Raw genomic sequence first — 115,343 nt, 5'->3', positions numbered from 1 at the left:
GATCACCATCCACTACATCTTCGCCTTCAAAGAGCTCTTGATCCTTGCGGTAGCGATTCGTTTGGATCGTACCTCCAAATTGAAAAGTCAGGCGATCGGATGGTGCGATGCCCACTTCTACATTACTCCCCGCTACGTAAAGACCTTCTCCATTGACCATTTGCTCTAGGCGCAAGTTGTCGCCGATCACGCCTTGTGATACATAAGTGAATGGATTCCGAATATCGGTGTAGAAACCTTCCACTAAAATATTGGTTTGGGTGGTTCCAATCGCTTTTGTGAAATTAATAGACGCCGTGTAGGAGTTAGAAAATTCGGTTTTCAGATCTTCGCCCAATAAGATAAACTGCTGATCGCCACCCACTGAAGATACGTGCATATCTTCATCAAAAGCCTGCGGCGCACGGAAACCACGGGCATATCCGCCGCGCAGTTGAAATACTTCATTGATATCATACAATAAAGTTACGCGCGGACTAAATGCGGATACCGAAGCATCTGATGCTCGGGAAATATCTCCCAAATAGTACGTGCCAGAGACATTGACATGGTCAAATCGGCCGCCAAGCAAAGCTTTGAATCGATCTGTTGGTTTCCATTCGTATTGCGCATAGATTCCTGTGCTGTTTACATTTTGCTCAATGGCTCTGCTGTATCCTGGGATTTCATCATCTACATTACTGTGATTGTATTCAATACCGGTGGTAAATACATCTTCATTTTTGAGTGTATGCGCCAATTGTCCACCGCCGACAAAAGCAAAATCCTTCGTTGTTCCATACGCATTGGCTGCTAATAAACTGTCGGCTCTGGTACGCTCGCCACCCAATCCGCCGTAGTAGCTATCGCGAATGGTGCGCTGAGCAGAACCATAAACACTGAATTTGGTGCGATGATCTGATGTGTATTGATCGAATGTCAACCCGCCCATGATTGTATTATGATTCAACTGTTCGGTAATATCCGTGAAATGCGGCGCTATATTTAATCGATCGCCACCACGACGAAATTCTTTGATCGCACTAAAATCCATCGTTAGCTTATTCAGTTCTGAAAACTTATAGAATGCTTTCGTGCCGAAGGCCGTGCTTTCCAACTTCGTGATTTCAGAGAATCCGTCGCCATCTGCGTCATACGCTTCTCGACTTCTTTTTGCACCGTAGAATGTAGCGCCATACGTCAGGTCTTCACTCACTACCGAGGAGTTGAAGCTAAAGTTGTTGTCCAAACTCTTGCCGCCGATGAGGCTGGTGTTGTTGTTTATCTCCCACGAATTGACAATAGGATCTTTGGTAATCACATTGATCGTTCCAGCAATGGCATTAGAACCGTATAGCGCCGATCCACCGCCGCGAACGACTTCGATGCGCTCCACCATACTGGTCGGAATCTGATCCAAGCCATATACGCCATTTAGCGCACTGAAAATTGGGCGGCTATTCATCAAGATTTGAGAATAACTGCCGTCCAGACCATTCATTCGCACTTGCGTGAAGCCACAGTTCTGGCAATTCACCTCCAAGCGTACACCAGGTTGATAGTTCAGCGTTTCGGACATGGCCACACTTTGCGTGGCGTTCATCAGTTTCGAGCCAATCACATTCACAATTACGGGCGATTGTTTCCGGTTTACGTCGTATCGCGTGGCACTGACCACCACTTCGTTGAGATTAAGTCGATCGGCTTCGAGTGCGATCTGAAGCGGCGGCGTATTGCCGGCAAGCACCGACACCGATTGGCGAAATGGAACATAGCCAATCGCATCAACTAAGATGCGACGATTCCCGGCAGGTACATTGGTTAAAGTAAAATGTCCATTTTCGTCGGTGGTGGCTGCCAATGTCGTTCCCTCAATACGAACGGTAGCGGTGGTTGCGCCTCCTTTTGTGCTCACTGTACCTGTTATGGTACTTGTTGTTTGCGCATATATGGTAAGAGATAGTAAAGTCAATAGTATGGTGTAGAAAAATTTTTCCATATAGAATGTGTTGCTTTTAAGCATGAAATAAAAGAGTCATCTATGCGATAGTGCATAGTCGTTGCTGCGTACGGAATGGAAACACAGGTAGATGGTACACGCGACAAGCGTGAACCAAGCGTTCAATTCCGAGATTTGTTAAAAAGATAGATTAGGAAAAAATGGGCGGCCCACGAAGACTAGGCGCATCATGATAGCGGTAGTGCGCGATATCCTCATTGCGTATGGGAGCCTGATAAGAGCTATAAGCAATGGCTAATACTTCGATGGCGCCAGAGAATGGCTCCATTTGCACGATTCCTTGGTGAGCCAAGAAATCATAAAACACCATCTCATCGTCATCGTGCTCGTGTGTAGCTACATCACCGCGTTCGTCGAGAGCGAAAGGGTGCACGTGCATCACTAGATGGCCATGTGATACGTGGCTGTGCATAAATAGCGCATTGCTCGTCAAAATGGCACTTAAAAGTGCCAATTGGAAATAGGCGAGTAATGAACGATTTATTTTCATGAGTAGCGTGTAGCACAAAAGTGCTTTTTCGGCGCTAAGATAGTAAATTATACAGTAAGACAGATTTTAATAAGGTCGCAAATCAAAAAGAACCCACATCCGGTCTGCTTGAAATCTAGTTGTTTCGTGGAAAAACGCCTATCTTTGCAATAGAATAATAGCATATGTTAAGTTTTACAGCGATCGATTTCGAATTAGCGACTGCAGATTACAATAGTATTTGTGCGGTGGGTGTAGTGCGTGTCGATGAAGGCGTGATTACCGAAGAATTCTTTAGTTTGGTGAAGCCGCCCAACAATAAATATATGTGGCAAACTACGCGTGTGCACGGCATCAAGCCGCGTGAAACCGCAGAATCGCCTACTTTCGACGAGTTGTACAAAGATTTAGCTCCGCTACTGAAAGGTCGTGAAATGGTGGCACATAATGAGAAATTTGATCGATCGGTATTGAAGCAAACGATGAAACATTATGGTCTGCGCTACGAAGAACTGGATATTAGTGATCAATGGTTGTGTACCAGCGTGCTTTACCAGCAATTAGGATTCGCCCGTACCAAATTAAATGTATGCTGCAAGATCATGGATATTCCATTACAGCATCACGATCCATTATCTGATGCGCGTGCAACCGCGATGCTGTACCTACAGCGTGATGATGCGCCCGAAAAATGGCAACGCAGTCTCATTGATTCTTTATAAAAGCTTAACTCTTTGAGAATGATGGCTTAATAGTGCGGTTGTTACTTTGTAAAAACACCACATGAGAAGAGCCGTAGATATTGCCGTCATATCCGACATTCACCTTGGTACACATGGTTGTAGAGCAGACGAATTGCTCCAATACCTGCACTCCATAAAACCCAATTATCTGGTCCTTAATGGAGATATCATAGATATCTGGCAATTTAAGAAGAGCTATTTCCCTGAATCGCATTTCCGAGTATTGAAATGTTTGCTAGATATGGCCTATTCAGGCTGTCAAGTGGTGTATATCACCGGCAACCACGATGAGATGTTGCGTAAATTCGGGCCGATGCACTTTGGTAAGATACAATTTGCCAACAAGTTGTTGCTGGATGTCAACGGTCAAAAAACGTGGATCTTTCATGGCGATGTGTTCGACGCTTCTATTCAGCATTCTAAGTGGATCGCCAAGCTAGGCGGTTGGGGTTATGACCGTTTGATTCAGCTCAATACCTTGATCAATACCGTGCTGGTGCGCATGGGGCGTGAGAAATATTCGCTTTCCAAGCGCATCAAAAACTCTGTGAAGAAAGCCGTCAAGTTTATCTCTGACTTTGAAAAAACGGCTTCAGAGCTGGCTATCGAAAATCAATATGACTACGTGATCTGCGGTCATATCCATCATCCAACGATCCAAACGGTAGAGACTAAAAAAGGATCTTGTGTGTACATGAATTCGGGCGATTGGATCGAAAATCTATCGGCACTCGAGTACAAAAACAACGCTTGGAGCATCTTCTTGTACGAAGAAAATAGTCACCTCCTCAATCAGCAAGTATTCGATGAATACAAATTCAAGCACTCAATAGAAGACTTACTAAGCAGTATCATCAAAGGAGATTTATAGCCGTTCGATGTCGGCCAGCTGTTCCTGAATATATTTTTCCGTCAGCGGATTAGAAAAATTACCCTGCTCATTCAGCTCATTTTGTATGTGAGCAATATGGATTTTTAGCGGCATCACATACATACGCATGTAATGACATACGCCGGTAAAATGATCCACGCCACGTACATTGCCGTATTTCCCGGTCGAGATGCCGACTAGAGCAGCTTTTTTGTGGTGAAATGATGCTGGGTAAGCACAAGCATCCATAAATACTTTTAGGATTCCGGGATAGCTGCCATTATATTCCGGTATCACAAATATAAAACGCCTTGCCTCGGATATGCGCTCTTGGATAGATGCAAAAGCATCACTACGACGGCCATATAGATCAGATACGATCAGGTTATTGGGTAAGCTGTCGAGAGAAAGAATCTCCCAATCTTGCCCTTTTCTGCTCAATTCATGCTGATAATAGTGTGCTACACGAGTCGAATTATTTTTGGGGCGATTCGTTCCCACGATGATTAAATCCATAATTATATCTGTTCATTCTGCCCGTAAATTGCGCTAATCAAATATCGGACTACAGCTAATTTTTTGCTAACTTAGCGTCCTGAGATTTGAAGCCATTCTGGGCTCATAAAAGTAGCAAATTTAACATGTTTTAAGTAGGATCAAAATCATTAGAATGTTATCTTGCTGGCATGTAGCTGTAGGATTAATAGGTTCATACTCAGTTATAGGTTATCATCAATATGGGAAAAATCATTGCCATTGCAAATCAAAAAGGTGGTGTTGGGAAAACAACAACCGCTATTAATCTTGCTGCTAGTCTGGCAGTATTGGAGTATAAAACCTTACTGATCGATGCAGATCCGCAGGCAAACTCGACATCCGGTATCGGTTTTGATCCGCGCGAGATAAAAACGAGTATTTACGAGTGTTTGGTCAATGATTTAGCGCCTCACGATGCGATCAGAGAAACAGAGACACCGCACTTGGACCTACTTCCGGCACATATTGACTTAGTAGGTGCAGAAATTGAGATGATTAATCTCAACGAGCGCGAGTATCGTATGAAAACTGTACTTGATCAGATCAAGGGCGATTATGATTTTATCATTATCGATTGTTCTCCTTCTTTGGGCTTGATTACTATCAATGCGCTTACCGCTTCGGATTCTGTGATTATTCCTGTGCAATGTGAATACTTTGCCTTGGAAGGATTGGGTAAATTGCTTAATACCATAAAAATCGTTCAAAATAGATTAAATACCGAGCTAGAGATCGAAGGTATCTTGCTTACGATGTATGATGTACGACTTCGCCTGTCTAACCAAGTTGTTGAAGAGGTGCGTACACACTTTACTGATTTGGTATTTGATACCATCATTCAGCGAAATACCCGTTTGAGTGAAGCACCAAGTTACGGTATATCGGTTATCATGCATGATGCATCATGCAAAGGCGCGATCAATTACTTGAATCTGGCGCGTGAAATTTTACAAAAGAACGGTCTTTTGTCTGTAGAAAACAAAGAGTCAGCGACAGTATAGAGAGATATGGCAGCACAACAGCGAAAAATAGGATTGGGTAAGGGTTTAGGTGCTTTGCTTCAGGATGAAGATATTAACAGAGGGCAATCCTCGGTTAAGGTTGGCACGGAGATCGGCAGCGATAGGCAGTCGGAAGCGAAGCCTGTTGGTGGGATTAATTTTATTGAAGTAGCTCACGTTTCGATCAACCCCTTTCAGCCGCGTACAGAATTTGATGAGGTCGCTTTGCAAGAGCTATCGGACTCCATTAAGCTCCAAGGGCTTATTCAGCCGATCACCGTTCGGCAGATGAGCAAAGATTCCTATCAATTGATTAGTGGTGAGCGTCGCTTGCGTGCTTCTAAATTAGCAGGAATCACGGCAATACCAGCATATGTCCGCACGGCCAACGATCAGCAGATGCTAGAAATGGCGTTGATCGAAAATATTCAACGCGAAAACCTAAATGCTATGGAAGTGGCGTTGAGTTTTCAACGCATGATCGAAGAATGTAATTTGAAGCAAGATGAGCTTGGAGAGCGTGTTTCTAAAAATAGAAGTACAGTTACCAACTATTTGCGTCTGCTAAAACTACCGCCAGTGATACAAGCAGCCATTCGTGATGGTCAGTTATCTATGGGGCATGCACGGGCGTTGATCAATATCTCTGATGAGGAGAAACAACTTTTCATATTCCAACAGATTGTCGATCAAGGATTATCTGTTCGGAAAGCCGAAGAGCTGGTTCGTGAGATACAACAAGGGAAAGCGGAAAAGGAAGAAACAGCCGAAGGCGCAAAAAAAACATTGAATTTTCAATACAAGAAAATACAAGATGATTTGGCCTCGCGGTTTGCTGCTAGCGTCAGGCTTAATATGAAAAATAATAAAGGAAAGGGAGCTATTGAAATCCCATTTGATTCCGAAGATGACCTTGGCCGTATTCTGGAGTTACTTGACTGGTAGTTATATGCGGTATCTCGGCGTTTTATTGTTTACTTTTTTATGCTGGGGAACCTTGCAGGCACAAGATCGCGACAGTATCATTCGTACAGCGGATAGTATGGCTAATAGTATATTGGCCGATTCTGTAAGAGCAAATGTCGAGAAGAAAGAAACGCGTGCCGAACGCCGTGCCCGCACAAAAGAAGAAAAGGAACGTGATAAATACTATTTTAAAGGTATTTTGAAAGATTCGGCTCGACTAGAGATTGAGCGTGTTTCTCGTGTCGCATGGCGGCGATCTGCGATCTTGCCGGGCTGGGGGCAATATACCAATGGCGGTTTGTGGTGGGTGAAAGTGCCTGTGATCTACGGCGGATTAGTGGCCGGATATCTTACCTTTGATTACTGGAATTACTTTTATCGTGAATACCAGACGGAGTTACAGTTTCGTTTTAATAACAATGGTGAACCTTCGGATGGACCTTTAGGGAATAGGCCAGCAGGTTCTGAGCCATCGCTGATACGTCAGCGAGATAATATGCGGCGCAATCGAGATATTGTGATTTTGGCTACATTAGGCTGGTACGGATTGAATGTGGTAGAAGCCTACGTAAATTCTATGTTGAGTAATCGTTGGAATATCAGCGACGATTTGTCTTTTAGAGTAACGCCAACGGTGATACCTACCTATCCCAGCGGGATGGCAACGAATTCACGCTTTGGAGCAGCTTCTTTGTTTACTCCTGGATTGAAATTGACGCTAAACTTGAATTAAAATATTAACCAATTACAGGATTAGAATGAAAATCGGATTATTAGGATACGGCAAGATGGGCCAGCTTATTGAGCGGTATGCCGTCAAAAGAGGCCATGAAATTGTATGGACTATTGATGCCGATAGCCGGGAAAATATTGCCGCAATGGATCTGAATGCGGCAGATATTGCGATAGATTTTAGTACGCCTGATGCCGCTTTAGACAATATCAGTCTTTGTTTTGAAAATGATCTTCCGATCGTGGTAGGTACCACAGGTTGGTACGATCATCTGGAAGAGGTGAAAGAAACCTGTCTCCAAGCTAACCAATCCATGCTTTATGGATCTAACTTTAGCATTGGTGTTAATGTGTTTTTTCATGTTAATAAGATGCTAGCAAAAGCGATAAATCCATATAAACAATACGATGCACAAGTAGAAGAAATACATCATATCCATAAGCTAGATGCGCCAAGTGGTACAGCAATTACCATTGCAGAAGGTATCTTAGATGCATACACTGATAAAGATAATTGGGTGAATCGCTTAGAAGGCTCGGGTGAAGAGGTGATTCCAGCAAAGAATGAATTGTTGATTGAAAGCTTGCGCTTGGAAGAAGTGCCGGGCACACACACCGTACTGTACAGTTCGGAAGTGGATCAGATTGAGTTTAAGCATACAGCACATAGTCGGGATGGTTTTGCTTTGGGCGCAGTGGTCGCTGCAGAATGGTTGGTTGGTAGAAAAGGATTTTACCAAGTGACAGAAATGTTTGATTTTAATAAGTAGTATACATGATCTATTATATTTTATTTGCCCTATTTCTCGTCGTATCTTGGTACGGCCTCTTTCTATTATTCAGAAAAGCAGGAAAGCAGGGTTGGGAAGCCTTTATTCCTTTTTATCGTGAAGTAGTATTTGCTGATTTAGTAGGACGACCACGTTTGTGGGTGCTTTGGTTATTAGTACCTATAGTCAATGTCTTTGTATTCTTCGGATTGTATTTCGATCTGTTGAAAAGCTTTGGTAAATGCCGATTCTGGGAGACAGCTGCTGCGGTAATAGTGCCTTTTATTGTACTGCCGATGTGGGGAAGGGACGCTACCGTGAGATACCTTGGCCCATCCAATACCGAAGAATTTAAGAAAAAATATCCATATAAGAAATCTGCTGTCAGAGAGTGGACAGATGCGATTATTTTTGCAACCGTTGCCGCGTCATTAATCAGAAGCTTTCTGATCGAGCCGTATGTGATCCCAACAGGTTCGATGGAGCGCAGTTTGCTTATTGGTGATTTTTTATTTGTTAGTAAATTGAATTATGGAGCTAGAATCCCAATGACGCCATTGGCGTTTCCATTTGCCCACCATACTATGCCGGTTACCGGCGGGAAGGCTTATTCTGAGTGGATCAAATTGCCATACAAACGCCTTCCAGGATTTCAAGAAATTAAAAGAAATGATGTGGTCGTGTTTAACTATCCGATGGATGCCGATGCGCCATTTGAAAGACCAGTCGACAAACGCGAGAATTATATTAAGCGTTGCGTGGGTATGCCGGGCGACGTGCTTACTATGAAAGGTGCACAGCTCTTTGTAAATGGTGAAGCTGCCTACGAAAGCGATAATCTGCAGCCAAGCTATATTGTTATTACCGAGCAGCCATATGGCTTAGATTTGAACCGTTTGGTGGAGAAACGCTACGAACTGAGTACTTATCTTAACGATCCGTCGAGAGGTGTATATGTACTGCACATTACACGCGAAGAGGCAGAAGAAGTGCGTAAGTGGAATAACGTAAAGGAAGTTATTGAACAAGTATATGGGCCAGACGATAATTCGGAAATGGTACAAGCATTTCCATTTTATAAAGACGGGACTGTCTGGAACTATGATAACTTTGGGCCATTTACGATCCCTAAAAAGGGATGGACTGTCAAGTTGGATAATAAAACCTTGCCATTATACATCCGTGCAATCACGATTTATGAAGGCAATACGTTAGAAGAGCGTGCCGACGGGGTTTATCTCAACGGCAAGTTAGCAGATAGCTATACGTTTAATATGGATTATTATTGGATGATGGGAGATAATAGACATAACTCCTTGGATTCACGCGGCTGGGGTTTTGTCCCCGAAGACCATATCGTAGGTAAAGCGGTATTGACTTTTATGAGCTACGATGAAGATGGAAGTTTCTTGTCCAAAATTCGTTGGAATAGAATTTTTAGAGGGATCAATTAGTCTTTTCTAAACGAAGGTAATTTGAGGTGGTAGTAAGTAATAGCTTACTACCACCTTTTTTGTATAAGTCGACCGTCATTGCGCGGAGGCATGACAAAGCTATCTATTTCTTTTTCGATTGAGGAAGTTAAGAAAGTTGCTACTTTAGATTGCCACAGCCTCGTGCCTCGGCTCCGCAAAGACGTTTTTTGTAAAAAAACAAAAAACTTTTATGCTTTGAGCGCAGCTAAGTATCTTTTGATCGTTTCTTCCAACCCAAGAAACAACGCATCTGCTACCAGAGCGTGCCCAATACTTACTTCCAATAGTCCCGGAATTCGCTCATTGAAGAAAGCTAAATTATGCAAGTCAAGGTCGTGCCCTGCATTCAAGCCCAATCCTACTTCACGAGCTTTTACAGCGGCTTTAAAATAGGGCTCAATAGCTTTTTCCTTATCGTAGCCAAACTCAGCTGCGTACGCTTCAGTGTACAATTCTACACGATCTGCGCCAGTTTCCGCTGCTGCTTCTACCATTTCCTCTATAGGATCCACAAATAGTGAAACGCGGATTCCTTCCTGTTGAAAGCGGCTTACTATGTCGCGTAAAAATACCTTGTTTTTAATCGTGTCCCAGCCGTGATTGGATGTGATTTGCTCATTGGCATCGGGTACTAAAGTTACTTGCGTCGGTTTGTTGGCCAATACCAGCTCCACAAATTTCTCTTCCTGACAGTTACCTTCGATGTTAAATTCGGTCTGGATTTCTTTTTTTAAATCATACACATCCTGATAGCGGATATGGCGTTCATCCGGTCTAGGATGTACCGTGATTCCTTGCGCGCCAAAGCGCTCACAAGCAATCGCAGTCGTTAGTACATTTGGGATGTTGCCGCCACGTGCGTTGCGCAAGGTGGCAATCTTATTGATATTTACAGATAATCTAGTCATGTACGGTAGCTTGTTATATCACAAATATAATCAATATAAAATGGCCGCAATTGGCTTAAATTATACAACAGTCATAGTACAGGTTGCAGAATATTCATTAAATTGCAGAGTATATGCAAGGACTGGATTTTAATCTTCTGAGTGGTTTCCGATGGTTCGATTTTATCGACATCTTGCTGGTGGCCATTATCATTTACTATGTGTATAGTTTGATAAAGGGTACCATTGCCGTAAACATCCTGATTGGTGTCGGTTTGTTTTATGGTATTTATCTGGTTGTGAAGCAACTAGAGATGCGCCTGTTGACCGAGATCTTTGGCGGCTTTATTTCGGTAGGATCCATTGCATTGATCGTAGTATTCCAACAGGAAATTCGACGTTTCCTGTTGCATATTGGTAAAAACATATCCATGCGCCGCAAGAAATTTATCTGGTCATTTTTCGGTGCGCGCAAAGCCGTGGAAGGGGATCGGTCAGAGCTAATCAAACCAATTGTAGACGCTTGTCGTAGCTTGGCTAAGTCGCAGACGGGCGCTTTGTTAGTGTTCTCTCGGCATTTTGATGAAGAGTATTATCAGTCGAGTGGCGAATACATCGATGCACCCATTTCAAAAAGACTGCTGGAGTCCATATTTTTTAAGAATTCGCCACTGCATGATGGAGCCGTCATAATTGTTGATTTTCGCATTATGACCGCTAGTTCGGTATTGCCTTTGTCTGATAGTGAAGATTTGCCACCGCAGTTTGGTTTACGGCATCGTGCCGCTATTGGTGTTACGGAAGTTTCTGAAGCCGTTTCGGTCATAGTATCCGAAGAGACTGGAGAGATTTCTTTCGCCAAGGATGGCAACGTGAATATGAACCTATCTGCCGAAGAGTTAGAAGCTATCCTTAAGGAAGAATTATAACGTTGTTTGATATCGCATAAAAAAGCCGTGTGTTTGGCTGCACTATAGGCGCAGCCAAACACACGGCTTAAAAATTCTATTGCTTACTTCGCAGCTTTAAGCGCCTGTGTATTCAATTTGATGTATTCCGAATTGTTTGCTTGAGTAGCCATATCAATTCCTTCTTGAGCAGCTTTTGCGGCACCTGCTTTGTCACCTGCTTTCGTCAAAATTTGAGCTTTCCAGTATTTAATATGTGGCGCTTTCGTGTTTCCTTTGTCTGCTTCCTCGATCCACTCTACAGCCTTCGTAAGGTCAAGGTTATTTTGGAAATAATATTGTGCTGCTTGGAAATAAGGTTTTTTCTCGCCCTTCATTGCAGTTTCCAATGATGCCATGATTTCTTTAGTCTGATCAACAGATACCGTGAATGGTACTGCTACGTTTTCCCAACTCAAAACCACATCTAGACTTTTTGAAGTAACGTTCTCAAAGTTAATGCTGAAGGTCTCTGCCTTTTTATTCAACTTAGTCGGTTTTGCTGTGAAACGAACTAGGTCATCCTCCTGTTTATATGTATAAGCGCCCCACTGTTCAGCAGTTTTATTTAGAATAATCGTCCAATCACCTTTAGTGGGAATGGTAAACAAACCATACGTTCCGGCAGGTACGGTTTTACCCTGGATAGTTACTTCGCTATCGAAAGTAATCGCTGTAGCGTTGTTCGCTCCCGTGCGCCATACTTCACCATAAGGAACTAATCCGCCAAAAACAGTCCGTCCATTGCTATTTGGGCGCTGATAATTGAGTGAGATCTTGCTAATCCCAAGTCCTTGCGATACTTGTTGTGTGCTACTTGCAGGTGGCAACTTTGCCTGTGCCTGAGCCATCGAGGCTCCAGATAAGATCGCTAATGCAACGATACATGCTGATAGTGCTTTTTTCATAATTGCTTTTTTGTGCTAAATTATCAAACATTAGACCGATATGCAATAGGTCAATGCAGATGACATCTTGTCACGCATTCTAAGATTTAATTCTTAACTTTGTCTCTTTGAGAAATGGACATGTTAGACTTATTACACACAACCAAAACACACGATGAAACTCGTCAAGGCGAGGCACTTGATATGGTGCCTACAGGAGCCAGCAACGGGCGAAAACTTTATATCGAAAGTTACGGTTGTCAGATGAATTTTTCGGACAGTGAGATTGTTGCATCCATCTTGATCGATCATGGTTTTGAGACTACCAAAGATTTTAAAGATGCGGATGTGGTGTTTATTAATACCTGCTCTATACGCGAAAATGCCGAACAACGCGTTCGGAATAGATTGAAAGAATTTGAATCTGCCAAAGCTCGTAATCCCGGGATGATTGTTGGGGTATTGGGTTGTATGGCAGAGCGTCTTAAAGCCAAGTTTTTAGAAGAAGAAAAGTTGGTGGATGTGGTCGTTGGACCAGATGCCTACCGTGACCTTCCTAATCTGATTGAGCAGGTCGGAGATGGCGCGAAGGCTGTCAACGTGCTATTGTCTCGCGAAGAAACTTATGCAGACATTAGTCCCGTCCGATTGAACTCCAACGGCGTAGCCGCATTTATATCCATCATGCGTGGTTGTGATAATATGTGCTCTTTCTGCGTCGTCCCTTTTACACGTGGTAGAGAGCGCAGTCGTGATCCGCAGTCTATCTTACAAGAAGCAAAAAATCTTTTTGAAGCAGGATACCGCGAAGTAACCTTATTGGGGCAGAACGTGGATTCATACAAGCATGCTCAAAAAAATGAGGACGGTACTGAAATTGAGAAAACAGTAAACTTCGCCACGCTATTGGCGATGGTGGCAGATGTCAATCCGCTATTGCGCGTTCGCTTCTCCACCTCACACCCCAAAGATATTACCGACGAGGTATTGCATACCATTGCTCGGTACGAGAATATTTGTAACTACATCCATTTGCCTGTGCAGTCAGGCAATTCACGCATTTTGGATATTATGAATCGGACATATGATCGCGCATGGTACATCGATCGTGTCGATGCCATCCGTCGTATTATTCCAGGCTGCGCCATATCTACCGACGTGATTACTGGATTCTGTACCGAAACGGAAGTAGAGCATCAAGATACTATATCGATGATGGAGTATGTAAAATACGATTTTGCTTACATGTTTGCTTATTCAGAAAGACCGGGAACGTTGGCAGCCAAACGATTCGAGGATGATATCCCAGAAGAAGTAAAAAAACGTCGATTGACAGAGATCGTGGCTTTGCAACGTACACACGGGCATGAGCGTATTCAAGATTATGTGGGCAAAGTGCACCGCGTGCTTATCGAAGGATTATCCAAGCGCTCGGATCAGCACTATTGTGGGCGGAATGACCAGAATGCGATGGTGGTTTTCCCTCTAGATACACGTTACAAAGCTGGAGATTATGTAGATGTACTGGGAGAAAGTTGTACTTCAGCAACTTTAATTGGAAAAATAATCAATTAAAAAAGGCGCTAAAAGCAAAATTGTACCCATGGTGGATCATCAGGATTTAAAAAGTAGATTTGGAATTATTGGCAATTCGCCTTTATTAAATCGTGCGCTCGATATTGCCCGTCAGGTCGCACCAACGGATATCTCTGTATTGATCCAAGGCGAAAGCGGTTCTGGTAAGGAAGTCTTTTCCCATATTATTCACCAGCTAAGCGCGCGCAAGCATGGTCCATTTATTGCTGTAAACTGTGGTGCTATCCCCGAGGGAACGATTGACTCGGAGTTGTTTGGCCACGAGAAGGGCTCTTTTACAGGCGCGACCGAAGCACGAAAAGGTTATTTTGAAGTAGTAGATGGCGGTACCATCTTTTTAGATGAAGTCGGCGAATTGCCGCTAGGTACACAAGCACGTTTATTGCGTGTGTTGGAATCTGGCGAATACATTCGTGTAGGATCATCCAAAGTCCAGAAAACCGATGTTCGTGTCGTGGCAGCGACCAACGTTGATATGTATACGGCTGTACAAAAGGGCAAATTTAGAGAAGATCTTTATTACCGATTGAATACCGTACCACTAAAAATCCCTGCGTTGCGCGAGCGTCCCGAAGATATCTATTTATTATTTCGTAAGTTCGTCGTTGACTTTGTCGATAAATACCGTACACCGAGCATTCAACTACTGCCAGATGCGCAAGACCTATTGGTCAGTTATAATTGGCCCGGCAATGTTAGGCAGCTAAAAAACATTGCAGAGCAAGTAGCCGTTTTGGAAAAAGAGCGGAGTATCAATGCGGCAATTCTGAGCGATTATATTCCGGCTGATGCCAAGCAGTCTAATCTTCCCGTTTTTGTAAACGAACAGAATAAAGACGATTTCTCCGAAAGAGATTTGCTGTATAAAGTCCTGTTTGATATGAAGCGGGATATGGTTGATCTGAAGAAATTAGTGGTGGAGCTTATTCAAAATGGAATAAACGCCGGAACCTATGAGCAAAACTCTCCAGTAATCAATCAGCTTTACAAAGACATTGATAATAATAGTGGTAATATGGCGGCGCGGATGAGTGATGAATATGGCTTGCCTTCGCCAGCGACATTAACGATTCATAATCCTAATCGACCAAAACCAGCGAACGGAGAATACCGCTATAATGCCCAAGATGTAGAAGAAGTAGAAGAATCTTTGTCATTGGTAGACAAAGAATCAGACTTAATCAAGCGTGCTTTGAAAAAACATAAAGGTAAGCGCAAAGCAGCTGCACAAGAGTTGGGTATTTCCGAGCGCACCCTGTACCGTAAGATTAAAGATTTGAACCTAGATTAAGACTTCGTTTATGAATAACCATAAATCCATACTTACTGTCATCATTACCTCTGTATTGTTGATTTTTACCACGCAGAGTTGCGGGGTAAAGTATAGCTTGAGTGGCGGGAGTATTCCAGAAAATATGAATACCTACACGGTCGAGTTCTTCGAGAATATTGCGCCAATGGTCATTACTTCTTTAAGCCAAGACTTTACGGAGGGCCTAAAAGAACGTATAAGAACACAATCTCGACTCAATCAGGTCGATCAGAATGGCGATGCTATCTTTGAAGGAGTGATCACCAATTATACCATTTCTTCTGCTGGTGTGGAAGCTAATACTAATCTTGCCGCGCTGAATAGGTTATCCATTACTGTCAAGGTGAAGTATACGAACCGCAAAGATGAATCTGGAGAAAGCGATTTTGAAGAAAACTTTACGCAGTTTAGAGAATTTCGAGGGGTTGTCAATACCAACACGGAGTTAGAATTAACTAGAGAAATTATCCTGATGTTGACCGAGGATATTTACAACCGGACATTCAATAACTGGTAAGTCAAGACTCGTCATGAACCAAGCATCTACACCAAATATCAAAAAATTGTTTGCAGAAGCATTGCGAGATCCGAATGCCGTATCGGATGTAGATTTTCAATTGCTTCTGTCCGAATATCCTTTCGCACAGGCACTTGTATTTGCCTATCAATGTCGCCGATCATCTGCGTCTGACCCTACTACAGATGCTACTATACAAAAGGCATTACTTCATACAGATAATCGGTATTGGTTGTACGATTTGGTAGAGCAACGTGCTGAAGATATTGCTGATGAAAACATGGTAGAGGAAAATACAAGCTCTTCATTGCCATTAGAAGAGAAAGAAGATGCTGATTTAGTTCTACAGGAGGCAGAAAGTGCTAAGACGCCGGATGATGAACTAGCAGATCTGATCTTCGAGCAAGCGCAATCGGTCGACTATTTTGCGTTGCAGAAAACGGCAGAAATAGCCGAGCAAGGTGCGAACACAACCGCAGTCGCTCCTGTTGAGGCAAGTTCAAACGATGAAGAAGCTGAAGAAGACTTGAGCGTGTACGACGATGCATTGATGCCATATAGTTTTCGCTGGTGGTTGTACAAGACGCGTCTCAAACATGCGGATACCTATCAACCTTTCGTCAATTTTCAGTCGCTTACTACACGTGATGACGGTCAGTTTGTGCCGTCAAAATTTGACGAGACTATTTTGGATCATCAGATCAGAGAAAATATCTTCCATCTGCAAGATCCAGAAGATAAGCTGAGTGCCGCTATCCGCCAGAAAACTGTGGAAGTATCTATGCCAAAGAAAACAGATGCGGTAATCGAGCGTTTTATACGAGAAGAACCTCAAATACATCCACCAACGCCAGACGTGGTAAATAACGAAAATAAAGCTCGAAAGAGTGCCGAAGATCATTTTTCTCTGGTTACCGAAACATTGGCCAATATTTATATAGAGCAGGGATTGTATCCAAAAGCAGTCGATGTTTTTAGGAAATTAATTTCGATTAATCCAGAAAAAAAAATGTACTTTGCGAGCCGAATTGAAGAATTAGAACAAAAATTTTAATATTTATATAGTATGGTTACCCTAATTATTATTTTAATTGTATTAGCCAGTGTGTTACTTGGTTTGATCGTGTTAATACAAAACCCTAAAGGTGGAGGTTTGTCCTCTGGTTTCGCAGGCGGTTCTAACCTAATGGGTGTGCAACGTACTGGAGATTTCTTAGAAAAAGGAACTTGGGCATTGGCGATCGCTTTGATGGTTTTCTGTTTAGGTCTTAATATGGTTGGTCCGAGCGGATCTACGGGTTCATCCGATAGATTAAACGATCAATTGGAAGCACCAATGCAAAATAATCCTGGATTGAATATTCCAACAAACGAAGCACCTGCACCTACTGCTGCACCAGCTGCAGGAGATACGAGTGCTAACTAAGTAGCGAATAATAATTCTCATTATACAAAGAGAGCGGGCTTCATCTAGATGAAGCCCGCTCTCTTTGTATATCGCTTTTTTTAAATGTAGCGGTTAATCAGATTTTCTAAGAATTCCTGTTGGCCACTTCTTGTCTGCGGTTCGCCATTTGCTGCCGCAAAGTCACGCAAAGTTTCTAAAGTGTGGCCACCTTTCTCGAAAGAGGCGCCTTCGCCATCATCGAATGAGCTGTAGCGATTTTTACGGATTTTCTGATAATCTGAGTTTGATAAGATACGATCGGCCGTTACGAGTGCTCGCGCAAACAAATCCATACCGCCGACATGCGCATGTACTAAATCTGCCAAATCCGTAGAGTTACGACGAATTTTAGCGTCAAAGTTAACACCGCCGCCTTGGAATCCACCAGCTTCTAAAATAATCAACATGCATTCAGTCAATTCATTGATGTCGTTTGGAAACTGATCCGTATCCCAACCATTTTGGTAATCGCCACGGTTAGCATCCATCGAACCTAATAATCCGGCATCTACAGCCACTTGAAGTTCATGCTGGAAAGTATGTCCTGCTAGTGTCGCGTGATTCACTTCTAAGTTGAGTTTGAAGTCGTCCAGTAAATCATATTGACGCAAGAAGCCTGATACCGTCGCCGCATCGTAATCATATTGATGTTTGGATGGTTCGCATGGCTTTGGCTCAATGAAAAATGTACCTTTAAATCCGTTTTTACGGGCGTAATCTCTTGACAAATGCAGGAATTTGGCCAAATGCTCTTGCTCACGCTTCATGTTAGTATTCAGCAATGACATATAGCCTTCTCTACCGCCCCAGAAAACGTAGTTTTCTCCACCTAATGCAATCGTTGCGTCTAGTGCCGCTTTTACTTGTGCCGCGCCGTGCGCCAACACGTGAAAATCTGGATTGGTCGCAGCGCCGTTCATATAGCGAGGATTGCTGAATAAATTAGCCGTACCCCACAATAGTTTTACGCCACTATCTTGCTGTTTCTGCTTGGCATAGCCAACGATTTGCTGTAAGCGATTCTCATTCTCCACCACATCGTTGGTGAAGTCGACTAAATCTACGTCGTGAAAACAATAGTAGGGGATTTGTAATTTGGTGATGAATTCAAATGCAGCATCCATCTTGTCTTTAGCGCGCGCTAATGGATCACTCTGCCGATCCCAAGGGAAATTATGTGTTGCTCCGCCGAATGGATCTCCGCCATCACCGTTGAAAGAATGCCAGTAAGCACAGGCAAACTTAAAATGTTCGGCCATTGTTTTTCCTGCCACGATTTGATCTGGATTGTACCAGCGGAAAGCAAGCGGGTTGTCGCTTTCCAAACCCTCGAACTGGATTTGTTTAATGTCTTTAAAAAATTCTTTTTCGCCTGTTAACACGTTCATATTGTCTTTGTATTTAATTTTTGAGTTAATTGTCCTTTCCAATCTTGATATAGCTCCTCGTACCGTTCTGTAAAAGCTTTTTCAGGAATGAAATCAGCAATTACCTGTAAGCCACTCAGCGCTTCTTTGGCGTCGCGATAGGCGCGACCACCAATGCCTGCTCCCAAAGCAGCACCTACACTGCCATCGTTCTTGTATAGTTCTAATGGCGTATCCGTTGCTGCTACGAAAGACGATCTGAACACAGCGCTTTGGAATAAATTGGCATGTCCCGCGCGGATTACTTTCGGCTTCATGCCGTTCTCCCGCATAATATCTAGTCCATACCGAAAAGCAAATGCAATACCTTCCTGCGCTGCGCGAAAAAGAGAAGCTCTATCGTGCCGATTGAAATCGATATCTGTGATAGATGCTTGGATCATTTGATCGTTTAGCATGCGTTCTGCGCCGTTACCGAAGGGAAATATGCTTAATCCTTGTGCGCCGATCGGAGCTGTAGCAGCGATCTGATTAATTTCGTCGTAGGAGAGCCCGTGACCGGCTATTTTTCGAATCCAATTGTACAATATGCCTGTACCATTGATACAGAGCAGTACGCCCGTGCGCGTTATTTCTTCTTGATGATTAACATGAGCAAACGTATTTACACGAGATTGTTGGTCGTAGACCAATTGGTCGCTCACACCGTAGATCACCCCCGATGTGCCCGCTGTGGCAGCTACTTCACCTGCTTGCAATACATTGAGCGAAAGCGCATTGTTCGGTTGATCTCCTGCCTTGTAGGTGACGTGTACATCGTGCGCTAATCCGAGTTCATCGGCTATCGCAGGAAGAATCCGTCCGTGATCTTCAAACACTTGATGCACTGTAGGAATCACTGAGCGATCAATTCCATAGTGCTCGAGTATAGTCTGAGATAAACTGTTTTTAGAGAAATCCCAGAGCACACCTTCAGACAAAGCACTATTCGTGGTGCAATATTCTCCCGTAAGTCGAAACGATACAAAGTCGCCAGGTAGTAAGAGATGTCGGGTTTTTTGATAGATTTCGGGTTCATTATCTTTCACCCATCTGAATTTAGATGCGGTGAAATTCCCTGGCGAATTTAAATGCGTACGCAGGATCTCTTGTCCGCCCAAATCACGAAAAGCTTGTTGACCGATCGGCACCGCGCGACTATCGCACCAAATGATGGAGTTGCGTAAGGCATTGCCATCGGCATCTAACAATACTAAGCCGTGCATTTGATAGGCAATACCAATAAATTTGATGTCCGCAGGGTTGTATGAGCCTGTAGTATGTGCTTTACGGATTCCGATTTTAATATGTTCCCACCACATATTTGGATCTTGTTCTGCCCAGCCCGCTTCTGGAGAATGAATGGGACTTTCTTCTTCCGGATAGCTCACCGTGGTCAATGTTTTTTGACTTTCGTGATCTACAACGGAGATTTTGATGGAGGATGTACCAAGGTCTATACCAAGTAAAAGCATATTGTCATCGATTAGGTTTAAGTGCAAGCGCTTGCATAAATCTAGTTAGATTATTTTATATTTACAATTATTTGTAAAAAACCTAACGTGAAGAAAAGAACCACGATTTATGATATTGCCAAAGCGCTAAATACAACCATATCTACCGTTTCTCGCGCATTGAATAACTCTGACCTTATCAGCGATGCTACGAAAGATGCGGTCCGCAAAATGGCTGAAGAAATGAATTACCGACCAAATAAGGTTGCTTCTTCATTAAGTTCGGGCAAAACCTATATCATAGGCGTGATCGTGCCTAGTGCGCAAATTCATTTTTTCTCTGCTTTTATTTCCACTTTGGAGCTGCATTTCAAGCGTGCCGGATATTCTATCATTTTGTATCAAAGCAATGAGTCGTTGCAATCCGAGCAGAACGGTATTGCTACTTTGTTGGAGGCGCAGGTGGATGGTATTATTATTTCGCCGTCTTTGGAAACCACGGATTTCAGTCATCTTCAAAAAGTGCATGAGGAACACAAGGCCTTGTTGATTTTTGACCGAATAGATGATCGCATTCATGCGCCAATGGTGGCTATTGATGATGAGCGTGCTGGTTATTTGGCTACTTCGCACCTGATCGAGGCAGGATACCAACGTATTGCCTTTGCATCGACTGCCAGCACGATCAAGATTTTTGAAGATCGTTTCTCCGGCTATACCCGCGCGCTTAGCGAGCACGGATTGCCAATTGATCCCCGTCTTATCGTTCGCGAAGAAATTTCTATAGAAGCAGGAATTCGCGCTGCGCGCCAATTGTTAGATTTATCTACTCGGCCTGATGCCATTATTGGAGGGGATGACTTTACAGCGCTTGGTATATTAAATGTATTGCACGAGCGACAGATTCAAGCTGGTGAAATTGGCGTGGTGGGCTTTGCCAACCAAACATTCTCCGCTTACATCAATCCTTCACTTACGACGATAGATCAGCAGGCAGAAAAGATGGGCGAGGAGTCTGCACGATTATTTCTCACGATGTTGCAATCTGCCGATCCACTTGTATTGTCTGACACGCGAATCATACTAGATCCGATTTTGATCGTACGAGATTCTACCCGTAAAAACTAGTAAGGTTGATCTAGATGGAGCTGAATGAGGTCGACCATCTGCTCAAACTCTTCCGGTTCATAGCCTATTGATTGGTAAATGATCTTGCCATTGCGATTAATAATCACATTTCTCGGGATCGTATCGGGCGCAAACAAACTATAAACTTTTCTATTCAAGTCCGGATAAAAAGGAAAGGTGTAGCCGAATTGCTCTAAAAAAGGAGTGAGCTTATTCCAACCTTCTTCTCTGGCCAGTACGACAATTTCAAAATCTTCCCGATCCTTGTGCTTATCCCAAATCTTGCTTTGCACTTCTGGGAGCTCCTGTCTACACGGGGGACACCAGGTCGCGAAAAAATTAATCAATACCACTTTCCCTTGTAGCGTTTCTGTCGATTTCTTGCTGCCATCCTTGGTGTCGATCTCGAAGTACGGCACTTGCTGCCCGACCTCTGTGTGCCAGTTTTGTGCCATGGCATGCCATCCGTTTGTAAATAAAATGCTGATAAGGAGGATGTATTTCATGTTGGTTCTTGTTTAGTGGTGTGTACTTAGATCTTAAAAAATTGATAAAAAAAGATCTGTCGACTGTGATAAATCTACTATAGGTTGGATACCACGATTAGATTAAGATCTTTAGAAGGCATGTTAAATTTACTTCCAATGTCCTTGTTCGTCAGATTTCCGTGATAGAGATATATCGCGCTGCGAATGCCGGGATTGCCCCAGATCATATTATTCATTCCACCGCTTTCCCCAATTTCTAATAGAATTGGCGTAAAAATATTGGTCAATGCATACGTAGCCGTTCTCGCTACACGCGATGCAATATTGGGCACGCAATAATGAATCACGTCGTACTTACGAAAGGTGGGCTGATCATGCGTAGTAACCTCCGATGTCTCAAAACAACCGCCTTGATCGATACTTACATCAATGACCACCGAATTGGGTTTCATCTTCGAAACAGTTTCTTCCGAGATCAGGCAGGGAGCACGACCATTCTTGGCGCGCATCGCACCGATCACCACATCACAGGATTGCACCGCTTTGTTTAGTACGACAGGTTGAATAACAGAGGTGAATACGCGACTACCGACATTATTTTGTAATCGACGCAGTCGAAAAACGGAACTGTCAAATACTTTCACTTGTGCACCAAGCGCGATAGCAGTGCGCGCCGCAAATTCTCCAACCGTACCGGCACCGATGATGACCATTTCGGTAGGAGGTACGCCGGTAACTCCGCCTAACATCAAACCTTTGCCATCAAAAACATTGCTCAGGTATTCCGCGGCAATCAATACCGAAGTTGCGCCTACGATTTCACTCATGGCTCGTACGACGGACAGGTGACAGCCTTCATCTTGTAAATACTCGAAAGATAAGGCCGTAATCTGCTTGCGCATCAGGCTTTTTAACACGTCAAGATCCATCAGAGAAGGCTGTTGTGAAGAGAATAACACTTGGCGCGGTTTCATCATTTCTACCTCAGCAAGCGTCGGGGGCGAAATCTTGATTAAAATGTCAGACTCATACACCGTACGGGGATCGTGGGTAATCTGTGCGCCCTGTTCACTATAATGATGATCCAAGAAGTTGGATGCATTACCTGCGCCAGATTCTAGGATTATTTCGTGGCCGTGTTCCACCAATAACCCGACCGACAGCGGCGTGAGTGCTATCCTATTTTCCTGAAAGGTGATCTCCTTCAGAATCCCAATTTTTAAAGAATTTTTCTGTTTCCCCGCCATAGCGGTAGATTCTTTCGTCTGAAAAATAGCTTCATGGGCTATCTTCGCCATACTGCTCATTCTTTTTCCCTCATAAATACCATTAAAAATAGGAATAAATAAGTAACTTGGCAATCATTCGTAGACAAGATTAGTAGGGTATATGCCAAGTTTCAATCCGTTTAAGCATTTTAGGATCGTTCCTAGGTGGATCATATTTCTTTTTGATATGACCGTGGCGGTCATTGCCTTTCTGCTTAGTTATCTGGTGTATAGTGCTTTCCAAGTAGATAAGATGATTCATATCATTGTGTTCTGGGAAGCATTTCTTATGATGGGAGCTACTGCGGTTTCTTTCTACTATTTCAAATTGTATTCGGGCATTGTTCGTTACACGAGCGCGACTGATTCCATACGCATACTTTCCTCCGTACTATTTAGTGTGATCGTCATTTTAGTAGCCAAGTTTCTTTGGGCCATAGCATTTGAACGATTTGCCGTGTTGCCTATTACCTTAGTGATTCTCTACGGCTTATTTTTGTTTACCGGACTAACCATCTATCGCGCTTGTATTAAGATATTTTTCCAGTACACTAAGTTAGCCAAACGGAAAGTAAACAATATAGTGATTTATGGCGCTGGTGATTTGGGACTAGCTGTTAAACGCACCTTTGATCATGATGCCCGAGGAGACAAATTGATCGTGGCCTATATAGATGATGATGAGAAAAAAGTGGGCAAATCTATTGATGGCATCAAGATCTACCGTTCGAGAGAATTAAGTAAGATGATCGACAAGTATCAAATAGATGAACTGATATTTGCTTCTCATAAAATTGGTGTCGACACGAAGCAGGCGACGGTAGATGTTTGTCTGGAGCACAGTGTCAATGTGTTGACACTGCCGCCAATCGATCGCATTATGAATGGTGATCTGTTAGCAAAACAGATTCAGAAAGTGAAAATCGAAGATTTGCTAGAGCGTAAGCCTATCCATATCTCTAATGAGAATATTTTGCACCAGCTTAAAGGTAAGCGCGTATTGGTAACGGGCGCAGCAGGATCTATTGGTAGTGAGATCGCTAAACAATTGGGTAAGTTCGAGCCACAGATGATCGTGCTATGCGACCAAGCCGAGTCCCCGTTGCATAATTTGCAATTAGATTTGCAAGATGTGTATAAAGATCAGATCTACCATACTTATATTGGAGATGTACGCGATCAAGGTCGTATGAGTGCGCTTTTTGAGCTTTTCAGACCGCATGTAGTATACCACGCGGCAGCCTATAAACATGTTCCTCTGGTAGAAAGCCATCCGATTGAGGGAGTGCGTACCAATGTAATTGGCACCTACAATATCGCCAACCTATCTGTCGAATATGACGTGCAAAAATTTGTGTTAGTATCTACAGACAAAGCGGTAAACCCGACCAACGTGATGGGTACCACAAAACGCATTGCAGAGATTTATGTGCAGACGCTGGATAAAAAACTAACTCAATCTAGAGGCGATCATCGGACGCGTTTTATTACCACGCGATTTGGGAACGTGTTGGGATCCAATGGCTCTGTGATTCCTCGCTTTAGAGATCAGATCGAGCGAGGCGGACCGGTTACGGTAACTCATCCTGATATTACACGGTATTTCATGACAATTCCTGAAGCTTGTCAACTCGTAATTGAGGCGGGAAATATGGGTGCAGGGGGCGAAATTTTCGTCTTTGATATGGGTAAATCCGTCAAGATTGTTAATCTTGCCGAAAAAATGATTAAGCTTTCAGGTCGTGTACCTTACAAGGAAATAGATATTAAATTTACTGGACTGCGACCTGGTGAAAAATTATACGAAGAATTATTAAATGACCTAGAAAATACGATGCCAACGCATCATAGCAAGATCATGATTGCCCAAGTTCGCGAGAATGATATTGAAATGGTAGAAAAGTCCTTCCAAATCCTGTTCGAAAAGTTGCATACGCAAAACGAAACCGAAGTCGTGCGTCAGATGAAACGCATGGTTCCGGAGTTCATCAGTAAAAACTCTGTATATGAGCAACTCGATAAGGAACAACAAGATAACGTGCTGGGTTAAATAAGTTTGTAAATTATGGGTGATTTTGTTGCATGTAATTTTGAAAAGTGTATTTTTGCGTTCCAAAATAGTATGAACTGATGTCAACGAATGAAATTAAGAATACAGAAAAGAGCCCATTGAACAAGGGTTCTTTTATACAAAACAATTCCAAAAGTCTCGTATTTATCGTTGCTGGTATTGCAGCGTTAATCGTACTTTATGTGGGTTACCAATATTTGTATCTAAAGCCAAGAGCGGAAAAAGCAGCAAGCTTAATGTTTAAAGCAGAGCAATATGCGACCATTGATTCTTTGCAACAAAGGGCAATTACGGGTGATGGTTCTCTGATCGGCTTAAAAGAGATCGCAGATGAGTATTCCAATACGGCTTCTGCTAATATGGCCAATGCTTACTTAGGTGGATTGTATTTGAAACAAAGAAACTTCAAAGAAGCGATTACGCATCTTGAAAGATACACAGAGACAGGTAGTGAGGTGCTAGATCCATTGATTATCGGTTTGTTAGGAGATGCTTACTCCGAAGAGAAAATATATGATAAAGCAGCTAAGTTCTATAAGAAAGCGGCTGAAAAATCAAGCAACTCCTATACGACACCTTTGTTCTTGAAAAAATTGGCTTTAGTGTACGAAGTGCAAAACGATTTCAACAATGCAGAATCTGCATATGTTCGTATCCAAGATGATTTTCCAGAAAGCAATGAAGCGTCTGGCATTGAAGGACACATCGCACGCGTACAAACGAAGAAATAACGTTTAGTGACTATAAATAAGATACGAGGGCTACTGAGAAGTAGCCCTTTTTTGTATATTTGTATCTATGTCAAGTAGTCTTAAAAATTTATCGGATTTCTCTCATTTAAGTGTGCAAAATGCAGCTGGTTATCGTTTCGCCATTGTTGTTGCACAATGGAATGCGAGTATTACCGGTGCTTTGTTGTCTGGAGCGGTCGATAAATTATTGGCACATGGCGTAGTGGAACAGGATATCGAAGTGATCCAAGTGCCAGGTAGTTTCGAGCTTATCTCTGGAGCAGATATCGCGCTGCGCAATCAGGGTTTTGATGCAGTCATCTGTCTTGGTTGTGTGATCCAAGGGGAAACAAGGCATTTTGATTTCATCTGCAGCGCAGTAGCTGATGGTATTGCCAACGTTGGACTTAAATATAATAAACCTGCTATTCTCGGTGTTCTGACCACCGATAACGAACAGCAAGCAATAGATAGAGCTGGCGGCAAGCATGGCAATAAAGGTGATGAAGCTGCGGTGACGGCTATTCAGATGGCACATATAAGCCGCCGTTTCTAACTCCAAGGTTCAGTCCATATTTTCTACGCAATACCATATCTAGAATACACTTTTTTTTTAGCGTGTTTTTGAGAAATATGGCGCATTCATAATCGTTTGCTGATATTCCGATTTCATCTTTGATCTCCCTTTTTTGCGTTGTATTGTCCATTAAGGCAATGATTTAAGACTGTTTTCTGTAAAATCCCTATTACATCATTATCAATCTTTCTACAACAAGTCGTAGGATTAGCTATTATTCCTTATAATTGCTAAAACGTGTTAGCTAATTGAAGTTAATAGCCTAAAACTACTATGATGAAATGTAATTCTTTGTTAAGAAATAGCATGATGTGCTTGTTAGCTCTTCTGTACGTATGCACAGGATTTGCGCAAAGCAAGAAATCAAAATTGTACGAACCCGTTGACTTTGCCGATCCCATCATTGGCACGATGTCTAAATACGAATTATCCAATGGAAATACATATCCTGCCATCGCCAGGCCGTGGGGGATGAATTTTTGGACGCCGCAAACGGGCGAAATGGGCAATGGTTGGACCTATACATACACCGCGGATAAAATCAAAGGATTCAAACAGACGCATCAACCCAGCCCGTGGAACAACGATTATGGCCAGTTTTCATTGATGCCAATTACTGGTCAACCGGTGTTTAACCAAGATGAGCGCGCGAGTTGGTTCTCACACAAAACCGAAGTAGCCAAGCCCTATTATTACAGCGTATATCTGGCCGATCACGATGTTACGACCGAATTGACACCAACGGAACGCGCTGCAATTTTTCGTATCACCTACCCCAAAACAGATAGTGCCTATGTGGTGATCGACGCTTTTGATAAAGGATCTCACGTGGAGATCTTGCCCGAAAAACGCATGATAAAAGGATATACTACCCGTAATAGCGGTGGTGTAGCCGAGAACTTTAAAAATTATTTCGTGATCATCTTCGACAAGCCCTTCACCAGTTTGCAGATTGTGGAGAACGGGCAATTGGTTGCGAACAAAAAAGCGACCACTACCGATCATGCCGGTGCGATCATCGGGTTTAAAACCAAACGTGGCGAAGAAGTCATTGCCAAGGTTGCTTCTTCCTTCATTAGTTTTGATCAGGCAGAAATCAATCTGAAGGAAGTAAAAGATCAGGATTTCGAATCGGTCTCACAAGATGGTCGCGATCGCTGGAACGAGATTTTAGGGAAAGTAGAGATAGAAGATGATCGCACGGATCTTTTGCGTACTTTTTATTCCTGCCTTTACCGCTCCACGCTTTTCCCCCGTGATTTTTCGGAATGGGATGCCGACGGTAAACAGTGGCATTATAGCCCGTACAACGGACAGATTTTACCTGGTCCATTATTCACGGATACGGGTTTTTGGGATACGTTTCGCAGTTTATTTCCATTGTTGAATCTGCTTTATCCGTCGATGAATACACAGATGCAGGAAGGCTTGGTGAATGCGTATAAAGAAAGTGGGTTTCTGCCCGAATGGGCGAGTCCTGGACATAGAGCTTCTATGATTGGCAATAACTCTGCCTCCGTCGTCGCAGATGCGTATAGGACTGGATTGAGAGATTATGACTACAATACGTTGTGGGAGGCCGTGAAACATGGCGCCAATAATGTCCATCCCACAAATTCATCTACAGGAAGAGCGGGATATACATTTTATAATGAACTGGGATACATTCCAACGGACAGCAAAATCACGCAAAATGTCGCAAGAACATTAGAATATGCATTTAATGATTGGTCTATTTACCAGTTTGGCAAAGCATTGGGTAAGTCTGATGATGAACTACAAGTGTACAAAGACCGCGCGATGAATTACAAGAAGCTGTACGATCCCTCCACCAAATTGATGCGAGCGCGCAGCACAGACGGGACATTCAGATCTCCGTTTGATCCCAGCGCCTGGTCTAGAGATTATACCGAAGGTAATGCTTGGCATTGGAGTTTCTGTGTATTTCATGATCCACAAGGTTTAATTGATTTGATGGGTGGCAACAAGGAATTCACTGCTATGCTAGATACGGTATTTGTCATCCCGAGCTATGAGGGAATGAAAAGTCGCAGCATGATCCACGAAATGCGCGAAATGCAGATTATGAATATGGGGCAGTATGCACACGGTAATCAACCGATTCAACATATGCCTTATTTGTACAACTACAGTGCAGCGCCTTGGAAAACGCAGTATTGGGTTCGTGAAATCATGGATCGCCTATATTTGCCAACGCCAGATGGCTATTGTGGCGACGAAGATAATGGGCAGACATCGGCTTGGTATGTGTATTCTTCGCTAGGCTTTTATCCGGTAGCGCCGGGCACCAATCAATACGCGTTGGGATCGCCGCAGTTTAAAAAAGTAACCTTACATCTGGAAAACGGTAAAAAAGTAGTCATTACCGCTGCAAATCAGCAAAAGGATAATGTGTATGTTAATAGCCTGAAAGTAAATGGTAAGAAATACACCAAGAACTATCTGGATATCCCTACCTTGCAAAAAGGTGCTAAACTGAACTTTGATATGGCGCCGACACCTAATAAACAACGAGGTACAGCATCTGAAGATGCTCCTTATTCTTTCACTAATGAACTTAAAAAATAAAAAGAACAGGATGAAAAGTAAACAATGGTATTTGAGTTTTAAAGTATTAGGTATCTGGATCTGCCTAATGATAGCGGGATTGACTACGCACGCGCAAGATTCTATCGCCTTGAAAGTAGCTAGTTATAACATTCGCTACGATAATAAAGGTGATCGTGATAACGGTAATGCTTGGGAAAACCGATTACCGGTTATTAGCTCTTTGATTCAATACAACGATTTTGATATCTTGGGTTGTCAAGAAGTTTTAGCGCATCAGTTTGAAGATTTAAAGCAGCAGTTGCCTGCCTATACCTTTATTGGTGTGGGGCGCGATGACGGCAAGTTGGCAGGCGAGTTCGCGCCGATTGTATTTAAATCAGATCGTTTTTCGTTGTTAGATTCCGGCGTCATGTGGCTTTCTGAAACACCTCATACACCATCTAAAGGTTGGGATGCTGCTCTACCACGAATCTGCACTTGGGCACGCTTAGAGGATAAAGCCAGTGGAAAGCGCCTATGGTTTTTTAATCTGCACCTAGATCATGTTGGTTTAAAAGCGCGTGAGGAGAGTTGCAAGCTCGTTTTGCAACGCATGCGCAACGTAGTAGGAGATGATGATGTGTTGTGGACAGGCGACTTCAATGTAGATCAACGCAATTCCATTTATCAAATTATACAAGGATCTGGCTATATCTCAGATGCGTATGAACAGGCAGCGTCTCGTTATGCACACAACGGTACCTTTAATGCTTTTGATCCAAACTTGTGGACTGATAGTCGCATCGATCACATCTTTGTAAGTAAGGGAATATCTGTGCAGAAATATGCGGTGCTCCTCGATACCTACCGTAGTGCTACAGATCAGAAAGATGTTAAAAAAGGTGATTTTCCGAGTGAGTTATCGTTCAAAAATTATCAAGCGAGGTTGCCGTCAGATCATTTCCCGGTTGTAGCTGAGCTAACCATTCCGGTTCAATAAGGGCGCTCTATAAAATGTAGATCCCCGTTGCAAAGACTTCCCAAAAGTCGTCGCAACGGGGATGTTTTTTTTAAAAAAACGGGTAATTTTATTTCCGTTTTTAGTTAATAGTGTGCTCCAATACAAATAGTAGTAAGATAATTAAAGCAAGCATAGATATATTACCCAATATATCGCGAATCGCCTTTGGTTGTCTACTGATAGAATTCCTGATGTTCATAAATCTCTTATTTGTTGTATGTATCCACGAGAGGTTATTCTACTGCTTCAGCTAAATGAATTGAAATGTTGCGTAACCTTCGGTGGCTACAGCTATACAAAAAGTAAGCCAAAGTGCAGTTCGTCTTTTACTTGCGGATTTTTTCAAGGACAATTTGCCCATAAACTAGTATATTGTCGATAATAATTTTTGAAGGTTAATAATTACAGCATAAGATGTTGAATGAATATATAAAAGAGCATACGAAAGAAGCTCATCAAACATTGGAAGTAATCGTTATCAAACAATTGAAAGCGATTCGTAGTGAAGAGGATTATGCGAATATTCTGAAAAAATTTTATATCTACTTCTCATCGGTAGAGTATGCTATACAATCATACATCGAAGGTGATGTGTTGCCAGATTATGCGCAGCGTCGTAACTCAACGCATATTCGAGCAGATATTGAAACATTGGGTGGCGAAGTAGAAGTAAACAGGACAGCTATTGTACCACTGATCAGAAATGCGCGTGAGGCGCTGAGCGCACTATATGTATTGGAAGGCTCGATCATGGGAGGTCCCTATATCGTTCAAATGCTGAAAAAATATGGGATAACGCAGGGCTTCAGCTTTTTCTCTGGATATGGTGATGAGTCAGCCAAAATGTGGGAAAAGTTTGTGAACGTACTGAATACCGTAGGAAGTGACCCGATTACATTTCCCGACAGTGCTAATACAGCAAATCAAACCTTTTCACGTTTTCAAGATATGCTGATTGAACCTAATGAGCAGCAAAGCGACATTACCTAAAAACAATCCGGTTGTGAAGGCTGTTTATCAAGCACGATTTAATAGTAACTATTATGTGGCAAGAAACGGATCATCAGTTGTATCGTAAATTTACGTTTGCTAATTTCTCTGAAGCGTTTGCGTTCATGACGCGAGTAGCGCTGATTGCGGAGTCTGAAAATCATCATCCAACGTGGAAAAATACGTACAATAAAGTCGAAATTTGGCTAACGACCCATGATAGTGGTAATACCATTACAGATAAAGATCGTCAAGTAGCAAAAGCAATAGATCAATTGAGTGTATGAAAACCAATCCTACAAAAATGACCGTTTTAGGAAGCTTTAATCAAGTTTTAGCTTTCATCGTATTGTTTTTCCTCATTATGTATTTTGCTAAAGCTTTTCTAGTTCCGATTGCGATTAGCGGGCTTATGGCTATGTTGCTTTTGCCCGTGTGTCGAAAGCTGGAAGGCTGGAATATGGGGCGTGGTATTGCTGCTGTTACAGCGGTGTTGGTTACCTTATTAATCATTGTAGGAGTAATGTATGTACTCGTGAATGAATTGGTTGGATTGGGAGCTGAAATGGAATCTATAGGCGACAAATTCAATACCATGTTCGCGCATGGTCATAGTCTGGTGTCTGAACATTTTGATGTGTCAATTTCGAAACAGAAAGAATACTTGCAGGAGCAAGTGGCGACTTGGTCCAGCTCGGCTGGAAAGTTACTTGGGGGTGTGTTATTTTCGGTCGTCACTATTCTTGGAAATCTCCTTATCATCACGGTATACACGATCTTGATGCTGATTTATCGTCGAAGAATCAAAAGCTTTGTTCTACAGATCGTGGATCGGTATGTTGGTCACAATGAAGTTGGTCATACGAAGGAAATCGTCGATAAGATCACACGCGTATCCAGCCGATATGTAGCCGGTATATTTTTGGTGGTTTTGATACTTTCTATAATTTATTTTATTGGCTTAAGCATTATCGGGATCGAAAATGCCTTGTTCTTCTCTATAGTAGCCGCGTTGATCAATGTCATTCCGTATATTGGGTCGGTCGCCGGAGGTGGTATTGTGGTGCTGTATACCTTGATTACGCGTGATACGCTAAGTATACCCATTATCGTAACCATATTTTTCACCGTTACGCAGCAATTAGATAGTTACCTCTTAACACCGAAGATTACGGGTGGCCAAGTACAGTTAGGTCCACTATTTACCATCATGGTGTTATTATTAGGAGGTATGGTGTGGGGCACGGCAGGCATGGTTTTATTCATTCCATTACTCGGTATATTTAAAGTAATATTTGACCAAGTAGAATCTCTTCAGCCTTACGGCTATCTGATCGGAGATTGACGGATTGGCCATCCCCAGATCATCTAAGAATTAGAACGCTTCCCCATTGAAGATGTATATATTCGCACCTTCTCTGGTAAATGCTAGGTCAAATCGTAAGTAAATATCTTTCTTGGGGAAAAGAAGAAAGCGGAGACCTACACCGCCCGCTAATCGCGTATTGCGCATTTGAAAAGAGCCCAAATCTGGAGCGACGTTACCTACGGAACCAAATATGGCCGCGCCAAAGCGCTTGCTGAAAGAGAACGGCAGGATACGATATTCTGCTTGTGCGGCGAGCATGGCTCGATCGCGATAGCGACCAAGATAATAACCTCGCATCAAACGTTCTCCGCCTAATAGTGCCAATTGATTAAAAGGGACTTCTCCATGTACATATTGTCCAGATGCCTGCCAAGCGAATACAGTATTCTCTTTAACCTTATGGAATGAACGAACATCCAAATTGAAGGTGCCAAAATCGTGCTCGCTTACAAAACCTTTAATTGTTTTAAGGTAAGCAATTTCACCAAATAGACCTTGGCGTACATTCAACACATTATGTCGATTGTCGTATACAAATCCAAAGCCCAGTCCCATATTTCTAACGCCCTCACCTCCACGGGGAATATCGAATGGCTGACCCTCTTCCGGCTGCTCAAAATTCACACCAGTAAGTAGTTGGAAATCAACCTCAGGGCCGGCGAAAAAATTATCTGCTAACTTTCTTAACACACGTTGCTTGGCAGATATTTGGAAAGCATCTACCGTAGCTGGGTTCTCTTTAGACGTACCTGGCCCAATACCGTAATAAGAAAGTGGAAACCGCTGAATCTTGGTTTCACCCAAGAAAAACCATTTATCTTGATCTCCATATAGCGCATTTTCTAATTGTAATCCATATTGACCCCTAAAAGTAAAAAAAGTAAATGCCTGCATTTCGCTCAAACGATTTAATGTATCGCCATTGGCATAGTATAGTTTTAAGGTCGAAAAACCTAACTCGACGCCTGTTTCGGGAGCACTTGCAAATGTTGGATATATGGTTAAACTGGCTTTGTCAGCTGCAGTAGTATCATTGATGATTGAATTTACGTAGCGTCCCACCCAGCCATTGCGGATTTTTTGTGCAAATTGGCCGTGTACATAACTACTAAAGAAGAACAATGATAATAAAAGTGTAATCCTAAGCATCTTGCATTTATATCCTTAAATCTCGAAATACCTGCTGCTGTATGGAGCTATGCGGCAGTCTCAATGTGACATCAACTCTTCCTGCAATTTAATTGCCGAAATGATTATTTCTGTAGAAATAATCAAATTATTTGATTATTATTCAAAAATGGTCAATTTAATTGGGATGCAATGTGTTCTTTATAAAGTTGACTTTGTAATTACAAAAATAGATGTTGGTACATCTATTCTCGTAAACAGAAAGGTGGCTAGTCGTTTTCGACTAGCCACCTTTCAAAATTTATTTATTAGAATGAACAGTGTAGCCTAATGACTGTGCTCAGCGTGAATCTCCAATTTCAATTCTAAAACATTCTCACCGGAAAACATGCCGGCATAATCAGATCTATTCCAGTCCAAACGGGTAATGTTTTCCTTGACACCAGCTTGTAGTTTGCGGAGAACGAAGGTTACGTCGCGCGAATTGGCGACGTTGCTGTGGCCGATTCCAAAATAAGAAAGTATGCCCGTAGTACCTCTGCCTCCTAATCCTGTTACTGCTGTACCATCTCCATAAACGGTTTCTCGTGGTTGGAAGATAGCACCACTCTCGTCTGTTGTATTGGAGTTTAAGATGTAATCACCACCAATTAGGAATGCTTTGTAATTGGCAGCAGCAGCTTCTGTAGCGATAAAATCTGCCGTTACTTCATGACCCGTATGATCCCATGCTTTTAAGTCAAGACGATATACCGCTTCAGCGTCCAAATGTAGATGACCATTGGCTGTTGCTTCTCCTTGTGCGTTGAAAGTGACGACCTGCGCAGCTCCATCCGTCGCTCCAGCTAAGCCGTGGAAGTGATCGCCATGTGGGTAAACGCCATCTCCTGTAACCTCGGTAAAGGTTAATTCAGCCTGTTGAATACCTTCTTGCACGACATCTACTGGATCGTCGCTACTGCAAGATGTGAACGAAGCGATAAGTCCGAAAGCAAGAATAGCATTGAAAAACTTGTTTTGTTTGTTTGTAGTCATAAGTATGATGTTTAGAATTAAATGCCAAAAGTTTAATTTGTTTATTGCAACATTGTGGCAAATATAAAACATCATTCTTTTAAATGCAATATTGTTGCTAAATAAAAAAGCTCCGGCAGATTTCTCTGTCGGAGCTTTTTCAAATTCGCCCCTAGGGCGAAAGATCTACTTATTTTACTTCTTCAAAATCTACATCTTGAACATCATCACCACCGCCATTGCTGTCGGCTTGACCTGCATCACCCTGAGGTTGTTGTGCAGAGCCATCTTGAGATGCTTTGTACATGTCTTCCGAAGCAGCATTCCAAGCAGTTTGCAATTCTTCAGAAGCGGTGTCGATCGCAGCAAAATCACGCGCAGCATGCGCTGCTTTCAATTTTTCTAGACCAGCTTCGATTACTGATTTTTTCTCTGCTGGGATTTTATCGCCATATTCAGTCAACTGTTTTTCGGTTGAGAAAACTAATGCATCCGCTGCATTGATTTTATCCACTTCTTCTTTCAGTTTTTGATCCGATTCCGCATTAGCTTCCGCCTCTTGCTTCATTTTTTGGATTTCTTCATCGCTCAATCCAGAAGAAGCTTCGATACGGATATTTTGTTCCTTACCAGTTGCTTTGTCTTTCGCAGAAACTTTGATGATACCATTGGCATCGATGTCAAATACAACTTCGATCTGAGGAACTCCACGTGGCGCAGGAGGAATATCCGTCAATTGGAAACGACCCAAAGTACGGTTCTGAGCAGCCATTGGGCGCTCACCTTGCAATACATGAATTTCTACAGATGGCTGATTGTCTGCTGCGGTAGAGAATACTTCTGATTTCTTGGTAGGAATCGTGGTATTCGCTTCAATTAATTTCGTCAATACACCGCCCATTGTTTCGATACCCAAAGAAAGTGGAGTTACATCTAACAATAATACGTCTTTTACCTCACCAGTCAATACACCACCTTGGATAGCTGCACCTAATGCTACAACCTCATCTGGGTTAACACCTTTAGAAGGCTCTTTTCCGAAGAAGCTTTTTACGGCATCCTGAATAGCAGGAATACGCGTAGAACCACCTACTAAGATAATTTCGTCGATATCCGAAGTGCTGTACCCTGCATTTTTCAACGCAGTTTTACAAGGCTCGATCGTACGTTTGATCAAATCGTCTGCAAGACTTTCAAATTTTGCACGAGATAACGTACGTACCAAGTGCTTAGGTCCAGTAGCATCAGCTGTGATATATGGCAAGTTGATCTCTGTAGAAGATGTAGAAGACAATTCTACTTTTGCTTTTTCAGCCGCTTCTTTCAAGCGTTGTAAAGCCATTGCATCTTTCTTCAGTTCGAATCCGTTGTTCTCGTTAGCAAATTCAGAAGCCAACCAGTTGATGATTACGTTATCAAAGTCATCACCACCTAAGTGTGTGTCACCGTCTGTTGATTTTACTTCAAATACACCATCACCCAACTCTAAAACAGAAACGTCATGTGTACCACCACCACAGTCAAAAACGACAATTTTCATGTCTTTATTGGCTTTGTCCAAACCATAAGCTAATGCTGCAGCTGTAGGCTCGTTGATGATACGCTCTACTTTAAGACCAGCTACTTCGCCTGCTTCTTTAGTCGCTTGGCGTTGTGCATCGTTGAAGTAAGCAGGCACGGTAATTACCGCACGAGACACCTCTTGGCCTAAATAATCTTCAGCCGTTTTTTTCATTTTCTGCAAGATCATCGCAGAAATTTCTTGCGGCGTGTATTTGCGATCGTCGATCTCTACACGTGGCGTATTATTGTCGCCTTTTACCACATTATATGGTACTTGAGATACTTCTTTTTCGGCTTCGCCGTAAGAAGAACCCATAAAGCGTTTAATGGAATAAATAGTTTTGTGCGGGTTGGTAATTGCCTGACGTTTTGCAGGATCGCCTACCTTGCGCTCTCCACCCTCTACAAATGCAACAACAGACGGCGTTGTACGCTTTCCTTCGTTGTTCGCAATAACCACCGGCTCGTTACCTTCCATTACGGCAACACATGAGTTCGTGGTTCCTAAATCTATACCTATTATTTTTGACATATCTTATTTTGATTTCTCTTGTGCTTAATTTCTTATCTCCTATATCAACCGTTGTGCCAATGTTTAGAATGCATTTAAGACGGCATAATTGGGTACAATGTGTCTTGTTGATGTCAAATTTGCGTGACATCCTGTCATTTTCGGCGCTACGACCAGTAATAGCGTGGCAAAATTATGACAGTGCGAGCTCGGTATCTGCTCAATAAAATTGCGTAATTTAGCGGCAAAATTAATTGATTTATGACTTTCGACGAGTATCTGGTACATTTTGGTGACATACTTGCACAACCTGAAAAACACGCCCCCTGCGATAACGAGGAATATTTGCAATACGCAAAGATGAACTGGACGCGCATGAGCCGGTGGACAAAACGTTTCGAACCGAGCGATGCGATGAAGCGCTATGTAGATAGCATCACCGAAGAGCAGCATTGGATCGTGATTACTGAACCCTGGTGTGGAGATGCAGCGCATTCTGTTCCGCAGATTTACCAAATGGTGAAGAGCAATCCAAACATCGACTTAGACATACAACTTCGCGATAGCGAACCACACTTGATCGATGATTATCTGACCAATGGCGGTAAATCTATTCCCAAAGTAATTATCCGTAATGATGTTGGTCATGATAAAGCCGTTTGGGGTCCACGTCCAGAGCCTTTGCAAACTATTTTTGATGCGATGAAGGCAGACAACAAGTCTTTCGAGGAAATCAAAGAAACGCTGCAAAAATGGTATAATGAAGATAAGGGAGTGGCCATTCAAAACGAACTGTTGGCTTTGCTAGCTTAATACCATTTAGAGTCTTCACCCAGTTAAATCCGAGATCGCGCCATACTATGGATATCGAACGCTTACGCCTTTATTGCTTGCAAAAGCAAGGAGTATCCGAAGAGTTACCTTTTGGGCCAGATATCTTAGTGTTCAAAGTTGGGCTGAAGATTTTCCTGCTGATCGGTTTGGATCAAGTGGATGCCTTAAGTTTTAATGTGAAGTGTGACCCTGAGCTAGCGCTGGAATTACGAGAATCGTATCCACAGACGGTGTTTCCGGGTTATCATATGAATAAGAAACATTGGAATACCATATTTGCCAATCGCGATGCAGATGATCACTTATTGCAAGAATGGATCGATCATTCTTACGAATTGGTCTTTCGCGGACTGCCAAAGAAGCAGCAAGAAGAAATAAAAGAAGCGGAGTAGGCAACACCTATCCCGCTTCTTCATTATATAGCGATATGCTTTATAAATAAACTTACATTTTCAAGCCAATTTCGCGAAGGCGCTCATCCAAATATTGTCCAGCAGTATAGTCTTCATACAATTTCGGGTATTCGTCGGAGATTGTAGAATCCAAACTTGCTAAACTCATACTTGATTTTGGATGTAAGAAGAAAGGCACGGAATATCGAGAAGTTTTCATCAACTCTCGCGGCGGGTTTACCACACGGTGTGTAGTCGACTTCAGCTTATTGTTTGTCAAGCGTTGCAACATATCGCCCACGTTGACTACGATATCTTCGCCTTTTGCTTTGATAGGAAACCACTCATTGTCTTTAGTGAGTACTTCCAAGCCATCGGCGCTCGCACCTATTAATAACGTGATCAGGTTGATGTCTTCATGCGCTCCGGCACGAACCGCATCTGGCGAGATCGCATCCGGATTTTCAATCGGGAAGTAATGGATTGCGCGCAGAATAGAATTGCCATTAATCACGAAAGATTCGAAATAATCTTCTTCTAGATTTAAATATACTGCGATAGCTTGTAGGATATTTCTGCCCGCATCTTCCAGTCGTTTGTACACTTCCGTCGTGATCTCATTAAAGCGAGGTAATTCCGATACGACAATATTATCTGGAAAGTCTGCCTTCGAGTAGTCTTCACCAACAATAGTTTGTCCACGTTGCCAGAATTCCTTTAGGTCCGGCGTGTTCGCGTCTTTGGCTTTTTCTTTGCCTTTAGAAGTGTAACCACGCTGTCCGGCTAATTCTGGAAATTGGTATGCATTTTTGAGATCTTCTGGTAAGTCAAAAAACTCTTTGACGACTTTATAAAGCTCATCAATCAAGGATTGGCTCAATCCGTGGTTGGCTATCGTGACAAATCCAGTTTCATTAAACGCCTTACCAATGTCTTGCGAAAATTGTTTGCGCTGCGCGTCATTCCCTTCGGTGTACTGCAACAAATCTAGTCTAGGTATGTTTATATCTGCCATGCGACATGTTTTTATGATAAACAAAGTTAAATCTTATTACCGAAATTGCGTAATGCGATTTTTTACAAATTAAGGAGATAAAAATTTTGGAATGTCCTAAACATCTGTTAAATTTGTTATGCTGGCATAGCAATTGTAAACAACTAATTATGAGTCAAGATAACACGATAGATTATTTTTTAAAAGCTTGTTGGCAAAATTTGGCAAATAAATACAACCAAATTGCTGCTCAAGATGGCTTTACTCAGGCTGCTGGTTACATTTTGATCAATATCCATCGGGATGGTACTCCTGTATCGCATATTGCCAACTCGACTGGCGTAAAAACTACAAGTTTGTCACGTGTGCTAAACAATTTGGAGAATCTTGGCTTCATATATAGGGAAGCTAGTACAACAGATAAGCGATCCGTAAAGGTGTATCTTACCGAGTTGGGTATAGAGAAAAGAAACATTGCTAAGCATGTGGTTCGGGATTTTAATAACTTTCTGGATGAAGAGCTAAGCGCCAAAGAACGGGCTCAGCTCATCAAAACATTGTTAAAGATCAATGAACTGGTCTCAAAGTATGACCCTAAAAGAGAAAATTCAACAGTGAAACTCTAACGCACGCCAGCACCTGCTGGTAGCACTTACATAATAAATCTAAAATAAGATGATATGAAAAAAAATATCAAAAAGGTAACCGTGTTAGGTTCGGGCGTAATGGGCTCGCGAATCGCATGTCACTTTGCAAATATTGGCGTTGAAGTTCTTCTGCTGGATATTGTTCCAAAAGAGCTTCTTCCTCAAGAAGAAGCAAAAGGACTAAGTCTGGAAAGCAAAGCAGTGCGAAACCGAATAGTCAATACGTCTCTCGATACGGCGCTCAAAACAAATCCCTCCCCCATATACAGTAAGCGCTTCGCTAACCGCATCACCACTGGAAACTTCGAAGATAATATGAAAGATATCGCTCACTATGATTGGGTGATCGAAGTGGTTGTAGAACGTTTAGAAATTAAAAAATCGGTATTTGATCAAGTAGAGAAATACCGCAAAGAGGGAACATTGGTGACTTCCAATACGTCGGGTATTCCTATCCACTTGATGGCAGAAGGACGTAGCGAAGATTTTAAAAAGAATTTCTGCGGTACACACTTCTTTAATCCGCCGCGTTACCTAGAGCTTTTCGAAGTCATCCCGACGGAGCATACCGATCGGGCTGTAATCGATTTTCTAACATATTTTGGTGATAAGCTGTTGGGCAAAACTGTGGTTTTGTGTAAAGATACGCCTGCTTTCATTGGCAATCGTATCGGTGTTTATTCTATGTTAGCACTCACGCATCTGATAGAGCCGCTTGGGCTTACCGTAGAAGAAGTAGATAAGTACACTGGCCCGGCGATGGGTCACCCCAAATCAGCAACTTTCCGTACCGCAGATGTAGTCGGTTTGGATACGTTAGTCAACGTAGCCAATGGATTAACGGAGAACGCGCCTAATGATGAAGCCAAAGGCGTATTTCAACTGCCTTCGTACATCAGCCAGATGGCCGAGAAAAAATGGCTGGGCGAGAAGACAAAACAAGGTTTCTACAAGAAGGTAAAAGACGACAAAGGGAATTCCAATATCTTATCATTAGATCTCAAAACTCTGGAGTATGCCGATCAGCAAAAGGTGAAATCCACCACGCTGGAAGCAACAAAGCCCGTAGAAGACATTCGTAAACGTATGAAAGTATACGAGCAAGGTACAGATAAGGCTGCCGAATTGTTCCGCGCGATGCATTATCCTTTGTTTGAGTATGTGTCCAATCGGGTGCCAGAGATTACAGATGATTTCTATCGTATCGACGATGCCATGCGAGCAGGCTTTGGATGGGAATTAGGTCCATTCGAGGTTTGGGATGCGCTCGGCGTACGCGAAACCATCGAAAAAATCAAGAGCGAAGAGAAACGTCTGCCGGGACAGTCTGGTCAGGTCGCTGCGTGGGTGCACGATATGCTCGAAGCAGGCAATGAGCATTTTTATAAAATAGTGGACGGAGTCAAAAACTATTATGACATCCAGTCGAAATCCTACCAACCTATACCGGGAGCCGAAGATCTGATTGTACTGGATAATATCCGCGACAAGCAGACTATCTGGAAAAACTCTGGAGTGACAATTACAGATCTTGGTGATGGCATTATCAACTGTGAGTTTCATACCAAGATGAATACCATCGGTGGCGATGTCATTCAAGGTGTCAACAAAGCTATTGATCTTGCAGAACAAGATTACCGTGGTTTGGTGATTACCAACGACGGCAAAAACTTCTCCGCTGGTGCCAATATTGGTATGATCTTCATGATGGCGGTCGAGCAAGACTACGATGAGTTGAATATGGCCATTCGTATGTTCCAAAATACGGCCATGCGTTTACGTTACTCTTCTATCCCAGTGGTTGTTGCGCCGTTTCAGCTGGCGCTAGGCGGCGGTTGTGAGTTTTCGATGCATGCCGACTTTGTACAATTGCATGCTGAAACGTACATGGGACTTGTCGAATTTGGTGTCGGCGTCATCCCAGGTGGTGGTGGTTCTAAAGAGTTCGCACTGCGCGCTTCAGACGAATTCAAAGATGATCAGATCACGCAAAATATATTGAAAGAGCGTTTCTTGACGGTCGGACAAGCGAAAGTATCGACGTCTGCGGTCGAAGCATACGAACTCGGTTACTTGCAAAAAGGAAAGTTCGCGATTACCATGAACAGAAAGCGCCTTTTAGCGGACGCCAAAGCAAAAGCAGTAGAATTAGCTAATGAGGGCTATTTGCAGCCAGCGCAACGAAAAGATATCAAGGTGCTAGGAAAGCAAGGTTTAGGAATAGTTTACGCTGGATCAGCGTCTATGCGAGCTGGGAATTACATTTCCGAACACGATAAGAAGATCTCTGAAAAACTAGGTTGGGTGATGTGCGGCGGTGATCTTTCGGCGCCAACAGAAGTTTCTGAGCAGTATTTATTAGATATCGAACGAAAAGCCTTTTTGGAATTGTGTGCCGAGCGTAAAACTTTAGAACGGATTCAGCATATGTTGACGAAAGGTAAGCCGCTGAGGAATTAGGTTGAGGTAGTGTGATTAGGGGATAGAGATACGAGAGCGCGATATTCGACAATCTTGTTTACAGATGATAAAAAAGAAATGCATAAAATACAAGACTTGAAAATATGGCATAAGGCTTTGGATCTATGTGTTTCGATTTACGAAATATCCTCGCACTTTCCAGCGGACGAGCGATTTGGTTTGACTTCGCAAGTATGTAGATCATACGTCTCTATATCACCCAATATTGCCGAGGGAGCTGGGCGAAATACAACAGGAGAATTCATCCATTTTTTGGGCATTGCCAATGGTTCAGCCTATGAGTTGCAAACGCAACTTATCATCGCGAAAAGCCTTAATCTATATCCGTCAGAGTTAGAAGGAATATTAGAAAAAATTGATGAAATCCAAAAAATGTGTTATAAACTTCAACAGACACTTAAGTTAAAAACGGATAAATAAAAAATGGATGTGCCAATTGATTCAGCGAACTATAAATCTCACTACTCAAAACGCACTACTTATAATGCAAATCTAAAAAATGGGTGTGCCAATTGATTCAGTGAACTATACATCTCACTACTCAATACGCACATCGCAAATCTAAAAAAACATGGAAGCATATATTATAGCAGGTTATCGTACAGCAGTAGGGAAAGCGCCTAGAGGCGTATTTCGTTTCATGCGCGCAGACGAGTTAGCTAGTGAAGTGATCCAACACATGGTGTCTACCATTCCGAATTTGAATGTAGAACAGATAGACGATGTGATCGTAGGTAATGCAACACCCGAAGCAGAGCAAGGGCTCAACATTGCCCGAATGATTTCCTTGATGGGATTGAATACAGACAAAGTGCCGGGCGTAACGGTAAATAGATACTGTGCTTCGGGTCTGGATACAATAGCGACGGCAGTCGCTAAAATAAAATCAGGAATGGCTGATTGTATCATTGCTGGTGGTGTCGAAGTCATGTCAGGAATGCCTATGGGCGGTTGGAAGTTGGCGCCAAATCCTAAAGTGGCCAAAGAAAATCCAGATTGGTACTGGGGTATGGGACTGACAGCAGAAGCCGTGGCCAAAGAATATAAAGTGTCACGCGAAGACCAAGATATGTTTGCTCTAGCCTCGCATAAAAAGGCCGTCGAAGCCATCAAGAACGGGAGTTTGAAAGATGGCATTGTGCCGATCAAAATAACCGAGAATTATATCAAAGATGATAAAATCGCTTCGCGAGATTACGTAGTAGATACCGATGAAGGCCCTCGTGCCGATACTTCATTAGAAGTGTTGAACAAACTAAGGCCTGTATTTGCAGCAGATGGCGTAGTTACTGCTGGAAATTCTTCACAAACCTCGGATGGCGCTGCATTCGTGTTAGTGGTTTCCGAAGCGAAATTAAAGGAATTGAATGTAGAGCCGATTGCGCGATTAGTGAGCTATGGTGTGGCTGGTGTACCTCCACGCATTATGGGTATTGGTCCGATCGAAGCCATTCCAAAGGCGTTGAAAGTGGCCGGGCTGAAAAAAGAAGATATTGATTTGATCGAGCTCAACGAAGCTTTTGCTTCGCAATCATTAGCAGTCATTCGCGAACTAGATCTCGATGCAAGCAAGATCAATGTCAATGGTGGTGCTATCGCTTTGGGGCATCCACTTGGGTGTACAGGAGCAAAATTGACCGTGCAGGTATTACATGAATTAAAACGTCGACAAGGCAAATACGGTATGGTTACGATGTGCGTAGGTTCAGGTCAAGGAGCTGCCGGAATTTTCGAGCTGCTGTAAGATTAAGTTTCAAAAGTAAATATTAGAGATATGAGCAATAATAAAGCAATCAAAGGCGGAGAATTCGTGATCCGCGAAACATCTTATCAAGATGTCTTCATCCCAGAAGAGTTTGATGAAGAAGCGAAGATGATCCGTCAGACCTGTCTTGACTTTCTGGATTCGGAGGTTTTGAATAACCTAGACCGTATCGATAAACAGGAGGAAGGGATCATGCAGGGTTTGTTAGACAAAGCCGGAGAATTAGGTTTGCTTGGCGTATCCATTCCGGAACAATATGGAGGTTTTGGAAAAAACTTTAACACTTCCATGTTGGTGACGGATGCAGTGGGTGGTGGCCATAGCTTTGCCGTTGCGCTTTCAGCGCATACTGGTATTGGTACATTGCCAATTCTGTACTATGGAAATGATACACAAAAAGATAAATACATTCCTAAGCTTACGACTGGCGAATGGAAAGCCGCTTATTGTCTTACCGAGCCCAACTCTGGTTCGGATGCCAACTCGGGCCGTACCGCTGCCAAACTAAATCCAGAAGGTACACACTACATCCTCAACGGACAGAAAATGTGGATTACCAATGGTGGTTTTGCAGATGTTTTTATTGTCTTTGCCAAGATTGACGATGATAAGAACCTAAGCGCTTTTATCGTAGAGCGTGAGTTTGGCGGTATCACCATGAATCCTGAAGAGCACAAATTAGGAATCAAAGGGTCCTCTACACGACAGGTATTTTTCAATGATTGTGCCGTTCCCGTAGAGAATTTGCTTTCGGAACGCGAAAATGGATTCAAGATCGCCGTAAATATTCTGAATATTGGCCGTATCAAGTTGGGTGCAGCCACGATCGGATCTTCGCGCTCTATTATCAATGCTTCTGTTCGATATGCGAATGAGCGTGTACAGTTCAATTTGCCAATCTCTAAATTTGGTGCGATCCGGTACAAGTTGGCAGAAATGGCAACGCGCCTATATGCCAATGAAAGTGCAGCTTATCGCGCCGGACAAAATATTGATGATGCATATGATGCATTAATTGCAGAAGGCGTAGACGAAGCTAAGGCAAAGTTGAAATCGGTAGAGCAATTTGCGATAGAGTGTGCCATCATCAAAGTTTGGTGTTCAGAGATGCTCGACTACGTCGTAGACGAAGGTGTGCAGATCTATGGTGGTATGGGCTACTCGGCAGATGCGCCAATGGAGCGAGCGTACCGTGATGCACGGATAAACCGGATTTTTGAAGGAACCAACGAAGTAAATCGCCTATTGGTCGTAGATATGTTATTGAAACGTGCGATGAAAGGCGAGATTGATTTGATGGGGCCAGCTACGGCTGTCGCCAATGAATTGATGGCGATCCCTGATTTCGGAGAAGAAGACGATGCACCATTTGCAGCAGAAAAGAAAATCATTGCTAACCTCAAGAAAGCAGGTTTACTCGTTGCAGGAGCTGCGGTACAAAAGCTGATGATGTCCTTATCAAAAGAACAAGAGATTCTGATGAACATCGCGGATATTATCGGGTACGTGTATGTTGCCGAATCAGTACTGCTCCGTGTAGAGAAAATCTACCACAGTAAAGGTGAAGAAGCGGCCGCATTGCCAACGGATATGGCGCGTGTCTATCTTCACTCGGTGCTAGACAAAATACAGGTTGCAGGCAAAGAAGCCTTAAACTCATTCGGAGAAGGCGATGAGTTGCGAATGATGTTAGTCGGATTGAAGCGTTTTACCAAAGCCGAACCGTTTAACATCAAAGAAGCGCGTCAGCGTATCGCTCGCAAGCTAATCGATGATAATAAATACAGCTTTTAGATTAAAAAAATTATATAGCACACACTAATAATTAGAATACCCAATGGTGAGCTCCCTGTTTCAGGGAGCTTTTTTGCTTTTTAAGCTTCGCTGATGCGGTCTAAATACCGCACTAAGTAAGTACTCATGTAAGCACGGAAAAACGAACAAAAATTTTAGAATGTCAAATCTTTTATTTTACTTTGAATATCAAAGTACTTTTATGCAAGACAATCATTTGATAGAAGAACTCGGAAGTATCCGAAAGCTGATGGAGAAATCATCCAAATTTGTCTCCATTAGTGGACTTTCTGGAGTGTTGGTCGGGATCTATGCGCTAATTGGAGTCGCGTATGGCTATATCACCGTGTATGGTTTTAAGAGCCAGTTCGGATATCGTGATTTTTACGTCACAGATGATGCGATTATCGTCAAATTGGTGATTGTTGCCATGATCGTGCTGTTTGCAGCTTTGCTGACGGGCTATCTGATGGCTCAACGCAAAGCGAAAATAAGCAAACAGTCGATTTGGAATATTACAAGTAAGAATCTGTTGTTTGCTGTAGCAGTGCCCTTATTGGCAGGCGGTATTGTTTCTATTGTATTGATCAACAGAGGTGCTTACAGCATGATCGCATCCATATTACTGATTTTTTATGGCCTTGCACTCACATCTGGTAGTGTGTATACATTTAAAGAAGTGCGTTATCTCGGTATATTAGAGGTCATTTTGGGGATATTTGCGTTAGCGATTCCTGGTTATGGAGTTTGGTTCTGGGCGATGGGATTTGGGGTATTGCACATCATTTATGGCTTGATCGTTCACTATAAATACGAGAGGTGAGTTTAGATTTATCATTATATGACAAGATTTTTGAGAACCGTGTTCGTCTGCAAATCATGAGTGTGCTCATGGCGAATGAGGAATACGATTTCAGTTCGCTCAAAGATTTGCTGGACGTTACTGATGGCAATCTTGCGTCTAATCTAAAAGCCTTGGAAAAGGAGCAATACATTGAAGTCTATAAATCCTTTGTGGATCGGAAGCCCAATACCCGCTATAAAAAAACAGCGAAGGGTAAATCTGCTTTTGAAAAGCATTTATCGGCCTTAGAAAAATTGATCAATCACGTAAAATAATTTTTTTTATACATCAACTTTGAAAAGCAAAGTACTTTTAAATAATTTGAAATGGAAACAAATCATCAACAACCTGTACAGGCGAGTACGCCTTCCTTTTTTAAACAATTCATTAATTCGATGATCTTCAAGATGTTCACGATCTTGGTGTTGGTTTTATTTTTATTAATACCGCTGAATTGGATAGACGATTTGATTCGCGAGCGCAAATATCGCGAGAACGTAGTCACAGACGATATCGTCGCTAAATGGGGGAGTGAACAGGTGGTTTCTGGTCCAATCATTGCCATACCGCTAGATTATAGAGCAGAGAACACCGTTTTTGATAAGGATAATAAACCCTTACAGCGATTTTCGACAGAAAGAGAATGGATATTTCTGCTCCCAAATCAGGTTCATATCGAAGGTGCTGTACAGCCCGAAGAGTTAAAACGAGGCATCTACAAATCCGTCGTGTATAATACAACATTGAAGATTAAAGGCGCATTCGATCAGCTCAATATGGAAGAAGTCGATACGAAAGGAGGTGTCATCCAATGGAATGAGGCCAAATTAGTCGTCGGTATTACTGATTTTAAAGGATTGCTATCGTACCCAGCATTGTCATGGAATGGGGCAAAATCTCACATGACGAATTCCGATGATTCCTTTAATCTGTTTGGCGGAAATCTGGTTGCTGATCTTGGATTAAGTTCAGGAGAAGGTACGAAGCAGAACTTTGATATGGAATTGCAGTTGCGAGGAGCGAAGTCACTGAATTTTTTTCCATTGGCTAACCAGACGAATATCGAAGTGTCTGGTGACTGGGCAGATCCCAGTTTTAATGGCGGCTTTTTGCCCGAAGATCGCGAGGTGACGGATCAAGGATTTAAAGCCAGTTGGCGTATTCCTAACTTCAGTCGGAAGTTTCCACAGCAATGGCAAGGTTCAAATGGAAATCGAATGTATATCTATTCTGGGATGAGCGCAAGCGGCGATGAATATTATGAAGCAGCGACTACTGTAGAGTATGCTGCTTCAGAGAGCACTGCTGCAGCATCCAACAAAGGCACAAACATAGAGCCAGCGGCCAACAATGATCTGGTTCAGATTCAGTTTTTACGCAAGGTCAACGAGTATCAGAAAATTACACGCGTGGCAAAGTATGGCGCATTGGTGATTTTCCTGACTTTTGCTGCCTTAGTGCTTACCGAGATTATCAAAAAGCAGCGCATACATATCATTCAATATGTCTTGATCGGTGTTGCCGTAATATTATTCTACTCCCTGTTATTGGCAATTAGCGAACATCTAGGATTCAACTTAGCTTATTTAATAGCTGCTTTGGCTACGGTGTTGTTGATAGCTTCGTTCGTGCATTTACTGACAAAGCGATTGAGATTAGCGCTTGGATTTGGCGCAATATTATCCAGCTTCTATGCATTTATCTATTTCTTGATGCAGTTACAAGATCATTCTTTGATCGTCGGTACCATCGGTGTATTTCTCATTTTGGCGGTATTGATGCGGTTTTCGGCACGAATCAATTGGTATAGTTTGGACAACACGAATGGCGAAAACAGTTTGAATTCGGGCAAATAGTTACTACAATTTACCATCAGTCTCCTTCAAAGGGGCTGATGGTATTTCTCTTAGGCAGAAGGCTGTTTTTCTTATGAAATAGAAGCCATTAGAAATATTTTTGCTAATCTTGTACTTTATCCACAAAAAGAGACACGATGTAATTCATAATTTCTGCAAGACACTGATTTATTACTATGCGCGATGTATCGTCGTATTGGCTTATCCAGTAAACAAGAAATTATGCTCGAATTACAGAATATCACTTATATCCTGCCGAATGGCAGTATGCTGCTATCAGCAGCGAATCTTACCTTACATTCTCGACAGAAAATAGGCCTCGTTGGCAAAAACGGCACAGGCAAATCTACACTATTTCGACTAATTACTGGAGAACTCACGCCACAGGAAGGCCAGATTATCCGTACGGCCAATAGCGTGTACGTCGTTCCTCAACATTTCGGACAATTCGACCAACAGACGGTGGCTCAGGCATTGGGCGTAGATGCCAAGATCATTGCTTTGCGCGCTATACTCGCTGGTGATGCGGATGAGAAACATTATGAAGTTTTGCAAGATGATTGGACTATTGAAGAGCAATGCGCACAAGCATTGACTCGGTGGAAGCTCTCACCAGATATTTTGGATGCCGAAATGCATCGTCTTAGCGGTGGCGAGAAAACCAAAATATTTCTAGCAGGAATAGCCATTTATGCGCCCGACTTGGTATTGCTTGATGAACCCACCAATCACTTGGATTTCTGGGCGCGCGAACAGCTTTATACTGAAGTGCAACGCTCCAATAGCTGCTGGGCGATTATTAGTCACGATCGTGTATTGCTGGACAAAATGGAGCGCATCATTGAGTTGGAAGCGGGTATATTAACCAGTTACACCGGCAACTATTCGCATTATCGGGCACAGCGGGATGCGCAAGCGGAAATATTGCAACAGAATATCGAACAGCAGCAAAAGGAGTTGCGTAAAGCAAAGCTGGTGCAACGAAAAACACTCGAACGGCAACAACGCAACGATGCCCGCGGACAACAAAAGCAGGAGCGCGCAGGCGTTTCGCGTATCATGATGAATACGCTGAGAAACAAAGCAGAACAAAGTACTTCCAAAACCAAGGAAGTGCATGCCGATAAAATCGATCGTTTGCACGGTTCGCTCCGAGAGTTACGTGCCGATCGCGTGGACAATTTTGCTATCAAAGTAGCATTTGATCCAGCACACGTGCATACGGGCAAAGTGCTATTCGAGGGAAAGCAATTGCAAGTGCATTACCATAATATACCGCTGTGGGCTGAGCAGGGCATTAACCTTCGCATCGTAAGTGGCGATCGCCTGCATATTCATGGTATGAATGGATCAGGAAAATCGACTTTGTTGAAACTATTTTTAGGCAAATTGGAGGCCGATAGCGGACAGATTTATCGAGTAGATAGTCGCGTTCTGTACTTGGATCAAGATTATAGTGCGATTAATCCAACGGATAGCGTATTGGGACAGGCGCAATCTTGCAATATCCATGGCTTGGAAGAGCATGAAGTCAAAACGCTGTTGGCTCGGCATTTATTTTATGCGGATGATTGGGCGAAGCCCGGTCGTGTTCTAAGTGGTGGTGAATGCATGCGTTTGTTGCTTTGCCAGATGGCCATTCGTCAAGAAGCGCCCGATATCCTCGTGCTGGATGAGCCAACGAACAACCTTGATCTCTATAGTTTGGAGATTTTGACCAACGCCATCCGCGATTATCAAGGTACACTAGTCGTGGTTTCACACGATGTATCCTTCGTCAACGAATTAGGAATCACACAGACGATAGCGCTTTCAAAGCAGTAGAATTGTAATGAGCAGCAAGAATAAAACGGCGTGGTCGTAGGCTTAATTATTTCGAATAATGGTAAAAAATGCCCTTATCAAATGGTGTCCACAAACTGGCTCTTTGAGCACAAGCCTTCAAAGCGTTGTTAGTCCAGGTATTGCAGGTGTAAAATATATGGTAACGACCAACTGCTTCATAGAAAGCATCATTGCTTCCATAATTCGCATCCGTGTCAATTAGCAAGAAATTTCCTTTCCCATCTTTCTGAAAACTCGTTTGGATATAGTCGACCAGCTTTTTGTATTCAGTCTTGCCAATCTGTATTCTTTTGCAATTCTCGCTTTCAATAAGTGGATGAAGAAAGGTCACATGCATCGCGGAAGAGCCACGCGCGAATGCCGCATTGAAGGCTACGCTAAATTTTAGATCTGACCAAGTGGGTGTTTCCAAATAAAAACCCTTGTCGCCCCAACCAAAACCCACATATTGTGCTGTGGAATCTTTGCCTTTGGTATCGTCGAACTTCACATAGCTGCTCCAATCCATTTCGTCGGACTTCACCGGAACGACAATGTCGGTATGCACCCCGTTTGATAGAATATAAATGGTCACTTCTTCTTTTGACACCGCATTTTTGTTGACCGCTATTCTTGACAAACAATAAGCTGCCGCGAGATATAGAAGTACGAGCCCCGTTATTGCGGCTAATACCATGCCTGTTATTTTGATGATGCGCGTCATTGCTGATTTTTCAGATATTTAAACCATTCTAGTTAGGACAAGATAAGCCAAAGCGATGAATACCTTGTCGTTGACATAAAATAAATGCCCGAGTGATTAGCTCGGGCATTACCCATAAAAGATTAGAGGTAATTATTACCCGCCAAACTCCATTAAGTAAGCTTTGAGGAATGCATCCAGATCACCATCTAATACCGCTTGTGTATTGGATGTTTCTACGCTAGTGCGTAGGTCTTTGATCAATTTGTAAGGATGCAATACATAATTGCGGATCTGCGAACCCCACTCGATTTTCTTCTTCGAACCTTCGATTGCTGCACTTGCTTCGGCGCGTTTGCGCATCTCGATTTCGTACAATTGCGATTTCAGTAAGCGAAGTGCATTCTCTTTATTCTGTAATTGCGAGCGCGTTTCCTGGTTTTTGATAATAATGCCCGTAGGTTTGTGGTGCAAACGCACCGCTGTCTCCACTTTGTTGACATTCTGCCCACCAGCACCGCCAGCACGGAACGTATCCCATTCGATTTCGGAATCCTTCACGTCGATCTCAATATTGTCGTCCACTAAGGGATACACATAGACAGAAGCAAAAGATGTATGGCGTTTGGCGTTGGAGTCAAATGGCGATATCCGTACTAAGCGATGAACGCCATTTTCACCTTTTAAATAGCCGTACGAGAAATTGCCAGTAAACTGTAGCGTGACCGATTTAATACCAGCCACATCACCGGCTTGATAATCTTGCTCCGTGACTTTGCAGCCATGTTTTTCGCCCCACATAATGTACATGCGCATCAGCATCGCTGCCCAATCGCAGCTTTCGGTACCACCGGCACCCGCCGTAATCTGCAAGATCGCATCCAGCTGATCTTCTTCAGCGCTCAACATGTTTTTAAATTCCAGTTCTTCGACACTTTCCAACGCAACCTGATACTGCTCATCCAGCTCTTGGTCACTCGCGTCACCACTCTGGAAAAAGTCATACATTACTGCCGTATCATCTACGGCGGCAGACATTTCATCAAATTGATCTGTCCATACTTTGGTGTTCTTTATGGACAAAAGCACCTTTTCGGCCGCTTTGCTATCGTCCCAGAAGTCGGGGCGCAAAGTAATTTCAGTTTCTTCTTTTACAGATTTTTTTCGGACATCAATGTCAAAGATGCCTCCTCAGGGACGTAACACGATCCCTCAAGTCTTGAATTTGTTCTTTTGTCATAATTACAAAAATAACAATTGCTGAGATGATTTCCCTTTTAATCGTCCGAATAAAATATGTCATTTTACATCAAAACAGCAATTCTGGTATGATTAATAGAGGATGGATATAGGAAGTATTAATTATCTTTAACTGAACGTTAAAAGTCGCTAAATATGGAAACTCCATTTAAAAATCAAACTTTAAAAATCAAACGTACCGTCAAATTGACTCAAATATTGGCTAAATATGGGTTTGAAGATTTGCGGGGGAAGTACAATTCTTCTTCAGCATCGGACAAAGCCACTAAAGAAAGCGAAATGAATTCCGCTTATAAGCGTATGAGGCTAGCGATTGAAGAATTGGGGCCAACATTCGTAAAGTTTGGTCAGACGCTTTCATCAAGGGAGGATTTACTGCCTGAAGAATTGATCATTGAGCTTAAAAAACTGCAAGACCGAGTTCCTACACAAGAATTAGATATCCACACTTATATCGAAAATGAATTAGGAATTAATGTGGACGAGCATTTTACGGAAGTCCAGTCTATACCTATAGCGTCAGCTTCCATTGCACAGGTGTATGAAGCTTCTCTTAAGAATGGAGATCAAGTCATTTTAAAAGTGAAACGTCCTCATATCAAGGAAACAATAGACTCAGATTTGTTAATTCTAAAAGATATTGTCCACTTTTTATCCAATTATTTCGACAGTATTCGCAAGATCAATCTAGAATATATCTTACAAGCATTCAAAAAAACACTGATGGAAGAAGTGTCTTTTGTTCATGAAGCCAAAAATATTCAACAGTTTGCTCAAAATTTTCGAAGTAGTGAAAACATCAAGTGCATGAAGGTCTACGAAGACTACAGTAATGACAATCTGCTTTGTATATCTCGTATTTCAGGCGTTAAGATCAACGATAGGGAAAAAATACAATCTCTCGGATTGAGCGTGGAAACCATTGTGGATCGAGGATTAGATGCTTTTTTAACACAAATTCTTCATCACGGATTTTTTCATGCCGATCCGCATCCAGGCAATATCCTTGTCAATTCGCAAGGTCAGATTACATTTTTGGACTTGGGCGCTGTGGGTACGATGCTTCCATCAGATCAACTGCTCTTGGAAGATTTTGTCAGTTCTTTCATCGCTAATGATATAGATAACATCATCTACATCATTAAAAAGATGGCCGTACATATCGAAATTGAAAATGAAAAAAACTTGAAAAGAGAAATTTCAGTACTCTTGGATATGGCAAATGCTAACGCTCTAGCTAGTATCGATACCAAAGTATTTTTCTCCAAATTTTCGAATATTTTGAATAAAAACAATATCATAATGCCTGACCATATCTATCTTTTGGTGAGAGGCATTGTTTTAATGGAAGGAATAGGGCGAGAGCTACTCCCAGATATGAATATTGTGGAGAAGATCAAGCCGTACGTTAATGACATGGTCAAAAAAAGATTGTCTTTGGAGTATATCCAATCCGAATTGAAGAAAAAACTACAAGAAAGCTATCATCTGCTCGATCAAGCACCTCATAACCTACGTAGTATTACACAGAAACTAGAACAAGGTGATCTATCCCTTGTGATTCAAAGTCAAGATTTAAAAAACATCGAAAAGCACTATAAGAAAAACCAGTCGACCAATCGATTATTAACCATCGGATGCGTATTCTTTATCGGCGGCTGCCTATTGTCAAACAGTCATCATTTTTTGATCTTTGGACTGCCAATAGTCTCTTGGTTAAACATCTTTATAGGACTTGTTTTTATGGCATTTGCTAAGCTGAGAAATCTAAAAATAGACTAGCTGACGATCACGCTAGCCTTGCTCTCATTTTACGAACCTCAAAAACACCTTGTCTTTCCACGATAAGGGTGGTATATTAGTTGATAATTTCTCTACGCAGAGGATCTCAACTATCTTTAACGAAACGCATTTAATAATAATAGCATCCAAAATATGTTGCCAAAAATAAACTTCACAGAAACTGCCTCCTACAAATATCTTGTAGACCACTATATAGATATTAATAAACATACCATTAAAGACCTTTTCTCTCAAGACGCCGATCGCTTCGAGAAATTCTCGGTTCAATTCGGAGATATCTTGGTGGATTATTCCAAAAACCGGATTAATGATGAGACGAAAGCTTTGCTGATCCAACTCGCGCGAGAATGCAAATTGGATGAGGCTATCAAAGCCATGTTTTCTGGCGAAGCCATCAACGAGACCGAAGGCCGGCCGGTATTGCACACCGCATTGCGTAATCGTAGCAACAGCCCGGTATTGGTAGATGGGCAAGATGTAATGCCGCAAATAAATGAAGTTTTGGCGCAGATGAAAGCATTCTGCGAGCAGATCCATTCCGGCAGTTGGAAAGGAATTACAGGCAAGGCCATCACCGACGTCGTAAACATTGGTATTGGTGGTTCAGATCTTGGGCCTGTCATGGTCACCGAAGCGCTAAAGCCATACAAGACACAGTTGAATTCGCATTTTGTGTCTAATGTGGATGGTACGCACATCGCGGAAGTCCTGAAAAAAGTAGATCCGGAAACGACCTTGTTTCTGATCGCTTCAAAGACCTTCACCACGCAAGAAACGATGGCCAATGCCAATTCTGCGAAAGACTGGTTCTTAGCTGCTGGCGCATCGCAGGATGATGTGGCCAAGCATTTTGCCGCATTAAGCACCAACGCGAGCTCCGTTGCAGAGTTTGGGATCGATACCGACAATATGTTCGCATTTTGGGACTGGGTTGGCGGTCGTTATTCTTTATGGTCAGCAATCGGCTTATCCATTGCATTAAGCATCGGCTTTGATCATTTCGAAGAATTGTTGGCCGGCGCACATGAAACCGATGAGCATTTCCAAGAAGCAGATTTTGAAGAAAATATCCCGGTTATCCTAGCGTTGCTAGGCGTGTGGTACAATAATTTCTTCCAGTCAGAAAGCCACGCTATTCTGCCATACGATCAGTATCTGCATCGCTTTGCCGCTTATTTTCAGCAAGGAGATATGGAAAGCAATGGCAAGTATGTAGATCGCAACGGTAATCGTGTGGATTACGAAACGGGGCCAATGATCTGGGGCGAGCCGGGCACGAATGGGCAACATGCGTTTTATCAACTCATTCATCAGGGCACTAAATTAATCCCTTGTGATTTTATTGCGCCAGCGGTATCGCATAATCCGCTGGGGAATCATCATACGCTTCTTTTATCAAACTTTTTTGCGCAAACAGAAGCGCTAATGAATGGTAAGGAAGAGGAGATCGTTGTCGCGGAATTGCAGAAAGCTGGAAAATCAGAAGCAGAAATCGAGAAATTGAAAGCTTTCAAAGTCTTTGAAGGAAATCGTCCGAGTAACTCATTTTTGATTAAGAAAATTACGCCACATACCTTAGGTGCTTTAATCGCGTTGTATGAACATAAGATTTTTGTGCAAGGTGTGATCTGGAACATATTCTCCTTCGATCAATGGGGTGTAGAATTGGGTAAACAATTAGCAAATCAAATATTGCCAGAGCTAAATAGTGAAGATAATGTCACTTCGCACGATAGTTCGACCAATGGACTGATCAATCAGTATAAAAACTGGCGTTAAGTTCAGAATTATTGTAAAAATTAGGACACAATGACCTAATTGTGGTCACTATTTCCGAATTTTAGAACGAACTCATGAATAAAAACATGAGTTCGTTTCTTTTTAACCTTTAACATCACTATTATGAAGATCCTTCTGAGGTCAAAATTTAGAAAAAACACTACCTACGCACTATTCGGAGCGCTATGTATTGCAAGTATTTCTACAAGTCATGCGCAACGGGGTCGCGTACAGACAGAATCAACGATTACGGATCCGATTATTCAGCAGATTGTTAATGAGGCTAATCAAAATTCACAAATAGAAGATTTAGCATTCGAGCTGTTGGATGTGGTAGGGCCACGTCTCGTCGGTACGCCTCAGATGACGAAGGCGAACGACTGGACGGTTGAAAAATTTAAAAGCTGGGGAATAAAGGCTGAAAAACAACAATTTGGCGAATGGCATGGTTGGGAACGTGGCATATCGCATATCGATATGGTGCATCCACGCGTCAAAACTTTGGCAGGAACACAATTAGCGTGGAGCCCAAGTACGAATGGAAAAGCCGTCGAAGCAGAGGTTATTACGATGCCTCAGTGGAAAGATTCGCTGGATTTTAGGAAATGGTTGCCTGCGGTGAAAGGCAAATATGTCATGATATCGCAGCCGCAGCCAACTGGCCGTCCAGATTATAACTGGGCAGAGTATGGCACGCCAGAGTCCATCGCCAAGATGAAATCACAACGCGATTCCCTAACCATGGTTTGGAATGCTAATGTAGCTAAGACTGGTTTCTCTGCTAATTCTTTGCCCTCGATCTTAGAAGAAGCCGGCGCAGCAGGTATCTTGACTAGTTTCTGGTCGTTGGAATTTGGTGCGAATAAGATTTTTGGTTCTCGTTCCAAGATAGTGCCTTCCTTGGATATTTCATTAGAAGATTATGGCATCCTACACCGACTCGCAGAGCGTGGGCACAAACCACGAATAAAGGTCGAAACGGCTTCTAAATCTTTAGGAGTTGTACCTTCTTTCAACACCATTGCAGAAATCAAGGGCACAGAGTTTCCAGATGAATATGTGATTCTTTCGGCGCATTTGGATTCGTGGGAAGGTGGTTCTGGCGCGACAGATAATGGTACAGGTACCGTTACGATGATGGAAGTAGCTCGCGTATTAAAGAAAATTTTGCCGAATCCTAAGCGTACAATCTTGATTGGATTGTGGGGTAGCGAAGAGCAAGGCCTGAATGGTTCTCGCGCATTCGTGATCGATAATCCAGAAATCGTCGAAAAAACCCAAGCGGTATTTAATTTGGATAATGGTACCGGTCGCGTGGTGAATATCGACGGATCTGGCTTTGTCCACTCGTACGATTACCTTGGTCGTTGGTTATCTGCTGTGCCAAATACGATTACGAAAGAGATCAAAACTACATTTCCGGGTAATCCTGGTGGTGGCGGTTCAGATCATGCATCCTTTGTGGCTGCGGGTGTTCCGGCTTTCATGTTGAGCTCGCTTTCTTGGGGTTATTTTAGTATTACGTGGCATACGAATTTGGATACCTATGATAAGTTGGTGTTTGATGATTTGCGAAGCAATGTCATTCTAACGGCGACAATGGCTTACAAAGCGTCTGAAGAACCAGAATTGGTGAATCGCGAGCAGCGTGTTATGCCAGCAGGACGTAATGGACAGCCAAATCCTTGGCCGGCCATTCGCCAGCCAAGACGTACGGGAGTAGGTTATTAATGCTGCAAGAGGTTCGCAAACATTTTGCTAAGGAGGCTGTTCAGCATAAGGAACAGCCTTTTTTAGTGCAAGATCATATTGGCTGCACTTGATAGTGTAGCGTTAAGCTGGTTTCCATTCGTTAATAAATCTTAAAAAGGAATTACTTGGTCGATAATTCTTTAAATTTACAGGCTAATCTATCTACACATCGCAAAATGTTTACTATCTTGGTGAAGCGGAAAGCATGCAATAGATCCGGATTTTAATTCTTAGAATGATACATTTAAATCAGACAATATATATGTTTAAACAGTTGTTAGTTTCGTTGGTGTTAGTGTCGGTGTTGGCCTGTGGATCGAAACCTAGAGTTAGTCTGAATCAAGAAGAAACCTTAAAGCCGTCGGCGCAACATGAGGTTATTGCCAAAGAGGTTGCCAACATTTTGGAAAACATCAGCTATAAGAAAGTGGCGATGGGCGATTCGCTGTCCAATATCGTGTACGACAATTTGTTGAACAGTGTGGATATGGGCAAGGTGTACTTGCTACAATCCGATATAGATGATTTTGAGCAGTTTCGCACCTCCATCAGTCAGGATTTTAAAGATGGAGATCTATCTGCTCCCTTCTACATGTTTAACCAGTATGCAAAACGCTACATCGAGAGCATGGAATATGCTTTGTCTCAAGTAGATGCAGAGCATGACTTTGCGGTAGAAGAGGATTATATCAACAACCGAGAGAAATTGGGTTGGTTCAAAACACAGGATGAAGTAAATGACCAGTGGCGCAAACGCGTAAAGTACGATTTATTGAACTTGAAGCTGATCGGTAGTGATACCACCAGCATGGAAAAGCATAAAGAAGTATTGCGTTCTCGCTACAAAAACTTGATCTCGCAAGCTAAAAAAATTGATTCTAACGAAGTGTTTCAAGTGGTGATGGGCTCGCTTACCGATGCGGTAGATCCACATACTACGTACTACAATCCTTTCTTTGCTCAAGCATTCAACGAAAGCATGTCCAACACGTTGGAAGGTATTGGCGCGCAGCTGATGATGGAAAATGAAACGGTTAAGATTACGGACATTATCGCTGGTGGACCTGCTTTTAAAGACAAACGTCTGAAAATAAACGACCGCATTATCGGCGTAGCACAAGGCGATGGCGACTTTGAAGATATTATAGGATGGCGATTGGATGCTGCGGTATCCAAGATCAAAGGTCCGAAAGGAACGGTGGTTCGCCTTCGTGTAATTCCAGCTGGGCAAGATTTGACGGCGCAGCCAAAGATCGTGGAGCTAACACGTGATAAAATCGTATTGGCCGAGGGTTCTGCCAAATATGAGATCAAAGATGTGAAAGGCGATGATGGTGTGAATTACAAAGTAGGCGTAATCAGCTTGCCGAAATTCTACATTGACTTTGATGCCTTACGTCGTCGTGATCCAAACTATAAGAGCGCAACGCGTGATATTCGCTACATCTTAGATACACTGAAACAAAAAGATGTACAGGCCGTTGTGTTGGATTTGAGAAACAATGGTGGTGGATCTTTACAGGAAGCTATTGAGTTGACTGGTTTATTTATCGATCAAGGACCTGTGGTACAAGTAAAAGATGTGCGGAATCGCGTCGAGATTAATAGCGATCGCGAACCGGGCGTTTCTTGGGATGGTCCACTGGGTGTGATGGTGAATCGGTTTTCGGCTTCGGCCTCGGAGATCTTTGCTGGAGCGATTCAGGATTACGGTCGCGGTGTAATCTTGGGTTCAACTACCTTTGGTAAAGGTACGGTACAGTCGGCATTGGATATGTCACGCTTTATCAGCACGACAAGTCGTCTATTGCTCAAAGCATCAGATGCGAGCGAGAGCAATAAAAATGAAAACATTCCGGCAGGTGCACCAGAGTTTGGTCAAATCAATGTGACTATGGGTATGTACTACCGCGTGAGTGGAAGCAGCACGCAGCATCGTGGTGTAGAAGCGGATGTATCATTCCCTTCTCAGTTTTCTGCCGATAAATTTGGCGAAAGCTCGGAACCGGCAGCATTACCTTGGGATTCTATCAAAGCAGCGCCGTTCAAGCCGGTAGCAGATTTGAATACCATCAATAAATCATTGAATGAAAAACACCAAAAGCGGATAGAGAAATCGCCTGCTTATGGTTTCTTATTGGAAGATATCAAAAAGTTCAACGAGGAGGATTCTATCCCGAAAGTGAGCTTGAATGAAACCAAATTAAAGGCTGAGCGAGACAAATTCAAAAAAGATAATCGTACACGCATCAACCAACAGCTAAAATACCTTGGTCTGCCATTGTGGGAAGAAGGAAAACCGCAGCCGCAGCATGAGTTCGACTTTATCTTAGATGAGAGTTTGACCGTGATGACGGATTATATCCGATTGAATAAGAAATAGTAATTTATTCCGAAAAGGATTTGGATTGATAGAAATGGTAGTGAGCAATAGCTTGCTGCCATTTTTTTGTTTGATAAGGATGGGAAATGTCGTTTTTGCGAGGAGGCACGACAATCGCCAAGGAAAGCTCCGTAGTACAGTAATCTTTCGAAAGGCAACGTTATTGCGAGGAAGCATAAGGCCGCCGAAGGTAGATCCGAAGGAAACCAATCTTAAAAACACACCTAATATGTATCTAGGCCGCTTTATAGTAGTTGCCATGCATAGTTTAAAGATTGCCACAGCCTCGTTCCTCGGCTTCGCAAAGGCGGAAGGAAATTTCGTCCTCGCGAGGAGGTACGACGCGGAGATCTAAAAACCTAAAAAAGTTGTTCGCGCAATTTCCAGTACTGCTTCAACTCCTCTTTAGCTTCTTTGAACTGAGATAAGGCAATATGCGCTTCCCCTTTTTTATCGTGGATAGCCAACTGAAGCAAAGGATCTTCTTCCTCCACGGCCAATTGCTCGGCTCTGGCAAATTCGACTAAAGCAACTTTATAATTTTTTTGCTCAAGCTTAGATGACGCGAGCATGTACTCGATCATTCCCAGCTCGCGGCGGAAGTTGCTAGCTGCGGCCAGATCACGCGCCTGAATTAAGAACCATTGCGCTTCCGTATGTTTGTCGTGCATTTGGTAAATAGTCGCTAGTAGCTGCCAAGCCAGTACTTTACTTTGCCGATCCTTGGCGCGATTGTATAATGGGATGGCTTTGCGAATGATCGAGTTTTCGGCCAGCTTATAATCTTTTAGATACGCTTGTACTAATGCGATTCTCGTCCAAGCGTGTGCTTGTTCTACCAAAGAACTGTTTCTACCCAACTTCGCCAGCAAGCGTTCTTGCAAAGCCGCTGCTTCGCTGTAATTGCGATTGTACAGATACACATCAGCCAGATTACGTTGCAAAGCCGAAAAATCGTCTTCTAGGATGCCGCCATTCTCCAAGTCTACTGCGCCGATAAGCAAACCGACGGTCTGCGGTAAATAATGTTTATTAAGCGATAGCCAAGCATATTCGTTCATCAAAGCTGCTGCAAGTGCCGTGTTGCCCAACGAAGTTTCCTGATTGATGGCCTTGTTCCATTCTTCGCTAGTAGTTGGAAGCTGCTGATAGTATTGCTGTACTAAATACCTTTTGCTGGTAAACCGAAATTCGGCCAACATATCCTGAAATTGCATAGCGCGCTCGATAGAGTCTTGAAAAAACTTTTTCTCGGCGTAATCATCGATTAAAATTTCATTTTCGGTGCGTGGAGGAGGCACGAAATAGACCTTTGGCCCAATTCCATCAAATGCGGGATTGTACTTTGGATTTGATTCTACTGCCGGCTTCGCCGATTGAGCCTGTGCTCCGAATAGGATGCAAAGCGAACCTATCGTGACAAATATCTTCTGTATGTGCTTCATCGTTCTAAGCTAAGATACAAAAGTATTGAGTAAGTTAATGTTCTTTTCACGAGAAACAGAAAACGGAATCTGGATGAAATCTATTAACTTAGGCAGGCGTAAGTAAGACTAAAAACACAGGAAGAGAAGATGGCAACGAAGATACCTTTAGCAGAGCGAATGCGACCCAAGAAACTTTCCGACTACATTGGGCAAAGTCATATTGTCGGCGAAGGAGCGGTGCTTTACAACGCAATTCATCAAAAAAATATCCCTTCCATGATTTTGTGGGGGCCTCCGGGTGTGGGCAAAACTACTTTAGCGCTGTTGTTTGCGAAAGAAATTGACCGACCATTTTTTAGTCTAAGTGCTATCCAAGCTGGTGTAAAAGAGGTGCGCGAGGTCATCGAAAAAGCGCGTCAGCTTTTCCAATTCAACCAAGAGCAACCCATCTTGTTTATCGATGAGATCCATCGTTTTTCCAAATCTCAACAAGACTCTTTGTTAGGCGCTGTGGAGAAAGGTTTGGTTACCTTGATTGGCGCGACTACCGAAAATCCCTCCTTTGAAGTCATCAGCGCACTCTTATCTCGCTGTCAGGTTTATGTGCTGGAATCGCTTTCAGAAGAGCAATTGGTTTCTATTATCCAACATGCACTTACCTCCGACGAGACACTGCGCGAGCAACAGTTGGAGATCAAAGAATACGAAGCCTTATTGCGCTTGTCGGGCGGAGATGCGCGCCGTTTGCTGAATGTGTTGGAATTGGTTGCGCAGGCCGCGCATCAGCAAAAGGCAGTTATTGACAATGATTTTGTGCTGAAGCAGGTGCAGCAAAATATGGCGCGTTATGATAAGACGGGTGAGCAGCACTACGATATCATTTCTGCTTTTATCAAATCTATTCGCGGGAGCGATCCGAATGCGGCGGTATATTGGCTGGCGCGAATGATTGCCGGAGGCGAAGACCCTAAATTTATTGCAAGGCGCTTGTTGATTTTGGCTTCCGAAGATATTGGTAATGCCAATCCGAATGCCTTGTTGTTGGCCAATAATTGTTTTCAGGCCGTCAATGTGATTGGTTGGCCGGAGTCCAGAATCATCTTATCTCAAACGGTGACTTATCTGGCAAGTTCTGCGAAGAGCAATGCATCGTACGAAGCGATTAATCAAGCGCAGGCTTTAGTAAAGCGCACAGGCGATTTATCTGTGCCGCTTCATCTGCGAAATGCGCCTACCAAACTGATGAAAGAATTGGATTACGGAACGGAATATCAATATGCGCACGCATTTCCGGGCAATTTTGTAGATCAAGAATTTATGCCGAATGAGTTGTCGGGAACCAAGTTATATGACCCCGGCCACAATGCGGCCGAGGATAAAGTAAGGCATTCGCTGCGCGAAAAGTGGAACAGTAAATATAAATACTAATCCGCTTAGAATAACTTGGCGGGGTATGTGCCGTTTTTGATCAATTCGGAAATGCTTTCCTGTACGATCGGCTTGTCTTCTTTGTACGTCACGCCAAACCATTTGGATGAGGTCGGAATCACTTTAAAATCGGCTAGGTCGTTTTTCACCATATAATCTGGGATCGTCGGGATAAAAAACTCAGACTTTGGATTGTCTGCATTTTGCGCGACAAAATCTGGGAATAAGTCCTGAAGCACGGTGAAGATATGTGGCGTGAAGCCCCAGAAATTCATCGATACGCGCGTGTCGAATGGAAGTTCGTGCTGTACGCCTGCGTCTTCGAATACAATCTTAGTCTTATCATCCTCGCCCTTCACGTAAAAAATATTGGTACGCTCCGTGACCGATTGCATATTGCCTTCGGCATCCACTTCACACACACCGCGAGAAACGTAGCCATAATCAGACATGGTATTTCCTAACTGGAAACCCATCAATGCCATGTTGCTGTCCGAAACGTCCTTCGTCAGGAATTGCGCCATTTTATCAAATGCATCAAAACCATAAAAATCATCCGCGTTGATCACACAGAAGTTTTCTTGGACTTGATCCTTGGCCGACATCACGGCGTGAGCCGTACCCCAAGGTTTTGTACGATCAATGTCGCGATCAATGCCGAAACGGCGAAGGTCAAAATTTTGAAAAGCATAAGCCACCTCGATTTTGCCTTGCAGCTTTTCATCAAACGTGTTGCGCATGACCTCTTCGAACTCCTCGCGGATCACGAATACAACTTTCCTGAAACCTGCTCGAATGGCGTCATATATAGAATAATCTATGATCGTTTCTCTATGCGGCCCAAAGCCGTCGACCTGTTTTAGTGATCCATATCGGCTAGCCATTCCTGCTGCAAGTACTACTAGTGTAGGTTTGTTCATGAGGTGTTTCTATTATTTTGATAACTTCATCTTCAAGTGAAGTGCCAAAGATAAAACAATATCACGTGGGATATAAATTTTGTTAATTTTGTTTAAGACAGCCATCTACTCTTATACTTGTACCATCTTTGGCGACAATTTTGCTAGATAATGTGCTGTGGAGAGGCAGGTGAATCTGTCTGGTGAAGCAAGGAGTGATAATCAACATAAAATACAGATATCAATAAAATCAAATATTATGGTAAATCAAGCTTTAGAGAAAAGCTTCAATGAAATTTTGCAAGGAAATAAGGACTGGGTAGATTTTGTAAGCAAAGATGAATCAGGTCGATTCCAGCAATTAGCAAAAGGACAAAGTCCAGAGATTCTATGGATTGGCTGTGCAGATAGCCGCGTGCCTGCTAATGAAATCACTGGCCGCAAACCTGGTGAAGTATTCGTACATCGTAACATTGCGAACATGTGTGTGCACTCTGATATGAGTATGCTTTCGGTCTTAGACTATGCTGTAAACGTATTGAAAATTAAACATATTATCGTAGCCGGACACTATGGCTGTGGTGGTGTAGCAGCTTCGTTGAGCCGCAAACAATTCGGTATTATCGACAACTGGTTGTGCCATATCAAAGACGTATATCGTTTACACTCAGAAGAGATTGATAGCATTCAGGACGAAGAAAAACGGGTGGATCGCTTGGTAGAGCTCAATGTAAAAGAGCAGGTCTTTAACCTATGTACTACTTCCATCGTGCAAAATGCATGGAAAAATGGACAAGATTTAGCAGTGCACGGCATGGTGGTAAACATCGGAAGTGGTGCGTTGGTGGATCAAGAATGTACATTCGACTCTAACGATGATTTAGGTAACGTATTTGCCTATCAATAGGCTTTTCGTAGTCTAAGTATATAAGATAAAGCGGCCGATAGGCCGCTTTTTTATCGCCTAATTTCGCCGGTGTGCGTAACCGAAACTCGGTAAGGGTCGGCAAACTGATCTAATATCAGCGAAAACTCGCCCCGTGTAATAGGGCGATCAAGATCGTAGATCGTGTCGAATTGAAATTTATTAGTCCACTCTGCGGCAATTTGTCTATTGACCTCTTGCCCACGAATGCCCAAAAACTTAACTAACTCTATCGCATCTTTCCATAAGAGTTCATCGCCATTGCGATCCATAAACCAAAGTTGACTACGGGAATAAAGCTCATGGAGCACCGTTCTGATTTCAGCATAAAGCACCTCTTTTTGTGGCGCAAAGTGATTTTTTTCCAGAGGGAACAATCCAGTTAAATAGATTTTTTGCCAACTGGCGAAATGAGGATGTTCGCTGGCAACATCGATCGAAGGTAACAACCGACTTTTGTAAGTCAATAGCTCAGACTGTAATTTGCGTACGTCGATCTGGTCTGCACCAACCTCAAAAAATGCGGTATAACCTGCAGCTGCTCCGATGGCTTGTGCATAGTGCATGCGTAGCGGCACATTTTCAGCAGATGGTGCGAAAGGGCTTAATGATTGCAGGGAGAAGAAATTATTCTTTACAGGTGTAAGTAATTCAGCAGCCGTAAGTGTGTGTATCGAGTTGTGATCTTCACCAACGGCCAAAATAGTACGAGCACGTTGTAAATAGGATAAGTTGCTTGGCGTAGCTTCGCGGCGTCGCCAGCGATCCTGTTCTGGCACGATTCTGACTAGTTCTTGGTCTGTCGACGCATCCACAGCAGATCTAAAGGTATACCGTTTGCGATTGTTTAATTGCACATGCCAGCCTTTTTTGCCCAATGCGATCTTGTTGATCGAGGCATTTTCTACAACAGTTAATTGCGGTAGTTTTTGTACGAGTTGATTCGCCGCGACCCATAATTCATCACCGGAAATACGCTGTTTGGCTGCGGTGGCCACGCTGTCGTTAGGGCTTTTATGATCGGCCATCTCCATCAACAGCTTCATCCAGATGCCGCCATCCAAGCGGTGATTATTGGAAAGTTGCCAACTTTCCTCCGCATTTATCATGTCCTGCAGATTTCCATTCATCACCCAAAGCGTGGGAACATTGGATAGTGCGCCTTGCAATGCTGCCGCATAAGCTTCCACACCATTTCCATATACCAAAAGTGTCGGTCGGGGTTTGCGCTGGCCAAATAGTATTATGGGCAGAAAAAGAAAGGTCAGTACGAAAATTGGATACTTCATTCTAATTTTATGGATGAAAAATAAAGGTCACGATTAATCGGCATTTCTTCAAAATATACTGTTATTCTTGGGATAATCCCTGTACTGATTTCGTTTCATCACTATAGCAATTATACCGTGGAAATCCCTAAATTTGCAGCATGTTAGAGGAAGAAAAATCACTGAATTTTATTGAAGAAATTGTAGCCAAGGATTTGAGCGAAGGCAAAAATGATGGTCGTGTATTGACACGCTTTCCACCAGAGCCTAACGGTTATCTTCATATTGGCCACGCCAAATCGATCTGTTTAAACTTTTCTATAGCCAACAGATATAATGGACAGACCAATCTACGTTTTGATGACACCAATCCCGTTACCGAGGATGTGGAATATGTAGAGAGCATCAAACGTGATATTCAGTGGTTGGGTTTCCAATGGGCAAATGAATTGTACACTTCCGATTATTTCGATCAATTATACGAATTTGCGGTTGAGTTGATTCGTCAAGGATTGGCTTATGTAGATGATAGTACTGCCGAAGAAATTGCGGCAGCGAAAGGAACGCCAACAGAACCGGGCGTACCAACACCATACCGCGATCGTTCGATCGAGGAGAATTTGCAATTGTTTCAAGAAATGCGCAACGGCGTATATCCGGATGGTGCAAAAGTTTTGCGCGCTAAAATCGATTTGGCCAACTCAAACATGCACCTGCGTGATCCATTATTATATAGAATCAAGCATTCAAATCATCACCGCACGGGTGATAAGTGGAAGATCTATCCCATGTACGATTTTGCCCATGGACAGTCGGATGCGATTGAGAAAATCACCCATTCTATCTGTACATTAGAGTTTATTCCACATCGTCCACTGTACGATTGGTTGATTAATAAGTTAGAGGTTTTCCCATCTAAACAATACGAGTTTTCACGTCTGAACCTAAATTATACCGTCATGAGCAAGCGCAAGCTGCTGCAACTGGTAAACGAAGGTCTGGTAGAAAGTTGGGATGATCCGCGCATGCCAACCATATCTGGATTGCGTCGTCGTGGTTACACACCAGCGAGTATTCGCAACTTCTGCGAGCGCATCGGTGTGCAGAAACGGGAGAATATGATTGACGTAGGTTTGTTAGAATTCTGTATTCGCGAGGATCTAAATAAAACCGCTTGGAGACGTATGGCCGTGATCGATCCGATCAAATTGGTTATTACGAACTATCCTGAAGGAAAAGAAGAGATATTAGTCGGTGAGAATAATCCAGAAGTTGAAGGTGGAGAAGGCTCACGCGATATCCCATTCTCTCGTGAGTTGTGGATCGAGCGCGAAGACTTTATGGAAGATGCACCGAAGAAATTCTTTCGATTAGGTCCCGGTTTATCGGTTCGCCTAAAACATGCTTACATTGTAGAATGCCATGATTTCGTGAAAGACGAATCTGGGAAAGTAACAGAAGTACACGTAAACTATTTGCCGAATTCTAAATCTGGAGAAGATACTTCGGGTCTGAAAGTCAAAGGAACGATTCATTGGGTCTCCGTACCACATGCCAAAACGGTAGAAGTACGTTTATACGATCGTTTGTTCCAAGACGAAAATCCTGCTGCGGCAGAAGATTTTCGTGCATCGATCAACCCAGATAGTTTGCAAATTGTAGAACAAGCGTATGTAGAGCCTGATCTGGCGAATGCTGAACCGGGAAGAGGGTATCAATTTATCCGGATGGGATATTATACACTCGATACCAAATCTACGCCATCGCACCTAGTCTTTAACCGCACGGTAACGCTGCGTGATTCTTGGGCTAAGGAAGTGAAAAAAGGATAAGAATAATAAGAGCGGATCATCACGATCCGCTCTTATTATTTATTGTCCAAAAATCTGATGATATTTCTGATCTAGCGCTTGCACCTCGGCGAGTAAAGCTGGATATTTTTCTTCCTGCAGCATCTCGGTATACATCGCTAAAGTTGTCATCCCTAGCCGAATGTTGCGCACATCCAATTCTTGCTTATCGGCATACACCGCTGCTTTATAATCCATATCTGCGGCTAGAAACGCGAGGTTTTGCTGCAACATCGTATTTGCTTCGTCCGATTGTTTCGTTTTATACAAGGTATCGATCACCAAGGTATTTTGATACACTTGAGTGAGATTGTTTACCTGCAAAGGCCGTTCTTGGTAAGCAATGGCTGCTACGCGACCTGCTTTATCCAGTTCATCTTGCTGCCGCAATTCCTGTAAAGCCAAGTGCAGCACATCTGGATACAAGAAATTCTCATAGATATAGCGCGAGTCGGTGTCCAAATGAGCTAAACGATTCAGATTTCCCCATTGCAGTTTCTGCGTGATATTCTTGTACAGCGTATCCATATTGACTAAAGTAGGCTGCTCTACAGGTTGACCACGCTCTACCGGCATCAGCCGATTTACTAAGCCTTCTGATACCAAGTATTTGTTTAGTCCCATCGTATGTTCTTCTGGCATTCTGGAGAAGAAATAAACCGGACGTTCCCAATTATTATTCACCAACAAAGACATCAAGCCCAGCTCGGCGCGCGATACGTAATTTTTGTTGTAAGTCCATTCTAGCTTTTCTGGAATGCTATCTTCCCACGTTTTGGGAACAACTTGATGGGCGATCACTGCTTCTCTATCCACGTTTAGTTGAAAGTTTTTAGTGGGCAATACGTTCGCATACTTTCCATTTTGCAGCTTTACCTGATTGTTCGGATTGTCTGAAAGCATAATGTCTAGCAAGGTGCTGACATCGACATTTCCGTGGATCTGCATATCGACAAAATGCAATACTTCACGCACGCCCTTTGCGATTTTTTGCTGCTCAAAGTGTATCGGCAACGCTTTCAAATCGGCCTGATCCTGCATCAATTGTTCCAAATACCAATCTGATTGTAAGTAGCCAATATTGACGACGCGCACATCGCGACGTACCTGTTCTACTTCTTGCAAATACCATAATGGGAAAGTATCATTATCCGTATAAGTGAATAGAATGGCATTTGGGGCGCAAGATTCTAGATAATTGTACGCCATATGCTTCGCCATGGTGCGATCAGATCGATCGTGATCGTCCCAATTCTCTAAAATCAATAAGGTTGGTGCCGCCATCAAAGCGATCATGACGGCGGAGCCCGTTGCTAAACGCAGCGCCATGCGCTGGCGCAAAACTTCTGTAATGGCCAAAACGCCCATCCCAATCCAGATGGAAAACATATAAAATGAACCTGCATACGCGTAATCGCGTTCGCGTGGTTGCAATGGAGATTGATTGAGGTACAATACAATGGCGATGCCGGTAAAGAAGAACAGCAAGGCAATAACTAACGCATCGCGTTTACTTTTTCGGAAATGCCAGATCAGTCCTGCTATACCAATCAACAGCGGTAAAAAGAAATACGTATTGCGCGATGGATCTTTTGTAAAAATAGGATCCAGGGTTTGCTGGCCACCTAAACGCACATTATCAATCGCTTTGATGCCAGATAACCAATTCCCATTGAAGGAAGAAACTAATGGATTAGGCGTATCATTTTGTCTGCCGACAAAATTCCACATGAAATACCGCCAATACATGTGATTCAGTTGGTATCCTAAGAAGAAACTGAGATTGTTGGCTTGAGTAGGCGTTTGCCCGTCGCTCAAACCTAAATAGTTTTGATAGTATGCAGCATGTCGCTCACTCCACACGCGTGGAAACAACATTTCTTGATCGTAGACATAAGATTTGCTCGATGAAATTTCTGTGTATTTTGATGGATCTTTCCTGTAGAATGTTTGTTCGTTGACATCAATGGGATTCGCATTGAACGTAGGGCCTTTCAACAACGGTTCGGACGGATATTGCTCTCGCGTAATGTAGCCATATAAAGAAAATACATCGTCAGGATTGTTATTATTCAATGCAATTTCTGTTTGCGCCCGTATGGGCAAAAAAGTGTAGGAGCTGTAACCGAATAGTACAAAGCAGGTCGCTAGGATCGCAATATTCCAGATCGGTTTATTATGTTGATTGGTGATGACCAATCCGTATATCAAGCCAGCCAATAGGAGAAGTACGAAAAAGGCAATCCCACTAGCAAAAGGTAGATGGAAGCTATTCACAAAAGCAAGATCTACATACGCGGCAAGCTTCACGGTATATTGAATGATGCCCCAAAGAATAAACCCAAGTACACCTACACCGATCAGCAAGGTTTTTAAAACGCCTTTCCAATGTACTTTTGGCGATAGCTGATAATAAACCAATAAAGCGATGGCAGGAATGGTGAGCAGATTGAGCAAGTGTACACCGATCGATAAACCCATCACATAAGCGATCAGTAGCAGCCATCGGTTAGCATCGGGTTGATCGGCGCGATGCATCCATTTTACGGCTAACCACAGCACGACTGCGGTGCATAGCGAAGACATCGCATATACCTCAGACTCGACTGCGGAATACCAAAAAGTGTCGGTAAATGCATAAGCTAACGCGCCAATAGCGCCAGCGCTGATAATTTGCAAAAGTTGTGTGCCGTTTGGCTCGATGCCACGCTTAACTAACACTTTGCGCACCAATGCCGTAATAGTCCAACAAAGGAATACAATGGTAAAACCACTACATACGGCCGAGCCAACATTCATCCAAAATGCTACACGCGTCACATCGCCGCCGGCAAGATTGCTAAAGATATTTTGAATCATGAGGAAGAGCGGCGCACCGGGCTGATGTACAATCTGCAGCTTGTAAGCAGAAGCGATAAATTCGCCAGTATCCCACCAGCTCGTGGTACGATCTGCGGTGAGTATGTAAACTAGCGTAGCCAGTATGCCACATAGCCATCCCGTGAGGTTATTCCATTTGTTATAATTCATAATAAGGTAGTTTAACAGTGTTAAAATTAGGGAATTATTATTCTGTGAAATGGATGATTAACATAACTTAACAGACTTGCGTGAACAAGAAATAAATTCTAATTTACTACCGTTATGAAGAAGCCTATACTGGTTGTTAAATTTGGCTCTGCTGCGGTGACCGATCAGCAGGGTGAAGTAGATGAACGCGTCATTCTGGAGATTGCGCGATATTCATTCATTTTGAAAATAAGCATTAAATCATTATGAAACCTACCCTCATGAATTTTTTAAGAATAATATTAACATCCTGCCTGTTCTTATATGTTAATTTCACTATGTCGAAAACCACGGATAACTTCCATATCCACGGAGAAGCCGTTGGTGCTCCTGATGGCGTTACCGCTTATCTAGTAGATATTGGCTTTTTTTACAGGTTGGTAGGCAATAAAGTTATAGTCGATTCTTGCAAGATTGTTGATGGTCGATACCAATTTGTGGGTGAAGTTGATATTCCAAATTTTTACTCCATAGAAATACCGGACGTAACTGAAACCTATCGGATCTTTATTTTGGAACCAGGCAATATAGATATAAAAGGAAATGCGAAGGAGTTACATCTAAATTGGGTTAAATCGGAAGGAAACGAAAATAAAATCTACGGTGAGTTTTGGGACGTAGAGAAAATGGATTTCTCCTCGATTCTAAATTTTGTTCACAAATACCCAACATCTATCCTTGCTCTCAGAGCCTTGGATTGGTATATTCACACGGCAGATACTGACTGGGAAAACAAATATGCTGATTATACATCAGTGAAAAAATGCTTCGAATCTTTGTCCGAGAATGTCAGGAATTCCAAATACGGATTGATCGTTGCCCACAGAATTGATCTTTTGAACCCTGATTTTAAAGTCAATTTGCCCATCTTCGAGACGGTTGACTTTGATGGAAATCGTATCAGAACAGAAGAATTAAAAGGGAAGTATTTGATTCTAGATTTTTGGGCGACTTGGTGCGGTCCTTGTATAGAACAAATGCCCAAGTTGGTGGATATCAATAATAAGTATGCCAATCAACTCCGCGTGATATCTGTATCGCTAGATACAGATGTCGAGCTGTGTAAAAGCGTATCCAGTGATTTGGGGATGGTGTGGTCACAAGTCTGTGAGGGAGATGCTGTTCGAGGTCGCTTACCATTAGCATTCGACGTGAAAGCAGTCCCCAGAATTCTAGTTTTCGACACGGAATTAAGGATGGTTTACGATTCTGAAGCCGCTAATGAAAATATCGAACATTTCTTGTCAGGGCTCTTTGATGTAGAGCGAAAAGTAGGATTCTTGCAGAAGGAACATTAAGCGAAGGAGCACGGTTTATGAAATAACATCCTGCTAAATTTGAAACAGCGTAAGGTAAGAGAAACTATTGTTTAGCTGTTTTTTGCGATTACATTTCAAGAGTCAGCACTTCTCTAGTTGCTCTTTTCTTGACTCAATATATAATAGATGTTGGAACCACTCTTATTAATATCAATTGCATCGGCCAATGGAATGATTAACATAACTTAACAGACTTGCGTGAACAAGAAATAAATTCTAATTTACTACCGTTATGAAGAAGCCTATACTGGTTGTTAAATTTGGCTCTGCTGCGGTGACCGATCAGCAGGGTGAAGTAGATGAACGCGTCATTCTGGAGATTGCTCGGCAAGTGAGTAAACTGCAAGAGCAGTATAATATCGTGTTAGTGTCGTCGGGAGCGGTAGCTGCTGGCAAACGATTTTTACCGCATTATCGCGGTACGCTTTCCGAACGCAAGGCGGCGGCGGCCATTGGCAATCCACGTTTGTTGCAGACCTATGCCACGTATTTCAAACCTTTTAAGATTGCGCTGGCGCAAAGTCTTTGTGAGCGACAGCATTTTGCCAATCGGGATCAGTTTCTACAGTTGAAAAGCACGTATGAAACCCTTTGGCGCAATCATATCATTCCGATAGCCAATGAAAATGATGTGGTGAGCAGTCAAGAACTGAAATTTTCGGACAATGATGAGCTGGCGACCTTAATCGCCGTAGGCTTTGGTGCGGAGAAATTACTCTTTAGTACATCGGTACCCGGTGTGCTAGATGCGGCTGGTGAGGTTGTGTCAGAGATTACACAAATTGATAGCGGGGTGCTCGGATTGGCGCGCAAAGATAAGTCGTCGGTAGGATTGGGCGGAATGACTTCCAAATTGAATTTTGCCCGATTGGCCAGTCAAATGGGCATAGAATCGGTCATCTTTAGCATGAAAACAGAAGACGGATTGCTAAAAGCAATGCAAGGCGAAACCGGTACGGTATGCCTTGCGCAGGGCAAACGCATCTCTTCTCGGCATAAATGGATGGCTTCTGGTAGCTTGATTTCAGGAAAGCTGGAAGTGGATGCCGGCGCTATTGAAGCGCTGAAAGCCAGAAAAAGTTTGTTGGCAGTCGGCGTTCAGGAAATTCTAGGCGATTTTGTGGCTGGAGAGATTTTTCAATTGGTCGATGAACAGCAGGTAGTGTATGCGGTGGCCAAAGCGCGTATTGATTCTGCGGAGCTTCGGGCGCATGCGGGGCAGAAAAATTTGGAAGTCGCGCACGCGGATGATATTGTATTGCTGTAGATTGCAACGGTTTTTTACGGTATGCAGTCATTGATTTGGTAGGAAGAATAATACTATATTTACCACTATTACTACCAAGATAAAGCCTGTTACGAGGTAAGTAGAAAGTTGGTAAAATATAGGTGTAAGAAGACCTTTCTGGTCGCGATAGAAAAACAGAAAATAGAAAATGGGAATACGAGTAGAGAAAGATACGATCCTGAACTGGATCAATGAAATGGGAAAGTTTCTACGTTTGGTCGTAGAAAAATGGGAGAGTGGCTTGTCCACCTCTGGTGAAGATGAAGAGGTGGCCGCAGGGTATAAAACTTATTTTGGTAAAGACCGTGATTACTTTCAATCACTGGATCTGGCCTCGTTGAAAGCCTATGCAGATGAGACTTTGCAAGTCGAACAAGTGCGGCCATTGGCTTTGCTGCATATGTACGATGGATTTCTAAGCGGAGACAGATCTCTGTTGGAAAAGGCAAAAGGCTTGCTAGAGCATCATGCTGCCAGCACGGGTAGCTTCTCGTTCGAAGATTTTAATCATTTGGCCAAGATTGATGCTGCGCTTAAACAGGGCTAATCATTATGAGGTGATTTAGGCGAATTCTGTTCGCCTAAATCACGCTATTACTTCAAAATTTCTCGTGCGATTACCAATCGTTGAATCTCGGAAGTACCTTCGTAGATTTGCGTGATCTTCGCGTCGCGCATCAATCGTTCTACGTGGTATTCCTTCACATAGCCATATCCGCCGTGGATTTGTATTGCTTCAACCGTATGCTTCATCGCTACTTCTGAAGTGTGTAATTTCGCCATAGCAGCTTCTTTACCGTATGGAAGTCCTTGATCTTTTGTCCAGGCTGCTTTGTAGGTAAGCAAGCGCGCCGCTTCAATCTCTACTTCCATGTCTGCCAGCTTGAACTGTATCGCTTGGTGATTGCTGATAGGCTTGCCAAAGGTCTTGCGTTCTTGAGAATAGGCGAGAGCTAAATCGTAAGCACCAGCCGCAATACCCAGCGCTTGGGAAGCAATACCAATCCGTCCGCCATCTAAGGTTTTCATGGCAAACTTAAATCCAAAGCCATCTTCGCCAATACGATTCTCTTTCGGTACTTTTGCGTCGGAGAACATCAAAGAATGCGTGTCCGAACTGCGAATACCTAATTTATTTTCTTTTGGACCAATGGTAAATCCCGGCATACCTTTCTCAACAATCAGGACATTGATGCCACGATGACCCGCGCTAGCATCGGTTTGAGCAATGACGAGGTAAATGTCAGCATTGCCGCCATTGGTTATCCAGTTTTTGGTGCCATTCACGAGGTAATAGTCACCTTTATCTTCTGCCATCGTGTGCTGCGACGAAGCATCAGAGCCAGCTTCAGGTTCTGATAAGGCAAAGGCGCCGAGTTTTTCTCCAGCAGCTAACGGGCGAAGGTATTTTTCTTTTTGTTCTTCGCTGCCATATTCATTTAGACCCCAAAGTACGAGCGAATTATGGGCAGATAAAATGACGGCAGTCGAGGCATCGATTTTAGCAATCTCTTCTAATACCAACACGTATGCCAAGGTGTCCAATCCTGCACCGCCATAAGCTTCTGGAACCATCAATCCCAAAAAACCTAAGTCTGCCATTTTCTTGACAAATTCATGTGGAAAGAGTGCTTTTTCGTCGCGTTCGATCACGCCTGCTTTCAATTCCTGAGCAAATTCGCGTGCTGCTTGCTGAATCATGGTATGCTCTTCGGATAATCTAAAGTTCATCATATCTACTGCATTGGTTACCCAAATATAAATTAATTTATTATGCTGGCATAATAAATTAATTGCTTTTTATTTCTAAATGTCGCGGATTTACCTATTTTAGATCTCAATACTCCCTTAAGACCGCTCAGATACCTATATGGCTAGCTTTGAAAATAATCCTGTAAATTTAGATACCATTCCACAGTGGGAGTCGGTGTCCTTTAACCCCATTTCTCCAAAATATCGCTTCTTTATTATTGCCAATACGGTGCTAATTTGGCTGCTTGCTATGGCTATTCTAGCTGCCGTGGTGATATCTGCGGACGAAGGCACTGGTATGGAAACGCCAGTTTGGATATCTGCTGCAGCATTTTTAACCGTTCTTTCTGGTGTATATCTAGTTTTCAATTTGGTTTCTTTCCGACGCCGTGGTTATGCCGTTCGGCAACATGATGTGCTCTATCGAGCAGGCATCTTTTCGCAGTACACCTTAGTCATTCCCATCAAACACATACAACACATCAAAGTAAAAACCTCGGTGTTTGGCAGATTGCTTGGGTTAGTCACGGTAGAGCTTTTTACCGCTGGCGCGGGCAAAGATATGCATATTGCTGGGCTCGACAATCCGCATGCCTTAGCTTTGCAACAACATTTGGCGGAGCGCGTATCGACTATTGACAAATCATCGGCGTTCGACCATGAGTAAGGCTATCGATTTTTCGCAACATCATCGGCTAGATGCGGGCGGATTTGTGGTCGAGGGATTGCTGTCCTTCGGAAGAATTCTCCGCTCTTTGGCACTTCCATTAGTATTCATTGCCATAAAAAATGGACATCTTTTTCTGACTTGGCAATTCTGGGCGATCTTGGGTGGATTGGTCGCCTTGCATTTTATCTACTCCTATTTCCGACATCGCAATTTTATCTTTTACGTGGATGAAGAGGCGCAGACTTTTGTATTGAATAGTGGATTGTTTAGCAAGAGCAAGATTGTCTTGAAATTTGAAAATATACTGCAGGTCAATGTACGGCAAAATGTGATACAGCAAGCTTTGGATTTATATAGTTTGGAAATAGATTCTGCCGGAAGCAAAGGGAAGGAAGTAGATCTTTATGCGTTGAGCGAGCCGACGGCTTTGGCTTTGCGGGATTATCTGGTGGCCAAAAATCTATCAGAGATAGACGTTGGCGAGGGATTGGCAGATCACGAGCTGGCGGCGAATGAGCTGCTGTTTCAGATTTCAAATAGCTCAATCCTATTGGTGAGTTTATTTACCAACTACAAGCAAGGGCTGCTTTTATTCTTTACTTTTCTGATTGGTTTAGTAGATGTGTTTCGTGACTTCATTCCAAGTATAGATTATGAAGGATATTATCAGGATTATCAAGCGCAATGGATGAATTTTGTCGGCCGAATAGTGCTCCTTTTTGTCATAATACTCCTTATTCCCATAGGAATCAATCTGGTCAAATACTTTTTTGGTTATTTCAGCTTTTCGCTCCGGAAGAATAAAAAAGGCGATTTTATGATGCATTATGGATTATTTCAGCTGCAACAGGTAATTTTCAATCGGAAGAAAATCCAGATGATGATCTTTGTACAAAACCGTATTCTAAAGTTAATGGATCTGGGTATTTTGTCGCTGCTGCAGGTGAATACAGATCCAGAGCAAAAGGATCAAGGCATCATCCATATTCCAGGAATAAATACCTTATCCAGAGAAGCGGTGTGGCAGTTGGTTTTTGGTCGGTCGTTGACAGAGGTCGCTACAGAAACGAAGAAACCAAAAATTGGCTTATGCATCAGTCGCATGGTGAAGCTTACGATAATTACGTTGGCGGTAGCTTTGGTATGGTATTATAGAGATGGTGACATCTTGGTTTTGTGGACCATCTGCTTCCTGTTTGTTCTGCTAAGTTTATACAATATCCTATATTATCGCTCGTACAAATTGCGGATCTATGGAGATTGTTTGGTCAAAGAAGATGGTGTGTGGGATCTGAAACAGCTGGTTATTCCGACGGATCGCATTATCTCGGTAAGCGTATCTCAAACGCTTTGGCAGCGTATTCCAAAAACGGGCAATTTGCATATTAGCACAGCTTCGGGTGAGGTGGTATTTCGCCATTTCTATCGACAGGATTTGATCGATCTGTCTAACCAGCTATTGTATACTGTTGAAAGATCGTAATATTTAGTAAAACAGGAAGCCCACTACTTTGTTATGACTATAAAATCTATTACATTAGTAGATATTAATAGGTACATAAAGAAAGGAGCTTAATATATGAGTTTAAGATTGGGCGATGAGGCCCCAAATTTCCAAGCACAAACCACAATTGGTGAAATTGATTTCTACGATTATACCAAAGATAGCTGGGTTGTTTTATATTCTCACCCTTCCGATTACACGCCCGTGTGTACGACAGAATTGGGGCGTACGGCACAGCTAAAGCAGGAGTTTGAGGCGCGTAACGTGAAAGTATTGGCTTTGAGTGTTGATTCGGTAGAAGATCACCACGAGTGGATCAAGGATATCAACGAAACACAAAATACGACGGTGGATTTCCCAATTATTGCGGATAAAGATCGCAAGATTGCTGAATTGTACGATATGATTCATCCAAATGCTTCGGCCACTGCTACAGTACGTTCGGTATTTGTGATTGGGCCAGATCGTAAGGTAAAATTGACGTTGACGTATCCTGCTTCGACGGGAAGAAATTTTCAGGAAATTTTGCGTGTGATTGATTCCTTGCAACTTACGGCAGAATATTCTGTCGCTACGCCAGCAGATTGGAAACATGGTGAAGATGTGATCGTCGTGCCAGCAATTAAAACGGAAGATATTCCAGCCAAATTTCCGAAAGGGCACACTGAAATCAAGCCTTACTTACGCACTACACCGCAGCCTAATATTTAGGCGTGTTGAACCAGAAGGTTTGCATTGGCCAGCTGGAATGATAATAAGAAAGGCTAGGAATCATGCGTGATTCCTAGCCTTTCTTGATTTATGTAAAAACCTACGCGAATTTAATATACTTTGACGATATAGATAAAGTCTTGTAGCTTTTTGATTTGTTCAGTACGGCTCAGGCTGCTCATGGAGTTTCTTTCGCTTAGATCTAAATTGCCTTTTAATACATCTTCCGGTATGTCTTTAAGCGCATTCATTAGCGCTTCCGTTTTTATCGCAAATCCGGCGCCGTCAATTCCTTTTTGTTTACCTGAGATAATCCCAATAATATTTCCGTAATGGTCAAACACAGGACCACCACTATTTCCTGGATTTAAAGGGATAGAGATTTGGTAAGCTAATGTATCGCCTGCATAACCAGTGGCCGAACTTAGATATCCTTCACCATACACCGCTTCATCGCGGGGATAGCCAATGGTAAAAATGTCGTCCCCTAAATCTAAACTCTGACGGCGGAATGAATAGGGAATATTTTTGCTTGGCGTAAATTCGCTATCGCTGATGTGTAGAATTGCTAAATCCTTGGTCGCATCCTTGTAGATGATGTCGGCTTTATATGATTCGCCTGAGCGGTTTTGCAAATGCACGGAATCCGCACCATTCACCACGTGAAAATTGGTAACAACATAGCCATTCTTGTTTAATAAAAACCCCGTCGCACCATAATGCATATCCGGTTGTTCACTTTGGTTATTATTAATGTTTTTAATGGCGGTATGTTGTGCATTGACATTGCGCTTCACATTATTTACCTCGCGGCGCAAAGCACTATAATCAGATGTCGTCTTTTTGATGGTAGAAAAGTATCCGGTACTATATAGCGTGGCTAAAGAAGACAAGATCGCCACAGCGGCTGCAGCTACGGCATTGATACGTAACACATTCCACAAACGAGTGATCCGCGCTGTGCTGCGATAGTCTTGCTCGAATACATCTTCTAATGACTGCTTAAATTCTGCACGGCGATGATGTTGCTCAATGTCGCTGATCAGTGCTTGGTGTTGTACGAATTTTTCCTCAAAGAGGGGATTCTCGCGGCGGAAGTGATCGAACTCCATGCGTTCTTCCACCGTAAGCTCATTGGCCAAGTATCTATCGGCTTGTTCCAAAAATTCTTGTAAGGTCCATTTTCCCATCTTCCAGTTGTTTTTGAAGGTCTATAACACAGCATTCAGTCAGAATCGTTCGAATGCGTGGCTTTACTAGGAGCTAGGCATCGTGCGGGTTTCCGCTGAAAAATAATTTTTTCAATCGCTGCAGGCACTTATATTTTTGCGTTTTGGTATTGTCCGTATTGGTATACCCAAATTTTTCGCAAATGTCCTGCATCGATTTGTTTCGGAAATAAAAATCCGTTAATATGCTTTGACAAGGTTCGCCTAGTACTTGCAGTGCACTTTCCATTTTCTCAAACTGCCGTTCTTGATCTTCATGCATCTCCAGATCTTCATTGAGATCTAGACTTTCTTCAAAACCATCTTGCTCGATCGAATAATGATTATTCGATTTTTTGCTAAGCTGCTTCAGCCACAATCTGCGACTAACCGCGTAAAGAAACGTTTTTAGCTTGCTTTCGAGTACGAACCCTTGTCCAGTAACCTTATCATACAATACCATAACCGCTTCCTGAAAGACATCTTTTGCTTGGTCCTTCGATCCGTTGTTATTCAAGATCATCCGCTCTACATACGGGTAATGCAACTTGTAAAGTTGTAGTATAACCCGATTGTCCCGATTGGCAATGCCTTTCAGCAGAGAAAGATCGTCGATCTCTTTTGGCAATATGTTTCTAATATTACTCACCTATTAATACGTAATTAGCTACAATAGTAACCCGTTGATGTGAACTTAATTTATAAAAATAATGTCAAACGTACTGGAATTTTTGTGAAATGCATCTGCTTCTGTGCGTATTTTCTTTATGTGATTGACAATGAGCCCATTTTTTGGTGTATGAAACTACCTTGCATGGTGAAGACATGCGCATCCATTTGTAACTTAAAACGGAATTTTCTACCATTTGTTTCGCGATCGAAATGAACCGATATGCACAATGAAATTAGCGTAAACAAAAAAAGGTCTTCATCTTGAGAGACGAAGACCTTTTTTTTGGCGGTCTGGACGGGACTCGAACCCGCGACCCCATGCGTGACAGGCATGTATTCTAACCAGCTGAACTACCAGACCTAATAAAATAAAAGTACTTGAGAATAATGGCGGTCTGGACGGGACTCGAACCCGCGACCCCATGCGTGACAGGCATGTATTCTAACCAGCTGAACTACCAGACCAGTATTCTCAAGACTTTTTAATTGTTGTTGTAAAAGAACGTATCGGAATTATCTTCCTTTTTTGCGGTCTGGACGGGACTCGAACCCGCGACCCCATGCGTGACAGGCATGTATTCTAACCAGCTGAACTACCAGACCATTTCCCCTCTTTTTAGAAGGTGTGCAAATATAGTGTTTATTTCTATATCCGCTAGTACTTTTTTCAAAAAAGCTAGTCTACGGTGCCTTCCTTCATCTTTTCTGCATTTTCCGCAAACTGCAATGCATCGATAATATCTTGGATGGCGCCATCCATTACGGCAGGCAAGTTATACATAGTCAAGCCGATGCGATGTTCGGTGACACGTCCTTGCGGATAATTATATGTGCGGATTTTGGCCGAACGGTCTCCAGTAGATACCATCGTTTTCCGCTTGGCGGCTACATCACCATGTTTCTTTTGTACTTCCAATTCATATAGTTTGTTGCGTAGCATTTCCATGGCCAGCTCACGGTTGGCTAGCTGCGAACGCTCTACTTGACAAACCACGACTATCCCAGATGGTTTGTGCGTCAGCTGTACTTTCGTTTCTACCTTATTTACATTCTGCCCACCAGCACCACCTGAACGGGAAGTTTGCAGTTCTACATCAGCAGGGTTGATCTCTACGTCCACTTCTTCTGCTTCTGGAAGTACCGCAATGGAAGCTGCAGACGTGTGCACACGTCCTTGGGTTTCGGTATCTGGCACACGCTGTACACGATGTACGCCCGATTCATATTTCAGTTGTCCGTACGCATCTTCTCCGATTACTTTCAGCACGACCTCTTTATAACCGCCAGAAGTACCTTCGGTCACGTCCATGACCTCGTTTTTCCATCCTTTGGTTTCAAAATAACGCGTATACATGCGGTACAAATCGCCTGCGAATAATGCGGCCTCATCGCCACCACTACCACCACGAATCTCTAAGATCGCGTTTTTAGCATCTTCCGGATCTTTCGGGATCAGCATCAAGCGAATCTCTTCTTCTTTTTCTTCTCTTTGAGTCCACAAGGTGTCCATTTCTTCTTTGGCCATCTCTCGCAGTTCCTGATCTTTTTCATTCGCTAGAATATCCTTGTTGGTGTCGATATTGCTAACGATATTCTTGTAAATATGGTATTGCTCTACGATTTTGGAAAGATCTTTATACTCTTTATTCAATTTAGCGAAACGTTTCATGTCGCTAGTAATATCCGGGCTGCTAAGTTCGACCTCAACACTTTCCCAGCGCTCTTTTATTGCTTGTAATTTCTCTAACATAATATATGTCCTAAAATATAGGGTTCACCAACGTGATAGCGCACCGATAGTAAACTATGGCTCGCTCGTGCGAACGTATTGTAAAAGTGCACAAAAGTACTTAAAAAACTTTGCTTTAACGTGCGGTCGTAGATATTAAAGACCGGATAATCGAGCCCATTATCTGCTAAGGTTAATGCTTTTTCCAGCTGTGTAAGTTCAGTTCCTGACCATCCCAAGTCGCGTAGGTTTCGTAATTTACCCATTCTCCTAAGTTGATGATCTTACTCTGATCTCCGACAGGTAAATTGTAAGGAAGATGCCGATGCCCGAAGATGTAATAGTCGTGATGATCTTTTGTTTCTACAACGGAAGCATATTGATACAACCATTCTTTATCCTCACCCAAGAATCCGTCATTTTCGCCGCTGGCTAGGCGACTTTGTTTGGACCACAATGTCGCTATCCCGATCCCCAAATTAGGATGCAATCGTGCAAATAACCACTGACAAAGTGGACTACGAAATATTTTTTTGAGGAATTTATACTTCCGGTCACCCGGACCCAATCCGTCGCCATGATGCAGGTAGAAACGCTTTCCATCCAGTTGGATCACTTGTTCATTGTCGATAATGGTTGCGTTTAATTCTTCTTTAAGATAACCAAACATCCACATATCGTGGTTGCCTTTAAAGAAGGTGATCGGGATACCCAAGTCGGCCAATTCTGCCAACTTACCTAGAAAGCGGATATATCCTTTAGGCGCTACGGTCTGGTATTCGAACCAGAAATCGAAAATGTCGCCCATCAGATAAAGCGCTTTTGCATCTTGTTTGATGTGGTCAAGCCAAGAAACAATACGTTTTTCTCGAAGCTTGGATGCCGAGAGTGGATAGGCTCCTAAATGGAAGTCTGAAGCAAAATACACCGTGGTTTTCGTGGACATATCGACGAAATTACCTAATTTTTATATTATGTTAGTATATTTAATTTTTTCGTACAAACAGCTAAAACATGATGGTAAATAAAAGATTTGGTTATGTGGTGGTTTCCTTGGCATTCGTAGCTTGTAATGAATCCAAAGAAATTGCACCAGCAGAAAGCATCGCTTTGAAGCCCTATCCTCAAACGGAGAAAGCAGGTCAGCAAGATGTATACTTTGGTACTACGGTAGAAGATCCGTATCGTTGGTTGGAAGATGATTTGTCTGACAAGACAAAAGCTTGGGTGGTGGCCGAAAATGAAGTGACGAATGATTACTTGAGTCAGATTCCATTTCGCGAAGCGATGCGGGAGCGTTTGCAGAAATTATGGGATTTTGAGAAAGTGACAGCACCTTTTGAAGAAGGTGACTTCACGTATTTCTATAAAAACGACGGATTGCAAAACCAATACGTTTTGTACCGCAAGAAGGGCGAAAAGGAGAAGGAGGAAGTTTTCTTGGATCCGAACAAATTCTCGCAAGACGGTACCACATCATTGGCAGGCGTGAGCTTTAGCAAAGACGGTTCGTTGGTCGCTTATCAAATCTCCGAAGGCGGATCGGATTGGCGTAAAGTGATTGTATTGAATGCGGCTGATAAATCGGTGGTAGGAGATACCTTGATCAATGTGAAATTCTCTGGCTTATCTTGGCAAGGGAATGAAGGATTCTACTATAGCAGCTACGACAAGCCAAAAGACGGTTCGGCGCTTTCTGCTATGACGGATCAGCATAAATTATTCTTTCATAAATTGAATACGCCGCAGGCAGAGGATGAACTGATCTTGGGTGGATCTACGTTTCCGCGTCGTTATATCGGGGCGGGCGTTACCGAAGATAGCCGTTTCTTGATTGCTAGTGCTTCCAACACGACTTCTGGTAATGCTTTGTACATTAAGGATCTGACAGATCCAGCGGCGAAGTTTGTGCCGATCGTAGATAATATGGAAAAGAATCATTCGGTGATCGACAACGATGGCACTAAGCTCTTTATTTATACGGAGCTGAATGCACCAAATGGTCGCGTGGTATCTGTTGATTTTTCTAATCCGGGAACTGCGGCTTGGGTAGATGTGATTCCTGAAACGGAGCAGGTGCTACAGCCATCGACTGGTGGTGGAAAGATCTTTGCCAACTATCTGAAAGATGCAACCTCACTAGTCAAGCAATTTGATCGTAGCGGTAAGCTCGAGCGGGAAATCAATCTGCCGGGCGTAGGTACTGCTGGAGGCTTCAGTGCGAAGTTAGATGATAAAACCCTGTATTATTCGTTCACGTCTTACGTAGATCCAGGGACAATCTTTAAATACGATATCACAGAAGGAAAATCCGAAGAATACAAACGCTCAGGTGTGTTATTCGATGCGGATAAATATGAATCAAAACAAGTCTTCTACACGTCTAAAGATGGTACGAAAGTACCGATGATCATCACGCACAAAAAAGGATTGAAGTTAGACGGCACCAACCCGACATTATTGTATGGTTATGGTGGTTTTAATATCAGCTTGACACCTTCATTCAGCACGAGCAATATCTTGTTGTTGGAGCAAGGCGGTGTATTTGCCGTTGCTAACCTGCGTGGTGGTGGTGAATATGGCGAGAAATGGCATTTGGCCGGTACAAAACTGCAAAAGCAAAATGTATTTGATGATTTCATTGCGGCAGCAGAATACTTGGTTAACGAGAAATTCACTTCATCAGAACGTTTAGCGATTGCAGGCGGTTCTAACGGTGGTTTGCTAGTTGGTGCGGCGATGACGCAACGTCCAGAATTGTTTAAGGTTGCTTTCCCAGCAGTTGGTGTATTAGATATGTTGCGTTACAACAAATTTACGGCTGGTGCAGGTTGGGCCTTTGATTATGGCACAGCAGAAGATAGCGAAGAGATGTTTTCTTACTTATACAAATATTCACCTTACCATGCCTTGAAGGCGAATACCGCGTATCCGGCTACGATGGTGATGACGGCAGATCATGATGATCGCGTGGTGCCTGCGCACTCATTTAAGTTTGCAGCGCGCTTGCAGGAATACCATACGGGCGATAATCCTGTTTTGATTCGTATCGAAACTAAAGCCGGGCATGGCGCTGGAAAATCGACCGAAATGGTGATCGCTGAACAGGTAGACAAATGGGCATTTATGTTCCAAAATATGAATCTGTCTTTCAAAGAGGTTAAGTAAGGTCTTAGCGGAGGTATTCTAAATATGAAAAGGTTTGAATGAGCTATCATTCAAACCTTTTTTATTGTTCCGTTTCTAGTACCAAACTTTCTATTTGAGCCAGTGCTGGCGCAAGTGACTTTCCTTTGTTCGTTAGCTGATATTCCACGTGCAATGGTTTTTCTTGTAAGATAATACGATCCAACAATCCATCGGCTTGCAAATCCCGAAGTGCAGCAGTGATAGATTGCTTGCTGGCCTGCGGAAGTTGATGTAGCAAGCTGCTAAAGCGTAAGTTTGAAGTTAAGGACAATCGAAATAGCTCCGGTTTCCATTTTCCAGAGAGCGATTTTAACAGCTGACTGGCTGGGCAGGGTTGGGGGTTGACGTCTTCCGTAGGTGTAGTCATAAATTTCTGACTTATTGCAGCGCTGAATAATAAAATAGATCTTTGTACAAAGATATCTATTTGCAGGCATCGATACGAAGTGATCGGTAGATTTCTATCCGTATCTTTGCTATTTGATACCTACCAATCACAAATTAACCAGATAATAATGAGTAAAAAGTTGCAAGATTATAGTGTGGATGAGTTGATCGAGAAGAAGAAAAAAGCTACTGGTATTTTTTTAGGCTTTGCTTTTGTCATGCTCATAGCAAGTATTGCATTAATTTATTTTGCCATCACGCAAGAGAACTACGCTTTTTTGGCGGTTGCATTTGGTGGCGTAACTCAAATAGGTCTTTTATTGATTTACATCGGTAATCTCAACAAGGAAATTAAATCGAGAGCATTATAAAATCAACCAACGACAATATCTACATCATCTTGTGAAGAACAAAGTTAACTATCTGGCTATTGGGGTCTTTTTTCTAATAGCAGTCGCCTTACGCTACGTGACTAATAAGACCGCAATCTTAGAAGGCGTGCACAATGATTTTCTAAAAGCTGTGCTGCAAGGAGCTGGACCTGCGGTCGGAGCTTTTTCCGTATTTGCGTTATTTGGCATCAAGATGCAACTAACTTTAAAAGGGAATTATCGTAAGCTTATCTTTCCTTTTTTATTATTCTGGGTACTTCCCATTGCTTTAATTTTAGCGGCTGAATATTTTATCAAAGGCACGCTTTCATGGTACAGCGTTTTCACCATTCTGGTATACGGCTTGTTGGAAGAAATTGGTTGGCGTGGATTCTTGCAACGTGAGCTAAAGCCACTCCCGGAGTTTGTAAACATCCTAATTCTGGCCACCTTGTGGTTCTTGTGGCATCTCAACGTTGAGTTTACGAGTTCGAATTTATTGTTTTTTGGAATATTGGTGCTAGGTAGCTGGGGGATAGGAAAAGTTGCCGATGAGACCAACTCTCTGCTTGCCGTAGCTGCATTTCATTCTCTCAATAATTTTTTTGGAGCATTAACTACAGCGAATTTGATCATTATTGCGGTCTTGCTGATCGTATGGATAACATCGTTGGTACTGAAGAAACGAAAGACCGGACTGTGGCTCGTGGCGTAGCAATTTAAAGGCTTCTTCTACAGGTTATGCATTATCTTTTAGATCCTATTCGGATAGTGGCTTCGATTTTTACTTGTAATCCCCCTCGTATATGTTGGTTTAGCCGGGTTCGGTCGTCGTTGATGTTTAGTGCCGAAATAGCCGTCATTTTGTTATCGTTTACTGAGTAGAGACCAAAGTCAGTCGCTGAATAACCGGCTTTCAATCTTAATAGTAGTTTAGAATCTAAAGCTGCATATTGAAAATAGGGTGTAAAACTTATTTCGTTGTTTTCTACATATCGCTGGTCTACATTATCCCGCCCCATAAAGAAACTTCTGCGAATCGCCACGAAATCTAAACCTACACTGGTGGTTTTTCTAGCATTTAATGCATAATTGGCATCTGCCCATAGCGGTAGAGAGGCGTCAATAGTTAGCTTTTCATTCGGAGTGCGGTAGAAAATACCTAAAATAGGTGTTCCAAAAAATCCATAGGCTTCCTGCGAACCATATAAGCCGACTTTCCAAGTCAGATTTTCATTCGTAACTCGTTTCAGCATGGCCAGTCCGCCAATCATAAAAGAGGATCCAAAATTACTGTCGTAATCGGAAGCAAACTTTGGTAAAGCAGCAATGTAACCGTTCCACTCTTGGTTGAATACTCTGGAAACCCCCAGTCGCAGCATCGCGTTGTAAAAAGTATTGTCTTTGGCATTGTTGTTCAATTCTAAACTACGTAGGTTGAAATCTCCTCCTAGCAATAAGTGAGTGGCGGGCGCAATCTGCAATGGCGAAAGAAACATGGCATCGAACGCATTCATTCGCGAACTAGCATCCTGTCCTTGATAGTTGATCTGATTAGTGGAATAAGACACTTTTGCTACATCCACATAGTCTTGAGCAAAGATATGCTGTACGGCAAAAAACAGAACGAATAATAGATTGAATCTCTTCATAAAAAAGGTTTTTAGACAGGCGCTATTCACGATAGCACACGATATAATTGGTTATTATTTCCCTTTGATCTGCAATGATAAAATTATTGCTGGGATGATTTTGCTATTATATATGGCGAATTATTATCTTTCTAAGATATAAAAAATATGTTTGTAAAGAAAATATTTCTCTTATTATTGCGTGAAAAATAGTATAACGGAAATTGCATTAAATGAAAATATTAGTCATTGGAGCTAGCGGACTGATTCGTCGCGCAGTTATTGAAAATATGAAAGAAGGCAACTAAATTTTGACAGCAAGTAGAAGTTCTGGAGATTTTAAAGTTGATATTTCTGACCCTAAAAGTGTTAAAGCCCTGTTTGAAAAAACTGGCGAATTGGCTGCGATTATAATTGCTTCTGGGAAACAAAGCTACGGTCTTATCACAAGTCTCACGGCAGAACTATTTGCTATAGGAATTAATAACAAAGTTTTAGGACAGATAAATGTGGTATTGGCTGCTCAATCAGTTCTTAAAGACGGTGGATCTTTTACCATTACCAAGCGGAATTATGACTGACCCTCCGTTTTCTGGAGGTATCTGTACCTTCGTTGACAATGCAGCACTAGAAAAATTTGCGCACGTAGCTGCAATGGAATTGCCGCGGGGACAGCGGCGTATCAATGTAGTAAGTCCGGAGGTTGTTGTACAATCATTGGGCGAGACTTCTCAAGAAGGTCCGATTCCAGAAGAACTTAACCAAGTTACATCAAAAAAGGTAGCGTAATCTTATCGTAAAAGTATTGAAGAAGGCAAAACTCGTATCGTTTATAAAGTATGGGGATAAATCTCCTTCCAATTCGATTTTAAGTTGATAGATGTTTTTTAATGATCAAAAGGGCGGATAGTGATTGCTATCTCGCCCTTTTGATTGAAACATACTGTTTTGAAGGTTCCGCTAGATGTTCAATTTCTTTTTCATGCTTTTGGCAATACCATCTTTGTGAAGCAACAAAGAAATGGTTTTGTAGCGCACAAACTCTTTCGTCACATACATATACCCTTTGTAGTCGTTGGACTCGCCCCAAGAGTTTTTCACGGTGTAATATTCTTTGCCATTTTGATCTTTTACTGTGCCAACGATATGCATTCCGTGATCGTCAGTAGTTGAATAATCGTCAAACGCTGCCTGACGTTGCGCTGGAGTAATTGTTGGTTCTGCTTTAGGGCCATTAAACATTTCTGCTTGCTCCGCGGCATTCATCTTTTCTACTGCTTTCTCAGGTACATACGCTACACCATTGCGCCAGCTAAAACTCTTCTCCGACACATCGGTAGCCCAAGCTACGGTGAAACCTTTGTTTAAGGCCTGATCGATAATATCCGTCAGATCGTTGATCTGCACATTGTGGAAACTTTCGAAAGACCAGTTGTCAGGAATCAATAAAACGAAAGACTCATAGTAAGGATAAGCCTCAAAAGAAGAGATAGCTACATAATCTGCCGGTTTGATACCAATAACCTGATCGGCAAAGGTACGTGGCGTATAGTTTTTACCTTGAAAATTGAAGTTTTCAGGAACTTTGCCTAAGTATGCATCCAGTACGCCTGTATAAGCTTGAAGCCACGTTGGATTGGGTTTTTTAGACTTCGCTACATTTTCGGTCATGTTGTGCAAAATCGGGGTCATTTCACCGAAGTTGTTGCGCGTCTGACCTTCTTGTAAGCCGCTATATACTTCTTGAGGAACAGCTCCATATTTCTTGAAGATCGTTAATACGTCGTGTACTTGGCCACCTTCACCTTGCGCTTGGTCGCCGTGCAGTCTCACATAGTTTTTCGCTTTCTCGATATACGTTTGGCGCGCCGTATAGATCTGTGAAATCTCTACAGGAGCTTTGCCCATACGAATCATTTCCGATTCCAAAAATGAGTTTCCAGAGTACGACCAACAAGTACCTGTAGATCCTTGGTCTCTGATCGGCGTATTCTCTAGATTAATGACATCAGTAAATTGAAATGCAGCCTTGCTGTTTTCACTTGCATTGCCCTTGATAGAATTGATCAGATTATCTTGTGCCTGCACGCCTAATGTGCCTATAAATAGACCCAGCGACAGTACAATCGATTTGTTTACGTTCATGATTTAGTCGTGTTTAGTAATCAGCACGAATTTATACATTATGAACGAAACTATAAACTGATATTACGGCCTACTCATCGGATCACCTTCCACCTTTTTCGGAAACATCAGCGAAGCTATAATGCTGATAGCCAATATACCAATGATGATGATCAACGAGTGAACAGTTTCGAATCCCCAGCTGTGCAACCAATCATGTAGCAACATCTTTACACCGATAAATACGAGTAAGAAGGCCAGTCCGACCTTGAGGTAATGAAACTTGTGAATGATATTGACCAACAGGAAAAACATGGATCGCAGTCCTAAAACGGCAAATATGTTAGAAAAGAAGACAATGTAGGGATCTTGCGTAACCGAGAAAATCGCAGGGATTGAATCCACCGCAAAGATCAAATCCGTAAATTCGATCACGAGCAATACCAAAAATAATGGCGTCATGTAGCGCACTCCGTTTTTGATGTCGAAGAATTTACCACTTTCTGTTTCGTGCGTTACCTTGAAGTATTTGGAAGCAAACTTGACCACAGGGTGGCTTTTAGGATCTACTTCTTCCTCTTCATTCCGTTTGATGTACATTACGATGCCGGTATACACCAAGAATGCGCCAAATAGATAAAGAATCCATCCGAATTTTGCGATTAGCGCCGCGCCAATAAAAATGAATATACAACGTAAGAGAATGGCGCCAATAATGCCCCAAACTAAGATTTTGTGGTAGTATTTTTCGGGGATGCCAAAAGAGGAGAACAGCAACACCATCACAAAGATATTATCGACAGATAGGGCATATTCTACCACATAACCGGTTAGGTATTCTAAGCTGAGGTTGCGGTTGTATATCGCGATACTTGCATCGAAGCTATTTTCTACGATTTCGATATTGTGCGAATGCCGATGAACCACGTCTTTCAGCGTCGCCATATCGACAATGCTATGCAATTCGTGCCCCCAGAAATAAAGGATGAGGCCAAAGCCCAAGGCGAAGGAAATCCAGACCAAACTCATGATGGTGGCGGATTTTAAGCTGATCGGTTTGTTGCCTTTGGCAAACAACCCTAGATCGATAGCTAACATGAGGATGATAAAAAGTATAAATCCTCCAAAAAACAGCAATTCGTGGCTCATATTTATTTATTACGTTCTGTCGTGTATCGCACTAATTGCTCCAACCCAGTCTTGTACACACTGTCTGGAAATTCTGCCAAGATATCAAATGCTTCTTGCTGATATTGTAACATGCGCTCGGTTGCCATCTCCAAACCATTGCTGCTACGCACAAATTCGACCACTTCGGCGATTTTTGCTCGATCTTCATTGTGGTTTTTCACGAGGTTGATGATCCTTCTTTTTTCTTTAGAATCAGTTTCCTGCAAAGCTAATATCAGCGGAAGCGTCATTTTCTTCTCCTTCACGTCGTTGCCAACAGGCTTGCCTACATCATCTACGCCAAAATCAAACAGATCGTCCTTGATCTGGAAGGCGATGCCTACCTTTTCTCCAAAGAGATGCAATCTTTTGATCGTTTCTTCAGATGCGTCGGCAGATGATGCGCCACAAGCACAACAAGATGCAATCAAAGAAGCTGTTTTCTTGCGGATAATCTCAAAGTAGATCGGCTCTTTGATGTCCAGCTTGCGCGCTTTCTCAATTTGGAGCAATTCGCCTTCGCTCATTTCCTCTACGGCATTCGACATGATCTTGAGCAAGTTGAGCTCATCATGTTTCACCGATAAAGACATGCCTTTGGACAACAAGAAATCACCTACCAATACAGCTACTTTGTTTTTCCACAAAGCATTGACCGAGAAAAAACCCCGACGCTCGTATGCATCGTCGACCACGTCATCGTGTACCAATGATGCGGTGTGCAATAGCTCTACCAATGATGCGCCTCGGTAGGTGGATTCTGTGATACTTCCTGTGAGTCCTGCAGATAGGAAAACGAACATTGGTCGCATTTGTTTTCCTTTCCTTTTCAGGATATATTGAGTAACCCGATCCAGTAAGGGTACTGAACTTTGCATGGATGCTTTGAAGGTTTTTTCAAAGCGTTTCAGGTGTTCAGCAATGGGTTCTTGTATTACGTCAAGTGTTAGCATGAATAGGTTATAAAACCGAATAATAATTGTCCAACGGTTACAGTTCTACGGTAAAAATACTAAAAATTATACGTTAGAATTTACTGCATTTTCCAACTCTTCGTACCATGCTTCACCGTACTCTCTGATGAGTGGATCTTTTAGAAATTTGTACACAGGCACACCCAATTCCTTACCAAAAGTACAAGCGTCGCTACAGATCGACCAACGGTCGTAATTTAGCACATCGAACGATGGGTAATGTGTGGTGCGAATTGGATACAAGTGGCAAGAAATCGGTTTTTTCCAATCTACGACACCATCTTCATGTGCTTTTTCGATGGCGCATTTGGTCATACCATTTTCCCACATAACATATGCGCATTCTTTGTTGCCATCTACACATGTAGTCGTCAGATCGCCATCCATGTCCACTACGTGTGTACCTTGTTGTTCCACGGCTTCGATGCCTTTTTCGGTCATGTAAGGCTTTACCTTTGGATATATTTCTTTTAATATATCTATTTCACGGGCGAGCAGGGGCGCGCCCGAATCACCTTCTACACAACAGATTCCTTTGCACTTGTTGAGGTTGCAAACGAAGTCGTTGTTGATTACATCTTCATTTACGAGGACATTACCTACTTCAATCATGGTCTTATTTATTTTGAATAGCTGGCGCGCTGTCCCAATTTGTATTTTAAACCCTCGGCACTTACCAATTCTAACGTCACTGATCCGATCAGAATCTCTACATGGGCTTTCACCGGGATTCTGTTTCCATCATTTGTGACCCAAAGATACAGTTTACTATCCTTTTTGAAAATACGACCTGGGGATATCTCTGGACTTAACTTAATACATTCGAGTGTGCCGAGTGCTGTTTTTATTTTCTCCACACCAATATACTCCACACTCAGCTCGGAAATACCACTACTCAAAAAGTAGTTAATATCAAATTTATCTCCTTTTTTTAGTTTGGAAAAGTCTAGATTACGTGCGAAATAATAGGCCGATACTAAGTCAAAGAATTGTGGTTTACTACTTTTGAAAGTGCCTTTTTTGCCGGTAACGGTATGATTTTTATGATCAAACGATGCATACTCTTCTCTGCTGTAACTACCTTCTTGAATATTTTCAACATACAAATAGGGAAGATAGTTTCTCTTGTTGATATACGACTCGTATTTGTTTTTGACGGTATATAAGGAGAATGCACCCGATGTAGCACCACTGGCAAATAGGCGAAAAGTTGGGTCTGGGCCAAATTTTAAGTTAGAATCACTTACCTGTAAATAGGCCGAGGCAGCACTCAAAATCCCGTACTTGAGTTTGTAACGTAGTTTTTCGCCACCTTGAAACGTTGACTCAGATAAATAGGGGAGTTGCTGTGCAAGTGACAGCGTCGCTATCAGGCAGGTTAAAATAAATGTGGCTAACGTTCTTCTCATAGCTTTTTAGACCTGCATGAAGGGGGATGGTTTAAGATTTTCGTTTGAATACAGGAACGGTAGAGCAAGGCTCACCATACATGACACTTTTAGCAATTTGGGTAAGTTTCCCGGTAAAAGTCACGAATGCTTCGGTCGGAATAGGGATATCGCCACATCCTTTTACCACGACGCGCTGGTCTTCAAACTTGGTATAATCTAAGTTGACAAGCTCGTCACGAAATAGGTTTCCGCGCACACTTTCCGCATCGCCGAAATGTACTGATGCCGCAATTGGTGTAAGCTTGGTAGATAATAACATGTAGGCCCATGTAGGTACAATGGCATCGGTAGAGCAAATAATACCAACGTGCTTGTCTGTGTATGTAGACCAATCGTTGTTCTTTATGAAATCACGGAAATCTTTTTCTTTCAAAATTAATCCATGAAACAGGTTGTCCTTGATATCGTAGGTTACGATATCCTGTTGCGGGGCGAAGTGCGCAAGATCTACGGTCATCAAACCGCTCTGTGCGACCTTATTTACGATAGTTTCTTGTATCTCCATAATCTTAAAAATAAAAAAGCTGGACATATCATATATATGTCCAGCTACAAATCTAGTTATTATATCCTAATAGAATCTAATGCGATTGTCATCAATCTTCGCGTTGTCTTGTAGTGCTCTAAAGATACCGCCCCAAGCACGCTGTGTATTGGTCGTCATCATCTGGCGTTGTTGCTTGTTCAAGTCATCTCCAGACAAAGCTTTTGGGTTTACGAAGCCAATTACTTGTACTGCGTACACACCTTGGTTGCCTTCGATTGCTGCAGATGGTTTGTTTGGCTGCAAGCCAAATACAGTACCTACCACCGCATTCTCTAATGCAATACCAGGAATTACCGGGTTGGCAAATACAACATTCTCTACAGTTTGTACGTTTTTGCCTACTTTTTGGGAGATCTGCTCGATAGAAGATGAACCGGTGATCGCGTTGTTCAATTTCTCTTTCAACATTCTAGCTTTTACCATGTTACGAACCGCAGGTTCGATTTCAGGTTTCACGGCTTCCAACGGCTGAATGCCTTTTTCTTGGATGCCTGTTACGCGAGCTACGATGTAGTGGCTTTCAGATTCATATACTTTATCTGAAATCTCATCTTGCTTCGCTCCGAAAGCCCAACGTAGTAATTCGCGTGGTACTTCGGTTCCATTTAGGGTGCCATCCATCGCTAGCGTGCGCGCAGAAGTTTCTACGTTCAGACCGTGTTTGCTCGCTACTTCTTTAAAGTTTTTCTTATCTGCTTCTGAGTAGAAGGCATTAGCTTTCGCATAAGCAGCATCTTGTGTTGCACGACCTGCTACGATCGCTTTGTCGATAATCGCTGTTTTTACGATTTTAGAGTTACCAATTTGACGCTCAATTTTAATTACATGAATGCCAAAATCTGATTCTACTACGACTACATCGCCTGCTTTACCATCGAATGCTGCTTCCTCAAAAGCAGGAACCATACGGCCACGAGTGAATGTGCCTAAGCTACCGCCATTTACTTTGCTGCCTTCATCTACGCTGAATTCTACCGCCAAACCAGCAATGCTCTCGCCACGTTGGATCAATTGCTTGATTGAATCTGCTTTTGCTTTTGCTTGCTCTACACCACCTTCTGCTACCGGGTTCAACAAGATATGACTTGCTTCTACCGAGTCTGGACTGAATTTGGTATCCAATACTTTGGCGATTTCGTATACATTGCCACTTAAGAATGGGCCGACTACGGTGCCGCTAGCAGCATTGAAAACTACCGAATCTAATGCGGGATTTAGCTGATTGCGGCTGTAGTAACGAACTGGATATTTTGTTTCGGAAGTACTCGCTACGAATTGCTCTTCGGTAGTTGAGTTTTGCAAATCCGATTTTAATTGATTCACTTCAGAAACAATCATTGCTGTGTCGGCTGCTGTTGGTCTAGCATCGAAAGTGATGTACTCTAACGAGCGAACTTCTTCTGTATTTCTGAATGATTTCTTTCTTTTATCGTAGTATTCTTTATAATCGCTATCCGACAATTTGATCTCTGCATCTTTCACCGATGCATAATCCAACATCACGTACTTAAAGTTCGCAATCTTGTTGCGTGAGCTATGTTCTTGCTCAGCCTCTAACGCTGTGGTGTAGATGCTGCTTGAAACGAGATTTGAATATTTCTCGTTGAGACGTTGCGCACGAATACCTTCCAACAAAGCTTCCCATTGGGAGGCTAGCTCTGGGTTGTTTTTCGCTTCGCTGCTCACCATGGCTACTTGATTTTTATCAAATTGACCTGTCTGTGGATTGGTAAATTGTTGTAAGATCTGTAATGATGGATTTTCTCCAAACACTAAGCTATTCAACTCATCTTTACCGACGGTAATGCCGATTTTCTCGATCTCTTGTTTTAGTAATTCTTCAGAGATATACTGATTCCATACTTGTTGCACAGCATAGCTACGCATCTGTGGAGAGCTTCCGCCGCCCATTTGCTGCTGAAAGCCAGCTACTGCCTGATCTACTTGCACATTGAAGGATTGGTAATCGATACCTTCTCCATTGACGCTACCGACTTCGTTTTGGCTCTTCATCCAAAATGGTGTTCCGTAATTGATGACGTCACCTAACAAAAATGCTACAATTGCTAATCCAATAACGAATATCACTAGGCCGGCACGGCTTCGTAAATAGCTCATTAATCCCATATTTATCTATTTGATGTTGTTAATTGCTTGATTTAACTGTTTTATACTTGTTTCTTGAAAACAAGGCGCAAGATACAATTTTTATTAAAAAATCAATCCTGTCATGGAAAACATTTTACATCGTATTTCGACAGATTTTGGTAGAGCAACTTCCATGTTGTCAATTCTCTTAGACTGTTAAATTTTAGAAGCTAAATCTCAGACTTCTTTTCGCCTATTGTAAATATGTATGCAGTCTATTTAATACCTCGCCTGCGCTCCTATCTATATTTTGTCATAGAACTTGTCTTACTATGTCGAGTAGGTTATAAATAGTTAACATTAGGGTAATGTTTTCTTAAATAAATGAATATATGATTCAACTATATTTGCTTTCGGGTTATTTTATTAATTTAATTGTAATAATAACTTCAATTAAAGCAATTTGGTTTACTTCCCGTTTATGAAATTTAACTTAAATGTTTCTTGTACCATATTTATAGCGTTTATTGTATTAGTATCTTGTTCTAAGTCTGATAATGTATCTATCCGGCAAGAGATGCAGTTCGGTACGGAGGTGAGAGCGGTGATGCCACAGCAAGCAGCGGTGGGATTAAATCAAAGTCAAGATATTGGTGTCATCGCAAAGCGATCTGAAAATCCCATAAATGTGAACAATATAGTGGAAGGAATTGATAATAAACGTTTCGTGACCAACGGAAATGGCCTATTTCGCTCCGAGGACTTATCGGTTCAATATCCAGCAGGACAGTATATCGATATCATAGCTTACTATCCTTTCCGCAGACAATTGTCAGACTACCGATTTGACATTGATTTAAGTGACCAAAGTAAGCAGGCAGATCTGGATTTTATGGTTTCTAGCAACTTATCTTCTGTTTCTAGTGCGATACAAGCCCCAAAATTGATTTTCGAAAGACAGTTGGCCAAGATACAAATTAACATCAGCGGGTCGGGTGGTATCTCGATGCAAGGGTTACGCGCTGCACTGCGCGGTATGCGCACCAAAGGATTTTATGATTTCAGAGAAGAATCGCTTTCGACAGCGAGCAACTCGATTCAAGACATCCAACCACTTATTACAGAACGCGGCGCACTTAGTCGATTACTAGAAGTAACCATTTTTTCGCAAGAATTGACCAACGCACAACAGTTTGTGTTCACCTTAGCGAACGGAAGAGAATACCGTTGGGAACTTCCAACTGACAGCGTATTTCAAAAGGGATATCGCTACGAGTATGATATTGTGTTGGGAGACGGCGAAGAAATCGTAAACCCAGCGCCACCTCGAATTTACTTCGAAACTCCGGAGATTCCACAGGGCAGATCTAACACACTTTATGTCACACATATGATGCCGGGAAATCCTGCTACGCGCAATTATTCTTTGCTTTATGATACAGAATACAAAATGGCGTATTGGGTCGCATATCCATTGCACGCTTCCTATCTAGGTACATCAGGTAGATCAGATGCTTGGGGATCTGATCCACTTATCAATATGGCGTTTCAATCTAATTTATTTAGGGGATTTGGAATTGCAAATGTGGATCGTGGTCATCAAATCCCAAGTGCCGATCGCACGGTGACTATCCAAGCAAATGCCACCACATTTTACTTTTCTAATATGACGCCACAGCACTCGCGACTGAACCAGGGTTTGTGGGCAAATTTGGAAAATCGTGTCCGCACTTGGATTAATCGTACGGACACGCTTTATGTCGTTACTGGCGCGATGGCTACCAGCACCTCAGATCCAGTGGTCGAGTTCGTAACTGACAATACAGGTTCGCGTGTGGCTAGACCCAAATATTACTACAAAGCGATTGCGGCTCGGACGGGCGATTCGTATGAGACTATCGCATACAAATTGGACAATGTACAGCCAGCAAATAATGATTTTACGCAACACAGCATATCGGTCGAGGAGTTAGAAAGAGAAACGGGCTTTGTCTTTTTCCCATCTATTCCCAATCTGGTAAAGCAGCGTGTTAACACTTCCTTTTGGCAATAAATAGCAATGATAGAGATTATTTAATAGGCAATGTTATGATTAAAACGAATGTTACACTTTTTGTATTAGCGTTGCTGATGCTAAGTGTTGGTTCTTGCAAAAAAACAGATCAAGAACTGGAAAGAATGGACGGTGAAGTACAGTTTCGAGCATCTATTGTCCCACAAGTACAAGCGAGCACGGGTGTGGGTAATACTTTTGAAACAGATGATGCGATTGGCGTTTTTATGTTTACAACTGGACAGACATTGTCGCAAACTCAGACGCCAAACAGAAGATATGTATTTGGAACTTCGGATGTATTCCGCGCACAAGAAAACTCGGAGCGGATTTTCTTTCCGGGACAAGGCCGTGTTGACTTTGTGGCCTATCATCCGTATCAAGATGGAGTCAGTACATCGTACTTCATCAACGTAGCAGATCAATCCGACTTGAGAGCTATCGATTTGTTACGGGCAAGCGCCACGGAGATAGACGGTTCAGGTATAGCTAATATGCCAAATTTGTTGTTTCGACATGAACTGTCAAAAGTGGTATTCAATATTACAGGTAGCGGAATCGCATTGACTGGATTAGAAGTGCGGTTTAATAATATTAATACACGAGCTTCCTTCGATTTGGCCAATGCACTCTTAAGTGGTAATTCTTCTCCAGCTAATATTGCTGCGCATGTGTACCCAAATGGAAGCATTGCCGAAGCTATATTACTGCCTGGTGAGATGGGAGGGCAAACGATTACTTTTACCGCTGGGAATACTTCATTTACCACCGCCATCCCAGCAGGAGTGATTTATGCTCCAGGGACGAGATACACGTACAATGTGCTATTGCAAGGGAATGGGCAAGGGCTTGTGGAAGTAGAAGTACAGCAAAGTGAAGTCGCAGATTGGATTGACGTGTTAGGAGATCCCTTCACTTTATTGCCCGATGAAGGTGCACCGATTGGACCAGGTGTAGAACAGCTTTTGTACGAAGAATTATTCGGTATCACGCCTACGATCAATACCGCATTGATTGGTAATTACAACGGATATACCGCTGCAGGTTTTACAAATGGTGCCATCACTTACAGCAACGTGGGCGCAGATGTCGGTTTTGGAGATATTCGATCTACAGCTACAATATCACCGAGTTTGTGGTTGCCAGCTAATCGTAATGTCACTTTCCAAGCGGCTGGTTTGGATGCTGCCAATGCCACGAATCTCCGATTGACTTTTGACATCGCAGCATCAGCTGCCGCTTTGGGCAATGCTCAAAACGTAGATAATAATATCATTACTATCAATTTTAATGGTGTCTCTTATTCCCTTCCGCCAATCGTCTTTACAACTAATAATGGTTTTGTGCCTGTATCAATTCCATTGACTACGGTTGGGGCAGCAAATAGCATACTTCAGTTGGTGTCTACATTCAATGCTACTACGAACACAGGAAATACTGTAGGTATCCGAGTCGATAACGTTCGGCTATATGGAACACGGTGAGATGCATTTTACACAGTACACGACGACGTGTTTTGATCTTCATGTGCTGTGTAAATGAAATCAATTAATAAACTTATCTAAACGAACGAATTTCTATGAAGCGATGGCTAATCAGCTTATTATTTATTCATGTAATGGCCTGTACGGTCACTTTTGCTCAAGAGATAAAAACGCATCAATTATCGGGACGTGTAATAGAAGAGCACACGGGTGCTATTGTTGCGAACGTTGTGTTGCTATTAGAAAATAATAACCAAAGCATCGTAACTGATGATGCTGGTGAGTTCCTATTTCTGGATCTACTGGCTGGAGAAGATCAGCTTTTGCTAAAGTCCGCATTGATACAACCACGCGCAATAAATGTGATGATTGAAGGAAATACGGCATTGGGTGATATCATGATTAAACCGTTAGAAATAAACCAAGAAATTAATAACGCTTTAGTCGGACTTATTTCAGAAGAACTCGTGGAGGATGATTTTGAGACGGTAGCGCAGGGAGTAAGTCCCACGCTAGTATTATCAAACGATCCGTACCTCAATCTGGCGGCGTTTCAATTATTTCCCTTTCGATTTCGGATACGCGGTTACAACAACGTACAAAGGCAAACCTATCTTAATGGGGTGTTGTTCAACGATCAGCTGCGCGGCGTATTCAATTTTGCGGCTTTGGGAGCGCTCAATGATTTGACCCGTTCTGGATCAGTTATCAACAATAATTTGACCGGTGATTTTTCATTCGGGTCGCTTGGTGGCGTCGAAAATATCAATATGCGCGCCGGGAACTATGCCAAAGGCGGCAAAGTAACGACTTCTTACACCAACAGAGGGTCTTATTTCGCGCGGATGATGGCGACGTATTCGACAGGCATCCAGGACAATGGCTGGGCAATATCTGGTTCTATTGGTGGTCGATACGCCGACGAAGGCGCTCTTCCAGGAACAACGTACAATAATATAGCGTATTATTTGGGCGTAGAAAAACAGTGGGAAAATGGTCATCATAGTTTGTCCTTAGTCACTTTTGGTTCGCCGGTTGTACGTGGTATGCAAGGCGGCACTTTTCAAGAAGTAGCCGATTTGGTGGACGATAATTTGTACAGTCCTAACTGGGGTTTTCAGAATGGTGAAATGCGCAATTCGCGTATGGTTAACGCATTCGACCCAACCGCTATACTTTCGCACGATTGGAAAATTGATCCCAAAACTCGTTTGATTACTGGTGTGGGTTTTCACTATGGCAGATATGGCAGTACTGCCCTTAATTGGTTTAATGCGGCCGATCCGCGACCAGATTATTACCGCTACATTCCCTCTTACCACAGTAATAGTCCTGATGATTTTGCGCTATACACCAATCTTTGGCAAAGTGGCGATCCCTCATTCACGCAAATCAATTGGGATCAATTGTATGAAGCCAACCAGTTAAATGTCTTTTATGGTGGTGGCAGAGCTGCATACATGGTTCAAGAGCGCAGAAGCGATCTGTACGAAACCAACCTCAATACCACACTGAATAAGCAATGGAGCGACAATGCCAAACTCACGGTGGGACTAAGTGGACGATATACTTTGTCCAGCCAATTCAATACCGTCAATGATTTGCTGGGGGCGAGCTTTGTGCTTGATGTGGATCGATTTGCTGAAAATGACTTCCGTGGTAATGAAAACATATTGCAAAATGATTTGCAAAACCCCAATCGTCAGGTAGTAGTTGGCGACCGGTTCGAGTATGACTTTGATACGTATATCAAATCAGCTAACCTATGGTTGGTCAACGAGCATAGCAGTCGGCAAATAGACTTCTACTACGGGACGAGACTCAGCTATACCAGCTTTTTGCGAGAAGGCAATATGCAAAATGGGCGCTTTCCCGACGAGTCGTTGGGTCGAGGACGAAGTCATGAGTTTGTAGACTACAGTTTGAAGGCGGGTATGACCTACAAGCTCCAAGGTCGCCACTTTATATCGGCCAATACCAATTATATGACGGAGGCGCCTTTGCCCAATAATGCATACATTTCTCCACGTTTTCGAGATGCGGTATTGGGCGGTCTCGAAAGTGGAAAAGTCTTTGCTTCGGACTTGAATTATAATTTCGCTACCAAAAATCTTTCAGGCCGAGTATCTATTTATCAAACCAATTTCTATGATCAGATTAGTCGCGTCACGTATTTCGAAGATGTACAGCGCACATTTGTCAATCATGCCATGACAGGGCTGGATATGGTACATCGCGGTGCAGAAATTGGTTTAACGTATAGTATAAATTCCAGTTGGGCCATCAATGCAATGGGAACATGGGCAGAGTTTTATTATGCCAACAATCCCTTGGGCACCATGGATGCCGAGAATGGTTTGTTCAATAATTTACAAGAAACAGTTTATTTGAAAAACTACTATGTTGGCGGTGTGCCGCAAACAGCAGGGGTATTAGGCGTTCGGTATTTTTATAATTACTGGTTTTTCAATGCTTATGTGAACGGGTTTGATCGCACATACATAGAGATTGCACCCATTCGTCGTCTAGAATCTGCTGTCCAAGGATTAAATCCCACGAACCCAACTGATGCGCAAGTGTATCAAAACATAACAGAGCAGGAACGATTTTCTGGAGGCTATACGGTTGATCTGTCGATTTCTAAAATTGTATACCTCAAAAATAGAAATTCAATCAATGTACAATTGATGGCCAACAATATATTGAACGATACCTCGATTCGAACGGGAGGTTTTGAACAGGGACGCATTGCGCGTAACACTTCGCAAACCACTTGGGATTTTCCATCGCGGTATTTTTATATGCAGGGCAGCAACTTTTTTCTAAACATGAGTTATCGTTTTTAAACTTATCTATTTGATGATGAAGACACTATTTAAAAGTATACTTTACAGCGCTGCATCCATACTATTTGCCTTATTTATTGCTGGTTGTGAACGAGAATATATGCCGCCGCCATTGCAAATGCCACAATATGATTGGCCTCCGGCCAATATTACTATTGCTGAAGTGAAGGCGAGATACGCCAATGTCAATACGGTGCCTTTGCGTATTAATGAATCTTGGATTCTCCGAGCGATAGTCACCAGCAGTGATATTAGCGGAAATATTTTTCAGCAAGTTTATCTGGAAGATCCTACCGGTGCGATCAACTTTGGCGTAGCACAATTCAATATTGCCAATACCTATGCTGTAGGGCAAGAAGTGTTCGTGAATCTTGAAGGGCTTTATGTCGTACGCTTTGGTGGCGAATTGCAGATCGGCTATGCGGAGACAAATGCAAACCGTATAAGTTGGGAGAACTTTCAGCAAAGAGCCAGTCGCAACGGTTGGCCAGATGCCTCAAGAGCAATCCCCACACGAGTAAGCCTGAACAACCTCAATGAAAGCATGGTAAATATGCTTGTGCAGATAGATAGCGTGTACTTCGTGCGTGGTGGAGAAAATTTCTTTGTGACGAACAACCTGACGACTAATGAACCTATTCGAAATGCGGCGGGAAATACTTTGGATGTGCGAACTAGTCAGTTTGCGAGTTTCTCGGCAGATCGACTGCCGGTCGGTTATGGTACCGTGATTGGAATGCTTGGCCGGTTCAATGGCAGTTGGCAACTGCTACTTCGCTCGCTCAATGATGTGCGCAATTTTGATGGCAGACCACCAGAGACAGGTCCGCCGATCAATCCAGATGCGGAAGTGGTTTTCCAAGAAACGTTTGGAAATGGAAATTATCCGGCAGGCAATAGGCCATTAATTAATGCATTCAACGATTTCGATATGAGTCCTCCTGTCTTATATAGCGACCCGACCGGAGCGGCCGATATTCGTAGTTTGGTAGGTTTGCAGAGCGGTGCACACGTATGGTTTCCAGCGAATCGCAACGCACAATTAAATATCACGGGAATCAATACTTTGGGACGAAGCCAACTTACCTTAAGTTATGAACTGGCGGCCAATTTGTTTGAAGCAGAAACGGCGAGTAATCTCAACGTTATTCAAGTCGTAGTAAATGGAGTAACTATAGATGTGCCGAGCGTTCCAATCTCCAGCGCAGCGGATGATAACAATGTATATCGCACGGTGGTGCTTGAAAGTATTCCTGCGAGAGAAAACTTATCCATAGAATTTATATCTCTTGGAACAGCCAATAAAGTCGGTTTTAGGATAGACAATATTCGAATTACAGCTCAGTCTACCGGTGCAGGTGGCGGTCCGCCGATCATACTAACGCCGGATAAATAATTGAAATATGAAATGGATAAAATGAAGATGCAAAGTGTCTGGATTGTATTAGGCTTTTTATTTTGTTTTTTGGGAAATGAATGTACAGTCACGGCGCAATCTAAGCAGTACCGTGTTTATGCTGCAGCATTTTATAATCTGGAAAACTTGTTTGATACGGAAGATGATCCTACTAACGCGGGTGATGATGAATTTACACCAAAAGGTAAATTGCGCTGGACTCCGGAGAAATATCAGAAGAAGCTGAACAATATGTCTTATGCCATCAGTCAGATTGCGCGAGAGCATAGTCCGATAGGACCGGCTGTATTAGGTGTTGCAGAAATAGAAAATCGGAAAGTATTGGAAGATCTGATTTCACAACCTAATATGGCAGATATGCAGTACCAGATTGTGCATTACGATTCGCCAGATCGACGTGGTATCGATGTGGCGTTATTGTATAATCCCAGATTGTTTCAAGTAGCTTCTTCCCGAGTTTATCCTTTTCTTTTACCAGACGAGTCAGCTTATCCATCGCGTGATCAACTAGTCGTATCAGGCAAGATGGCCGACGAGAATGTACATATTATTGTCGCGCACTGGCCATCACGTTTTGGAGGTAGCAAATCCTCTTATCTTCGAGAGGCAGCAGCTTTAATTTCACGACATGTTATCGATTCACTACAACAAAATGATCCACAAGCAAAAATTATATTTATGGGTGACCTGAATGACGATCCGACTGATGTCAGTGTGAAAAAAGTATTGGATGCCAAAAAAAATGCGAATGATGTGCCGGTTGGTGGTTTGTATAATCCGATGTGGAAACTGTTAGAAAAAGGGGCAGGTTCGCTTGCTTACCAAGGCGGGTGGAATATGTTTGACCAGATTATTGTTTCGCAAACTCTCTTGCAAAAAGATACAGATGGATTGCGATTTTGGAAGGCAGAAGTGTTTAATAAACCATTTTTAGTAGATCAGGAAGGTAAACTAGGCAGGCGCGCCCGAAGTAACAAAGGTTATCCGCTAAGGACATTTGTAGAGGGAACTTTTATTAATGGCTACAGCGATCACTTTCCGGTACTGATTTACCTGATTAAATCTAACTTTTAAAAAAGGATGAGCCAGATTTAGAAACCGCTTGTAGGAAATAGGTTGTTGTCTCGCGTAATCCAATAGCCGGTGGGAGACTGCATATCTATCCGCACAAAGTTGGCATCAGCACTAAACGAGGTGGCCGCTTGATTGCCTCGTTCATCACTAAAAAAGAAAATAATGGGAACAGTATTGTAATAGCGTTGATTTTTTTCGTCGTAGAAAAGCTCTTCCGTTTTGATGACCGATCCATCCGATTTGGTGATCACCACATTGTCGCGAAATTCGGTGAGCTGTTCACTTTGCCTTAGCAAAGCATAATTAGACGTGATGCGTTGCGTTTCTTTCAGATCTTCATCATAAAAAACGATTTCTACACCTTTTTGGAATTCGGAGTTGTCTGTACTATCATGAGAAACGCGCATTTCGGGGGCGGTCATTACCGCCTTAACCTTTGCGGAATCGCTATAGGTAACGGTCACATTGAGCGAGATATCCACCGCTTCTTCTTCTGGTATAGAAGCGATGCGATCAATATCACGCATATCATTCTCACAGGCACTAAAGCAGAGCAGTCCGAGTACCGATCCCGTTAGGAATAACCAATTACGCCATTTGTGTGGCCGCATCATGTTAGTCTATGCTACCTCGGACGAACCACGTATCATTGATCGTGAAGCCCAAGTGAATGTTGATATAGCGTTCTCGCACCAAATTGTTTTGCAGTGTACCACGTTGTCCGAATTCTCCCGTGATGTTCAACATCGAGAATGTACGGCCAAAGCTTTTCTGTGCCAAGGGAATACCAAAACCAGCAGAAACGGCCATATCATTGATTCGTCTATTATTCAGTGTTATTTCTGTTTGATTGTAACGGAAACCCAATCTATAATCCACAATGTTCAGGTATTTTGGAGAGGTTGGATCCGGCTTAAATTGTCCACCAAGTGCTACACCAATATTTTTGCCCAATGGTGCTTGGCCTGCTGGTTGTTGCGTGTTAGACCAATCTGCATATTTAAAATCAGCACCTACCGTCCAGTTATACCCTTTCGATACAGTAATACCGATGTTGTGTTTCAGAGGTAGGTTAATACGTTGTCCAAAACTTACTGGACTAATAATCGTGTCCAGCGCAATCGCATCCAGTGCACTGCCACCGCCTGCGGTGATTGTACCCATAGAAGTAGTTTCATTTCTTACTTGGTTGTTCAGTGTTCCTGAGTAACCAATAGTCATGCTCATACGATTGCCAAGTGAACGAAAGTACTGCATACCATAATCGAGCATTATTCCGCGCACGTATCGGTTGTTCGTTTGGATCGTATTGTATATTTCTGCGTTATTTGGGAATTCCACCGTCGCTTTATCAGTAAGGTTACCAAACAGATAACCTGCATTAGCACCAATACTCAATCCTTTAATGGGCAAGTTGACACCGTACCCGACGTATGCTTTGTTTAGACCACCTTCACCAGCGATGCTTTTGCGATAGCGCAAATCACCAAGATTTTGATCTTCGTATGCGTTATAACCAACATCAGAAAACGGTAATAAACCGAAAGATAGACCGCCCGCTTTTTTCAGAGGTATACCAAAGGTGATATGTCCAAAAGCAAAATCTCCCGTATTATCAGATCCTGATCCTTTGCTTAATTGTGTGAAGTTACCATACATACTACCATCAAAGATGGTTCTATTCATGGCAGAATAAGAAGCTGGGTTTGAAACGTTTAATGTTGGCATTCCTCCAAGATAACGTAATCCGGCAGCAATGCCACCCATCGAGCGTTGTTGAGGGGTTAAATCTTCTCTCATTTGCCCCAAACCAAATTGGGAATAAGGAGAGTGAGAAGTGGTCGTCTGTGCATGAACAGCTGTTGGCATGAGGCATAATGCGCCACCAGACAGCAAAATGGAAAAAGCAACCCTTATTAATCTATTTTTCAACGCGTGTTATATTAAGTGTTCTCGGTATCCACCCCGATTTGGAACATTTTCAGGTGAAATTTTGGTACAAAACTATTTAAATTTTAACGTATTCGCCTGATTATCTTGTTAAAAAAGGTTAAACAACTTGGGTTCAGTGGTTTACAAGAATTGAGAGCAAATGATGCTTGTGATCATTAGGAGATACACTGCTTCAAAAATCCATTTATTTTTAGCGTGCGTAAAATAATAGGCCAAGTAGATCGAAAGTGGCGGTACGCACAGCAAAAAATGGTTAATCGTAATGCCGGCATCTAAGTAAAAAGAGGCGGCTATTAATAGCAACATGTAGAACAGCAATTTGAACGATTTGCGTACGTGTACCACGCTTTTAAAATATTGATCTTTCAGTACAACTAGAAAAAGCAACATCGCAATCACAACAGGTGCGAGCGCAATAAGGTCGTAATAATCTACGTGAATAGTGGCGCTAAATGGTGTCGTGAATGGAGAAAAGATCAGCAGAAACTCGTCAAAACGGTAGTTCCAATAATATACAACACCCAGTAGGAAATAAATCGTGATAAATCCGAGCAAAGGTGTGATCCACTCTCGCCAGTCAAACGGTCGGAATATGAGTAAGCTTGCCCATAAAAGCAGCAGCATAATCGTAAATGGGAAGTAGATTAAACTACCTAGCGCAACGATGATCCCTAAATCAAACATCCGCCCTTGGATATTGCTTAGCTTATAAATCTTAAACAGTTTGGAAAGCATCCAAATCGTCAAAAAATTGCAGATCAGGGTAGGTGATAAGACTAAAAAAGGCAGAAATAAGCTCACCAATGTCATAAACATCAACGCTGTCAAAAAGCTCGGTTTGCCTAGAAAGTTATAATAATTAATGACTCGATTGAGCTGAAAAGCTTGAAAGAGGGTTAATGTCAACGTGATTAACACGTTGAGGTAAGGCGAAAGGCGATCGCCGATTTGAAATCCGATCAGATTATGCAACGCCGGTTCGAATAGAATCGGCTCCAATTTGTCGGGTAATTGTAGGAATAAGCCCAAACATAGCACTAATCCAACTATCGCTACCAATAAGATATTAAGCGCGGATAAATTACGGTGTTGGCTTATAATCATGGGCGAGAAGACTTACTTTCTTTTCTCTAGTTTGGAGACTCGGCGATCCAAAGTGAAAAGATAAGTGGCTACGCCAATAAAGATAATCAACATCACCGCTATGACGATGTAAATCTTTCCTTCAGAGCGTAGTGTGGTCGCCATTTCTACAGGTTGCGCCATGGCTTGCATGATCGCGAATATCATTCCTAGTATAAGTATAATTTGTTTTTTCATGGTGGCTAAGCAGCTGAATTGTCAATAGTGTCTTCCTGTTCCTCGATCAAGCGGATTCTGTAACGCATGGTGCCAATCCACACACCAATTAAGATCCAGCCGACGGCTGCGGTATAGAAAACCGGACGCATATAATTATCCATATCCAAGCTACCAATGGTAGAATTGCCACCACTGCCGGGGTGCAAAGAATCCGTTAGCTTCGGTAAGATATAGATCAATACGATCATCACCGGAAAGGCAAATATGTTGTATATCGCAGATATTTTAGCACGCTTTTGTTCTTCTTCCAAGGCATTTCTCAATACCAAATACGCAAGATACATTAACGTAGCAATAGCAGAACCGTTTAGCTTGGGGTCATTTGGCCAAGGATCTCCCCAAGTTATATACCCCCAAAGCATGCCAGTAAGCAGACCAAGACCACAAAATAAAATGCCTGTATTCACGGCTTCCACCGCGATAAGATCGTGCTTTTTGTCTGACGAACCAAGGTATTTCACACTGTAAATCACAGAGATCAGATACAAAAAGATCATGGCAAACCACATCGGTACGTGGTAATACACATTTCGGATCGTTTCGTTTAGTATGGGGAGTTCGGGTACTGGACCTAATAATCCTGCTACGACTGAGCCGCCGACCATTATTAGGGCTAATATTTTCCACCAGGTTTTTCTCATATCGTTTTAAGAAAACAAGACTTTAATCCCGCCAAAGGTAAGGAAATAACAATAAAGATATAGCAATCGTAATTACATTAATTGCAATCAAAACGAGCAATTCATTCGCACTAGCGGCACGTTCTACACCCTGAATAGCAAACAGCGAAAGTTTGATAAGCACAATCAAAAGTGGGATAATCACCGGAAAACTCAAGATGGCCATGATGGTGCTATTGCTGCCTGTTTTGGCACTAATACCTGATACCATGGTAAAGACGGAAGAAAAACTGATCGCGCCTAAAGCTACTGCGGTAAAATAGAGGGAAAGATCTTCAATAGGGTTTTTGAAAATCGTACCATATACAACGAATGCTGTTCCAGCAATAACCGTCATGAGGATGGCATTGTACACAATTTTAGAAAAAACAAGTGCTTTAGGGTTTACCAAACTATAGTAATAGAGATACCGATGTTGTGTTTCTTGGGTGAAGCCACGGGATATCGCCGTAATAGAGGCAAAGAGCAAAATGATCCAGAATAAGGCATTCCAAACAAGCGTATCCACAGATTTGAATGCTTGATAGCATACAAATACTGTGGATACGACGTACAATAAAATACTGTTTATAGCGGCTTTAGAGCGCCACTCCAGCATAATATCTTTTATTACCAAAACTTTTACCTGCTCCAAGAAACTCATACTATGCAAAGATAGTAAGGATTACAATGGAGAGGTCATTTTGAGATGTAAAATGTTACGCTTTGTCTAATTCTGACTTTGCTTTAGAAGCATATTCACCAGACACATCTTTTACGTTTCCAGCTGCTTGAGAAGCTTTGTCTGCCCACTCATTCGCTTTTACCGCTGCTCTATCGATGGCAGTTTTGCCTGCATCTTTTGCTTTACTTCTCAATTCATCTAAATCTTCTTTTGCTGATTGTGCAAATTCACGAGCGCGCTTCGCTTCTTTTTTAGATAAATCTTTTACCGAGCGAGTTAGATCCTTCAATCCTTTGTTTGCGTTATCTAACTGCTTTTTGCCATCTTCTGTACCCAATAGATAATATGCCGCAGTACCTACTGCTAAGCCTAAAAGTGCAAAGGCTACTAATCCGTTCTTATTTTTCATGCTTTCTACCTTTTAAAAATATAATAATCTGTTGTTTGTTTCTAATTTTCAAACAAGGCTTATTCCAAAAGGTTTGCCTGAAAGTGAAATTAACAAATTTTAACCAGTCACAATATCAAGTGATTGCAACGAGTATAAGTGATGGTACAGTCCATGGCATCTGGACATCAGTTCTTGATGGTTGCCTGAATCAGAAACAGCGCCATTTTCGATCACTAGAATGGTATCTGCATCGCGAATAGTGGATAAGCGATGTGCGATAATAATCGAAGTACGATCACGCATCAATTCTTCTAACGCAAGCTGTACCAATCGCTCGGATTCTGAATCCAACGATGAAGTGGCTTCATCCAGAATCAAGATTGCAGGATCTTTCAATAGCGCACGAGCGATGGCAATTCGTTGGCGTTGGCCGCCCGATAATTTGACTCCGCGTTCGCCCACCATCGTTTGATATCCTTCTGGGAAGCTCATGATGAAGTCGTGCGCATTGGCTCTTTTGGCTGCGTTGGTGATGTCATCGACACCAGCTTCCAGTTTTCCGTAGCCGATATTCTCGGCAATCGTACCGCCAAAGAGCAGTACATCTTGTGGTACAATCGCTACCTGATTACGAATGTCTGTTAGCGAAAAATCTTCCGCTGGCACACCATCATATAGCACCGTGCCGCTTTTCGGTTCGTAAAACTGCAATATCAGCGAAGCAATGGTCGACTTTCCAGTGCCGCTTGGCCCGACAATAGCAAGCTTCTGCCCTGCACTCACATGAAATGAAACGCCTTTCAGCGTTTGAATATCCGGTCGCGTAGGATAGGAGAATTCAACATTGTTGAATGTGACATCGCCACGAATTACTTTCTTAATTATTCTATTCTCGGCAGAGATGTCTAATTTTTCCTGTTTTTCGGTTAATATTTCCAATACGCGCTCACTGGCACCGATGGCCCGTTGTACATTAGCATACAGCTCTGGAAAGCTACCCATCGAGCCCGCAACAAACATAGAATATAAGATGTATGTCGTCAGATCACCGACGGTGATGTCGCCTTGCGAAACAAGCGTGGCGCCATACCAAATGACTACGATTGCGGCACCAAATACACAGAAAATAATGAAAGAAGCAAAAACACCACGAAAAGTCGCGCCGCGCACCGCCAAGCTAACTACTTCGCATAGCTTATCTGCATAACGAGTGGTTTCACGGTATTCGTTCACAAATGCCTTTACATTGGAAATACCCGAAAGTGTTTCCTGAACGATGGCATTTGAGTCGGCCAACTTGTCCTGCGTTTCTTTGGATATTTTGCGGATGAATTTTCCAAATACGAAGCCTGTCAACACGATGATCGGTAATATAGCCAAGTTCATTAATGCCAATTTCACCGATACAAAAACCAACAGCGCTACCCCAAATGCCAAGCTGATTGTTTGGCGCAGTAACTCCGCCAGTGTGGTGGTCATCGTATCCTGAATTTGCGAAAGATCAGATGAGATGCGACTATTCAACTCGCCCACGCGGCGATTGGCAAAGAAATCCATCGGCAATGCGATCAATTTATGATATACTTCTTGGCGAATAGTATACAAGGCCTTCTCGGATACTTCCACGAAAAGGCGGATACGAAAAAAAGAAATGACTGATTGAAAGAATAAGATGAACATCGAGATCAGTCCAATTTGTACAATACTAGCAGGGAGCCAATCGTATTTTTGTTTTCCTTGCGCGGCATCGATCATGGCGCCGAGCAAAGCAGGGAAGGTCAACATGGTCAAACTAGAGAGGATCAAGAAAAACATTCCCCAAATAAATTTCGAACGGTAAGGAAGGATGTACCTGAATATTTGGTACCCTTTCTTCATTACTTCTAAATTTAATTTTGGCTTAGGTAAATCTTCTCCGTTATTGTTGCCACTATTCAATCGTTGTCTCGCCATGTCAATCCACTGTCCTCGATTTTTTGAGAACCCACAAATTTAGCCATTAATCATATTTCGCCTATCAGAGTTCCGTCACTTTTTGACAGTGGAAATACGTTTTCGCAGGTAAATGATGTAACTTATAAGCCCCAGCGTAACTATGCTGAATAGATAAAGCCATACATTGCTTTGGTGCTCTTCTTCGTCGAGGCTGCTTACTTGGGTTCGTAATTTGTCGTTTTCGGTCTGTAGTTTGGTAATGGTACGCATGTAGGCAGACGATCTTATGTCGTACTCATCCGCCAGTTTTTGATAGTGATCTTTCTCAAAATCCTTCAAGTTCAGGAGTTTTTGTGTTTCTAGAAAGATATGATTGTCATTGATCACCACTGCCTTCAAGATGTCGATGGATTGTTGCATATCGCGCTTGGATTTAAAGAGGCCAAACACGCCCGATTTTTTGAGCACCGATTGGTCAAACTCTCCAAACTTCTGCTTCCGATGTTCCAGCAGGCTATTCACCTTCGTGCGCTGCGTTTCATAAGATAAAGAATCCACACTGCTTTTGATCTGTGCCATGCTGATCGACGGTCCGATCCAAAGCAGGCAAGTGCTGAGTATCATGATTCTAAACATTCGGATTTTATTTATTGTAGCCATGCCAAAAAACAATTAGAGAAGGGTCTGATTGAGCTAATGTTTAATTGGTGAAATCAACCAAGATACTTTCATCTTGGTGCAAACCAAGTAAGTTGCTCGCATTACCTTTATTGATGGCAATTTCTAAAAAATTACTGATACCAAAAAGACAAAGCTTTTCTCCCTCGGAGACCTCATTGTAATGCCAGCACAATTGACTGATTGTTTCGTTGCGCTTAAAGCGCAAGGTAAATCCCCTGCCAGCCTGCACCCGGTTAAATAGGTCTTTACTAATATTGCTGATGACATTCCCGAACGAATCAATATAGCTCACATGGCCTTTGATTGTATCGGCCGTATACACGGGTTGTAGCGTGCCCTTGAGCACTGGATTGTCGATGTGCAAGCCAATCTCTTGGAGCGATCCACCGCTGGCAATATGGCAAGCCGCTTTCGTAAGGATGTCGGCTAAGGGGAAATGCAAATAGCGGAGATCTTGCATGATGTTGATCTCTACCACCTCATCGGCCTGTTCTTCGCCCAAGATAATTCCAAAAATACCATTATCCGCGCCCACAAAATAGTGGCCTCGAAACTTCATGGCGATGTAGCGAGATCCTTCCAAAAAGACCGTATCTATACCAATCAGATGCACCGTATCTGGTGGGAAATAACGGTATGCATTGTTGATGACAAAAGCAGCGTGCTGGATGTTGAACGAGGGGATTTCGTGCGTAATGTCTACTAACCGCACATCAGGCAACAGGGTAATGATGCTTCCCTTCAGCGCTGCCTGATAGAAATCCCGATGTCCTAAATCTGTCGTTAAAGTAATTACGCCCATATTCACTTTCTGAAAGCGTTCTATCCAGTTCTATTTTTGATTCGGTAGATCGCAATACATCCATTCTTAGTCAGAATTGACTAAGCTACAAAAGTAATAAAATCTACGGCCATGCACAGTACACAGTAGTAAAACTTTGCACACAGTTTGTTTAAAAAAATAAAAGAGTAATATAGCAATAAGTAGATGGAAGAATGTTATTTTAGTACACAGGAGTATACGTAAGTTTTTACCTTAAAGGAAAGTAAAATTGAGTGAATTAGTTATTCGGCTGGAAGAAGTCAATCTTGTAACGCTTTGGGGTGCCCAAAACGAGAACTACGAATTTTTAAAAAAAGTGTTTCCTAAAATACGGTTGATTGCCAGAGGCGACGAGCTGAAGGTGTTGGGAGAGGAAAAGGAGCAGTTGCTTTTCAGTCAAACCTTTGAAAAAGTCATGCTTCACGTACAACGCTTGCAAAACTTGTCGGCGCTAGATCTGGAAAGCATCGTCAGTGATGTGGTGCCCGCACCTATTTTGAGCAATGCTTCGAAAGAAGCAGCCGCTATTGCAGATCCGGCCTTATCGCGAGGCGAACCCATTGTATATGGTACCAACGGGGTTATCGTACGTGCTCGTACGCCCAATCAACGGAAAATGGTCGACAGCATTCATAAAAATGATATCCTATTTGCTGTTGGTCCTGCCGGAACGGGAAAAACTTATACAGCCGTGGCGCTTGCCGTGCGTGCTTTGCGCAATAAAGAAATCAAACGCATCATCCTGACGCGACCTGCAGTAGAAGCGGGTGAAAATCTGGGTTTCCTGCCTGGCGATTTAAAGGAAAAGGTAGATCCGTATCTAAGACCGCTTTATGACGCGTTGGATGATATGATTCCTGCAGAGAGGCTCAAAGATTATCTGGAAAATAGAACCATCGAAATAGCACCGCTGGCTTTTATGCGTGGCCGTACTTTGGATAACTGTTTTGTGATCTTGGATGAGGCGCAGAATGCAACCGATATGCAACTCAAAATGTTTTTGACACGGATGGGACCTACCGCTAAGTTTATCGTGACGGGCGATTTGACGCAGATCGATTTGCCAAAGAAATCGCAATCGGGATTGGCCACTGCGATCAACTTGTTGGATAATATTGAAGGTATTGATATTGTACACCTCAATGGCTCAGACGTGGTGCGACATAAGTTGGTGAAGCGGATCTTAGAAGCTTACGGCGATATCAAACCATCGTAACGCGCCACTCTTTGCTGAAAACTTCGTACTTTAGTCCCTCCATCGTCTCCGGGCGTGGGATCAAGTCAAAAAACTGCTTTGAGAATGAACGCAATAAACGAAACGAACTTTAAATTCAATAAACAAACTGCTTTTTACAGAGGCAAGGTACGTGATGTATATACCGTAGATTACCACTATTTGGTGATGATTGCTTCGGATCGTATTTCTGCATTCGATGTGGTGCTACCGAAGCCTATTCCGCATAAAGGACAAGTGTTAAATCAGATTGCTGCTAAGTTTTTGGCGGCCACTGCCGATATTTTGCCCAACTGGGTATTAAGCACGCCGGATCCTAGCGTTACTATTGGTCATGCTTGTGAACCATTTAAAGTAGAAATGGTCATTCGTGGTTATCTTGCCGGTCATGCTTGGCGTACGTACCGTGATGGAGGTAGATTATTGTGTGGCGTGACCTTGCCAGAAGGTCTGCAAGAGAACGATAAATTGCCCGAGCCAATCATTACGCCTACGACAAAAGCAGCTGTAGGGCACGATGAGGATATCTCTAGAGAAGATATTTTGGCCAAAGGTATTGTGAGCGAAGAGGATTACGTTCAATTGGAAAAATATACCAGAGCACTGTTTCAAAGAGGTACAGAGATGGCGCACGAGCGCGGCTTGATTCTAGTTGATACAAAATATGAGTTTGGCAAAAAAGACGGTCAGATCTATTTGATCGACGAGATTCATACGCCAGATTCTTCTCGTTATTTTTATGCAGATGGCTATGCAGAACGTCAAGCTGATGGAAGTGCTCAAAAGCAACTTTCCAAAGAGTTTGTGCGACAATGGTTGATGGATAACGGATTTCAAGGAAAAGATGGCCAGCAAGTGCCTGAGATGACTGAAGAGGTGATTTCGTCGATATCTGCACGTTATATCGAATTGTACGAGCATATCACAGGCGAACAATTCGTTTATCCAGAAGCGGGAGCCGTAAACGAGCGTATACAAACAAATGTAGATCAGGCTTTGACGCAGATCATTGCCACAAAAGAAGGTTAAGTATGAAATTCACGGTGGAAAAAGGAGAGCGTTTTGTGGTAATTGAGCCGCATGCGAACTGTTTGAATGGCGAAGTGGCAGGTAAACTGAAAGGCGAATTTATGCTAAGAAATACCGGCGGACAACGAAATATTATCTTGGATCTTAATCGCGTAGAATCCGTAGATGAAGATGGAATCCGTGTTGGTCTGCTCGCAAGACGCTTGTGCAAAGGCATGGGCGGCCTGTTTATCCTAGTCAATGTACATGAAAATGTGTTGGGATTTATGAAAACGATCGGCTTGGAATCCTATTTCAAGGTAGCCAAAGATATCGAAAGAGCCAAAGACATGATCTTCGGTAATGAGATCCGTTTAGAGCTGAGGGGCGATCAGTAATATGCGCTTCTCTGTCCTTATATTAGGCAATAGTTCGGCTACGCCCATGTACGAGCGGCATCCGACTTCTCAGGTCGTTAATCACAACGAACAGTTGTTTCTAATCGACTGCGGTGAAGGTACGCAGATGCAACTCACGCGCTATGGAATTAA

The 115,343-nt window shown here is 42.6% G+C and carries 104 protein-coding genes and 3 tRNA genes (2 of these 107 only partly in view); 61 read left to right on the top strand and 46 right to left on the bottom strand.

Going from position 1 to position 115,343, the window contains the following annotated elements; all coding sequences use genetic code 11:
* Together AC3IRT_RS16635 and AC3IRT_RS16630 are read right to left on the bottom strand one after the other, a co-directional pair.
* On the bottom strand, positions 1-1,978 hold the 5' portion of the coding sequence (locus AC3IRT_RS16635) for a TonB-dependent receptor (RefSeq protein WP_489394324.1). 383 nt of this gene lie to the left of the window's left edge; the window shows 1,978 of its 2,361 coding nt (coding positions 1-1,978); it begins with the start codon at positions 1,976-1,978; the stop codon falls past the left edge of the window.
* A gap of 151 nt (positions 1,979-2,129) precedes the next feature.
* A complete protein-coding gene (locus AC3IRT_RS16630) occupies positions 2,130-2,489 on the bottom strand; it encodes a hypothetical protein (RefSeq protein WP_489394323.1) in 360 nt (119 codons plus the stop codon).
* A 164-nt stretch (positions 2,490-2,653) separates the two neighbouring features.
* Here AC3IRT_RS16630 and AC3IRT_RS16625 point away from each other — a divergent pair, with 164 nt between their 5' ends.
* Positions 2,654-3,190 (top strand): 3'-5' exonuclease, encoded by a 537-nt coding sequence (locus AC3IRT_RS16625; RefSeq protein WP_489394322.1) that lies wholly within the window; start codon positions 2,654-2,656, stop codon positions 3,188-3,190.
* A gap of 61 nt (positions 3,191-3,251) precedes the next feature.
* Positions 3,252-4,082 carry a UDP-2,3-diacylglucosamine diphosphatase gene (locus AC3IRT_RS16620; RefSeq protein ID WP_489394321.1) on the top strand — a complete coding sequence of 277 codons (831 nt, stop codon included), beginning with the start codon at positions 3,252-3,254 and terminating at the stop codon, positions 4,080-4,082.
* Here AC3IRT_RS16620 and AC3IRT_RS16615 read toward each other — a convergent pair.
* On the bottom strand, positions 4,077-4,598 hold the full coding sequence (locus tag AC3IRT_RS16615; protein ID WP_489394320.1) for an NADPH-dependent FMN reductase: 522 nt from the start codon (positions 4,596-4,598) through the stop codon (positions 4,077-4,079). The genes AC3IRT_RS16620 and AC3IRT_RS16615 overlap by 6 nt on opposite strands.
* A gap of 221 nt (positions 4,599-4,819) precedes the next feature.
* On the opposite strand from AC3IRT_RS16615, the gene AC3IRT_RS16610 reads away from it, so the two are divergent.
* From AC3IRT_RS16610 to lepB, 5 genes are read left to right on the top strand one after another with little or no spacing between them, the layout of a single operon-like run.
* Positions 4,820-5,620: a ParA family protein gene (locus AC3IRT_RS16610; protein WP_489394319.1), complete on the top strand. Its 801-nt coding sequence runs from the start codon at positions 4,820-4,822 to the stop codon at positions 5,618-5,620.
* Between the two features lie 6 nt (positions 5,621-5,626).
* On the top strand, positions 5,627-6,565 hold the full coding sequence (locus AC3IRT_RS16605; protein ID WP_489394318.1) for a ParB/RepB/Spo0J family partition protein: 939 nt from the start codon (positions 5,627-5,629) through the stop codon (positions 6,563-6,565).
* Complete coding sequence (locus tag AC3IRT_RS16600; protein ID WP_489394317.1) at positions 6,528-7,319, top strand: DUF5683 domain-containing protein; 792 nt, start codon at positions 6,528-6,530, stop codon at positions 7,317-7,319. Before AC3IRT_RS16605 ends, AC3IRT_RS16600 begins: the two co-directional genes overlap by 38 nt.
* A gap of 25 nt (positions 7,320-7,344) precedes the next feature.
* Positions 7,345-8,088 carry a 4-hydroxy-tetrahydrodipicolinate reductase gene (gene dapB, locus AC3IRT_RS16595; protein ID WP_489394316.1) on the top strand — a complete coding sequence of 248 codons (744 nt, stop codon included), beginning with the start codon at positions 7,345-7,347 and terminating at the stop codon, positions 8,086-8,088.
* Between the two features lie 5 nt (positions 8,089-8,093).
* A complete protein-coding gene (gene lepB, locus AC3IRT_RS16590; protein WP_489394315.1) occupies positions 8,094-9,542 on the top strand; it encodes a signal peptidase I in 1,449 nt (482 codons plus the stop codon).
* 209 nt (positions 9,543-9,751) lie between these two features.
* Here the strand turns inward: lepB and AC3IRT_RS16585 are convergent, their stop codons facing one another.
* Complete coding sequence (locus AC3IRT_RS16585) at positions 9,752-10,471, bottom strand: pyridoxine 5'-phosphate synthase (RefSeq protein WP_489394314.1); 720 nt, start codon at positions 10,469-10,471, stop codon at positions 9,752-9,754.
* A gap of 113 nt (positions 10,472-10,584) precedes the next feature.
* Here AC3IRT_RS16585 and cdaA point away from each other — a divergent pair, with 113 nt between their 5' ends.
* Positions 10,585-11,379, top strand: coding sequence for a diadenylate cyclase CdaA (gene cdaA, locus AC3IRT_RS16580; protein ID WP_489394313.1), 795 nt, complete (start codon positions 10,585-10,587; stop codon positions 11,377-11,379).
* 83 nt (positions 11,380-11,462) lie between these two features.
* On the opposite strand, the gene AC3IRT_RS16575 is transcribed toward cdaA, so the two are convergent.
* Positions 11,463-12,305 carry a DUF2911 domain-containing protein gene (locus AC3IRT_RS16575; RefSeq protein ID WP_489394312.1) on the bottom strand — a complete coding sequence of 281 codons (843 nt, stop codon included), beginning with the start codon at positions 12,303-12,305 and terminating at the stop codon, positions 11,463-11,465.
* Between the two features lie 120 nt (positions 12,306-12,425).
* Here AC3IRT_RS16575 and miaB point away from each other — a divergent pair, with 120 nt between their 5' ends.
* From miaB to secG, 5 genes are read left to right on the top strand one after another with little or no spacing between them, the layout of a single operon-like run.
* Positions 12,426-13,859 carry a tRNA (N6-isopentenyl adenosine(37)-C2)-methylthiotransferase MiaB gene (gene miaB / locus AC3IRT_RS16570; RefSeq protein WP_489394311.1) on the top strand — a complete coding sequence of 478 codons (1,434 nt, stop codon included), beginning with the start codon at positions 12,426-12,428 and terminating at the stop codon, positions 13,857-13,859.
* A gap of 31 nt (positions 13,860-13,890) precedes the next feature.
* Positions 13,891-15,171 carry a sigma-54 interaction domain-containing protein gene (locus AC3IRT_RS16565; protein WP_489396145.1) on the top strand — a complete coding sequence of 427 codons (1,281 nt, stop codon included), beginning with the start codon at positions 13,891-13,893 and terminating at the stop codon, positions 15,169-15,171.
* Positions 15,172-15,181: 10 nt separating this feature from the next.
* Positions 15,182-15,709, top strand: coding sequence for an LptE family protein (locus AC3IRT_RS16560; RefSeq protein ID WP_489394310.1), 528 nt, complete (start codon positions 15,182-15,184; stop codon positions 15,707-15,709).
* A gap of 13 nt (positions 15,710-15,722) precedes the next feature.
* Complete coding sequence (locus AC3IRT_RS16555) at positions 15,723-16,763, top strand: hypothetical protein (RefSeq protein WP_489394309.1); 1,041 nt, start codon at positions 15,723-15,725, stop codon at positions 16,761-16,763.
* 12 nt (positions 16,764-16,775) lie between these two features.
* On the top strand, positions 16,776-17,135 hold the full coding sequence (secG, locus tag AC3IRT_RS16550) for a preprotein translocase subunit SecG (protein WP_116776942.1): 360 nt from the start codon (positions 16,776-16,778) through the stop codon (positions 17,133-17,135).
* An 80-nt stretch (positions 17,136-17,215) separates the two neighbouring features.
* On the opposite strand, the gene xylA is transcribed toward secG, so the two are convergent.
* The gene (xylA, locus tag AC3IRT_RS16545; protein ID WP_489394308.1) at positions 17,216-18,544 is read right to left on the bottom strand and encodes a xylose isomerase; all 1,329 of its coding nucleotides are present in this window, start codon (positions 18,542-18,544) and stop codon (positions 17,216-17,218) included.
* Positions 18,541-20,037, bottom strand: a complete 1,497-nt coding sequence (locus AC3IRT_RS16540; RefSeq protein WP_489394307.1) for a xylulokinase — start codon at positions 20,035-20,037, stop codon at positions 18,541-18,543. The genes xylA and AC3IRT_RS16540 overlap by 4 nt, the downstream gene beginning before the upstream one ends.
* Before the next feature lie 87 nt (positions 20,038-20,124).
* Here AC3IRT_RS16540 and AC3IRT_RS16535 point away from each other — a divergent pair, with 87 nt between their 5' ends.
* Positions 20,125-21,144, top strand: a complete 1,020-nt coding sequence (locus tag AC3IRT_RS16535) for a LacI family DNA-binding transcriptional regulator (RefSeq protein WP_489394306.1) — start codon at positions 20,125-20,127, stop codon at positions 21,142-21,144.
* Here the strand turns inward: AC3IRT_RS16535 and AC3IRT_RS16530 are convergent.
* Positions 21,141-21,650 (bottom strand): TlpA family protein disulfide reductase, encoded by a 510-nt coding sequence (locus tag AC3IRT_RS16530; RefSeq protein ID WP_489394305.1) that lies wholly within the window; start codon positions 21,648-21,650, stop codon positions 21,141-21,143. The two genes, AC3IRT_RS16535 and AC3IRT_RS16530, sit on opposite strands and share 4 nt — an antisense overlap.
* Before the next feature lie 77 nt (positions 21,651-21,727).
* A complete protein-coding gene (locus tag AC3IRT_RS16525) occupies positions 21,728-22,939 on the bottom strand; it encodes an alanine dehydrogenase (protein ID WP_489394304.1) in 1,212 nt (403 codons plus the stop codon).
* A 148-nt stretch (positions 22,940-23,087) separates the two neighbouring features.
* Between AC3IRT_RS16525 and AC3IRT_RS16520 the strand changes: the two genes are divergently transcribed.
* The 8 genes from AC3IRT_RS16520 (at position 23,088) to AC3IRT_RS16485 (ending at position 32,185) form a co-directional block, all read left to right on the top strand.
* Entirely contained in the window at positions 23,088-24,950 is a 1,863-nt protein-coding gene (locus AC3IRT_RS16520; protein ID WP_489394303.1) for a polysaccharide biosynthesis protein, read from the top strand.
* 80 nt (positions 24,951-25,030) lie between these two features.
* Positions 25,031-25,702: a tetratricopeptide repeat protein gene (locus AC3IRT_RS16515; RefSeq protein WP_489394302.1), complete on the top strand. Its 672-nt coding sequence runs from the start codon at positions 25,031-25,033 to the stop codon at positions 25,700-25,702.
* 67 nt (positions 25,703-25,769) lie between these two features.
* Positions 25,770-26,258, top strand: coding sequence for a 6,7-dimethyl-8-ribityllumazine synthase (ribH, locus tag AC3IRT_RS16510; RefSeq protein WP_489394301.1), 489 nt, complete (start codon positions 25,770-25,772; stop codon positions 26,256-26,258).
* Positions 26,259-26,555: 297 nt separating this feature from the next.
* Entirely contained in the window at positions 26,556-28,868 is a 2,313-nt protein-coding gene (locus tag AC3IRT_RS16505) for a GH92 family glycosyl hydrolase (RefSeq protein WP_489396144.1), read from the top strand.
* Positions 28,869-28,878: 10 nt separating this feature from the next.
* Positions 28,879-29,829 carry an endonuclease/exonuclease/phosphatase family protein gene (locus AC3IRT_RS16500; RefSeq protein ID WP_489394300.1) on the top strand — a complete coding sequence of 317 codons (951 nt, stop codon included), beginning with the start codon at positions 28,879-28,881 and terminating at the stop codon, positions 29,827-29,829.
* A 435-nt stretch (positions 29,830-30,264) separates the two neighbouring features.
* Entirely contained in the window at positions 30,265-30,840 is a 576-nt protein-coding gene (locus AC3IRT_RS16495) for a biliverdin-producing heme oxygenase (RefSeq protein ID WP_489394299.1), read from the top strand.
* Between the two features lie 53 nt (positions 30,841-30,893).
* Positions 30,894-31,127, top strand: a complete 234-nt coding sequence (locus AC3IRT_RS16490; RefSeq protein ID WP_489394298.1) for a 4a-hydroxytetrahydrobiopterin dehydratase — start codon at positions 30,894-30,896, stop codon at positions 31,125-31,127.
* Positions 31,124-32,185, top strand: coding sequence for an AI-2E family transporter (locus AC3IRT_RS16485; RefSeq protein WP_489394297.1), 1,062 nt, complete (start codon positions 31,124-31,126; stop codon positions 32,183-32,185). Before AC3IRT_RS16490 ends, AC3IRT_RS16485 begins: the two co-directional genes overlap by 4 nt.
* Before the next feature lie 30 nt (positions 32,186-32,215).
* Here AC3IRT_RS16485 and AC3IRT_RS16480 read toward each other — a convergent pair whose 3' ends face one another.
* The 3 genes from AC3IRT_RS16480 to dnaK all read right to left on the bottom strand — a co-directional run bounded on the left by AC3IRT_RS16480 (position 32,216) and on the right by dnaK (position 36,446).
* On the bottom strand, positions 32,216-33,358 hold the full coding sequence (locus AC3IRT_RS16480) for a BamA/TamA family outer membrane protein (protein ID WP_489394296.1): 1,143 nt from the start codon (positions 33,356-33,358) through the stop codon (positions 32,216-32,218).
* Between the two features lie 306 nt (positions 33,359-33,664).
* On the bottom strand, positions 33,665-34,372 hold the full coding sequence (locus AC3IRT_RS16475; RefSeq protein WP_489394295.1) for a hypothetical protein: 708 nt from the start codon (positions 34,370-34,372) through the stop codon (positions 33,665-33,667).
* 169 nt (positions 34,373-34,541) lie between these two features.
* Positions 34,542-36,446: a molecular chaperone DnaK gene (gene dnaK / locus AC3IRT_RS16470; RefSeq protein ID WP_489394294.1), complete on the bottom strand. Its 1,905-nt coding sequence runs from the start codon at positions 36,444-36,446 to the stop codon at positions 34,542-34,544.
* A gap of 240 nt (positions 36,447-36,686) precedes the next feature.
* Here dnaK and AC3IRT_RS16465 point away from each other — a divergent pair, with 240 nt between their 5' ends.
* Entirely contained in the window at positions 36,687-37,238 is a 552-nt protein-coding gene (locus AC3IRT_RS16465) for a thioredoxin family protein (protein ID WP_489394293.1), read from the top strand.
* Between the two features lie 47 nt (positions 37,239-37,285).
* Positions 37,286-37,651 (top strand): MmcQ/YjbR family DNA-binding protein, encoded by a 366-nt coding sequence (locus AC3IRT_RS16460; RefSeq protein WP_489394292.1) that lies wholly within the window; start codon positions 37,286-37,288, stop codon positions 37,649-37,651.
* 52 nt (positions 37,652-37,703) lie between these two features.
* On the opposite strand, the gene AC3IRT_RS16455 is transcribed toward AC3IRT_RS16460, so the two are convergent.
* The gene (locus AC3IRT_RS16455) at positions 37,704-38,666 is read right to left on the bottom strand and encodes an isopenicillin N synthase family dioxygenase (RefSeq protein WP_489394291.1); all 963 of its coding nucleotides are present in this window, start codon (positions 38,664-38,666) and stop codon (positions 37,704-37,706) included.
* Between the two features lie 149 nt (positions 38,667-38,815).
* On the opposite strand from AC3IRT_RS16455, the gene AC3IRT_RS16450 reads away from it, so the two are divergent.
* The 9 genes from AC3IRT_RS16450 to AC3IRT_RS16410 all read left to right on the top strand — a co-directional run bounded on the left by AC3IRT_RS16450 (position 38,816) and on the right by AC3IRT_RS16410 (position 49,856).
* Entirely contained in the window at positions 38,816-39,271 is a 456-nt protein-coding gene (locus tag AC3IRT_RS16450) for a MarR family winged helix-turn-helix transcriptional regulator (RefSeq protein ID WP_489394290.1), read from the top strand.
* A 54-nt stretch (positions 39,272-39,325) separates the two neighbouring features.
* Complete coding sequence (locus AC3IRT_RS16445) at positions 39,326-41,752, top strand: 3-hydroxyacyl-CoA dehydrogenase/enoyl-CoA hydratase family protein (RefSeq protein WP_489394289.1); 2,427 nt, start codon at positions 39,326-39,328, stop codon at positions 41,750-41,752.
* A gap of 78 nt (positions 41,753-41,830) precedes the next feature.
* A complete protein-coding gene (locus tag AC3IRT_RS16440; protein ID WP_489394288.1) occupies positions 41,831-42,193 on the top strand; it encodes a four helix bundle protein in 363 nt (120 codons plus the stop codon).
* Between the two features lie 151 nt (positions 42,194-42,344).
* A complete protein-coding gene (locus AC3IRT_RS16435; protein WP_489394287.1) occupies positions 42,345-43,517 on the top strand; it encodes an acetyl-CoA C-acyltransferase in 1,173 nt (390 codons plus the stop codon).
* Between the two features lie 30 nt (positions 43,518-43,547).
* Positions 43,548-45,332, top strand: a complete 1,785-nt coding sequence (locus tag AC3IRT_RS16430) for an acyl-CoA dehydrogenase FadE (RefSeq protein ID WP_489394286.1) — start codon at positions 43,548-43,550, stop codon at positions 45,330-45,332.
* Positions 45,333-45,534: 202 nt separating this feature from the next.
* Complete coding sequence (locus tag AC3IRT_RS16425; RefSeq protein WP_489394285.1) at positions 45,535-46,155, top strand: hypothetical protein; 621 nt, start codon at positions 45,535-45,537, stop codon at positions 46,153-46,155.
* Positions 46,152-46,451, top strand: coding sequence for a winged helix-turn-helix domain-containing protein (locus tag AC3IRT_RS16420; protein ID WP_166336444.1), 300 nt, complete (start codon positions 46,152-46,154; stop codon positions 46,449-46,451). Before AC3IRT_RS16425 ends, AC3IRT_RS16420 begins: the two co-directional genes overlap by 4 nt.
* 51 nt (positions 46,452-46,502) lie before the next feature.
* Positions 46,503-48,032, top strand: a complete 1,530-nt coding sequence (gene creD / locus AC3IRT_RS16415) for a cell envelope integrity protein CreD (protein WP_489394284.1) — start codon at positions 46,503-46,505, stop codon at positions 48,030-48,032.
* A 222-nt stretch (positions 48,033-48,254) separates the two neighbouring features.
* Positions 48,255-49,856, top strand: a complete 1,602-nt coding sequence (locus AC3IRT_RS16410; protein ID WP_489394283.1) for an ABC-F family ATP-binding cassette domain-containing protein — start codon at positions 48,255-48,257, stop codon at positions 49,854-49,856.
* 46 nt (positions 49,857-49,902) lie between these two features.
* Here the strand turns inward: AC3IRT_RS16410 and AC3IRT_RS16405 are convergent, their stop codons facing one another.
* Both AC3IRT_RS16405 and prfB read right to left on the bottom strand, forming a co-directional pair.
* The gene (locus tag AC3IRT_RS16405) at positions 49,903-50,580 is read right to left on the bottom strand and encodes a TIGR02117 family protein (RefSeq protein ID WP_489394282.1); all 678 of its coding nucleotides are present in this window, start codon (positions 50,578-50,580) and stop codon (positions 49,903-49,905) included.
* A gap of 135 nt (positions 50,581-50,715) precedes the next feature.
* A protein-coding gene (gene prfB / locus AC3IRT_RS16400; protein ID WP_489394281.1) for a peptide chain release factor 2 occupies positions 50,716-51,799 on the bottom strand; the annotation gives its coding sequence in 2 pieces (ribosomal slippage) (positions 50,716-51,738 and positions 51,740-51,799; 1,083 coding nt in all).
* A 155-nt stretch (positions 51,800-51,954) separates the two neighbouring features.
* Here prfB and AC3IRT_RS16395 point away from each other — a divergent pair.
* The 4 genes from AC3IRT_RS16395 to AC3IRT_RS16380 all read left to right on the top strand — a co-directional run bounded on the left by AC3IRT_RS16395 (position 51,955) and on the right by AC3IRT_RS16380 (position 59,536).
* Positions 51,955-53,601 (top strand): ABC1 kinase family protein, encoded by a 1,647-nt coding sequence (locus tag AC3IRT_RS16395; protein ID WP_489394280.1) that lies wholly within the window; start codon positions 51,955-51,957, stop codon positions 53,599-53,601.
* A 153-nt stretch (positions 53,602-53,754) separates the two neighbouring features.
* Entirely contained in the window at positions 53,755-55,401 is a 1,647-nt protein-coding gene (pgi, locus tag AC3IRT_RS16390) for a glucose-6-phosphate isomerase (protein ID WP_489394279.1), read from the top strand.
* Between the two features lie 123 nt (positions 55,402-55,524).
* On the top strand, positions 55,525-57,132 hold the full coding sequence (locus AC3IRT_RS16385; RefSeq protein WP_489394278.1) for a M20/M25/M40 family metallo-hydrolase: 1,608 nt from the start codon (positions 55,525-55,527) through the stop codon (positions 57,130-57,132).
* 283 nt (positions 57,133-57,415) lie between these two features.
* Positions 57,416-59,536 carry a carboxy terminal-processing peptidase gene (locus AC3IRT_RS16380; protein WP_489394277.1) on the top strand — a complete coding sequence of 707 codons (2,121 nt, stop codon included), beginning with the start codon at positions 57,416-57,418 and terminating at the stop codon, positions 59,534-59,536.
* 359 nt (positions 59,537-59,895) lie between these two features.
* On the opposite strand, the gene AC3IRT_RS16375 is transcribed toward AC3IRT_RS16380, so the two are convergent.
* Positions 59,896-60,981, bottom strand: a complete 1,086-nt coding sequence (locus tag AC3IRT_RS16375) for a tetratricopeptide repeat protein (RefSeq protein ID WP_489394276.1) — start codon at positions 60,979-60,981, stop codon at positions 59,896-59,898.
* A 129-nt stretch (positions 60,982-61,110) separates the two neighbouring features.
* Here AC3IRT_RS16375 and AC3IRT_RS16370 point away from each other — a divergent pair, with 129 nt between their 5' ends.
* On the top strand, positions 61,111-62,391 hold the full coding sequence (locus AC3IRT_RS16370) for a replication-associated recombination protein A (protein WP_489394275.1): 1,281 nt from the start codon (positions 61,111-61,113) through the stop codon (positions 62,389-62,391).
* Between the two features lie 5 nt (positions 62,392-62,396).
* Here the strand turns inward: AC3IRT_RS16370 and AC3IRT_RS16365 are convergent, their stop codons facing one another.
* Positions 62,397-63,311 (bottom strand): nucleotidyltransferase family protein, encoded by a 915-nt coding sequence (locus AC3IRT_RS16365; protein ID WP_489394274.1) that lies wholly within the window; start codon positions 63,309-63,311, stop codon positions 62,397-62,399.
* Between the two features lie 238 nt (positions 63,312-63,549).
* On the opposite strand from AC3IRT_RS16365, the gene AC3IRT_RS16360 reads away from it, so the two are divergent.
* The gene (locus AC3IRT_RS16360; protein WP_489394273.1) at positions 63,550-64,197 is read left to right on the top strand and encodes a carbonic anhydrase; all 648 of its coding nucleotides are present in this window, start codon (positions 63,550-63,552) and stop codon (positions 64,195-64,197) included.
* Between the two features lie 50 nt (positions 64,198-64,247).
* On the opposite strand, the gene AC3IRT_RS16355 is transcribed toward AC3IRT_RS16360, so the two are convergent.
* Positions 64,248-65,504 carry a hypothetical protein gene (locus AC3IRT_RS16355; RefSeq protein ID WP_489394272.1) on the bottom strand — a complete coding sequence of 419 codons (1,257 nt, stop codon included), beginning with the start codon at positions 65,502-65,504 and terminating at the stop codon, positions 64,248-64,250.
* A 140-nt stretch (positions 65,505-65,644) separates the two neighbouring features.
* Here AC3IRT_RS16355 and AC3IRT_RS16350 point away from each other — a divergent pair, with 140 nt between their 5' ends.
* Complete coding sequence (locus AC3IRT_RS16350) at positions 65,645-67,315, top strand: glutamine--tRNA ligase/YqeY domain fusion protein (RefSeq protein WP_489394271.1); 1,671 nt, start codon at positions 65,645-65,647, stop codon at positions 67,313-67,315.
* Between the two features lie 39 nt (positions 67,316-67,354).
* On the opposite strand, the gene AC3IRT_RS16345 is transcribed toward AC3IRT_RS16350, so the two are convergent.
* On the bottom strand, positions 67,355-70,363 hold the full coding sequence (locus tag AC3IRT_RS16345; RefSeq protein WP_489394270.1) for a glycosyltransferase family 117 protein: 3,009 nt from the start codon (positions 70,361-70,363) through the stop codon (positions 67,355-67,357).
* A gap of 114 nt (positions 70,364-70,477) precedes the next feature.
* On the opposite strand from AC3IRT_RS16345, the gene AC3IRT_RS16340 reads away from it, so the two are divergent.
* The 4 genes from AC3IRT_RS16340 (at position 70,478) to AC3IRT_RS16325 (ending at position 73,556) form a co-directional block, all read left to right on the top strand.
* The gene (locus tag AC3IRT_RS16340) at positions 70,478-70,612 is read left to right on the top strand and encodes a hypothetical protein (protein ID WP_489394269.1); all 135 of its coding nucleotides are present in this window, start codon (positions 70,478-70,480) and stop codon (positions 70,610-70,612) included.
* 68 nt (positions 70,613-70,680) lie between these two features.
* Entirely contained in the window at positions 70,681-71,700 is a 1,020-nt protein-coding gene (locus AC3IRT_RS16335) for a thioredoxin-like domain-containing protein (RefSeq protein WP_489394268.1), read from the top strand.
* Between the two features lie 253 nt (positions 71,701-71,953).
* Positions 71,954-72,988, top strand: a complete 1,035-nt coding sequence (gene proB / locus AC3IRT_RS16330; protein WP_489394267.1) for a glutamate 5-kinase — start codon at positions 71,954-71,956, stop codon at positions 72,986-72,988.
* 169 nt (positions 72,989-73,157) lie between these two features.
* Positions 73,158-73,556: a hypothetical protein gene (locus tag AC3IRT_RS16325; RefSeq protein ID WP_489394266.1), complete on the top strand. Its 399-nt coding sequence runs from the start codon at positions 73,158-73,160 to the stop codon at positions 73,554-73,556.
* A gap of 47 nt (positions 73,557-73,603) precedes the next feature.
* Here AC3IRT_RS16325 and AC3IRT_RS16320 read toward each other — a convergent pair whose 3' ends face one another.
* The gene (locus tag AC3IRT_RS16320) at positions 73,604-74,740 is read right to left on the bottom strand and encodes an acyl-CoA dehydrogenase (RefSeq protein WP_489396143.1); all 1,137 of its coding nucleotides are present in this window, start codon (positions 74,738-74,740) and stop codon (positions 73,604-73,606) included.
* 139 nt (positions 74,741-74,879) lie between these two features.
* Here AC3IRT_RS16320 and AC3IRT_RS16315 point away from each other — a divergent pair, with 139 nt between their 5' ends.
* The 3 genes from AC3IRT_RS16315 (at position 74,880) to AC3IRT_RS16305 (ending at position 77,646) form a co-directional block, all read left to right on the top strand.
* Entirely contained in the window at positions 74,880-75,428 is a 549-nt protein-coding gene (locus tag AC3IRT_RS16315; protein ID WP_489394265.1) for a PH domain-containing protein, read from the top strand.
* Positions 75,421-76,914, top strand: a complete 1,494-nt coding sequence (locus AC3IRT_RS16310; protein ID WP_489394264.1) for a PH domain-containing protein — start codon at positions 75,421-75,423, stop codon at positions 76,912-76,914. Before AC3IRT_RS16315 ends, AC3IRT_RS16310 begins: the two co-directional genes overlap by 8 nt.
* Before the next feature lie 96 nt (positions 76,915-77,010).
* The gene (locus AC3IRT_RS16305) at positions 77,011-77,646 is read left to right on the top strand and encodes a peroxiredoxin (protein ID WP_489394263.1); all 636 of its coding nucleotides are present in this window, start codon (positions 77,011-77,013) and stop codon (positions 77,644-77,646) included.
* 110 nt (positions 77,647-77,756) lie between these two features.
* On the opposite strand, the gene AC3IRT_RS16300 is transcribed toward AC3IRT_RS16305, so the two are convergent.
* The 7 genes from AC3IRT_RS16300 to AC3IRT_RS16270 form a co-directional block, all read right to left on the bottom strand.
* Entirely contained in the window at positions 77,757-78,836 is a 1,080-nt protein-coding gene (locus tag AC3IRT_RS16300) for a S1C family serine protease (RefSeq protein WP_489394262.1), read from the bottom strand.
* A 73-nt stretch (positions 78,837-78,909) separates the two neighbouring features.
* Entirely contained in the window at positions 78,910-79,503 is a 594-nt protein-coding gene (locus AC3IRT_RS16295) for an RNA polymerase sigma factor (protein WP_489394261.1), read from the bottom strand.
* Positions 79,504-79,810: 307 nt separating this feature from the next.
* Positions 79,811-79,887 (bottom strand) — tRNA-Asp (locus AC3IRT_RS16290).
* A 27-nt stretch (positions 79,888-79,914) separates the two neighbouring features.
* Positions 79,915-79,991: transfer RNA gene (locus AC3IRT_RS16285), tRNA-Asp, on the bottom strand.
* A gap of 64 nt (positions 79,992-80,055) precedes the next feature.
* Positions 80,056-80,129, bottom strand: a tRNA-Asp gene (locus AC3IRT_RS16280).
* A 73-nt stretch (positions 80,130-80,202) separates the two neighbouring features.
* On the bottom strand, positions 80,203-81,276 hold the full coding sequence (prfA, locus tag AC3IRT_RS16275; RefSeq protein WP_489394260.1) for a peptide chain release factor 1: 1,074 nt from the start codon (positions 81,274-81,276) through the stop codon (positions 80,203-80,205).
* Positions 81,277-81,448: 172 nt separating this feature from the next.
* On the bottom strand, positions 81,449-82,201 hold the full coding sequence (locus AC3IRT_RS16270; RefSeq protein ID WP_489394259.1) for a UDP-2,3-diacylglucosamine diphosphatase: 753 nt from the start codon (positions 82,199-82,201) through the stop codon (positions 81,449-81,451).
* Between the two features lie 71 nt (positions 82,202-82,272).
* Here AC3IRT_RS16270 and AC3IRT_RS16265 point away from each other — a divergent pair, with 71 nt between their 5' ends.
* Complete coding sequence (locus tag AC3IRT_RS16265; protein ID WP_489396142.1) at positions 82,273-84,423, top strand: prolyl oligopeptidase family serine peptidase; 2,151 nt, start codon at positions 82,273-82,275, stop codon at positions 84,421-84,423.
* A 61-nt stretch (positions 84,424-84,484) separates the two neighbouring features.
* Here AC3IRT_RS16265 and AC3IRT_RS16260 read toward each other — a convergent pair whose 3' ends face one another.
* The gene (locus AC3IRT_RS16260; RefSeq protein WP_489394258.1) at positions 84,485-84,811 is read right to left on the bottom strand and encodes a winged helix-turn-helix transcriptional regulator; all 327 of its coding nucleotides are present in this window, start codon (positions 84,809-84,811) and stop codon (positions 84,485-84,487) included.
* A 148-nt stretch (positions 84,812-84,959) separates the two neighbouring features.
* On the opposite strand from AC3IRT_RS16260, the gene AC3IRT_RS16255 reads away from it, so the two are divergent.
* Both AC3IRT_RS16255 and AC3IRT_RS16250 read left to right on the top strand, forming a co-directional pair.
* Positions 84,960-85,202, top strand: coding sequence for a hypothetical protein (locus tag AC3IRT_RS16255; RefSeq protein ID WP_489394257.1), 243 nt, complete (start codon positions 84,960-84,962; stop codon positions 85,200-85,202).
* 31 nt (positions 85,203-85,233) lie between these two features.
* Positions 85,234-85,917: a CPBP family glutamic-type intramembrane protease gene (locus tag AC3IRT_RS16250; protein ID WP_489394256.1), complete on the top strand. Its 684-nt coding sequence runs from the start codon at positions 85,234-85,236 to the stop codon at positions 85,915-85,917.
* Positions 85,918-85,948: 31 nt separating this feature from the next.
* Here AC3IRT_RS16250 and AC3IRT_RS16245 read toward each other — a convergent pair whose 3' ends face one another.
* Positions 85,949-86,854 (bottom strand): hypothetical protein, encoded by a 906-nt coding sequence (locus AC3IRT_RS16245; protein ID WP_489394255.1) that lies wholly within the window; start codon positions 86,852-86,854, stop codon positions 85,949-85,951.
* Positions 86,855-87,144: 290 nt separating this feature from the next.
* Between AC3IRT_RS16245 and AC3IRT_RS16240 the strand changes: the two genes are divergently transcribed.
* Positions 87,145-87,414 (top strand): Rossmann-fold NAD(P)-binding domain-containing protein, encoded by a 270-nt coding sequence (locus AC3IRT_RS16240; protein ID WP_489394254.1) that lies wholly within the window; start codon positions 87,145-87,147, stop codon positions 87,412-87,414.
* Positions 87,407-87,622 carry a hypothetical protein gene (locus AC3IRT_RS16235; RefSeq protein WP_489394253.1) on the top strand — a complete coding sequence of 72 codons (216 nt, stop codon included), beginning with the start codon at positions 87,407-87,409 and terminating at the stop codon, positions 87,620-87,622. Before AC3IRT_RS16240 ends, AC3IRT_RS16235 begins: the two co-directional genes overlap by 8 nt.
* A 171-nt stretch (positions 87,623-87,793) precedes the next feature.
* Here the strand turns inward: AC3IRT_RS16235 and AC3IRT_RS16230 are convergent, their stop codons facing one another.
* From AC3IRT_RS16230 to AC3IRT_RS16200, 7 genes are all read right to left on the bottom strand, one after another.
* Positions 87,794-88,978 carry a C1 family peptidase gene (locus AC3IRT_RS16230; RefSeq protein WP_489394252.1) on the bottom strand — a complete coding sequence of 395 codons (1,185 nt, stop codon included), beginning with the start codon at positions 88,976-88,978 and terminating at the stop codon, positions 87,794-87,796.
* Between the two features lie 63 nt (positions 88,979-89,041).
* The gene (locus tag AC3IRT_RS16225) at positions 89,042-90,106 is read right to left on the bottom strand and encodes a TerC/Alx family metal homeostasis membrane protein (RefSeq protein ID WP_489394251.1); all 1,065 of its coding nucleotides are present in this window, start codon (positions 90,104-90,106) and stop codon (positions 89,042-89,044) included.
* Between the two features lie 2 nt (positions 90,107-90,108).
* Entirely contained in the window at positions 90,109-91,080 is a 972-nt protein-coding gene (locus AC3IRT_RS16220; protein ID WP_489394250.1) for a polyprenyl synthetase family protein, read from the bottom strand.
* A gap of 66 nt (positions 91,081-91,146) precedes the next feature.
* On the bottom strand, positions 91,147-91,713 hold the full coding sequence (locus AC3IRT_RS16215) for a DUF3109 family protein (RefSeq protein WP_489394249.1): 567 nt from the start codon (positions 91,711-91,713) through the stop codon (positions 91,147-91,149).
* Between the two features lie 8 nt (positions 91,714-91,721).
* Entirely contained in the window at positions 91,722-92,510 is a 789-nt protein-coding gene (locus AC3IRT_RS16210; protein WP_489394248.1) for a DUF3108 domain-containing protein, read from the bottom strand.
* A 31-nt stretch (positions 92,511-92,541) separates the two neighbouring features.
* Positions 92,542-93,057 (bottom strand): DUF2480 family protein, encoded by a 516-nt coding sequence (locus AC3IRT_RS16205; RefSeq protein ID WP_489394247.1) that lies wholly within the window; start codon positions 93,055-93,057, stop codon positions 92,542-92,544.
* Between the two features lie 66 nt (positions 93,058-93,123).
* Complete coding sequence (locus AC3IRT_RS16200; RefSeq protein WP_489394246.1) at positions 93,124-95,217, bottom strand: peptidylprolyl isomerase; 2,094 nt, start codon at positions 95,215-95,217, stop codon at positions 93,124-93,126.
* Positions 95,218-95,668: 451 nt separating this feature from the next.
* Here AC3IRT_RS16200 and AC3IRT_RS16195 point away from each other — a divergent pair, with 451 nt between their 5' ends.
* The 5 genes from AC3IRT_RS16195 (at position 95,669) to AC3IRT_RS16175 (ending at position 104,061) form a co-directional block, all read left to right on the top strand.
* On the top strand, positions 95,669-97,240 hold the full coding sequence (locus tag AC3IRT_RS16195) for a DNA/RNA non-specific endonuclease (RefSeq protein ID WP_489394245.1): 1,572 nt from the start codon (positions 95,669-95,671) through the stop codon (positions 97,238-97,240).
* Positions 97,241-97,275: 35 nt separating this feature from the next.
* A complete protein-coding gene (locus tag AC3IRT_RS16190; RefSeq protein ID WP_489394244.1) occupies positions 97,276-98,724 on the top strand; it encodes a fimbrillin family protein in 1,449 nt (482 codons plus the stop codon).
* A 95-nt stretch (positions 98,725-98,819) separates the two neighbouring features.
* Positions 98,820-101,570, top strand: a complete 2,751-nt coding sequence (locus AC3IRT_RS16185; RefSeq protein ID WP_489394243.1) for a TonB-dependent receptor — start codon at positions 98,820-98,822, stop codon at positions 101,568-101,570.
* A gap of 13 nt (positions 101,571-101,583) precedes the next feature.
* Positions 101,584-102,966, top strand: a complete 1,383-nt coding sequence (locus tag AC3IRT_RS16180; RefSeq protein ID WP_489394242.1) for a DUF5689 domain-containing protein — start codon at positions 101,584-101,586, stop codon at positions 102,964-102,966.
* A gap of 21 nt (positions 102,967-102,987) precedes the next feature.
* Entirely contained in the window at positions 102,988-104,061 is a 1,074-nt protein-coding gene (locus tag AC3IRT_RS16175; RefSeq protein ID WP_489394241.1) for an endonuclease/exonuclease/phosphatase family protein, read from the top strand.
* Positions 104,062-104,078: 17 nt separating this feature from the next.
* Here the strand turns inward: AC3IRT_RS16175 and lptC are convergent, their stop codons facing one another.
* From lptC to AC3IRT_RS16125, 10 genes are all read right to left on the bottom strand, one after another.
* Complete coding sequence (gene lptC / locus AC3IRT_RS16170) at positions 104,079-104,675, bottom strand: LPS export ABC transporter periplasmic protein LptC (protein WP_489394240.1); 597 nt, start codon at positions 104,673-104,675, stop codon at positions 104,079-104,081.
* 1 nt (position 104,676) lies between these two features.
* Positions 104,677-105,993, bottom strand: coding sequence for a BamG family beta-barrel-assembly machinery protein (gene bamG, locus AC3IRT_RS16165; protein ID WP_489394239.1), 1,317 nt, complete (start codon positions 105,991-105,993; stop codon positions 104,677-104,679).
* Between the two features lie 141 nt (positions 105,994-106,134).
* The gene (locus tag AC3IRT_RS16160; RefSeq protein ID WP_489394238.1) at positions 106,135-107,118 is read right to left on the bottom strand and encodes a DUF6427 family protein; all 984 of its coding nucleotides are present in this window, start codon (positions 107,116-107,118) and stop codon (positions 106,135-106,137) included.
* Between the two features lie 12 nt (positions 107,119-107,130).
* Positions 107,131-107,334, bottom strand: coding sequence for a CcmD family protein (locus AC3IRT_RS16155; RefSeq protein ID WP_489394237.1), 204 nt, complete (start codon positions 107,332-107,334; stop codon positions 107,131-107,133).
* Between the two features lie 5 nt (positions 107,335-107,339).
* Positions 107,340-108,017 (bottom strand): cytochrome c biogenesis protein CcsA, encoded by a 678-nt coding sequence (ccsA, locus tag AC3IRT_RS16150; RefSeq protein ID WP_489394236.1) that lies wholly within the window; start codon positions 108,015-108,017, stop codon positions 107,340-107,342.
* 22 nt (positions 108,018-108,039) lie between these two features.
* Complete coding sequence (locus tag AC3IRT_RS16145) at positions 108,040-108,699, bottom strand: heme exporter protein CcmB (protein ID WP_489394235.1); 660 nt, start codon at positions 108,697-108,699, stop codon at positions 108,040-108,042.
* A 55-nt stretch (positions 108,700-108,754) separates the two neighbouring features.
* Positions 108,755-109,129: a hypothetical protein gene (locus tag AC3IRT_RS16140; RefSeq protein WP_489394234.1), complete on the bottom strand. Its 375-nt coding sequence runs from the start codon at positions 109,127-109,129 to the stop codon at positions 108,755-108,757.
* Positions 109,130-109,228: 99 nt separating this feature from the next.
* The gene (locus AC3IRT_RS16135) at positions 109,229-111,064 is read right to left on the bottom strand and encodes an ABC transporter ATP-binding protein (RefSeq protein WP_489394233.1); all 1,836 of its coding nucleotides are present in this window, start codon (positions 111,062-111,064) and stop codon (positions 109,229-109,231) included.
* A 75-nt stretch (positions 111,065-111,139) separates the two neighbouring features.
* Positions 111,140-111,682, bottom strand: a complete 543-nt coding sequence (locus AC3IRT_RS16130; protein ID WP_489394232.1) for a hypothetical protein — start codon at positions 111,680-111,682, stop codon at positions 111,140-111,142.
* 64 nt (positions 111,683-111,746) lie between these two features.
* A complete protein-coding gene (locus AC3IRT_RS16125; protein WP_489394231.1) occupies positions 111,747-112,529 on the bottom strand; it encodes an SAM hydrolase/SAM-dependent halogenase family protein in 783 nt (260 codons plus the stop codon).
* 250 nt (positions 112,530-112,779) lie between these two features.
* Between AC3IRT_RS16125 and AC3IRT_RS16120 the strand changes: the two genes are divergently transcribed.
* From AC3IRT_RS16120 to AC3IRT_RS16105, 4 genes are all read left to right on the top strand, one after another.
* Positions 112,780-113,766 carry a PhoH family protein gene (locus AC3IRT_RS16120; protein WP_489394230.1) on the top strand — a complete coding sequence of 329 codons (987 nt, stop codon included), beginning with the start codon at positions 112,780-112,782 and terminating at the stop codon, positions 113,764-113,766.
* Between the two features lie 84 nt (positions 113,767-113,850).
* Complete coding sequence (locus tag AC3IRT_RS16115) at positions 113,851-114,813, top strand: phosphoribosylaminoimidazolesuccinocarboxamide synthase (protein WP_489394229.1); 963 nt, start codon at positions 113,851-113,853, stop codon at positions 114,811-114,813.
* 2 nt (positions 114,814-114,815) lie between these two features.
* Entirely contained in the window at positions 114,816-115,190 is a 375-nt protein-coding gene (locus AC3IRT_RS16110; protein ID WP_489394228.1) for an STAS domain-containing protein, read from the top strand.
* Position 115,191: 1 nt separating this feature from the next.
* Positions 115,192-115,343, top strand: partial view of a ribonuclease Z gene (locus AC3IRT_RS16105; protein WP_489394227.1) — the start only. The gene runs 769 nt beyond the window's last position; 152 of the gene's 921 nt are visible here — the first part of the coding sequence; it begins with the start codon at positions 115,192-115,194; its stop codon lies off the right edge, out of view.

It is taken from the genome of Sphingobacterium sp. KH_072, from assembly GCF_057837975.1.
Note: the sequence above shows the minus strand (reverse complement) of the source record. Positions and strands in the feature narration are given on the sequence as shown.

Bases quoted from the DNA above. Each gene is read 5' to 3' on its own strand.
- AC3IRT_RS16130 (WP_489394232.1), bottom strand. From the start codon at position 111,682: ATGTTTAGAATCATGATACTCAGCACTTGCCTGCTTTGGATCGGACCG.
- AC3IRT_RS16505 (WP_489396144.1), top strand. From the start codon at position 26,556: ATGAAATGTAATTCTTTGTTAAGAAATAGCATGATGTGCTTGTTAGCT.
- AC3IRT_RS16135 (WP_489394233.1), bottom strand. From the start codon at position 111,064: ATGGCGAGACAACGATTGAATAGTGGCAACAATAACGGAGAAGATTTA.
- AC3IRT_RS16345 (WP_489394270.1), bottom strand. From the start codon at position 70,363: ATGAATTATAACAAATGGAATAACCTCACGGGATGGCTATGTGGCATA.
- AC3IRT_RS16185 (WP_489394243.1), top strand. From the start codon at position 98,820: ATGAAGCGATGGCTAATCAGCTTATTATTTATTCATGTAATGGCCTGT.
- AC3IRT_RS16495 (WP_489394299.1), top strand. From the start codon at position 30,265: ATGTTGAATGAATATATAAAAGAGCATACGAAAGAAGCTCATCAAACA.
- AC3IRT_RS16265 (WP_489396142.1), top strand. From the start codon at position 82,273: ATGGTAAATAAAAGATTTGGTTATGTGGTGGTTTCCTTGGCATTCGTA.
- AC3IRT_RS16530 (WP_489394305.1), bottom strand. From the start codon at position 21,650: ATGAAATACATCCTCCTTATCAGCATTTTATTTACAAACGGATGGCAT.
- pgi (WP_489394279.1), top strand. From the start codon at position 53,755: ATGTTGCCAAAAATAAACTTCACAGAAACTGCCTCCTACAAATATCTT.
- AC3IRT_RS16465 (WP_489394293.1), top strand. From the start codon at position 36,687: ATGACTTTCGACGAGTATCTGGTACATTTTGGTGACATACTTGCACAA.
- AC3IRT_RS16375 (WP_489394276.1), bottom strand. From the start codon at position 60,981: ATGAAGCACATACAGAAGATATTTGTCACGATAGGTTCGCTTTGCATC.
- AC3IRT_RS16515 (WP_489394302.1), top strand. From the start codon at position 25,031: ATGTCAACGAATGAAATTAAGAATACAGAAAAGAGCCCATTGAACAAG.
- AC3IRT_RS16610 (WP_489394319.1), top strand. From the start codon at position 4,820: ATGGGAAAAATCATTGCCATTGCAAATCAAAAAGGTGGTGTTGGGAAA.
- lepB (WP_489394315.1), top strand. From the start codon at position 8,094: ATGATCTATTATATTTTATTTGCCCTATTTCTCGTCGTATCTTGGTAC.
- ccsA (WP_489394236.1), bottom strand. From the start codon at position 108,017: ATGAGAAAAACCTGGTGGAAAATATTAGCCCTAATAATGGTCGGCGGC.
- AC3IRT_RS16380 (WP_489394277.1), top strand. From the start codon at position 57,416: ATGTTTAAACAGTTGTTAGTTTCGTTGGTGTTAGTGTCGGTGTTGGCC.
- AC3IRT_RS16625 (WP_489394322.1), top strand. From the start codon at position 2,654: ATGTTAAGTTTTACAGCGATCGATTTCGAATTAGCGACTGCAGATTAC.
- AC3IRT_RS16490 (WP_489394298.1), top strand. From the start codon at position 30,894: ATGTGGCAAGAAACGGATCATCAGTTGTATCGTAAATTTACGTTTGCT.
- dnaK (WP_489394294.1), bottom strand. From the start codon at position 36,446: ATGTCAAAAATAATAGGTATAGATTTAGGAACCACGAACTCATGTGTT.
- AC3IRT_RS16220 (WP_489394250.1), bottom strand. From the start codon at position 91,080: ATGCTAACACTTGACGTAATACAAGAACCCATTGCTGAACACCTGAAA.
- AC3IRT_RS16255 (WP_489394257.1), top strand. From the start codon at position 84,960: ATGAGTAAAAAGTTGCAAGATTATAGTGTGGATGAGTTGATCGAGAAG.
- AC3IRT_RS16435 (WP_489394287.1), top strand. From the start codon at position 42,345: ATGGAAGCATATATTATAGCAGGTTATCGTACAGCAGTAGGGAAAGCG.
- dapB (WP_489394316.1), top strand. From the start codon at position 7,345: ATGAAAATCGGATTATTAGGATACGGCAAGATGGGCCAGCTTATTGAG.
- AC3IRT_RS16460 (WP_489394292.1), top strand. From the start codon at position 37,286: ATGGATATCGAACGCTTACGCCTTTATTGCTTGCAAAAGCAAGGAGTA.
- AC3IRT_RS16320 (WP_489396143.1), bottom strand. From the start codon at position 74,740: ATGAACTTTAGATTATCCGAAGAGCATACCATGATTCAGCAAGCAGCA.
- AC3IRT_RS16485 (WP_489394297.1), top strand. From the start codon at position 31,124: ATGAAAACCAATCCTACAAAAATGACCGTTTTAGGAAGCTTTAATCAA.
- AC3IRT_RS16615 (WP_489394320.1), bottom strand. From the start codon at position 4,598: ATGGATTTAATCATCGTGGGAACGAATCGCCCCAAAAATAATTCGACT.
- cdaA (WP_489394313.1), top strand. From the start codon at position 10,585: ATGCAAGGACTGGATTTTAATCTTCTGAGTGGTTTCCGATGGTTCGAT.
- lptC (WP_489394240.1), bottom strand. From the start codon at position 104,675: ATGATGCGGCCACACAAATGGCGTAATTGGTTATTCCTAACGGGATCG.
- AC3IRT_RS16445 (WP_489394289.1), top strand. From the start codon at position 39,326: ATGAAAAAAAATATCAAAAAGGTAACCGTGTTAGGTTCGGGCGTAATG.
- xylA (WP_489394308.1), bottom strand. From the start codon at position 18,544: ATGAACGTGTTAACAGGCGAAAAAGAATTTTTTAAAGACATTAAACAA.
- AC3IRT_RS16115 (WP_489394229.1), top strand. From the start codon at position 113,851: ATGAACGCAATAAACGAAACGAACTTTAAATTCAATAAACAAACTGCT.
- AC3IRT_RS16620 (WP_489394321.1), top strand. From the start codon at position 3,252: ATGAGAAGAGCCGTAGATATTGCCGTCATATCCGACATTCACCTTGGT.
- AC3IRT_RS16500 (WP_489394300.1), top strand. From the start codon at position 28,879: ATGAAAAGTAAACAATGGTATTTGAGTTTTAAAGTATTAGGTATCTGG.
- AC3IRT_RS16230 (WP_489394252.1), bottom strand. From the start codon at position 88,978: ATGAACGTAAACAAATCGATTGTACTGTCGCTGGGTCTATTTATAGGC.
- AC3IRT_RS16340 (WP_489394269.1), top strand. From the start codon at position 70,478: ATGAAGAAGCCTATACTGGTTGTTAAATTTGGCTCTGCTGCGGTGACC.
- proB (WP_489394267.1), top strand. From the start codon at position 71,954: ATGAAGAAGCCTATACTGGTTGTTAAATTTGGCTCTGCTGCGGTGACC.
- AC3IRT_RS16455 (WP_489394291.1), bottom strand. From the start codon at position 38,666: ATGGCAGATATAAACATACCTAGACTAGATTTGTTGCAGTACACCGAA.
- AC3IRT_RS16175 (WP_489394241.1), top strand. From the start codon at position 102,988: ATGAAGATGCAAAGTGTCTGGATTGTATTAGGCTTTTTATTTTGTTTT.
- AC3IRT_RS16405 (WP_489394282.1), bottom strand. From the start codon at position 50,580: ATGACGCGCATCATCAAAATAACAGGCATGGTATTAGCCGCAATAACG.
- secG (WP_116776942.1), top strand. From the start codon at position 16,776: ATGGTTACCCTAATTATTATTTTAATTGTATTAGCCAGTGTGTTACTT.
- AC3IRT_RS16440 (WP_489394288.1), top strand. From the start codon at position 41,831: ATGCATAAAATACAAGACTTGAAAATATGGCATAAGGCTTTGGATCTA.
- AC3IRT_RS16180 (WP_489394242.1), top strand. From the start codon at position 101,584: ATGATGAAGACACTATTTAAAAGTATACTTTACAGCGCTGCATCCATA.
- creD (WP_489394284.1), top strand. From the start codon at position 46,503: ATGGAAACAAATCATCAACAACCTGTACAGGCGAGTACGCCTTCCTTT.
- AC3IRT_RS16300 (WP_489394262.1), bottom strand. From the start codon at position 78,836: ATGGGAAAATGGACCTTACAAGAATTTTTGGAACAAGCCGATAGATAC.
- AC3IRT_RS16155 (WP_489394237.1), bottom strand. From the start codon at position 107,334: ATGAAAAAACAAATTATACTTATACTAGGAATGATATTCGCGATCATG.
- AC3IRT_RS16585 (WP_489394314.1), bottom strand. From the start codon at position 10,471: ATGACTAGATTATCTGTAAATATCAATAAGATTGCCACCTTGCGCAAC.
- AC3IRT_RS16475 (WP_489394295.1), bottom strand. From the start codon at position 34,372: ATGACTACAAACAAACAAAACAAGTTTTTCAATGCTATTCTTGCTTTC.
- AC3IRT_RS16145 (WP_489394235.1), bottom strand. From the start codon at position 108,699: ATGAGTTTCTTGGAGCAGGTAAAAGTTTTGGTAATAAAAGATATTATG.
- AC3IRT_RS16430 (WP_489394286.1), top strand. From the start codon at position 43,548: ATGAGCAATAATAAAGCAATCAAAGGCGGAGAATTCGTGATCCGCGAA.
- AC3IRT_RS16540 (WP_489394307.1), bottom strand. From the start codon at position 20,037: ATGCTTTTACTTGGTATAGACCTTGGTACATCCTCCATCAAAATCTCC.
- AC3IRT_RS16215 (WP_489394249.1), bottom strand. From the start codon at position 91,713: ATGATTGAAGTAGGTAATGTCCTCGTAAATGAAGATGTAATCAACAAC.
- AC3IRT_RS16395 (WP_489394280.1), top strand. From the start codon at position 51,955: ATGGAAACTCCATTTAAAAATCAAACTTTAAAAATCAAACGTACCGTC.
- AC3IRT_RS16520 (WP_489394303.1), top strand. From the start codon at position 23,088: ATGACCGTGGCGGTCATTGCCTTTCTGCTTAGTTATCTGGTGTATAGT.
- AC3IRT_RS16335 (WP_489394268.1), top strand. From the start codon at position 70,681: ATGTCGAAAACCACGGATAACTTCCATATCCACGGAGAAGCCGTTGGT.
- AC3IRT_RS16480 (WP_489394296.1), bottom strand. From the start codon at position 33,358: ATGCTTAGGATTACACTTTTATTATCATTGTTCTTCTTTAGTAGTTAT.
- AC3IRT_RS16200 (WP_489394246.1), bottom strand. From the start codon at position 95,217: ATGAGCTATTTACGAAGCCGTGCCGGCCTAGTGATATTCGTTATTGGA.
- AC3IRT_RS16270 (WP_489394259.1), bottom strand. From the start codon at position 82,201: ATGTCCACGAAAACCACGGTGTATTTTGCTTCAGACTTCCATTTAGGA.
- AC3IRT_RS16630 (WP_489394323.1), bottom strand. From the start codon at position 2,489: ATGAAAATAAATCGTTCATTACTCGCCTATTTCCAATTGGCACTTTTA.
- AC3IRT_RS16425 (WP_489394285.1), top strand. From the start codon at position 45,535: ATGCAAGACAATCATTTGATAGAAGAACTCGGAAGTATCCGAAAGCTG.
- AC3IRT_RS16140 (WP_489394234.1), bottom strand. From the start codon at position 109,129: ATGAAAAATAAGAACGGATTAGTAGCCTTTGCACTTTTAGGCTTAGCA.
- AC3IRT_RS16245 (WP_489394255.1), bottom strand. From the start codon at position 86,854: ATGAAGAGATTCAATCTATTATTCGTTCTGTTTTTTGCCGTACAGCAT.
- AC3IRT_RS16260 (WP_489394258.1), bottom strand. From the start codon at position 84,811: ATGACTACACCTACGGAAGACGTCAACCCCCAACCCTGCCCAGCCAGT.
- AC3IRT_RS16370 (WP_489394275.1), top strand. From the start codon at position 61,111: ATGGCAACGAAGATACCTTTAGCAGAGCGAATGCGACCCAAGAAACTT.
- AC3IRT_RS16360 (WP_489394273.1), top strand. From the start codon at position 63,550: ATGGTAAATCAAGCTTTAGAGAAAAGCTTCAATGAAATTTTGCAAGGA.
- AC3IRT_RS16450 (WP_489394290.1), top strand. From the start codon at position 38,816: ATGAGTCAAGATAACACGATAGATTATTTTTTAAAAGCTTGTTGGCAA.
- AC3IRT_RS16195 (WP_489394245.1), top strand. From the start codon at position 95,669: ATGAAATTTAACTTAAATGTTTCTTGTACCATATTTATAGCGTTTATT.
- miaB (WP_489394311.1), top strand. From the start codon at position 12,426: ATGTTAGACTTATTACACACAACCAAAACACACGATGAAACTCGTCAA.
- AC3IRT_RS16325 (WP_489394266.1), top strand. From the start codon at position 73,158: ATGGGAATACGAGTAGAGAAAGATACGATCCTGAACTGGATCAATGAA.
- AC3IRT_RS16385 (WP_489394278.1), top strand. From the start codon at position 55,525: ATGAAGATCCTTCTGAGGTCAAAATTTAGAAAAAACACTACCTACGCA.
- AC3IRT_RS16560 (WP_489394310.1), top strand. From the start codon at position 15,182: ATGAATAACCATAAATCCATACTTACTGTCATCATTACCTCTGTATTG.
- AC3IRT_RS16365 (WP_489394274.1), bottom strand. From the start codon at position 63,311: ATGAACAAACCTACACTAGTAGTACTTGCAGCAGGAATGGCTAGCCGA.
- AC3IRT_RS16525 (WP_489394304.1), bottom strand. From the start codon at position 22,939: ATGAGCAGTATGGCGAAGATAGCCCATGAAGCTATTTTTCAGACGAAA.
- AC3IRT_RS16600 (WP_489394317.1), top strand. From the start codon at position 6,528: ATGACCTTGGCCGTATTCTGGAGTTACTTGACTGGTAGTTATATGCGG.
- AC3IRT_RS16225 (WP_489394251.1), bottom strand. From the start codon at position 90,106: ATGAGCCACGAATTGCTGTTTTTTGGAGGATTTATACTTTTTATCATC.
- AC3IRT_RS16555 (WP_489394309.1), top strand. From the start codon at position 15,723: ATGAACCAAGCATCTACACCAAATATCAAAAAATTGTTTGCAGAAGCA.
- AC3IRT_RS16350 (WP_489394271.1), top strand. From the start codon at position 65,645: ATGTTAGAGGAAGAAAAATCACTGAATTTTATTGAAGAAATTGTAGCC.
- prfA (WP_489394260.1), bottom strand. From the start codon at position 81,276: ATGTTAGAGAAATTACAAGCAATAAAAGAGCGCTGGGAAAGTGTTGAG.
- AC3IRT_RS16110 (WP_489394228.1), top strand. From the start codon at position 114,816: ATGAAATTCACGGTGGAAAAAGGAGAGCGTTTTGTGGTAATTGAGCCG.
- AC3IRT_RS16315 (WP_489394265.1), top strand. From the start codon at position 74,880: ATGGCTAGCTTTGAAAATAATCCTGTAAATTTAGATACCATTCCACAG.
- AC3IRT_RS16190 (WP_489394244.1), top strand. From the start codon at position 97,276: ATGATTAAAACGAATGTTACACTTTTTGTATTAGCGTTGCTGATGCTA.
- AC3IRT_RS16125 (WP_489394231.1), bottom strand. From the start codon at position 112,529: ATGGGCGTAATTACTTTAACGACAGATTTAGGACATCGGGATTTCTAT.
- ribH (WP_489394301.1), top strand. From the start codon at position 25,770: ATGTCAAGTAGTCTTAAAAATTTATCGGATTTCTCTCATTTAAGTGTG.
- AC3IRT_RS16355 (WP_489394272.1), bottom strand. From the start codon at position 65,504: ATGAAGTATCCAATTTTCGTACTGACCTTTCTTTTTCTGCCCATAATA.
- AC3IRT_RS16575 (WP_489394312.1), bottom strand. From the start codon at position 12,305: ATGAAAAAAGCACTATCAGCATGTATCGTTGCATTAGCGATCTTATCT.
- AC3IRT_RS16205 (WP_489394247.1), bottom strand. From the start codon at position 93,057: ATGGAGATACAAGAAACTATCGTAAATAAGGTCGCACAGAGCGGTTTG.
- AC3IRT_RS16160 (WP_489394238.1), bottom strand. From the start codon at position 107,118: ATGATTATAAGCCAACACCGTAATTTATCCGCGCTTAATATCTTATTG.
- AC3IRT_RS16235 (WP_489394253.1), top strand. From the start codon at position 87,407: ATGACTGACCCTCCGTTTTCTGGAGGTATCTGTACCTTCGTTGACAAT.
- AC3IRT_RS16310 (WP_489394264.1), top strand. From the start codon at position 75,421: ATGAGTAAGGCTATCGATTTTTCGCAACATCATCGGCTAGATGCGGGC.
- AC3IRT_RS16210 (WP_489394248.1), bottom strand. From the start codon at position 92,510: ATGAGAAGAACGTTAGCCACATTTATTTTAACCTGCCTGATAGCGACG.
- AC3IRT_RS16410 (WP_489394283.1), top strand. From the start codon at position 48,255: ATGCTCGAATTACAGAATATCACTTATATCCTGCCGAATGGCAGTATG.
- AC3IRT_RS16605 (WP_489394318.1), top strand. From the start codon at position 5,627: ATGGCAGCACAACAGCGAAAAATAGGATTGGGTAAGGGTTTAGGTGCT.
- AC3IRT_RS16305 (WP_489394263.1), top strand. From the start codon at position 77,011: ATGAGTTTAAGATTGGGCGATGAGGCCCCAAATTTCCAAGCACAAACC.